Source organism: Exilispira thermophila (genome assembly GCF_055389015.1).
The window spans coordinates 173,014-288,356 of sequence record NZ_AP042476.1 but is presented as its reverse complement, the minus strand read 5'-3'; the positions used below and the strand labels follow the sequence as shown (position 1 = coordinate 288,356).

The window sequence follows — 115,343 nt, the reverse complement described above, 5'->3', positions numbered from 1 at the left end:
TTTTATAATTAGAGATTTACATAAAGATGTAATAAATATAATATAAATAGCTTTAAATAAGTAATTCTAAATGTAATAATTACAAAATTTATTATTTAATATAATAATTTTTTTTAAACTTGACACTTAAATTTTCTCAAAAAGTACAAATTTAGAAATAAGTTATAATTTTTTATACAATATTAATTGAAAAAATTCCACATAGAATTTATAACAAAATATAATAAATATTTAATAACTATATTTATTATATTTTTTAAGGTATAATTTTTTACAATGTTAAAAATAGATTACAAACAAAATGATTATTTATTCTAAAATCTAAATTAGATAACATCAAAAACATAATAGAATCAATAAAAAAGATAAATTTTTAATCTATTTAATTTAAATGAAGTTTTAACTTTAAAATTATAATAAAAATACAATAAAAATTATTTTTTTTCTCTAACTCTGAAATATAAAGGACAGGAACTATCTTTTTCTCTACAATACCCTTTTACACAGGTAGGGCCAGCATCTTCAAAAATATCAGGAGCAACTTTTTTTACCAATTTTAACATTTTATATGCAAGCTGTCTAATTTCCCACTGAGCATGATAGCAACATCTTAATTCAAAAAAATTAAAAAGAGATCTTGCATTCATAGTTACAATTATATTTGTAGAAGTTGCATTTGTTAAAACAAATCTAGCATCTTCTTTTGGAATTCCTGCATTAACCATCTCATTATATAGCAATTTACCATTTTCTATATATTCTTCAAATTTTTTGTTAAAAGGACTTTTTCTTATTGAAGCAGGAACAGTATATGAGAAATTTTCATCATATAATACATATCTTTGAGATTGTTGTGAATATGAGGCAATCCTATGCCTTACAAGTTGATGAGAAGTTACTCTAGAAATACCTTCAATACCAAAAGTAAAGGACACATGTTCAAAAGGAGACATATGTCCTTTCTCTTTTAATAGATTAACTAATCTTTTAATATTATTAACATCATAAAATTTGTTAATTGTTTTTTCAATATTTTGTTTAGAATAACATAAATTAGCTGAATATGCTATAACCTTCTCAGGTTCAGGTGTATGGGTTAATAGATATACTTTCATTTATCTATTTTGATGAATTAAATTTTTCATATTTCTTTTTAAATTTTTCAATTCTACCTGAAGTATCTAAAACCCTTTCATTTTTACCAGTATAAAAAGGATGGCAAGCTGAACAAATTTCTACATGGATTTCAGGTTTTGTTGAATAAGTTTCAATTACATTACCACATGCACAAATAATTTTAGATTTAACTAATTTTGGATGAATCCCTTTTTTCATATATTATTCTCCTATTATCAAATAATTCTTAATTTCAAGAAATAAAAACATAATTTTATTTATTTTCAAGAATTTTATTATTTATTTATCCTGTAAATGTTGAGCATTTAAAAATTCATCATTGTTTTTAGTTTTTTTCATCCTTTCAAGAACTTTTGTAATGGCATCTATTTCACCCATATCAGATAAAACACTTCTTATGGCCCAGATTTTATCTTTCACTTCAGGTTTTAATAATAACTCTTCTTTTCTTGTTGAAGATTTAACAAGATCAATTGCAGGAAAGATTCTTCTTTCAGCAAGTTCTCTTGATAAATTAACTTCCATATTACCAGTACCTTTGAATTCTTCAAAAATAACTTCATCCATTTTTGATCCGGTTTCAACTAAAGCTGTTGCAATAATAGTTAAAGAACCACCATCTCTGATATTTCTTGCAGCTCCAAAAAACTTTTTTGGTCCATATAAAGCATTAGCATCAACCCCACCTGATAGTACTTTACCAGAAGTTTGAACAGTTAAATTGTATGCTCTTGCAAGCCTTGTAATTGAATCAAGCAAAATAATAACATTTTCCCTATGCTCCACCAACCTTTTTGCTTTTTCAATAACTAATTCTGCAATTTTTACATGTCTTGTAGGTTGTTCATCAAATGTTGAAGCAATTACTTCTGCATTTGGTACATTTTCTTTCATATCAGTAACTTCTTCAGGACGTTCATCAATTAAAAGAATAATTACATGAGCTTCTGGATGATTTTTATTAATAGCATTAGCGATTTCTTGAAGAATCATAGTTTTACCAGCTTTTGGTGGTGCAACTATTAAAGCTCTTTGTCCTTTACCAATTGGAGCAAAAAGATCTAAAATACGGGTTGCATATTTATCAGGTCTATATTCCAGTTTTAATTTTTCATTTGGATAAATTGGAATCAAATTCTCAAAAGAAACTCTTCTTTTACATTCCTCTGGTCTTCTTCCATTAACTTTGTCAACCTTAATAAGAGCAAAATAATTTTCTTTACCTATTGGTGATCTAATAAAACCAGATACAGTATCACCCTTTTTCATTCCAAAAAGAGAAATTTGTGAACCTGAAACATAAATATCTTCAGAAGATGCAAAATAATTATAAGAAGGATATCGTAAAAAACCAAATGATTTATTCTTTTCTTTATCACTAATAGTATCCAGAACACCATCAGCATAAATAGTACCACCAAGATCGGTGTGGAGTTTTAAAATTTTAAAAATTAAATCCTGTTTGTTCATTTTAAAATCAGCTTCAAGCCCCATTTCATTTGCCATATCAACTAATTGGGGATAGCTAAGTTTTAAAATCTCTTCCAGTTCAAATCTATCTTTCAAAAGTTTATATTTAGGAACATGTTTTTCTGAATCCTCAAATGAACCAATTTCATTAGCACTTTCAAAATTATATATATTAGTATTAGTTTCATTTTTATTATTTTCTTCAGAATTACCATTTTCAGAATTTTTACCCTTGCTTTCTTTATTATTTATCTTAACTTCGTTATTTACTTTATCAGTTTCATCATTTTTTATTTTATTTTTATTACTTAATGCTTCACCAGGTTTTTCATTCTCTTTTGATTCTTTTATATTTTTTTCAACTTTAGTTTTTTTAACTTTCTTTTTTTTAGAATTCTCATTCTGGTCATTTTCTGAATTTTTTAAAATTTCCTCTTTTAAATCCTCTATATTTGTTTGAGCGTTAGATTTTTCATCATTTTTTTTAGAATTGGATGAATCTGTATCATCATTACCTGAGTTTTTTTTCCTCATTAATATTTTTCTACCTTTTTTTACTTTTTTTTCTTTTACCTCAGAAATTTCAGAGGTACCTTCACTATTTTTTTCTTCATTTAAAGTATCAGCCATAAGTTCTCCTGAATATTTTTATTGGTTATTTTGTTATTTTATTGTTTTTGTTAATTTATTGTTTTATTGTCTTATTGTTTTATTATTTTTACAATTTATAATAAGATTTTTATTACGATATAAAACGAAAATTCAATTAAATAAATTTATATAAAAATAAATGAATTTGATTTATATTTAATTGAATATAATTTCTTTAGAAATTAAAGTTTATAAGAGCTCCCTTTTATGACAAATAATATTAATTAAATTTTTGATTAAAAAAAGAAACTTTCCATGTTTGCAACTACTACCTAAATAGATTAATTTTATCTCTAAATTTGTCAAGTATTAATTGTTATTTTTATTATAAAGTTCTAAAGCTTTTTTCTTATATGGGTTTTCTGTTGAAATTAATATCTTTAATATAGTTAAAGCTTTTTCCTTCCTGTTATTATCCAATAAATAATTTGAATAATAAAAAAATATTTCGTATTTATATGATGAATTAGAATACTTTATTTGAAAACTGTTATAATAATAGTTCAAATTGTCTATATTTTCTTTTGTATTTTTTCCATTTTTTATTAAAAAATAATAATTTAAAAACTTGTATCTGGCTACAATATCCTCTGATACAATCAATTTATCTACAAAAAGAATATTATTTAAAAAATACAAACTCTTTTGATAAATACCATTTTCGTAATATATTCTAGCAGCAGTAAGTAATGTTATATCATACCATTCATATACTGGATATTCATAAATCAACTTTTCATAATATTGCAATGCTAATTTAAAATTATTTTTTTTCTCGTAAATATAACCTATATAATAAAGAACAGACGGATAAAATTTAGAATTTTTAAATTTTTCCATAATGCTTTTAAATATTTTTAATGAATTATCAAAATCTCCTTTGTTTAAAAGGTTTAATCCATTATAAAACAATACCTGATCCTCATTTAGAACTGGATCTTTATCAATGCTATATGAATATTTTGCTATTTTGCTATCCATAAAAAAACTATAGATAGAAACCCCTGCACTAATTATTCCAGTAGTTAAAAAAGTATATTTTAATCCATCATAAAAACCCTGTGTATAAAGATCTCCTCCACCAAATATTTCAAAATAGGTATATAAACCACCACTAATAATTGATGATGCTAGAGTTATCCATTTTAAACTTGAAAAAATATTATCTGGTTCTATTTTAATACTTTCTTTTTTTATTGATATTTTATACACTCCTGGACTCATATCTTCAACAATAAAAGGTGATTTTATATTTTCCCCTTTCCATTCTATGGAGAAATTGTTATTTACAAGGAACGAAAATGTAGCGGGAATTAGTGCAAATGTAAAATTATAAGTTTTATCATTGCTTAAAGTAAATTTTCCCTTATATGTTTGATACCCTTCTTTTTCAATTCTTATTAAATAAGAGCCATTATTTAAATTTACCATAACTACAGGTGACTTACCAATATAAACATTGTTGATATAAACATCTGCTTTATATGGAAAAGTTGATAAAAAAACATTATTAGATGCAAAAAGATCTAATGAAAACCATATATATAAAAAAAATAGAAAACCAGTTAAAAATAAAATTTTATATTTGTATTTAGAACCCATTTTTTTCAATTTTTTAAATTTTTATATTTTTCTATATACTTTTTCCATTTTTTACCAGAATAATATCTATAAAGATATTTTTCCAATCCCTTAATTTTTTCATTTATTATTTTATCGAACATTTTTTGAGATAACCAATCATTATCTTTTATATAAGGTAATAAATATTTACCAATTAATTCAGGAGCTTTGTATTTTTTAAGGAAATAGCTTAGATATTTCAACCTTATAAAATTTATAGGTAATTCTTCAATGTTATAGTTTAATTTTAAATTTTCCCAATCGCTTCTATAATAAATTTTAAACCTGGATTGTAGTTTATCATCAAATATAACTTTAATAAACTTATAAAACTCAAAATCTCCTTTTTCCATTATTTTTATTACAAGTTCTGGGTTATAAAATACTGAATTTTGTAATAAAAATAAAACAAAATTATTAAACTCTATTTTAGTTTTAAGAAAATGGTAATTTAATTTTTTATAATTTTTTAAAACAAAATAGGTTGATTCAATTTTTTCACTATTGTCAAAATCATTGAAATTCATTATTATTGAATTATAAAAATAAGATTTATATTTATATATAATATTTGAATAAATTTTTAATAATTTAAAACTGCTTTTTGCATAAATTATATCTTTTCCCAATAGATTCAAAAATGCTATTTTCTCTTCTATTTTGTTTAAAATTAATAATGTTTTATCTAAAGTATTTTTTTTAGAAACTACAAGGTATCTTAAAACATAGAGATTTTTTCTTTTAATTAAATAAGCTAATTGGTTTTTATTAAACTCAGAATAATCTAAAAAAGTAGATTTATTTAAACCTATTATTTCATTATATTTTAATAAATCAGGTTCTATTAGATAAAGAGTTTTAAAAATCAATTTATTAGAAATATAACTTTTAGACTTACCCAAACTAGAATAATAATAATTATCTTTAAATGTTTTTAAATAAGTAAAATATTTATAAGGATCAATATTATCAAAAATCGGATTGATAATATTATTCAATAATTCTAAGTTGTTTTTAATAATTTCAATATTTTTAATATTGTTATTTATCCATATATCTTGCTCTTCAAATAGATTAATAAAATAAATATTTAAAAATTTATATAATAATTTCTTATCTATATTAAGGTCATCAAATTTTATATTTTTTAAATTAAATAAAATATAAATTGAATTTAGTTTATCTTTAAACTTATCATTATTTGAATTATTTAAATAAGTTTTTACTAAATAGAAAATATACTCTACAAAATATTTTGATAATAAATTATTATTATTTATTTTATTAATTACTTCCATTTGAATTACAGGATCATCTATATTAAGATATAATTCACTTAAAGATAATAGTAACTTATTATTATCTAAAGAAGAATCTAAATTTTTAATAAAAGATTTTTTTTCAATTAAGCTTATAATATAATCAATAAAAATTTTTGATATTATATCATTTTTAAGTTTTATTATTTCTTTTGCTATGGTAAATTCATTACCATTAAAATTAAAAGAATTTATCAATAGCTTGATTGATGTGATTTTATCTTCAAATAATTTATTATCCTCTTTAGAATTGCTATTAAAACTATTTTTTGAAATTGATTTAGATGAATTATTATTATTGTTATTATCATTATTTTCACTGTTATTGTTGTTATTATTATTGAAATTTGAATCAAAATTTTTAACATTTTTTACTATTGATTGAGAGGATACATTTATAAAATCTTTTAGTAATTCTATTAAAAACTCATCTTGAATTTTATAATTTGTTAAATTACCAGCCTTTAAAATCCACATAAATGCATCAGGATATACTTTATATAAATAATAAAGTAAACTATTTGAAATTTGATTATTGTTTATAAGACTTATAATTCTATATGAAGAAATATTTTTAATATCTTTTTCAAGTAATAATTTTGCAGCATTTATATTGTTTATCTTCAATAAAAAATTTAACGAAAGAGAATTAATATTATTTTTACTAACATCATTTTTTATTAAATAAATATTAAAAAATCTATTAATTTCATCAGGATATGAATTTAAAACATTTAAAATGATATCTTCAATATATTTATAAACATTTTTATCTTTTTCAGATACATATAAAAGTATAATATTTTCAAAAGATTGTTTATCAATATATGTTAAATAATTATCAAATATATATATTTTCTTTGCAGAACTAAGTTTATTATAATGTTTTATTAAATCTTTAAACAAAATAAACTTATCATATTTTGATAATTTAACATTTTTCTTAAATAGAAAAATATAATTTGGATTAAGTGAGATTAGTATTTTAAAATCTTCTTCATTTAAATCATAATTTCTTAATAAAATTAATAAATTTAAAACCAGTTTATAGTTATTTACATTTAATAATTTAAAAATATATTTCTTATTAAAAATCTTATATATCAAAGGATCTGATATAACTATGCTATTAATATTTTCATACTTTTTATTTTTATATAAATAATCTAAAAACCAATTTATTTCTGAATAATTTATTAAATCTAAATTTTTTAATACAATTTTAGAGCTTAATTTAACTTTTTTATAATCAGTATTTAAGAAACCCCATATTATATATTTAGATAAAGTATAATCAAGCTTTACACTTTCATAAACATAATTAAATAATTCATCATCTTTTGCTAAAGATAATATAGGTATCAATAATTTTTTGTCAGAAACATTAAAATATAAGTTAGATAAAAAATCTTTGTTTTTATCAATATAAGGATTAAGAAATAATATTAAATTCTTATCTTTAAAACTAATTTTTTTCTGGACAATACCATTAACTAAAATTTCAAAAAAATCCTTAACTTCTGTTTTTAATCTGTTTAATACATAATTTTTTAACTCATTATTAGATTTGTTATAAAATTGATAAAAATAATCTAAAATATTTTCTTTATCTAAATTTTTTAAATAAAATTCAATATTATTTTTTAAAGGATGTAAACTTAATAAAAACAGAGCTTTTTCTTTTAATGTTTCATTAGGTCCATTAACAAATATCTTTAAATAATCATAACATCTATTTATCCATACCTTTTCAAATGTTTTAAATATATAAATTTGTGCAGAAACATTATTTGTATTCTTTTCACCCCAATTCATTAAATCATTTAAAACATCTAAAGCTGCTATTTTAGATAACGCTTCAATTGATTTTATCTGGACACTAATACTTTTGTTATTTAATAATTCACTTAAAATAGGAATGGATTGAGCACTTTTTAAATCTCCCAATTTATTAATAACCAATACCAGAGTTTTTATATCATTTTTATTAACTAAAGCATGTATGAAACTAAAATATATTGGTAAAGCTTTTGTTTTATACGAATATAAAAAATCAATTAACCATTGTTTTTTATCATAATCTTCTTTAATAATATAATAGGTAAAGATATTGTTGATAACATTATAGTAATCATCATTAAAGTGTCTGTCTAAAACAATTTTAAATTCACTAAAATAGTTTGAAATATCAATATGAGTAGAAATATAGTAAAGAGAATTAAGATAGTTTAAAGATTCAAAATCTGCTAAAATAAAAAGTTTATTAATATATTCATCAACTTCATATTTTAAAAGGGTGTTAGCAACATTTAAAGAGATTTTTTTATCTCTGGATAAAAGTTTTATTAAATTATATATATATAATTGATCAGGATCTTTATCAATTATTTTTAAATCAAATTCAACAACTTCATCATTAAAAGTAAGATAATAATCTAAAATCTTTTTGAATTTAAAAAAATCTGAAATTTCAATAATTTTTTTAATATACGATAAATCATTACTATTAGAAATGTATGATAAAAAATTTGAAAGAAGATTCAAGTCAAAATCTTTATTTTCTAAAATAGCATTTCGAATACTATAAATTGAATTAATTATTTCAATATTAGGAGAGATGTTTTTAATATATAAACAGATATTTAAAATTTCAAAATTATGATTTAAGTTATTAGTAATTTTTTCTATTTCTTTTTTCTTACCTCTTAATTTTTTTAATTTTTCTATTTCATTTTTACTTTTAATAATATTTTTAGAAATATTTTTAAAAATCAAAGTTATATAATCATTCTGTTTCCATTTTACTAACAATGAATAAGCTTTATAAGTTAAATCATAATTAACTTCAAAAAATATATATTTAAATATAACATCATTTAAATAAGAAGGGATATAGTATAATGAAAAATAATCTAAAACATGGCTTTTTAATGTTTCTGAATCAGAATTTAAAAATTTAATAGCTTTTTTAAGAAAAAGAGTCTCATATATTTTCTTATCAACAATTTGCTCAATAAAATGCAAATTGTAAGTCAAATTATCTTTATTACTTAGATAAAGCACTATATAATTTTTTATATCATTTTTAAATATATCATTTTTTTCGTTTAATAAAAAATTAATATAAGTATCAATTACTTCTATTCCATCTTGATCCATCAAATAGGCCAATATCTTTTTTTTAATAAAATCAGGTTCTTTAAAATAAAAGGTTGAAAAAATTTTTATAACATTAACATTTTTTATTTTCTTTAAAATATTGTATAAGTCATTTCTAAATTGCAGGTCTCCATTTTCTAAATACCCATAAAAAATATTAAAATCAATTTCAGAAATTTTATAATATCTAAACAATGCTTTAATACTTTCAAGTTTAACATCATTAAATTGAGATGATAAATAATTATTTAAAGTTTGTTTTAATAATTGAGAATCAAAAATTGATAAAATAGAGATTAAATTTGCTAAAGTATCAGGTCTTTTTACAACAGGCAATAGATTTTCAACAAATTTTAAATTTTTTTCTTTTTCTTTTTTAAATAGTTTATTATTGTTATAAATACTGGAAATATATTTTTTATAGTAATCTACTATTATATTTATAAGTTCATTATTATTAGAAAATTTAAGAATATATTGTGAAAGACCATTAATTTTTTCAAGATAAGGTATAAAATTCTCTACCCCCTTTTTATAGTCTTCAGTACCTTCAATAGATGAGAAGATAAGATATATACTATTTAAAAAGTTATAATTTTCTGGTGATAAAAACTTCACTATTTTATTATAATAAATAATAAAATTTTCACTTTCATTAAGGAAAAAACATGTAAATGTTAAATTTTTATAATATTTTACTATTTGTTCTTTATTTAAATCTTTATCTTTTAATTTATTTAACAAATTTTCTTTTAGGTTTATAAAATAATCTTTAGCTTTATCTGTAAGTATTATATATTTATAAATACTATAATTATCAGGATAATTTTTTATTATTTCTAAAATTAAAGTTTCTTTCTTTTTCTCATTTAGTTTTGAAAACTTTTCTATAGATGGTAAATTTGATTGCCCATAAATTAAAATAGAAAAATTTATTAATATTGAAAAAGCAAAAAACAAAAGAATAATTTTTAGATATGGAAAATATTTCTTCTTATATTTATTACAATTATTCATATTATTAATTTCATATCATATTATTAAATAATTCATTTATTAGTATCGATATTTTTTTATCTTTTAATAAAATAATTAAAATATTTTTTGCAAAAAGCAACTTTTTCTTTTATTTCCATAATTTTCTTATTTTTTTATTTTCTAATTGCAATTTTAGAAAATATTTTTATTTTTAGAAAGATTCAATAGTAAAGTCAATTTTCTTTTTTTTAAAGTTTAAGCTGAAATTAAAAAAATTATCAGCAAAATTATTATTAATTCAGGAGTAAAATATGGAAACTATGAAAGCAATTGTTAAAGAAAAACTAGAACCAGGTGTCACGATTAAAGAAGTACCAATGATTAAAGAAATTGGACCTAAAGAAGTTTTAGTAGAAATTAAAGCTTCTGCAATTTGTGGTACAGATATTCATATTTATGATTGGAATGAATGGTCTCAGCATAATATAACTCCTCCAAGAGTTATTGGACATGAATTTTCAGGTATTGTTGTAGAAACAGGAAAAGAAGTTAAAAGTATTAAGGTTGGAGACCATGTATCTGCTGAAACACATATAGCTTGTGGACATTGTTATATGTGTAAAACTGGTGCAAAACATATCTGTCAAAATTTAAAGATATTAGGGGTTCATGTTGATGGAGCTTTTACAAAATATATTAAAATACCTGAAGAAAATGCATGGTTAAATTCCAAAGATTTACCATTTGAGTTAGGAGCTATACAGGAACCACTTGGAAATGCTGTATATACTGTTTTGTCTGGAGATATAGTAGGTAAAAATGTATTAATAACAGGTGCAGGTCCTATTGGATTAATGGCTATTAATGTTGCCAAAGCAGCAGGTGCTGCTAAAGTTATTGTTTCTGAGCCAGGAAAATTTAGATCTGATTTTGCTTATAAAATGGGGGCTGATATTGTTGTAAATCCACTTGAACAGGATCTAATAGAAATTGTAATGGAATCAACTTCTGGATTAGGTGCAGATGTTGGACTTGAAATGTCAGGAAATCATGTAGCTATTAATCAACTTTTAAAAGCCATGAAAAAAACAGGTAGAGTTTCATTACTTGGACTTTACAATAATGATGTAACATTAAACCTTAATGATGATGTCATATTTAAAAATCTTGAAATTAAAGGTATTGTTGGAAGATTAATGTTTGAAACCTGGTATCAAATCAAAGCTTTTCTTGATAATAATAAACTTGATGTTGATAAATTAATAACTCATAAATTAGGCTTATCACAATTTGAAAAAGGGATAGAACTTCTTAAAAAAGGAGAAGCAATTAAAGTTGTAATGAATTATGACTTTGATTAATTTAAATTAAACTATTATTTAGTATTTAAAAATTCAATATTTTGATTTTTAACTTTAATATTTTTAACTTTATATTGACTTTTAATATAAATATGTTAATCAATATCAAAATTAATAGACAAGGTGGATATGAGTAGAACGAACAATTATTACAATAAGAAACATTCAGATGAACCCAGAAAAAATAATGAAATAAGGGTTAGAGAAGTTAGATTAATTGGAGCTAATGGAGAACAGGTTGGAATTGTTCCAATTCAAGAAGCTTTAAATCAAGCAAGTTTAGTAGGACTTGATTTAGTAGAAATATCTCCAAATGCTAAACCTCCTGTATGTAAGATAATGGATTACGGCAAGTACAAATTTGAAAAAGAAAAAAAAGCAAAAGAAGCTAAGAAGAAACAAAAACAGATAAAATTGAAAGAAATTAAATTTTCTCCTGTAATTGGGGAACATGATTATATGTTTAAATTAAAAAAAGCTATTGAATTTTTAGAAAATGGTGATAAGGTTCTTTTCAGATTAAGATTTAGAGGTAGGGAGATCCTGCATAGAGATAAAGGATATGAAGTATTTGAAAGATTAAAAAACGATTTACAGGAATATGGAAATGTTGAAAAGCTACCAAAAATGGAAGGTAGATTTTTAACAATGACTTTTTCACCATTAAAGAAAAAATAATTTTTTTTATTATCATTATTTTAAAATATTTTTAATATTTTAAGATTATTAAAAAAAATACAATGATTTGAATTTTTCTATTCTAATAAATTTTTTATATTTAGATTAGAAAAAGATTATTTGATTTATTAGATAAATATTATTAAATAAAAACTATTAACTAAAGATTGTTAAATAAAACTAGTAAATAAGACATTAGATAAATATTATTTTTAAATTGAAATATTTAATTTTATTGTGAATAAAATTTGTTAAATTCAAATAATATGTAAGGGGAATATATGCCAAAATTGAAAACAAAATCTTCAGTAAAAAAAAGATTTAAAATTACTGCAAATGGTAAGTTAAAAAGAAAAAAAGCTTACAAAAGTCATATTTTAACTAAAAAATCAGCAAAAAGAAAAAGAAATCTTAGAAAAATGAAAGTTGTTACAAGCTCTGAAGCAAAAATAATTAAACCAGCTTTACCTTATAACAAATAAGTTTGAAAAAATCTAAAACCAATAAAAATTATTATTCTAAAAGGAGATTTGTAAATGCCAAGAGTTAAAAGTTCAGTTGCATCAAGAAAAGCTAGAAAAAAATTACTTAAAATGACCAAAGGTTACTGGGGTAAACGAAAAAATTTATATAGAGTTGCAAAAACTCAAATTCTTAAAAGTTTATACTATTCATATAGAGATAGAAAACAAAAAAAGAGAAATTTTAGAAAACTCTGGATTGTAAGAATTAATGCTGCATTAAGACCATTCGGATTATCCTATTCAAAATTTATTAACAAATTGAACAAAAACAATATTAAATTAAATAGGCTTGTTCTTTCTAATTTAGCTATTGAAGATCCAGATGCATTTGCATCAATAGTTGAAAAAGTTAAATAAATACTTTTAATTTTTTTAATTTTCTAAAAAATATTATAATTTATATTTAGTAAGTAATTTCTTAATTTTTTTAAATTTGCTGTCCACAAAATGGACAGCTTTTTTATTGCTTTTTTATAAATGTATATTATTATAATTTATATAAAATAGCTTAATTCAAACTATATAAAAAGGATTTACTGTGGATAATAATAAACTTGAAGAAGTTATAGATAGTCTTATCAATAAATATATAAAAGTAAAAAAGGAAAGAGATTTTTATAAATCCCAGTATTTCGAAATGAAAGAAAATGTTGAAAATTTATTAGAAAAACTATCTAAATTAGAACCTTTAATTATTAGAACAAACGATAATAGAGGTGAAAATGGCTAAACTTACATTAGAACTTTTTAATAAAGAATTTGCAATAATTTCTGAAAATAAAAATGAAATAGAACTTAAAAACATTTTAGAAATATTTAAACAAAAAGTGGAAGATATCGAAAAAAATTATAAAATCGATAATCCTTTAAAAATTCTTGTTTATCTATCAATAAACCTATTAGATGAGAATATTAATATAAAAAAACAAAGTATATTAAATAATTTAAAAAACAGTGATAATGAAATAGATGAAAATAATTTTTCTCAATTAATAAATAAAATAAATAGAGTTTTAGAAGATGATTAATACAATAAAAATAAGAGCTTTAAAATTACTCGATAAAATATTTTTAAACCTTGAAAAAGATAAAATTTCATTTGATACTTCACTAAAAAATAAAATTAAAAATAATATTCAAGATTATTCACCAGATAATTTTTTTAAACAATTAGATTCATTATGTAAATTCATTGAAAATATATATGTTCTTCCAGATATAACATATGAAAAAGTTCAAAAGATGCTAGAAACATCATTAGAAAAGGGATATGCTGGAACCCTTGTTCCTCAGGCATTTACAAAATATGCTAAAACCTTACTTAATAAAAAAAAATCAAACCATCCTATAGCAACCTGTATAGATTTCCCATTTGGACACTCATTTTTTGAATCAAAAATTGAACAGGCAAAAATATTATCTTATACTGATATAGATGAAGTTGATATTGTAATGAATATTACTTTATTAAGGGAAAAAAGATACTTTTATGTTTATAATGAATTATATGATATAAATAATATTCTTAAAGATAAATTGACCAAAGTAATTATTGAAAATAGTTTTTTAAATTTTGAACAAAAAATGGAAGCAACAATAATTTCTTACATTGCTAATTATGATTTTGTTTGTAATACTACTAATTATGGACCTCATGGAATTAAACTGGAAGATATAATTTTAATGAAAATGATTTATGGAAATAGGAAGGTAAAAGCATTTGGAAATATCAATACAAGAGAATATGCTTTTGAATTAATAAATCATGGAGCCAGTCGAATTGGTTTGATTAACCCTCAAAAAATATTTTAGTTAATAATAAAATTGAAATTATTGAGATATTTAAAAAATAGAATAAATTCTATCCTGATTAAAATTTTTTTCACTAGTTCAGTTATCTAATCTATTATTACAATCTATTTAACATAAAAACTAAAACAAAGTTTATAACCTATAAGTCTTTGACAACTGACATACACTCGAAAAATTTTAATAATGATAGACATTTAACTTTTAATTATTTAAGTAAATATTATAATTTCATATTTTTTAAATATCTGTTCCTGCCACGAAATCATTGTACATCTATCTTATTTGATAACTACAATCTAGTCAAAAAATTTCAATTATGATATATATATTGTTTCTATTTATTAAATCAACAATAATAATTTCAAATTTTATTATTAACTGCACCTGCCACAAATTTTTTTATACTAATCCCATTTAAATGCTATATCAAAAACTTCTTCGACAAATTTAACTTTATGAAACTTTATTCCTTTCTTTAAATAATCAGGAATTTCTTCTAGATCAACTTCATTTTCATAAGGGATAATAATTTCTTTTATATTTGCTCGTCTTGCCGCTACTATTTTTTCTTTTAATCCACCTATTGGTAAAACAGAGCCTGTTAATGTTAATTCTCCAGTCATTGCAAGAAATGGTTTTATTTTTTTATTTAAAACAAGGGATAACAATGAGGTTGCCATAGTGATACCAGCAGATGGCCCATCTTTTGGAGTAGCACCTTCAGGTACATGCAAATGTATTTGATTTTTATTAAAAATCTCAGGATCCCCACCATATTTATTACAAACTGATTTTACATAAGAATATGCAATATTTGCAGATTCTTTCATTACATCTCCTATAAAAATCAATATTAAATATCAAAAAATCTGCTAATTTATCTAAACGAGGTAAAACCTCAAATCATTGCTTTCAGGCAACAGAATAATCTTTATCTAACAATATATCATTTGATTTTCCTGGATCATATTCACAACCATTTTTTAATAATGTCCATACCAATTTACTTAACTTTCTTGAAGTCGCTATTATTGCTTTTCCACTTCCTTTTATCTTTTTCATATTTCTATAAGATTTCATATATCTGTTTTCTCTTTCTCTTTTTACCCTTATCATACCCATTGTCATCTGTACAAATGCTGTTCTTAATTCACTAGAACCTCTTTTAGTTATATTCCCATATCTTTCCTTGTCTGCTGAATTTTGTACCCATGGTACCAATCCACAATAAGAAGAAAGCTTTTTATATGAACTAAATTTATTTATGTCATCTATGTAAGCCCTTAAAGTAATTGAAGTTATCAATCCACATCCTGGTATTGTCCTTAGTATTCTTACTGCTTCATCTTTTTCTGTCATCTTTGAAAGCTCTTTCTCTATTTCTGATATTAAACTTTCTATACTATTTATTGTTTTTATTATCCCTGATACTATACTTTTTTTTATTGGGTCCGATATTTGTTCTATAATTTTTACCCTTCCTGTTTTTGTGTTAAGCTGTCCATTCTTTGTTTCTATACCCATTTCTAACATTATTCCATGTATTTGATTCTTTAAACTTACATTGGTCTTTTTTAATACTGACCTATGCTTTAATAAATCTCTTAAATTTTTACTATCTTCTTTACATAAATTTACTTCTGGTATCATATCTTTTGATAAAAATTCTGCTAATGTCCTTGCATCATGTTTATCTGTTTTGTTTATTGATTCATTTATTACTTTAAACTTTAAGGTATTTACTACATGTACTTTAAATCCATAATTTTCCATTTCTCTTTTAAAATATCTTGTATTTCCTGTAGATTCTACTGCTATTTCAATTTCTTCTGGTTGGGATAATTTCTTTAACAATCTTACAAATTCCATATATCCTTCTTTTTTTGTAGAAAATTTCCAATTAATATCTGCAATCCTTTGTTCTAAATTTTTTATACATACTGTCATTTGATGCTTGTGTAAATCAACTCCCACTGATAGTTTCATCTGCCTCCTCCAATTATTTTTTTTAATTGAAAGCAGATTCTTTACGATATTTATTACAGAGAATAATCCATTCTCCTATTCAATCTGGATTGTTAAAATCCGATTATTATGTTGATTCGGCTGTAGGCTCTTCATTCTCCTAAACGGTCTTTTTGACCAAATTAAATGTCGAACCTAAGCCTATCTGCTTTCAGGTTTATTTTCGTTGCCTGAAAGCAGTTTCTTTATCCCCTGCTATTGATTTTTATCACATCTCCTAAATTTACTCCATGTTTTTAATGGAATTTTTAATTTAACAAATTCATTGTTTCTATTTTCATTACTAATATTATATTTATAATTTTAGCTATATTACCATTTATAATTTTATTTACTACTTTGTCAAATTAATAAACACCTAATTGAATTTATATATAATTTTATATTAAAGTTATATTAATTTTATTATTAAACTAAAACTAAATCAAATTTTAGTTCCTATCTCATTTTTTTACATATAAATTCAGTTAGATGTTTTAAAAGAAGCACCCCTCATAAACAGAGGGGGCTTTTTTTATCAATTTGAATATTATTCTCCATGCATTTTAGCAATTTTTTCCTGTGCATCTTTTTGCATACCAGCTGCTGCTTGTTGAGGAGTTTCTGAACCATTTAATACAGCTTCTAAATGTGGTCTAATTGAATCCCAAACAGCTCTCATCTCAGGAATAGTTGGCATAGGTGTTCCATATGCAAGTTGTTCCATAGAGCCTTTAATTACAGGATCAGCATTTGCTTTCATTTCTTCAAAATATTTTTTATTTGCAGGTAAAATATTTAACTTAGATGCCCAGAGTTTCTGACTATCATAACTTAAAACAAACTGTAAGAATTGTAATGCTAATCTAACCTGATCATCATCGATATTTGAATTAATTGAATAACCTTTTGAAGAAGTATATGGTCTTGGATAATCACCACCAATAACTTTTGGAATAGGCATTGTCATTATATTCATGGACTGCTGATAATTTGCTAAAGACCAGTCACCATTGATAATCATTAAAGATTTGCCTTCTTTAAATAGAGTATCTGCAGCATTATAATCAAGATCTTCTGGAATGATTTTTTTGTCATATAATGATTTATAGAAAGTTAATGCTTTTACCATAGCATCATTGTTCAAATCAGGTTCATTTCCATTTTTGAATACATTTCCACCAAAAGCACCATAAAAAGCAACAAACCAGAAAGGTTCTTTTGCAAAAAATACCATTGGCCATTGATCATTCTGAGGGTCATTATCATCTAAATTTTTTGCATAAGTTGAATAATTATCAAGAATTTCCTGGAAAGAATTAATTCTTTTATTCAACAAGTCCTTGTTCATAATTAACATTAAGTGGTTACCAATTCTATCAGGTAAACCCCAGATATGCCCTTTATATTTAAAATTGTTTAAAGCAACATCAAGAATACTATTTACAAAATCTTTTGGTAAATAATCATCTAAAGTTTTGATAATTCCACCTTTTAAAGTTGCAAATACACCAACATTATCTGCAGGGCCATATACAATATCTGGACCTTCACCTGCTATTGCAGCAGTTTGATAATTTGTTCTTAAATCTTCAGTTTGGTAGTGAACAGCTTCAATTTCAATATCAGGATATTTTTCATTAAATTTCTGAATCAATTCCTGTAACACAGCTTCTTCAGCAGGATCCATCTGGTGCCAAATTACTAATTTACCAGATGTAATCTCTTTAGTACCTCCTTTTCCAGCAAAAAACACCAAAAACATTGAAAGTACTAAAACAAGAGCAACAACAACCCATAATCTTTTTTTCATAGGTTACCTCCTAATTTATTTTTTTTATTATAAAGCTCTAAAACTAGAGCATGGGTCCAGGCTAAAGGTTGAATCCATAAAGGATTCATATTCTCATCTATCTGTTCAGGAAGAAATCCTGTACTATTAACAATATTTTCCAATTTCTTAATTACATCATTTATTTCTTTTAATAATTCTTTTTTATCTAAAAATTTATCATTAAAATTTTTTTTATGTTTATACATCTCTATTTTTGATAAAATGATCCACAAAGTTGAAATTATCCATGAATTCCCACCTTTATAAACATCATCCTTGTATCTAAAATGAAATGAATTTTTCTTATTTTTAAGGATTTTATCTGCTAGATAGATTAAAGTGATCCTATCTTCAAAAGTTAAAACATCTATATTGAAAGGATATATTAAACATAGATTTGAAACATCAAAAGTTTTATCTTCATAAAATCCATTTTGAATTATAATATTTTTTTTAGGTTTATTTTCGTTTTTAGATAATTCTGATTTTTGTCTAAAAGTTTTATTTGAATGTTTAGAGTGATTAGAAAAATTATATATATAACTTCTTTTTATATCAATAATTCTATCTTCATTATAAATAAATAGTTGTAAAATATTTTCAATAAACTTAATATAAAATTCTGAAAATGGTTCTGGAAAATTTGATTTAATAATTTTTTTTTCTCCAATACTTTCTAATAAATCGATCCCTGACTTTAATCCCTCTATACATGAAATTTGTGTAAAAAGGTGATACCCATATCTTTCTTCCCAAAGATCAAATGAAGGGAAAAATAAATTAAGCTGTTTATCATAAATGGTAATTAAAAAATTTACTAATTTTAAAATATTTCCTTTATTTTTAATAATAAAATCTGTATCATTGTATTTTTCATAATAATTGTTTAAACTCCATAAAACTAATCCAGTCTCATCATATTGATCTCCCCAGGATGGGGCTTTTAACCCATCCGCATAGTATCTCTGGTGAATATGATCATCTCCATCTAGTGCATTAAATATAAATTTGAAAAATCTCTTTGCATAGTTTTTGAATCCTATTTTACTCATTATATCAACAATTATTGCTGCATCTCTACCCCAACAAAATCCATATCCCCCAGAACTTTCAAAGTTTTCATCTTGCTCAAAAGATGCTAAAATTGCACCACTTCTTGTCTGTAATTTTGTTAATACATAAATAGAACTCTTCTCAAGATCTGAATAAGTTTTTAAATTATCCTCTGGATTTGTATTTTTATTAGATACATGATCATCAGTTAAACTAAAATTATTTATTTTATTGTTATACTCAAAATTATTATCAGTAGTTTTATTTTTTCCTTCTTCTTTTAATTTTATGTTTTTATTAATAAATATGAAACTATAATTAACTTCTATAAAATTCTTTTCTGTATTTATAAAATCATAAAATGAGAAATATTTATTTGAAATCATTTCATAGTTTTTAATATAAAATTTATTAAATTTAGATTTATCATCTCCCATTCCTATAATACTAAAATTTTTTATATCTTTTCTATGCTTATTTAATTCATTTGACAATAAGTTATCCAAAAAATTAAAAATCAAATCATTAATATTGTTATTTTTACATTTAAATGGAATAGGGAAAAAATATTTTAAGCCTTTTGAACGAAAATTAATCTCAATGTCCTGTTTTATTATTTTAATTAAATAATATAAATTACTTTTTTCATTATTATCTTTTAAATAACCATTTTTATCAAAGTATTTTTCTAAAATTGAAATAGAATGATAATTATATGAATCTTTTATTTTCCAATTAAAATATTCAATGTAGTTAGATAAATTTAAATCATTTTTATAAATTTTTACTTTTAGATTATCAATAAATGTTTTTTCATTATTTTGATTTTCTCTGATTTTACTATAGGTAATTTGTTTTAATAAAAACAAATTATTATATAACAATAATTTTTTGTATTGTACAAACAACTCTTCATTCTTTATAAGATATTTATCTATATTTTCATTTTTATTTAATGAATCATTAAATATTTTGTTTTTAATTTTTAATAAAATTTCTGAATTAATATTAATTTGTTTTATTATTTTATATTTAGGAAAAAAGTAAATATTTAAAATTTCAAAATTATTTAAAAATTTCATGTCTATATAAAAATTATCATTATTTAAAGCAAATAATTTATCTTTAAATAAAACCCAGGAATTAGAAAAACTTAAATTTTGATAGTAATCTTTATCAGGAAAAAAAATTGATGAAAAATCACCATTTTTATCAAAACTAATAAGAGAATACAAACTTGCAATAAAAGTAAAATATTTATCTATTACATTATCTTTTTTTAAAATATTTTGTATTTCCATCAACTTATCCAATTTTTTTTTCAGTACTTTTCCCTTCTATTATTTTTGTTTTTACAAGATGGTTCATTATTTTGTAACTTCCATTATCAATAATTTTTAATAAATTATTAGTAATTTTTTCCCCTAAGATTTCAGGAAAAGTCTCAACTGTAGTTAATCTTGGAGTAGAGATCTTTGATAAAAAGGAATTATTAAAAGTTACAATTCCAAAGTTATCAGGAATCTTAATTCTCATCTGTTTTAATTTTTCCATTAATAAAAAAGATGTAAAATCATCAATAACAACTGCTGAATCAACATTTTTATTTTTAACTATTTTTTCTGCAATATTATTAACTTCAACTCTGTCGAAATTTGTAAAGTATACAATATCATTAAATTCTTTTATCTCTTTTTTTACAAACTCTTTAAAACTAATTTGTAAATTTTCATTTTGATTTTTTTTATCTTTCTTTAATTTCTTTTCCTTCCCAATTTTATTTGTTTCAAAATACATTTTATATGCTTTTATAAATCCTAAAAATCTATCATAACTAACTGTATATTTTGGTGATCCTGAAACAAATACTGGTGATTTATACCCTTTTTCAAAAAGATGTTTTGTAATTTCAAATGATGCTTCAATATTGTTATTATCAATCCAGTGATTTGTATCAATTAATGGTTTACCCAACAAGACAAATGGAAATTTTTTATCCAATAAATACTCAATAAAACTATTATTATAGGTTGATGAAAGAATCAAAGCACCGTCAATTCTATGAGACATAATAAGAGCTTTTGCATGTTTAAAAAGGAGTGAATCTTGCTTATCAAATTCAATATAACCATTTAATGTAAAATAACCTGATTTACTTGCAACCTCGTTAATCCCTTTAAAGACATCAACAAAAAAAGGATTTGCAAACGATTGCATAGCAGATCTAAATAAAATAACACCTATTGTATAAGTTTTTTTAGAACTTAAAGCTTTTGCATTGATATTAGGGAAATAATCTAACTCTTTTGCAACTTTTTTTATTTTTTCTTTTGTTTCAGTACTAATTAAATTTGAATCGTTTAAAGCTCTCGAAACTGTTGAAACAGAATATCCTGTAATATTTGATATTAACTTCAAATTTGTTTTTTTCATTAATTTATCTTTTTTTATTTTTAATTAATTTTATTTTCAACTATCATAATTTAAGTCAATGATTATCATTTAAATCTAAAATTTAAAAAAATAAATGCAAACGGTTGCATTAATATTTTTAATATACTTTTATATTTTGTCAACAATTTTTTATAAATTTTAGATTTTTTTATTATTTTTGATATTTATGTATTTTTTGTATTGATATTATTAATTTAAATTTTTTATTCGTTTGATTAAAAAACATTTCTTGTCTTTTATACATTTTTATTTATAGCATACTATTTATACCACAATTATAATTATAATTTTTTTCAAATTCTTTTATTTAATTTTTTTTTTAATATCTTTAGGTTAATTTCTACCAGGAAATATTTTACCTATAATCATGTTTCAGTTAATTCATCAGAATAATTTGTGGTTAAATTTAATTCGCTAATTTAAACTAAAAAAGTATTTACAATCTTTTCAAGCCATTTCTTATCAATATCATCAAAACTTGAAAACTTATCTGAATCTATATCAAAAACAGCATACATTTCCCCCTTTTTATTATACACAGGAATAACAATTTCAGATTTTGATCTGGAATCACATGCAATATGACCTGGAAATTTATGAACATCTTCTACTATAATTGTGGTATTATTTAAAACTGCATACCAACAAACTCCTGAAGGGTAATTTAAATTAAGGCATGCTAAAGAACCTTGATATGGTCCAACTACAAGGTCTGGTTTGTTAAAAATTTTAACTTTATTTTGTTTAATTACTTCTTTTAATAATTTTTTATCATTTAAATCAACAAATGTATTATTTATTAATTTATTATCTTTCCTATATAAAATAACATCTTTAACAAAATAAAATCCTGTCCAGAAATAATATCTAATTTTATTATGCAAAATTGCAATTATTGTTGCCATTTTAGATATTTTATCTTCAGTTTTGTACATATGAGATTCAATTTGTTTATAAAGTCTTTCATATCTTTTTTCTTTTTTCATCTTATCCATATAATTTGACTTTTCCATATAATCTCCCTATTAAAAATTATTATTTTCTGATTTATTTATAATATAAATATTATTTAAGTAAACTTAACTTATATTGGACTGATAATCTTATCCTTTAAATATTTAACTCTATTGTTCAAGCTATTTAATAACTTTTCCCTTAAAATTGCAATGGCTTGATTTTTATAATCTTCCTAATGTTATAAATAAACACAAAAGAACAATTAAAGCGTATCTTAAGATTTAAAAAAACAGATTAATTTCAGTTTATATGAAAGTTAAGAATTTTTTAATAATGAATGAAAAATATTAATTAATTTTGCTAAAAAAGTGCACCAATATTTAATCTCCAACCATATTTTAATAAAAAAGTGGAACCAGCATATGCTCCACCAATATAAATTCTGGGATCAATACAAAACCAATCCCATCTAAATAAATAACCTGTAAAAATCAGTGCAGAATACATAAATCCTCTAATAGGTCCTGCAAAAATATAACCAAACCCTGCTGTACTTTGAATTAAAAAACCTTTTATATCATAAAAATAATAACTATACCCTCCATACATCATAATAGATACAATAAGAGAATCTTTAAAATCAGTAAAATCTAAGACTATTTGAATATCTGCAGATGAATTGTAATTTAAAAGAAATTGAAAGTTAAGTGATTCATTTCTTCCTATTCTTAAGAAAGGATTTATAGAAATTCCAAAATTAAAATTACTATCTTGAGCTATTACATTTAAAGAAAAAAAAGGAGTAAAAAAACAATGTAAAAATAATAATAAAAGATTTTTTGCTCATATTTAACCTCCCAATAGTAGCAGAATAAAAATAAAGAAAAATCATTGATTTTTATTTTATTGATAATTTTTATATTATAATATCTTTATAATTCATTCTAATACTACTATATTATTGAAAAAACACAATTAAAACAACTTAACTTTTATATTGTAATTAAAATTTTGTATAAATTATTCATGCGGTTATTTTAAAAACTTAATAGCTAATCTCTTTTTTTAATCTTTTAAAGTAGTATTTTAAATAAAAAAATCTACCTTATAAATTTTTAGACAACCCTATTATTTATCATATTTTCATAAAAAGAATATATAACAATTAAATAAATGATAAAACCTCTTATATAAAATTTATTATTTATCAACAAAACCTTATCGATAATAAAATATCAAATTAATTAAGTTTAGTTACAAATAATTTTATATTTGGAGATATAATGATATTATTGTTAAAAATATTACTTTTTACTATTCTTTTAATTTTTGTATCTTTAATTATAATAATTTTATTTTTCACAATTAGATTTATAAAAGGGAAAAACCAAATAAAAAAAGAATGGGATAATTCTAATTTTACAAAATTTAGAAATCCTGAAGAAGTAAATAAATTAGAAATTATCCCTTTAATTGACTGGTATACTTCAAATGATGATTTAATTGGAGAAGCTGGAGTTTCCTATTTGATAAAAACTGATGATTTAACAATATTATTTGATTTGGGGTTAAACTTAAAAAAAGAGGATCCATCACCATTGTTAAAAAACATGAATAAATTAAATATACAAATAGAAAATATTGATATTATTTATATCTCTCATAATCATATTGATCATGTAGGTGGATTTGAATTTAGCAAAAGAAATACATTTTCTCTAACCTCAAAGCAGATAAAGCTGAATAATATAAAAGTATATACACCTGTTAAAATGCACTATCCAGATATTGTTATTACTACTAATAAATATCCATTTATTATATCTAAAGGAATAATATCAATAGGCGTTATTAGTAATTTTGATTTTATTGGGGGAAAAATTGAAGAACAAGCTTTAGCTATTAATGTTAAAAACAAGGGTATAATTTTGATCATTGGTTGTGGTCATCAATCAATTCAAAAAATAATCAAAAGAACTAAAATGTTATTTGATGTACCAATATATGGTATAATTGGAGGACTTCACTACCCAGTTTCAGATTCAAGAATTAAAATTGTCAAAATTCCAGCTCAAAAATTTATTGGAACATGTAGATATCCGTGGAAATCTATTACTTTAAAAGAAGTAAGAGAAAGTATTAATTATTTAAATCAAAACAATATTAAATTTGTTGCACTTTCTGGTCATGATAGCTGTGACAAGAGTATAGAAGAATTTAAAAATAATTTTAAAAATACTTTTAAATTAGTCAAAGTAGGTAAAAAAATAATTATATAAAAATAAATGTTACATAAATAACCATATCCCTAAAGCTGCAAATGCTATTCCCCAGATTATAAAAAAAACAACTGTTCCTTTTTCACCTAATACTTTGATAAATCCCTGAATTTTACCCATACTCCAGATTTTAGCAGGTTTTTTAATAGCAACATAAATCACAAAAATTCCATAAATTAAGGCCAATAAACCCAATAAAGGTTTCCAGTTCATTAGATCCCTCCAAATCAATTTTTTAATTAAATTTTTTTATTCTTAATTATTTTCTTACAAGTAATTTATATAATTTTATTTTTTTGAAATATATAAGTACTTAGAATATAATAAATAATAATAATAATTAATTATTATTATCATTGTTATTAAAATTATTGTTTAAAATTATAATTTTCACAAAACTATTTCAACCCCTCTTTTATTTTTGGAGAAAAAATAATATATGTTATCACACTTAAAATTACAACTATACCACCATACAATAATATTTGTGGCCATGTAGCTGTATTTGATAAAATAGCATCATTTGCCTTATATGCCCAATAGTAAGGGATCCAATAAAATAGAATTTGCCATTTTTTAGACAGAAACTCAACTGCAGTAACAGCAGCTGCTAGAGGAATAAACAACATTTTAACATTTCCTGCTGCAGACATAATGTCTGTGCTAACTATCCCCTCAACAAATCCAACAATCAAACTCAATATAGTTGATGATATTAAAATTAAAACTAACATTCCAATATTTATATTATAATATCCAGCAAGAATAAGCAAAATTGCTGCACCCCAGATATTTTCTATTATCCCTATTACACTTTTTCCTAAAATAAATTCATTATAATTTACAGGTGATACATTAATTGCTTTTATTGTACCATCAACTTTTTCTTCAAGAATATTTAATGAAATAACCATTCCTGACATTATGGTAACAAATAAAATAAATACATTTGTAAAAATTCGAGTTAAAGGTGCTTGTTTTACCCCAAATTCTTTTATAGTAGCATTAGAATCATCTATATCTACTCCTAGTTCATAATTAGCTTTTAAAAATTTAGCATAATCTATAATATATGAAGGTTCATTTCCCTGTGTCAAGATATAATACTTTTTATTACTTCCTTTATTTTCAGGAAGTATTGCAACCATATTATCTCTTTTCTCAATTCTTCTTATAATATCAGATAAATTTTTAAAAGTTTCTACTTTTGCAAATTTTTTAAAATATTCAATCTGCTCTTTATTCTCATTCTCTAAAAAAGCAATCTTAACAGATGTATCATTTATACCAGGTGATATCCAGGTAATTATTAAACCAAAAAGTATTGGAAACAGTAAGAACATCAATCCTAAAACATCTCTAAGGTTTACTTTAAAATCTCTTTTAAATATTAACCATATATATTTAAACATCTGTTCCTCCAGATAATAATAAATTCATAACTATATTTATAGTAATAAATTTAAATATTTATATTAAATAATTTAAAACAATAAATTAAACTAAAACTCTATCCTATTAAATTAAATTAATAATTTAAAATAATAAATTAAGTTAACAATCTAAAATAATTTTTTTCTTATTTAAATATCTATAATTATATCAATTATTATATCAAGCTAAAACACTAATTAACACTAGTTTTAAACTCTTAAAGTTCTTTTAAATCTATAATCTGATAGAAAAAAGAAAACCAATCCTATTAAAGTAAATAAACCTGAATATGTTAAAACATATGTTAAATTACAATCTTTTAATATTGTTTCTTTAAATACATAAAACATTGGATAAGATGGTATATATCTAACCCATACAGGATCCCAGCCTGGATTAAAGTAAGATATTCCTGGTAACATAATTAAAATTATAAGTATATAAAGAACTCCAAATGATTGCATCAAATTATCATAAAAACTTGTAAGAAACAAACCCAGTGTTGCACTAAAAAAACCTGTTGCAATCAGGAATAAAACCATTAAACCATAATGTGCATTTAACCCTAAAACAGGTGCAACAACAATTAAGGTAGTGATAATTGTTGTAAATATAAGAACAAGTGTTTTAGATAAAAGATAAGTTGTAACTGATGAAGCTGTAACTGCAAATGCTTTTATAATACCTTCATCTTTATCCAAAAATATATAAGCTGCAATTATAAATAATCCCATTAAACTACCATTTAAGACAAGTATCATAGGAATAAAATTTTGTTTATCTGTTAATTTTATCACTGAGGAATGAAGAGTTTTAACAACCTGATTATTCATAGCATTTTCTACCTGTTTTATCTCTTTTACATGTGCTATCAATAAAAGATTTTTTAATCTTTGATTCTCAAATCCCTGTAAATAATATTCATAATGAATTTTATAGTTTTTATCAATCTTTATAGATGCTCCAATATACTTCTTATTTTTTGCAATCTCTATCATATCCTCTTCTTTAGAAGCAACATAGATCTTTTTTTCCTCACTTTCATAAAGTTTAACTGGAATAACTTTATCTTTAATTTTAAATTCAAAATTTTCAGCTTTTCCATCCAAATCTTTAAATTGTCTTATAAAATATGCATTATATATCTCTGGTAAATCAATATATAAAACCTCTTTCGATTTAGAAGTAAAATTTTCAGGTATCACAAATATAAGTATAAAGAGAAATATTAAAGCTACTATAAATTCAACATAAAAATACCAGCTTCTTAGAGCTATTTTAAGTTCCTTAATAAAACTGTACCACAATTTCATTTTACACAAGCCCCCTTCCTGTAACTTTTATAAAAATTTCTTCAAGGGTTGCTTCTTTAGTGTGCATTGTTACAATTTCATAATTAGATATAATATGATTTAATTTTTCTTTATCTTCTTTTAAAACAATTGAATAAGATTCTTTTTGTTTTTTACCATCTTTAACATATTCAACTTCAACCAATTTTTGACCATATTGTAACTTTAAATTTTTAGGTGAATCTATTAATCTTATTTCTCCATCAACAATAAATGCAACTCTATCACAAAGTTCATCTGCAATATACATATTATGAGTGGTTAAAAATATTGTAACTTCTCTTTCCTGATTTTCTTTTCTTATTATATCTTTTATCACTGCAGCTATTGCAGGGTCAAGACCTGTTGTAGGTTCATCTAAAAACCAGATTTCAGGATAGTTAATCATTGACCTTGCAAAAGTAAGTCGATGTTTCATCCCTTTAGAGAATTCACCTGCTTTAATATTTTCTTTTCCATCAAGACCTACTAATTTTAAAAGATATTCTGGATCTCTGGTTTTAACATCAAATAGTTTTCTATAAAATTCGAGATTTTCTTTAGCAGTAAGCTTGCTATAAACATTTGATTGCTCAAAAGATACACCAATTTTATTAAACATTTTCCTTGATAAATGTTTCACATCAAAACCTGCTACATTAACATTCCCTTTTTGCAGTCTTAAAATACCAGTTAAAATCCCCTGAGTTGTTGACTTTCCAGCTCCACTTGGTCCTAAAAAACCAAAAATTTCGCCTTTTTCAATTTCGAAACTGATATTTTTTACAGCATATTTTTCATTATGTGTATAAGAATGATATAGGTTTTCAACTTTAATCATTAGTTACTCCTTAATTTTCGTTTTTCATTAAAATTAATGTCTTTAAATTTTTATTACAATTTCAAACTAAATACCAGAATTCTGAATTTTAATATGTATAGTTTATATTGTAAACTATACATATTTCTTATAATTTATAATATAAACTTTGTCAAGTATAATTCAAAAAAAATATGTAAATTTATCAATATTTTCAATTATAAAATGTTATTTAAAATTTAATTTTATAAAAAGTTATTGACAAAGTAAAAAAAAGTAATATTTATACAGTAGGTACTTTGCAATACAAAGTAACTTTGTGATACAAAGATTCTTTTATGGAGGATTTATGTTTCAAAATAAAAAAAGTAACGAGAAAAATAATTTGAATAAAGATACTAATAATCATTTAAACAATAATATTAATAATAATAACCCTAGTAACAGTAATTATTACAGTGATAACATTAAAAATTTGAACAATTTCGATAAATATTTTAAAGATATTGAAATTATTAAAGAACTTCTTTTAAAAAAAGGGGAAAAACCTATTATTTCTCATTGGATTTTTATCATCTGGGGTATTATTATTTTGTTAGCAACAATATTAAATTATTACCTTTATTTAAATATTAATATACAATTTCAGACAAGCATAAATTATATCTGGATCCCATCAATACTTGTTGCAATAATGATTGAGATATTTGGGTGGATTAAAAATTTAGAAAAACAGGAAATCCCTTTAACATCAAAAATCACCTTTCATTATTTATATTTTGCAATAACAACTTCTATCTTTATCATTATTTTTTTAAAAATTTTATATTTACTTAATGGTGTAAAATATTTTTCGATTGTTATTCTTTTTTCAATGGGTTTATTTTCAAATTTTATAGGATTAATGTCATATAATTTTTTTTATATAATATCTTCTATCCTTTATTCTTTAGGTATTATTTTCTATTTTATAGAAATATGGTTACATGTGAAAACTGATATTTTACTTTTTGTAACTGGAATAATTATTTCTATAATGTTTGTAATAACTGGAATGTTATTCAAAAAAAAACTTAATTATAAAAATTTATAAATTAAAGTATAAAGCATATGGATAATAAATTTTTTACAAATTTTGATTCAACATTTTTTGAAAAAACCAGACTTTCAATTTTAACAATTATATATAGTGAAGATGATGTAAGTTTTAATAGATTAAAAGAAGTTTTAAAAATTCCTGATGGAACTTTATATTCTCATTTAAAAAAACTAATTGAAGCTAATTATATACTAGCAAAAAAAATAGTTAAAAATAACAATGTTAATACCATTTATAAAATGACCAAATCTGGAAAAAAACAATTTGCAAATTATTTAAAATTTTTAGAAAATTTTTTAAACAATTATAAAAAAAATGATGTATAAAACTATTTTTTTATATTTTATTTTAAAAACAAATTCAAAATAATTGGGGGCCATATGTCAACAGAACAAAAAAATGGATCTAGAAAAACCTTTTTAGAAAAATATTCAGAACTTGTTGTAAAAAAATGGAAGTTATTTTTAACAATTGGTATAATTATTACACTAATTGCATTTGCAGGTATCTATTTTTTAAAGTTAAATCTAACATACTATTCTCTATTACCTGATAATTCTCAAAAAGTTTCAGACCTTAAAAAAATATCCAAAAATTTTCCCTCTGCTTCTAATATTTTTGTAGTTATCGAATCAAAAAATAAAGAATATCTTATAAAAGCAATAAAGGAAATAAGTGAAGAATTAAAAAAATCCTATTTAATTGAATATGTAAAAAACGTCTATTCTAAAATAGATACAAATTTTATTAAAAACAATTTACTCCTATTTTTAAATCAGGGTGATTCTAAAAATTTTAACTTTAATTTTGATAGCTCAACTACAACTTTATCTACATTATCTTTATTAAACTCAAACATAGAAACCAATTTGTTAAATAAAAATTCATTTACTAGATTAGAAAAAAATAAAATAAATTATTCTCTGGATAATTTTAATAAGTTTCTCTCTTTTCTTGTTAAAAATGGTTTTTTAAATTCTGATCAAACATCGTCACAATTGTTATCTCTTTTAAAAAGTAACTCTCCTTCAGAATCTATTTATAATAACATATCTAATATTTTAGATACAGTCTTTTTACCAGATAAATATCTTATAAATAAAGATGAAGATATGGCTCTTCTAATGGTACAACCAAAATTTACAATAGAAGATTACTTACATTTTACACCTGGTGTTTTAGCTATTGAAAAAGCCGTAAAAAAAGTTGGTAAAAATATTGGTGTTAAAGTTGGACTTACTGGTTTAATAGTAGTTGCTAAAGATGAAATGGTTACTTCAGAAAAAGGGTTGGAGCTTTCAACTTTTATTGCACTACTTTTAATCCTGATTTTACTTATTATTAATTTTAGATCTATAAGTTTACCTTTATTATCTAGTATTCCATTAGTCATTGGTATAATCTGGACAATTGGTTTCACAGGTATTATTATTGGTAAATTAAATATTATTACAGCTATGTATATGATAGCTTTGCTTGGACTTGGAATTGACTTTGCAATACATCTTTTAACAGCTTTTGTATTTGAAAGGGAAAACCATAATTTTACCAAATCAATTATATTGAGTTTTAAAAAAAGTGGTAGAGGAATAATCACAGGAGCATTAACTACTGCTGTTGCTTTTTTTTCTTTATACATTGCAAAATCTAATTTAATAAAAGAATTAGGTTTAGTTGCAGGTATTGGGATTCTTTCTGAGCTTTTAGCAATGTTTATGTTTATACCTATCCTCCTAAAAATCCGAAACAACAAAATTGAAAGAAAGGGGAAAGTTGATCCAATAACAATTAAAAAATCAAAATATGAATTAATTTTTACAAAACATTTAGGAAACTCAATAAAAAAAAGATATTATTTGTATATTATTATCTCTTTAATTGTAGTTTTAGTAACCGGGATCAATTTAAATAGAGTTAAAATTCAAACAAATTTAATGGAAATGGAAGCTAAAGGATTAGAATCTATTGAGCTTCAAACAAAACTTGAAAAGAAATTTGAGATGACACCTGATGGAATGTTTATAATTTCCAATAATATAAAAGAAACACAAAATTTAACTAAAAAACTTTCCAGAATTGACAGTATTGGTTATGTTGATTCAATTTCTTTGTTTCTTCCTTCCAAAGAAGATCAAACAAAAAGCATTGAAAAAGCAAATTTATTAAGAAACCAGATTGAAAAATATAATAAATTAATTAATTCTTCTCCTGATTTGAACACTTTACTATATTTTTATTCAACCTTTTCTGGAAAGGGAAAAAACACTTTACGAAAAGATGAAATTAACAATTTTAAATCTAATATTATTAAATTAGCAAATATTGCAAATTATGGTGAATTAAATTCTTTAAAAGCAAATCTAAATAAAATATTTGACAATGATCAAAATTATAAATTATTTTCTCTATTTTTAGAAAAAGGGATAATGAACTATTTTTACCCATTAACAAAAATAAAAGCAATTACTATTGATGATTTACCACAGAGTATTAAAGAAACCTATTTTTCTAATGATAAAAAATACAATTTAATCTCCCTTTTCCCTAAAAAGAATTTATGGATTGAAAAAAATAGAAATGAATTTGTAAATGAAATAGAAAAAATTACAGATAAAGCAACTGGTATGATTCTTGTCGCAGATGTATTGTCAAACATTGCTAAAAAGGATGGAATAATTGCATCAATTGCTGCTATCATTGCTATCTTTATAATAATCTTGCTGGATTTTAAAAATATCCAGTTAACAATTTTTACACTTTTCCCACTTTTATTTGCCATAGCTTCTTTACTTGGAATTATGGCAATTTTCAAGATAAAATTTGATTTTGTAAATATTATTGCAATTCCTCTTTTAATAGGTATGGGAGTTGATGATGCAATCCATTTTGCTCATAGATATAAAATAGAAGGAAAAGGGTATATGGATTTAGTTGTCGAAAGAATAGGGAAAGCAGTAACCTTAACCACATTAACAACAATATTTGGATTTTTATCATTTGTACCTTCTCCTATGCGTGCAATGAAAAGTACAGGAATTGTTTTATCTTTAGCAATGGCATTAGCATGGTTTTATTCCATATTTTTCTTCCCTGCTTTTTTAATTTTTGTAAATGAAAAATTACACATTAACATTGATTCATATTTCAACAAATTAAATAAAAAAAATCAAAATAAATAAGAAATAATAAATAAAAAATATTGTAAGCAAAAGGATACTTTATATGAATGATTTTAAAAACTGTATTATCTTTTATTTTACAGGAACTGGTAATACTTATATTGTTGCAAGAACAATTTCAAAAATATTTGAAGAAAATAATATAAATACAAAACTTTTAAATATAGACAATTTTATTAAATCTACTTTTGAGAGTAATAAAATCACAATAGATAAAAGATATTTAAAAAATTTAATTAGCAAATCTATCCCTAAAATTGATCTTATTGGACTTGCTTTTCCAGTAGCTGGACAGGGGACTTATCCCTTTATCTGGGAATTTGTTAGAAACCTTCCTGAAGTTAATAAAATACCTGTATTTTTTGTAGATACTTTACAATCATATTCAGGTGGAATTGTTGGCCCTTTAAAATCAATTGTAAAAAAGAAAGGGTATATTCCAATTGGAGCAAAAGAGATATTTATGCCTGCTAATTATGCTGTAAAATCTTCTATTACAGATCAATTTTTAAAAGGGATTAATTATTTTCAAAATCTAGACTATAATATTTTATTAGAAAAAGGGAAAAATATAAAAACAATAAAAGATTTTAAATCCTATATCAATTCATTAAATTTTCTATATAACTTAGAATTAGATAAAGATAATTTAAAGCGTCTATTTATTGTATTTAAAGGGATTTTAAAATCTATTAATTATTCATTTGATATTATTAATCACAAATCCAGATGGGGGAAGATTCCCTTTTTGCCCGACATTATGTCTCTATTCTCAAAAAAACAATTTGTCTGGAAAATATTAAGAAAATCTTTTAAAATGAAGGTTGATTTTTCAAGATGTACCAAATGTGGAATTTGTGAAAAAATTTGTCCGGTAAATAATATTAAAATAGATTCAAATATAAATAAAGGGTTCCCTGTTCATGGGAATAATTGCTATTTTTGTCAAAAGTGTAAAGCTTTTTGCCCTGTATCAGCAATATATATTAAAAAGAATCCCCCCAATATTTATAGAAGTATAGGTACCAATACAATTATAAAAAATCAAAACAAATAAATTAAGAAAATTGAAAACCCTGGTTTAGAAAATAAAAATTAAAACCTAACCCCTATATTAGCACCCATCCATAAATTAAAATTATTGTTTGCATATCTTATCCTTAGATTTAAACCAAGTAAAAATCCATTACCTAAAGATTCAATACTTATTTCAAATTTATCTTTATAAGTAAAAAAATTATTTCCACTATTTTGAGCAAAGATAAATATACTTGAAAAAAATAGTAATAGTATAATTAAAACTAAAAATCTTATTTTCATAATCCCCCCATTATAAACAACATGCAATAAAATTTCACTTTACTTTAAAATAGTAAAATAATTTAAAAAAAAAACAAATTAATAATATCAAATTTTATTGAATAACTTTAATTAAAATAAGATTAGGATAAGTAATAATTAAATTAAAATAAGTTAAAATTATAATTTAAATAATATAAAAAATAATTAATAATAAAAATGTTTTTGATTAAAATGAATTTTTAATGTATTCAAATACTGGGTCATACCCTTTTACATAATCATTATAATTATATTGAACAACTATATCTGGCCATAAAGAATCACCTTCATAACCTTCAATCATTTCAAAATATTTAGTAGGGTAAAAAATCTTTATCCCTGTTTCATTTAAAGTAAAACTTTTTAATTCACCATAATGATTTGGGCTTCCACCTGATGGTGTTCCAATCAAATACCCATAAAGGTCATTCCTTAAATCTACACTATTTATTATTGCTGATGAAAAAGTTTTATCCCCTATTGCTATAAAAATATTTAATGTTCCATTAATAAACTTTTTATTATTCTTTAATGTAGATATAAAAGGATTTATTAAAGAAGAGTTTCCACCTCCATTAAATCTTAAATCAATTAATATATTTTTAACATCTTCTTTATCAATCACTTCAAACATTTTATTAAAAAATTCTCTTAAAGGATAGTTTTGATCTTCTCTACAACTATTATATTGAAAATATAAAATTCTGTTATATTTATCAAACATAAACCAATAGTTTTTATTTAATTTTTTTAAATAAACTGGTTTTTTGTTATTATTAATAGAAAATATATCAACAAAATCATTTTTAGATATATTATTTAAATCTTTAGCTTTAATAGGTTTAATCTCAACTTTTTTAGCTTCTTTTGTTTTTCCATTGTAAAAAACAAAATCAAAACTTTCATTAATATCACTGCCAATAGCATATTTTAAATAATCAGAATAATTTAACAACAATCTTGCTTGATATTCCTGACTAACCATATTATCATAAGAAACAATTTTACCCAACCTTTCAATTATTTCATCAATTGAAACACCATTTATACCAATTAACCTATATCCCAAAAACTCTTTATATTTTTCTAAGACTGAAGTAATATAATAACCATCATTAAATTTTGTTACATTAATTGGAATATAATCAAGTTTTACATCAAGAGATGCAAAAGTATAGCCATCATGGATAAGAGAAAGTAATTCTCTTATTTTAATATAGATTTCAAAATCTGTTAATTTATCTAATTCAGATTTAATTTCTTCAACTTTATTATAAAGTTTGTCATAAGAAGCAAAGTGATATAAGTCATAATGCCTATCTTCTAATTTTTCCAAAAGCAAGTTTAGTTCTTCTTCCCAGATAGATATTTTTGTAGTTTTATCAAGTTTAATAAAACTTTCCCATTTATTAACAGCATTAAAATTATTAAAATCATTATTTTTTGTACTCACTTTATTTGTAGAGCAGGAAAAAATTATAAATGTAATTGCAGCAATTACAAAAATAGTTATAAAGTATTTCTTTTTCACATGTCCTCCATATTTTAATTAATTATAAAAAAAAATTTATATTCAAAATACAATATTAAAATATAATTCAAAAAAAAGTAATTTTACATATCTGGTAAATTAACAAAATTATTTAAAAAAGATAGTCTTTTAAAAACTTTAGCATGATCATTTAAGATTTTGTTTAAAATCTAATTTAAATTCCTAATTAAAATCTTAATCCAATGCTTAATCCTCCCCATAAAATTAAATTTGTATCAAAAGTATTATCCTGAATAAAATTATACCTTGGTCCTATATCTAAAGCAATATAAATTTTACCAAAAGAATATTGAATCCCGGCTCGAACATCACTAAAAACCCACATAACTTTTTCAGTATAATTAAAAAGTGTAGATTCTCCATCAAAAAAACCTGTACCAACCAAAAGATATAAATTTAATGGAGTATCAAAAAAATAATATTTAAAAAATAGATGAAAATCAAAACCCATTACAAATATTAAAGGATCTATAGATGCACCTAAACCTGAGAAAATTTTATCACTCAATCCATAAGCTGCATTCATACCTAACCCAAATCCATTACCAAGCAACTGAACATTAATATCTACTTTTCCCTTTATATTGACATTTTCCTGTGCAAAAAGAGATAAACTTGATATTAACAACAGAGCAAGAAATAAAATTATCAATTTTAGTTTCATTTTATTTCTCCTGTAATTTAATGTATTTTTAATTTTTAAAATTAATTTTTCATCTAAACTTTTCATCTATTTATTTATCTATTTATATATTTATTAATTATTTGCTACCCAATATAATTGTTATTAGCAAACATTATTTTAATATAATATTAACTCATTTTTTTTATATTTCAAAAATAAAAAAAGCTGCCCTTAATTTCAGGACAGCTTGAATTATTATTTATTTTTGTATTTTTTCAAAACATCAAGAACATAATCAATATCTGCTTCTTTCATATCTGCATTTATCTGAAACCTTATTTCTTCATCACCTTTTGGAACGACTGGAAATGCAAGACCTGTTGCTAAAACTCCATTTTCCTTTAAAAACTTAACAAGTTCTTTTGTTTTCTTTGTATCTCTAATCAAAACAGGTACTATTGGATGATCACTTTCAATTATTTCAAATCCCAATTCTTTTACTCCATTTTCAAATTTCTTTGTCATTTTTACAAGATTTTCTTTAATTGCTTTTCCTTCCTCTGAATCAAACAACTCTATAGCTGCAATTGCTGCTGCTGCTTCGCCTACAGTAATAGGATTGGAATATATGTAAGTAATTGCTTTTTCTTTTAAATAAGTAATCACTTTTTTTGAAGAAACCACATAACCACCATTAACTCCAAAAGCTTTTCCAAGTGTGCCAATCAAAATATCAACTTTTCCTCCTGTATACTCTTCTGTCCCTCTTCCTGTTTTACCAAATGCACCAACTCCATGTGAATCATCAGCAACTACAATAACTCCCTCATTAAAGTTATTTTCATATTTTTTTGCAACTTCCATCAATATCTTAAAATCTGCATTATCACCCCTCATACTAAAAATACCATCAGTTACTACTACAGCTCTTGATGCTTTTGAACTGTACTCTTCTAAAATTTTTTCAAGATCATTATAATCAAGATGTTTATAAACAGCTTTTGCATAAGGTCTGCTAATTTTTATAGCATTTATAATACAGTTATGGTTTAATTCATCACTAATAATAACAGTATTCTTATCTATTAAAGAGGTAAGAGCTCCAAGTGATGTCATGTATGCTGAAGAAAAAATCATCCCATCTTCTCTTCCATGAAATCGTGCAAGTAATTTTTCTAAATTTCTATGCAATTCAAAAGTTCCATTAATAAATCTAACTGAACCTGGTCCTGCACCAAACTCTTTTGTAGCTTTTTCTTCAGCTTCAATAACTTTTTCTCTAAAAGCCATACCAAGATATGAATTTGAATTCATTTTTATAAATTCTCTATCACCCCATCCCTTTAAAAAATATCTTGGACCTCTTTTAGCAGTTGGTTTTAAAACCTTTACAATAATATCCTCTTTCCCTTTATTTCTACCTTCTTTTTCAAGAGTTTTAAGTTCTTCTTGAAAAATAACTTCTATTTTATCTAACCCCATACTATCCTCCAATCTAAATTATATTACTGTTTATAATTTAGTAAAAAAGAGAATAATGTCCATAAATTTTATATTTTTTTATTTTTTTATTTAATTATTCATTGTAATTAATCGTTTCTAAATTAAATTTATGATTTTTTTATTCATCTTCATTAAAATATTCATCTTTTTTTAAAGGGATCTCTTTTAAAAATAGAGTAACAAGTATTGCAAGTACTGAAAAAATAATACTTAAAAAATAAATTTCATTAAAACCTGAAGTCAGAGATTTCTTTATTGCTATTACAAATTTATCATAAATTGCCATTCCCTGACTTCCTAACATTGAAAATTTAGATTTCATCATTTCTAAAGCTTTCGGATTAGAAAAATTTTGAGGTTTTAAAATTTGATTTCTAACAGAGGAAGGTGCATTATTTAAAAAAGCTGAAAGCTCTTCAGGTATGTTTTTTACAATATTTTTAGAAAAAGCATTATTTAAGAGAGTTCCTAAAATTGGAGAAATAATTACACCCCCTAAAGATCTTATAAATTGTTGAGTTGAATTTACAACGCCCATAATTTTATATGGAAATGCATTTTGAACTATAACACTTAATAAAGGTAAACTTGTTCCAATACCTATACCAAGAACAATCATATTTCTAACAACTACAGGCCATGTTGTATTTATATCCATTTTGTATAATAAAATTGATCCAATAAACATAAATATTGCCCCAATTATTGCTAAAAATTTATATTTCCCTGTTTTTGATATCAATATACCACTTATAACACTACCAATTATAAAACTTAACATCATTGGAGTCAAAACTACCCCAGAATATTGAGCTGTTAATCCAACAACTACCTGGATAAAAAGAGGTAAAAACATTAAACTTCCAAACATTCCCATAGATACAAGTAATCCTAACATCAATGACTCATTAAATATCCTGTTTTTAAACAACTCAGGTGAAATTAAAGGTTCTTTTTCTCTTTTTTCATTAAAATAAAAAATTATAATTAATAATATCCCTACCCCAAACAAAGTTAGTAATTGCCATGAATTCCATGCATATTTTGAACCAGCCCATGTGAATCCAAGTAAAATTGGAATTAATCCTGCAACCAAGATAATACTACCCTTCCAATCTATATTTATTTTTTTATTAATTCTAACATCAGGTAGAGCATATAAAATAGCAGCTAAAGAAATAACACCAATCGGTAAATTTATATAGAATATCCATCTCCATCCCCAATTATCAGTTATCCATCCACCAATAAATGGACCAATAATGCTTGCAATACCATAGACACCAGAAATCACACCCATAAATTTTCCTCTTTCTCTTGGATTAAATATATCACCAATTGTAGCACGAGGCATACTCATCATTGCACCACCACCAATACCTTGAAGTGCTCTTGCAAATATAAGCATTTGTATTGTTCTAGCCTGTCCTGAAATTATTGAACCGATCATAAACATTAATAAACCAAAAGCATAAAAAGGTTTTCTACCATAAATATCAGATAACTTTCCATATATAGGAACTAATGTTGCTGAAGCCATCATATATGCAGTAAAAATCCATGCATATAATGAAAATCCTTTTAGATCACCAACAATTGTAGGCATAGCTGTTGATACAACAGTTTGGTCCATAGATGAAAAAAACATTGTTATTATAACTGCAGTAAAAGCTATCCATTTTTTTTCTTCTGGTACATGATTTGTTTCCTGATAAACAACTTTTTTTCTTTTTAAAAAAGTCATAAGGTTTCCTCCATAGTATAAAGTTTTTTTTAATTATGATTTGCTAAAAATAAATCAAAATTTTATATTAATAAATGAAATTACTAGAACACTTATGTTAGTGATTACTTACTTACATAATTAATCATACACAACTATTTATGTCAAGCATAAAATGAAAAAAAATTTATTAGTTTGGATCTGTTTTTGAAGTATGCAGAATTTAATATCTCTAATAGCTTTTTTATAATTTTATTTTAAAGATAACTTTCTGTAAATGCAACACAAGTAACATATACCACACCAATAATTATTATAGTTAACAACATTAAAGCTAAAATAAGTTAATTCTTTGTTTAAATTTTGAATGTTTTGTTGAAAACTGAAGTATGATGAAAAAATTATTTCATTATTTTAATAAAAAATCACCCGGTGTTTGTTTAATGTTTAATAGACTCTTTTTAAAAAACTTAAATCCACATATTTTTTTAATTTGTAATAATCAAATTAATTTGTATTTTATAAATATTTTATATCTATTTTAATTGTTATTTCATACTCTTTAAATAAAAATATTTCAGAAATATTATTTATAAGTTTTAAAATTTTAAAATAATGCAATTATTATTTTATAGAAAATAGCTGAAGTTACTGCTGCTAAAGGTACAGTCAATAACCATGATAATACAATTTGTTTTAAAAAACCAACATTTAAAGCTTCAAACCCTTTTGCATAACCAACACCGGTTATAGAACCTACAACAATATGAGTAGATGATACAGGTAATCCTAACATTGAAGCTAAAAAGATAGTTGTTGCAGTTGAGAAATCCACAGAAAATCCTTTTGAGTTATTAAGTTCTGTTATCCCTTCTCCAACTGACTTCATAACTTTACTACCCCATAATGCAACTCCAATAGCAATTCCAATACCACCTAAAATTAATAATTCTTTTGGTACTTGCGCTTTTGCACTAATTATTCCTGTTTCTACAATAGTAAAAATTGCAGCTAAGGGTCCAATTGCATTTGCAACATCATTTGAACCATGTGCTAAAGAAACATAACAGGAAGTCATGATTTGAATTTTTTTAAACATATTTTCTACTTCTAAATATTCATAGTTGTTAGAATTGTTTTTTAGTTTTATATTTTTGAGAATGAAAATACTGATAAAACCTATAAAAGTACCAATTATTAATGCATAAAGAATATAAATTAAAGACTTTTTATGAAGAGCTTTTATAAAAAATATTGACATAAAGATAAAAAAAGTAAGTCCAATTAAAAATGGTCCAATCTTTTTTGCAGCATTTAAAGGATGGGATCTTCGTAAAATAGTAACTGCAATAAATTTAAATATAAAATATCCTATTAACCCTCCTAAAAAAGGTGAAATAAACCAGCTTAAAACTATAAATCCCATATTTAACCAATTAACAGCTTTAACCCCCAGAGCAATAATACCAAAACCAGCCATACCTCCTACAATTGAATGAGTTGTTGATATTGGCAAAGCAAATTTTGTTGCTATCAAGATCCATAAAGCAGCTGAGAGCAATGCAGCAAATGATCCAGCAATTAATATGTTGGGGTTTGATATTAAATTTATATTTACAATCCCTTTTCGTATAGTTTCAGTTACCATCTTTCCAAAAAAGAAAGCTCCTGAAAATTCAAAAATACCAGCAATTATAACAGCCTGTTTTACTGTAATTGCTTTAGCACCAACTGCAGTAGCCATCGAATTTGCAACATCATTAGCTCCAATAGCTAAAGCCATTGCAAAACCTACTATAATAGCTAGAATTAAAATTATCATTTTAACTCCTATTTATTATTAAAATTTGTTAAAAAATTTAAAACATTATTTCTTCAATAAAAACATATTTTTTTTAAACTTATTTTATCAAAAATAGGTACCATTAAAATATTATTTCAAAAATAAATTTAGCATCTCTGCTGTATTTTCAGCAATATCAGTTATCTGGTTTAAAATCCTTATAAACTCTCTAAAAAATATTAAATCTATTGGATTTAATTCATTTTTTTTAGAATATAACCATTTAGCAATTTTTAAAGAAAGTTTATCTACTTCACCTTCTATGTGCTCAATAGTTAAATTTTCAGTTTCTTCTTTTTTAAGAACTTTTTTTGAAAAAGAGCTATCAATAACCATTCTTATCTGATTAATCATACTATCAAGAATTTTAATAGATTTTATTACTTCTTTAGTAAGATACATAACATCTTTTTTAATTTCCTCATCAAACCCTTCAACTTTATTTAAAGATAGCTTTTTTGCAGCATCTTCAATCAAATCAACAAGTTTTTCCTGATTTGATAAATAATCGCTTAACTGTTTTCTTGTAAATGGTAATTTTATTTTTTTTGCTAATTCTTTTCTTACTTTAAATTTTATATCATCAGCAATACTTTCTTTTTCAGAAATATATTTAACTAGTTCGCCAATATCTTCATCATTTAAATATTTGATAACTAATTCTTCTAATTTTTCTGATACATCATTTAGAATTTCAGCATGGTCTAAAATTAATTGAATAGGTGTAATTTTTGGAAGCATCCTTGTAAAAACTGACTTCATAAATTTATCTCCTCTATTTAAATAGTGAAGCTAACAAATTACTTTTTTGCTTCACTTAAATTATAAAACAAGTACTCAAAATTGCATTTTTTCTTTAACATAGATTTTTATATTTATAATAAAGTTTTTAGTTTTTAAAAATAAGTTTATAAAAAATTAATATTATTTTATATGTTTAAAATTTAAATTATATATTTAAAAATTAATAATTTTACATTAATAAATTCTATATTTAAAAAATTATATATTAAAGACCCTATTGATTATTCTATTAAAAAAACCTATGTTATAACTTTTTGTTATAACTACTATAACTATTTTTTATAAATTCAAGAATAATTTACTTTTTATAAAAAAAAACACAAGGAAAAATATAAATTATTATATTAAAATATTAAATATTTTTTGGAATGTAATTTTCATATGACTGACAAACTATCTGAGATAATCTTATAGACTCACTAATAATATCTACAAGATCTTCGATTGATATATTTTTGATTTTATTTTTATCAATACCTTTTTTAAAAAAACCATATGCTAAACCTGCATTAAAGGTATCACCTGCACCAATAGTACTAACGGGTTTTATTTGTTTAACATCGATATTTTTTGTTTTATCCTTATAAAAAACAGTGACAGGATCTTTTCCATTTGTAATAACTAAAATCTTCTCATCAAAAAAATTTATAACTTTATAAATATCTGATAATTTTTTAATTATTAATTCAAAAAATTTATTAAACAAATCACTAAATTTATTAAAATCATATCTATTTTTTTGTTTTAGCAAACTGTTTATCAATTTCAAATTTTCTACTAAACTTTCTAGATGACTTTTTAATTTTAATTCAATTTCTTTATCTTTTAAATTAATATATAAAGAAAAGTATTTATAAAAATATTTGAATATTCTTTCTACACTTAAATTTACTCTATCTAAATTAGAAAATATAGTTATAAAATCTTCATTAGATAATTTAATTACATCAGAAAACAACATATTTAAAAGAATATTATAAAAAAGAAAATTTAAATCTTTTAAATGGGGTATTCTAAAATTAGGGTCAAAAAAAATTAAACAGTTATTTTTTTTTGCATTTGTTATTATTTTGGATAATTTATCGTATATCTGTTTATCAATGGAAAAAAATGAACCCCATACTATGTAATCTTTATTAAATTCTGGACTTTCTATATTTAATCTTTTTTTACTATAGTTTTTATAAAAGTTATAATTTGCATTATTTTTATCATCTAAAAATGCTAAAGATATTATAGTATTTCCATCTTCATAGAAATATGTATAATCAATATTAACATTATTTTCTAATAAAAACTTTTTTATAACATTTCCAGCTAAATCACTTCCAATTTCAGAAATAAATGAAACTGGAACATCTAATCTTGATAAAGAAATTGAAACATTTAGCATTGAGCCACCTGGTACAGCACTTATTGGTTTATTGTTTTTAAAAATAATATCAAAAACTGTTTCTCCAATTGTATAAATCATATTAATTCCTTTTTTTCCGGTTATGTCAATAAAAATGTGTAAATTAGTTATAATTCTAGAATTATAACTAATTTCGCCTCCCGATGAAAATATTGACATTAACCATAAATTTTTTTTAGCATTAAGTCAAGCTCATATTTTGCCTGACCAAACCCCCTTAATATTCTTTCTTCCCATCTATTTTCATAATCTTTTAATATTAAAAATAAAAGTTTCTCTGCTGATTCAACTGTTGGAAAACTATTCTTACCTTTTATTCTTTTCCTTACTTCTTCATTTAATCTCTCTATCCAGTTTGTCGTATAGATCTGTCTCCTTATACTTTCCGGAAATTCATAAAATGTTAACATATAATCCAATACTTCTTCTAAATCTTTAACTAACTTCTTATACTTCCTTCCCCATTTTATTTTAAATTGTTCAAAATAAAATAGTGCTTCTTCTTTCCTAGTTTGACTATAGACTTTTTTAAAGTCTAATAATATTTCTCCTCTATCTCTTACCCTTACTCTTGTTGATATGTTCCTGCTTAAATGATATATACATCTTTGTATTTTTGATTTAGGGAAATTGTTGCTTATTACTTCTTCTATACCCCTTAAACCATCTGTTACAAACAACAATACCTTTTTTACTCCTCTTGAATTTATATCTTCAAATATTTCATTGTAAAAACTTGCACTCTCTGTTGGATTTATGTAAAACCCTAATATCTCTCTTTTCCCTTTTACATTTACTCCTAATAAAAAATAGATTGCTTCTTTAGATACTGTATCCCTCCTTATATTTACATGCATTGCATCTATAAATATTACATAATAACTTTCTTCTAATTTCCTGTTTTTAAATCCTTCTATATCTTTTTTTACTTTCTCCGTTATATTCGATATCGTTTCTTTACTATATTTCATCCCATATATATCTTTTATATGTTCTGATATATCTTCTGTAGATAGTCCTTTTGCATACAATTTTATTATTGTATCATCTATATTTTCAAGTCTTCTCTTATATCTTTCCAATATTGCAGGATAAAAACCATTCCTTGCTCTTGGTACTTCTAAGTTAATAATTTTTCCATGACTCGTGTCTAAATCTCTGTACCTTTTACCATTTCTGTAATTTTCTTTTTCTGTTTCTTTATCATATTTTTTATAACCTAAAACAGTATCTATTTCATTTGTCATTAAACTTTCATATCCATATTTTAATATAGATAACATTAATTCTTTTGTTTTATCAGGATTTTTAATAAATTCTTCTAAAACCCCTTGACTTTCTAAAAATTTAGCTAATTCTTTACCTAAATTGTTCATTTTTTTTGCCTCCTGATGGTTTGTTTTTTTGTACATATTTTTTTCATCGGGAGGCAATATTTTTTATTTATTTGCTTTAAGCAAACTTATTCTCTCTTTTACACACTTTTATTTATAGCATACTTTTTCCTTTTTCATATTTAATTATCTATTAATTTTAATACAATCTTTACTTTATAATCTAGTATTTTTTACAACACGCTTGTTTTAAAATATAATCATTTTTTTATCTTTTTATGGTTCAATTTCAAAATGAGTGGATAAAAAAAAAGTTTAAAAAAAATAATTTCTCCCCATACTAAAAAAAAATAGTACAGGGAGAAAAAAAATGATACTAGAAAAAATTATAACAGTTTTATTTAAAATTCAAGGATTTTTATTTGATAACATAAAATTAATTGAAAATAAAATTATTATTGAAGTTAATCATAAAAATAAACCTATTTGTCCAATATGCAGAACAGAATGTAGTATTTATGATTCAAAATATAGAGAAATTAAAATAGGATTTTTGTTGGGAAGAATTATTTATTTAAAATTTAAATTAAGAAGAGTAAACTGTAAAAAATGTAACAAAGTATTAACTGAAAAACTTGATTTTACTGACTCTAAAAAAACTTATTCAATATATTTAGGGGAAGAAATATTAAGATATAGCAAAAAGTTAGATAACAAATCAATATCACAAATAACAGGTATATCAGAATCAAGTATTTATAGGATTGATAAAAATATGCTATCTAAGAAATTTGAAACACATCTTTCTAAATTGCCAGAAGTAAATAAAATGAGTATAGATGAAGTATCATATAAAAAGGGACATAAATATTTTACAGTATTTATAGATAATGAAAGGTCAAAAGTTATCTGGTTAGAAAAAGGAAGAAAACACAGTGATTGTATTAGAGGATTAGAAAGTTTAAGTAAAAGAATTGAAAACCTTCAAGTAGTAACAATGGATTTATGGAAACCTTATGAAAGTGCAATAAATAATTATTTTAATGGGAAAGTTAGTATAGTATTTGATAAATTTCATATATCAAGGTTATTAAATAAAGCAATAGAAGAAGAAAGAAGAGCTTATCAAAAACAATTATCATTCAAAGAAGGGTTATTTATTAAGAAACATATGAGATGGATAATATTAAAAAGATATTCAAAATTAGACTTAAATGGCAAGCAATACATAGAAAAATTAAAGAGATTAAATAAACCATTATATGAAATATATCTTATGAAAGAGGATTTTTTATCTATATTTGGCAGGATATATACATTAAAAGAAGCTTTAAAGATGCTATTAAACTGGTTGAATATGGTATTATCAAGTGAATATAAATATTTAAAAAGATTTGCAAAGAAGATAGAAAAGAGAATAGATAAATTATTAAATTGGTTTAAATATCCAATATCAAATAGTAAAGCGGAAGGATTAAATAATGTAATAAAAACATTATTAAAGAGAGGATATGGTTATAAAGATAATAATTATCTTAAATTAAAAATATTACAAATTGCAGGTGATTTATAATAACTATCCATACATTATGAAAGAGAACCTATTATTTTTTTCAACATCCTTCCTTTTTTCACAAAATAATCAAAAATTAAGCAAAGGATTAAATGATTTTACCTTGAATCTTGTCAGTTATAATAATCAATTACTTAAAATAATATCAAAAGAAGAAAAAAGATTTTATTATGGATAATAAACAGGGTTTTGATACCTCATGTGGAATTGCAACTGTTGCAACATTTTTAAAATATTTTTATTTTTATAACCTTGATGAAAAAACTCTTATAGATAGATTTTTTAAAAAGTTAAAAGAAAAAAAAGATTTAACTATAAGTTTAGATGATATAAAACATATACTTGGCATTTATGGTTTTAAAGTAAAAGGTTATAAAATAGGTATTGATAAATTAACAAAGATTTCAAAAGAAGATAAATATTTACCAATAATAGTTCTTTTTAAAAAACCAGAAAAACATTTTACATTGTATATTGGTAATTATTATCAATATTATTTTATAGTTGATCCATCAATAGGGGTTTATTTTATTGATGAACAAGAGTTTAAAAAAAGATTCTCATCATATGTACTAATAGCTAAAAGTAAGAAAAGAATAAAGAATATTAATTTGATAGAAACAATAAAAAATAAACTTAGAGAAAAAATTGAATATATGGTTAATTTAAAAGTTAAATAGAGATTGAAATTGCTTTAAAAAACAAAATAAAAATAGAAATAAAAATAAAGATAAAATTAATTATTAAATGAAAATGAGAAATAGATATTCAAAATAAATGAAATTTTTATTAAAAACTAAATTTTAAATATTTTAATTAAATTAAAAGAGGATGTATTTATGTTATTTTTTAAATTTGATTTTGCAAGGGATAATAAATTATGCTAAGAACCCTGCAGGTATGCAAAAGGCAGAATTTATAAAGTTCTGTCAATGTTTTTGCTTCACTATTCCAAACTAGTTAGAAGTTTTTTTAAAAACTTTAAAAAAGAAGTTAAAACACATACCTGTAGGGTAATATAAAGATAATATTATTTATAAAAAATTCAATTTATAAAGAGATAAAATGGAGGTACTATATGAAAAAGTTTACTTATATAATAATCGCCTTAATTTTATTAATTTATTTAACTGCAATAAATGTATTTGCAGGAAATATAAACAAAGCTAAGATAGGACAAAAAATGTTTGCTCAAGCTATAGATAACAAAGAAATTACAATTAGCAATAATGAAGATGATGATTTCAAAGAAATTGATGAAATTATCGGGAATTGTGAAATTTCTGATGAAGAGTTGGCAAAGGTTGTGGGGGAAAGACTTTTTGAATACTTAACTTCTGACAGTGGATACAATCCAGCTAAAAGTTTTAGTATGAGCAAACAAAGTTTGGAAAAATGGGAAAAAATAAGGGATGAAGCATTAAAAAGGGATAGAAAAGAAAAAATAAAAAGTAAGAAAGAAATGGTTGAAGCTGCTGTCACTATGAGTATAACTATTCTTTTTCATGGAACTATTTATACTATTACAGCCATTACAACTGGTGGTACTGTAACAATTGCTGGAATAGCATGTAGTACTGGTAGTGGAATAGTTGAAGGCTATATATTGAATAAACTTCGACAAATTGCAATTAAAAGGATTGAAGAGCATTATAATAAAATATTGAAAAATAATTAATATGAGAAATAACAACTTAATAAAAAAATAAAGGATAATTAAAAATGTCAATTAGAATAGTACTTTCTTTTATATCTACTTTAATATTTTTTATTATTACTATTTTATTTAATTTTATAGAATGGTTATTATTTTTTAGAAAAAAAATTCAAAAAGAAAAAATTAAAAAAAGAAAATATTTAATTAGTATTATAATAATTTATATATTAGGTTCTGTAATTTTTTTCTTAGTTTCTTATTTTATGTTTTTTAATAATTTTAAATAGAATAAAATAGTGTTATTTAATTTTAATTGAATTTTTATTTCTAACAAATACTTAAATAATCTAAAACCTTTTATAAAAAAGAGATAGAGGGTTCACAAAAATTTACCATTTTAGTGAATTCCCTTCTATCTTTTGAAAAATCTATAATTTTAAATTTTAAATAAAAAATAAGAAAAGCAATACTTATTGAATAAAATATTTAACAAAAATATTAAATTAAATATCTATTTTGGTAAAAAAATAAACTTTTATAATTCATTTGATTTAAATAATGTAAATCTAATTTTAGAAAAAATATATGGATCTTTAAATTATTTACCAATAATAGATATTTTGGTTGTTGATAAAATGAATAATGATATATATAAAGATCTGGCTAAATTAATTAAAAATTAATATAATGAATAATTTGTATTGGAATTGAAAAATTTAGAAAATTTATTAATGATACTCTAAAATCTGATATGGATTTTAATACAATGATTAAAAATACTTTTGGTATCGATTATGATATAATATTAAAAAACTGGATTAAAGATTTGAAAAGAAATTATGTAAAATAATTTTTAGAGATTAATTTATATCTACCATTTGATGTAAATTTTGAAAAAATATATAAGATTTAGACCCTGTTCATTATATAAAGATAAAATAATAGCCTAACTTTAAGTATAAGTAACAGTTTGACAGAAGGTGTATTAAATCCTTATTTAGATATTTATTTTAGTTTAAAATTAAAGTGAATTAAATTAAAATATTTTGATTCAATTTCAAAACAAATGGATAAAAAAAATAATTTCTCCCCATACTAAAAAAAATTAGTACAGGGAGAAAAAAAATGATACTAGAAAAAGTTATAGCAGTTTTATTTAAAATTCAAGGATTTTTATTTAAAAATATAAAATTAATTGAAAATAAAATTATTATTGAAGTTAATCATAAAAATAAACCTATTTGTCCAATATGCAGCACAGAATGTAGTATTTATGATTCAAAATATAGAAAAATTAAAATAGGATTTTTATTGGGAAGAATTATTTATTTAAAGTTTAAATTAAGAAGAGTAAATTGTAAAAAATGTAACAAAGTGTTAACAGAAAAACTTGATTTTACTGACTCTAAAAAAACTTATTCAATATATTTAGGGGAAGAAATATTAAGATATAGTAAAAAGTTAGATAATAAATCAATATCACAAATAACAGGTATATCAGAATCAAGTATTTATAGGATTGATAAAAATATGCTAACTAAGAAATTTGAAACACATATTTCTAAATTGCCAGAAGTAAATAAAATGAGTATAGATGAAGTATCATATAAAAGAGGGCATAAATATTTAGTAGTATTTATAGATAACTAAAGGTCAAAAGTTATAAAACAAAGAAGCTTTAAAGATGCTATTAAACTGGTTAAATATGGTATTATCAAGTGAATATAAATATTTAAAAAGGTTTGCAAAAAAGATAGAAAAAAGAATAGATAAATTATTAAATTGGTTTAAATATCCAATATCAAATAGTAAAGCAGAAGGGTTAAATAATGTAATAAAAACATTACTAAAAAGAGGATATGGTTATAAAGATAAGGATTATCTTAAATTAAAAATATTACAAATTGCAGGTGATTTATAATAACTATCCATACATTATGAAAGAGAACCCTTTTTATTTATATACATTATACATTAACTTCATTTTTTAGTTTACTCTTTTTTTACTTTTCATATACATTTTATTTTTTTATAAACTCTAACTTTTAATTTAAAGGTAATATTTTTTTAATTTGAAAACAACCTTATTAATGAGAATTCATTCACTTTTTTCTTTTATATAAAGCTATTATACATGGGAATTCATCCTTTTCAATTTCTTTCATCAGTTTATTTTATTATTTGAATTAGCATTTTATACTTATATTATTAGAAATATTTTCTAATTGTATATTTTTATAGATTATTTTCAATATTTTATTTTATTTTTACTTGACAAACCTTAATTTATAAATAATATTACAGTAATGAGATATGAGTCACTTTTCATCTTTTAGTAATTTAATATAGGAAAGCAAAAGGTAAATGTTTTTATTCATATTGTTTTTCAAAACAATATGATTTTTTACTATTTAAACATACATATTAACAATTTTTTTTTATAAAATAGATGGAGGTAATATAATGAGTAAAGTTAGCATAATTGGTGCTTATAATACAAAATTTGGAAATTTTGTTAAAAAAAACAAAGAAACAGGTGAAATTAAAGATTTAAAAACTTTCTATGAATTATTAATTGAAGCTGGACAGGGAGCTATTAAGGATGCAGGTATTGATCCTGCTGAAATTGATGCTGTATGGTTTGGTTCCTGTTCGCCATCTTTATTTGTAAATCAAGAACACCTTGCACCTCTTGGAATTGAAGTATCACCTGATAAATTAAGATTTAAACCTATGTATCGAGTCGAAGGGGCTTGCGCATCATCTTCTTTAGCAATTTATAATGCTATATATGGAATTGAATCTGGTAGATTTAACAATGTTTTGGTGATTGGTATTGAAAAAATGAATCTACTCTCAACAAAAGATATGATGAAAGCACTAGCAGCTTCATCTTATTGGCCTGAAGAAGGTGGAAAAGGAATGTCTTTCCCTGATTTATTTGCAGTTTATGCTAAAGAATATCAAAAGCATTACAATATTTCAAATGAAGATTTAAGATTAATGTTTGCAACTATTTCTGCATTAAATTATAAAAATGCTTATGAAAACCCATTAGCTCATTTTGGAAAAGGATCTCCAGCTGAAAAATATAATCTTTATACAGCTGATGCTATTTTATCACTTGATGATAAGAAAAACCCAGTAGTGTCAGATCCATTAAGACTGCATGATTGTTCATTGGTAACTGATGGTGCTGCTGCTGTAGTTTTAACAAAAACAGAAAATGCATTGAAACTAAAAGATAAGATTGTTGAAATTGCAGGAATTGGCCATACTGAAGAAAGAATGCCAATAAGTAAAAGAAAAAACATGTATGAATTAGTTGCAGCAAAACAGGCTGTTAAAATTGCATTAAATGAAGCTAATATTTTAATAAATGATGTTGATATTGCTGAAGTTCATGATTGTTTTACAATAAATCAAATTTTATGTACTGAAGCTTTAGGTGTATCTAAAGATGGACATGCTGGATATGATTATATAAATGGCAAATTCTCAGCAGAAGATTCATTTGCTATTAATCTTTCTGGAGGTTTAAAAGCAAAAGGACATCCTGTTGGTGCAACTGGAGCATCAATGCATACATTAATTTATAAACAATTAATTGAAGAATCAATAGGGTTAACTTTAAAAAGTAAAAAACCAGAAATTGGAATTACATTAAATGTTGGGGGATCAGCAGCTACAAATGCAGTTTCAGTTTTAAGGAGGATAAAATAAAAAAAATCATTGATATTTACAATAGAAACAATAAGCAAATAAAAATAAAACAAAAAAATAAAATAAATTTATTAAAATTATAAAAATTAATAAAGTAGATAGTTTAAACAGTATAAACAAAGATAAATAGAATAAACAAAGTTGATTATTTAAATAATATAAACAAAAATAATTAGAACAATAAATAAATTTAATAAATTAAAACAAATAATATAGGAATATAACTAATAAAATGTAAAAGTGAAAAGTGATTCATATAATAAGTTTTAAGGAGGTAAAAGTGGGTCAACAAAATGAAAAAAAAGAAATTATTCCTGACATTACAGGATTTATAGATGTAAGAAATAATACAAGAAAAATTTATTATGAATACTTTGGAAAGAAAAACAAAGAAGTTGTATGCCTTTTAAATGGTCTTGCAATGAGTACTAAATCATATTATTCAGTTTTAGGATATTTAGAAAATGATTTTGATATTTTACTTTATGACTTTTTTGGGCAGGGAAAATCTTCACAGGAAGATGAAGAATACAATATAACTGAATTTGCTCATTTTATTAAAGCAATTATGGATAAATTAAATATAGATAAAATCCATTTAATGGGAATATCATATAGTGTTTTTGTTGCAGTTGAATTTGCAAGATTATATCCTGAAAGGTTACATACATTAATTTTATCAGGTGGGACTGTTAGTTATCACTATACATTTCAAGTTTACCAGGATTTAACCATTAGATTTAATAAAATCAAAGATCCCAAAGTTTTTGAATTATACACTCACTTCTTATATGAGAAACTTTTTGGAGAAACTTTTTACTCTAAAGTATATGGTGAAACAATGGAATCGATGCGTCAAAAATTTTTTGATAGATACAATGGGAAACAATACTGTATAGCTAGATTAACTGAAGCTCAAATACCTTTCTTTGAAGAAATTAAAAGAAATCCAATGCTATATACCTGTATTAAAACTCCTACATTAATTTTAACAGGAACACATGACAGAATTTTATTACCATGGATGCAGGAAAAAATGGCTGAAATTATCCCTGATTCAAAATTGGTTTATCTTCCAGGTAGTGGTCATTTAACTTATTTTGAAAGACCTGACATCTTCTGGCCAAATATGATAAGTTTTATGAAAACTAAATCTACAGATTATAAATTAAGAAATGAGGAATAAATAATAATAACATGATTTAGAAACAATAAAACAAAATGATAAATTAAAGAAATAAATTAAAGAAATAAATTAAAGAAATAAATTAAAGAAATAAATTAAAGAAATAAATTAAAAAAATAAATTAAAAAAATAAATTAAAAAAATAAATTAAAAAAATAAATTGAAATAATAATTAAAAAAATAAATAAAATAAGATATCTTTAAAAATTAAATAAAGAAAATAAACTAATTAATAAAAAAACTAACAAATAAAAATCAACATTATAAAAAATTAAAAAAAATAAATGGTTAAGACAATTAAAATCATTTAGTTAAAAATTGGAGGATATTATGGAAGCTAAAAATAAAACTTTAGTTGTTACAGGTGGAGCAAGTGGAATAGGAAAAGCTGTAGCTTTATATTTTGCTAAATTAGGGTCTAATATTGTTATAGGTGACATCAATCAGGACAACATTAATAGTGTAGTAAATGAAATAAAAAAAATTAATAAAAATGTAATTGGTATTAAAACTGATGTAACTAAAGATGAAGAAGTTTCAAATTTAATGGATAAGGCTATTAATAAATTTGGAACAATTAATTTTGTAGTTCCATGTGCTGGAATTATAAAAGATTCTTTAATGATTAATATAGATAAAGATACAGGAAAAATAAAAAGAGTGATGGATACAAACACTTTCAGAGCTGTAATAGAGGTTAATCTAATAGGTACTTTTATAACATTAAGAGAAGCAGCTAAAAGAATGGTAGATAATAAGTATGACGGTGTGCTTTTTACTATCTCTTCAATAAATAAAGTAGGACAGGTAGGACAGTTAAATTATTCTTCTACTAAAGCTGCAGTTGGCTTGTGGCCAAAAATTTTAGCTGGAGAATTTCAAATGAAAAATATTAAAAATATTAGAGTTGTTGGAATTGCTCCAGGTTATGCTGCTACTCCAATCCTTACAGGGATGAATCAAAAAGCTTTAGATGCAATTATCAAGAATGTGCACATCGGAAGATTAATTGAACCTGAAGAAATTGCAAAACTCATCTCCTTTGTAGTAGAAAATGATGCAATCGATGGTACTACAATTGAGATAACAGGTGGAGTTACATATGGTCCTTACGCTATTGCAAAATAGTAAAAATATTAAAAAAAAATTAAATATATAAATAAATAATGCAAATAAATTAATTAATTAAAATAAATAAGGAAAAATAATGGGTAAAAGTCAGAATACTAAAGAGCTTATTTATACAACTGCAAAAAATATACTTATAGAGAAAGGTTATCATAAAACTTCAGTAAATGATATTTGTAAAAGCAGTAATATATCAAATGGGTTATTTTATAGGTATTTTAAAAATAAGGATGATCTGTATAACTATATTTTAACAAATTTTCATAAAAGTTTTATTAAAGAACTTGAATCAAAACATTATTATAAAAATGATATTATTAAAAATATAAAAATATTTATAACCACAATTTATGAATACCTGGTTAATAATCCTGACAAATTTACCCTATTCCACCAAATTGAATTTACAAAAACAGATATATCTAAAAAATTTTATGAAGATATCCTATTATTTCTTAAAAATAGAGTATTAATGTCTGAAATTAATTACCTTTTATTAACTTCTCTATTTATTTTTACCTTTGGAGCTATATACTTCTACTTAACTTTTAAGATTATATATAAAAAAGAAGAAGTTCCAAAAACAATTCCAGAAGATATTATAAATGTCATTTGTAATGGTATAGCAATAAAGGATAATTATTATATTCCAGATGAATTACTATTTAATATCTCACTATTTGATTGGGTAGATAGTAATAAAACAAAAGATAAAATTCTTTATGAAGCTCAAAAACAATTCGGAAATAAAGGATTTTTTAAAACTAAAATTTCTGAAATTACTTCCTCTTTAAACATTTCTCAAGGGGCGTTTTATGTCCACTTTAAATCAAAAGAAGAAGCTGCAATTGAGATTATAGAACTTACAAACAAAGGTTTAAAAAAAGCTGTTAAAATCTACACCATATATGTAAATGATAGAGCAATCAAAGAAGTATATGGTTTAAAAGCTTTTCTTGATTTTTTCAAAAGGCATAAAGAAACTTATGAACTTGTAAGAGAAATGGAATATATTAATTCTCAGGCTACTATAGATTATTATGAATCTATTCTTAATGGATATCTTAAATCTTTTAAAGATGAAAAAAGTAAAGAACAAATAATCAAATCTGATTACGAGACTCTCTCTCTTTCTCTAATGGGTATAAACCATTTTTTAGGATTATATCTGATTGTATGGAATATGTTTGATAAAAAAAATTTTAATATTGCCTGGAAAGAAGTCAGTAAATTCATACTTTATGGATTAAAACATTTTAAATACACTTTAAAACACAAAATATAAAGAATATAAACTTATAGCATAAAAACCAAATACTATAAGTAAGGGGATGAATATGAACTTTAAAAAAATATATAATTCAAAAAAAATTAGTTTAGATGAGGCATTATCTTTAATAAAATCTAATTATGTTGTTGTAACGGGGTTAGCTCAATCTGAATCAAAAGGGTTAATGAAGAATTTACATAAAATTAAAGATAAAGTCTCAAATGTTAAAGTTTACACAGCATTAAATATGGAAGATTATGACTGGTATTCCTCTCCAGAAATGGAAAAATCCTTTTTAAACCATTCATGGTTTTACAATGCTTCCCAAAGAAACCTTATAAAAAAAGGGTTAAATACTATTACTTTTATTCCTAATAATTTACACATGGCAGGTACTGACCTTCTCCATGCTTATCATGTTAACATTTTCTGGGGAGTTGCAACTCCAATGGATAAAAATGGTTATTTATCTTTATCTTTGTCAGTTACATATGAAAAGGATTTACTTGAAAATGCAGACATTGTTGTACTGGAGATTAATGATAAAACACCTTTTACATATGGTGATACAATTATTCATATCTCAGATATAGATTATCTATATGAATATTCTTATGATGTTCCAACTTTACCTATAGTTCCTCCATCTGAAACTGACAAGAAAATTGCTGAATTAATTTCTGAAGAAATTGAAGATGGATCAACTTTACAAATAGGTATTGGTGGAATACCAAATGCAGTTGCAACACTTTTAGAACATAAAAAAGATCTTGGTATACACACTGAAATGTTTACTGAAGGGATGATGGAGTTGTACAATAAAGGGGTAATTACAAATAAAAAGAAAACTTTTTATAAAGGTAAATTTGTATGTACATTTGCTTTAGGTTCTCAAAAATTATATGATTTTTTAGATCATAATCCAGGTGTTGAATTTATTAGAGGAAGTCTGGTTAATGATCCATATTTTATTTCAAAAAATGATAATTTTATAAGTATTAATACTGCTTTGGCAGTTGACCTTTTTGGAAATGTTTGCTCTGAATCATTTGGGCCAATCCATTACAGTGGGACAGGTGGTCAACTTGATACTCATCGAGGTGCTATAATGTCCAAAGGGGGAAAGGGGTTTATAGCTTTACATTCAACTGTAAAGAACAATACAATATCAACAATTGTACCACTACATAAACAAGGTGCATCTTATACTGTACCCAGACAGGATGTAGATAATGTAGTTACTGAATTTGGTATTGCAAAATTAAGAGGTAAATCTGTTAAAGATAGAGCTAAAGAAATTATTGCAATTGCACATCCTGATTTCAGAAAAGAACTTGAAGATGAAGCTAAAAAGCTAGGAATACTTTGATTGTTTATTAAAAATTCTAATTTAAAAATATTAATAAAATAAAAGTAATCAAAGAAAACAAATAGAAAAATTGTAAAAATAAAAACAGAGATATCATTATAATTAAATGAGAATAAAATAATTAAACAAAAATAAATAAATAAATAAGGCTTAAAAAATATTTTAAAATATTTTAATAAATAAAAAGTGGAGGTTTTTTATGAGATTTGCAAAAAAAATTATGTTAGTGGCTATACTTATTTTAGCCATAGTCTTTTCTCTTTTTGCTCAATCCAGTACTCCTGGAGTAACTGACAAAGAAATTAAAATAGGTACATTTGCAGCTTTATCAGGACCATTAGCAATTGTTGGAGTTCCTTTTGTAAAAGGGATGAAAGCTTACTACAATTGGATTAATGCTAATGGAGGAGTTTTTGGCAGAAAAATTAATCTTATAGTTGAAGATGATCAATTCAACCCTGCAAAATCTTTATTAGCTGTAAAAAAACTTGTAGAACAGGATAAAGTTTTTGCTATAGTTGGTGCTTTAGGAACACCTGGTTGTCTTGCAGTTTTACCTTATCTTGTTGAGAATAATGTTCCTTTTATTTATCAGGGAAGTGGTTCTTCAAAATTTGCTTTTCCACCTAAAAAATATGTATTTTCAGTTCAACCTAATTATATTACTGAAGGGAAAATACATGCTGTTTATGCTGCAACTGTTTTAAAAGGAAAAAAAGTTTATGATTTATATACTGATGATGAAGGTGGAAAAGAAGAATTTGCAAGCTTTTCTGAAAAAGCTAAAGAATTGGGTTTAGCTGTAAAAGGTTCTTCATTTAAAAAAGGTGAACTCGACTTTTCAACTTATATGTTAAAAATTAGAAGTTATAGACCTGATATTATAGTAATTCATTCTATTTCTGTAGTTGATACTGCTAATATTTTAAAAAAGATAAAAGAATATGGGATTAAAGCAAAATTAATAACTACTTATCCAAATGCTGATCCTGTTCTTGTTAAATTAGCAGGCGATCCTTCTATAGTTGAAGGTCTATATGTAACTGGTTGGGTACCTGTTATGAGTACTTCAGATCCAGACTTTAAAAAATATATGGAAATTTATAAAGCAAGTTACGATGATACACCTAATGCTTTTACTTCTGCAGGATTTATTGCAGCAGAAGTTTTTGTTGCCGGTTTACAAAGGCTTGGAAAAAATTTAACAAGAGAAACACTTGTTAATGCACTGGAAACTTTAAGAGGATGGGATGGAATACTTGCTAAAAAAATTGAATATGGCCCAAATTTAAGAGTAGGTAAAACCAGTATGTATTTTTTACAATTTCAAAATGGTCAATTGAAAACAGTATCTGACTGGGTTAAAGGTGATTAATTTATATTATAAATTTAATACTGCTACCTGTACTTTTTCAGGTAGCAGTATCTTTTAAATTAAGGGGATTTTTATGTCTGATCTTGTTATAAAAGATATTACTGTTAATTTTGGTGGATTAAAAGCAGTTGATAATCTATCCTTTACTGTAAAAGAAAATACTATTCATTCTTTAATAGGACCTAATGGAGCCGGGAAATCTACAACATTAAATGTTATCTCCCGTCTAATTGAACCTCAAAATGGAGAAATTATATTTGACAACAAAAATTTATTACAAATTCCAACTTATAAAATACTTGATATAGGAATTTCGAGAAGTTTTCAAAATCTAGAATTATTTTCTTATCTGACATTAAAAGAAAATATTATAATTGGATTAAATAAAATAACAAATTACAATATTATTGATTCATTTTTACATTCTAGAAAATACAAAAAAATTGAGAAAGATATTTATGATAAAGCTTTTTATTATATGAAGCTTTTTAATATGCACATTTATGAAGATGTTATAGTCAAGTTTCTTCCATATGGTATTCAGAAAAAAATTGATATTGTTAGAGCGTTAGTTTCAGAGCCTAAAATTTTACTTCTTGATGAACCTGCATCAGGGTTAAATATGAAAGAAAGTGAAGAGTTAGCTCAAACTATTAAAAAAATAAATAAAGAACATAATATTACTATTTTATTAGTAGAACATGATATGTCCGTTGTTATGAATGTTTCAGATTACATTACTGTTATGAATTTTGGAGAAAAAATAGCTGAAGGTAAACCAGAAAAGGTTAAAGCAAATCCTGAAGTTATTAAAGCTTATCTTGGAGAAAATGTATGAATAATTTTTCAAAGAAAAACATATTAGAAATTAATAAGTTAAAGGTTTCTTACGGACCTGTCCAAGTATTATTTGGAATTAATATTAAAATACCTGAAAAATCTATTGTAAGTATTATTGGTTCAAATGGAGCAGGAAAAACAACAACATTAAAATCTATTTCAGGATTAATTCATTCAAAAACTGGCCAGATAAATTTTAAAAATGAGAATATTATAAATTTAAAACCACACCAGATTGTAAATAGAAAAATAGTATTATGTCCAGAAGGAAGGATGATCTTTAACCATCTTTCAGTTAAAGAAAATCTTTTAATAGGTGGTTATTCTAATAAATCTATATTAAACAATAAAAATAAATTAAAATCAAAATTTGAATATATATTTAGCCTTTTTCCAAGACTTGAGGAAAGGCAAAACCAGATAGCTGGTACTTTATCAGGTGGTGAACAACAGATGTTAGCTGTTGGAAGAGCTTTAATGGCTGACCCTGAATTGCTTATGTTAGATGAACCGTCTTTAGGTTTAGCTCCAAATCTTGTTCAACAACTCTTCAAAACTATTCAAACTATCAATCAATCAGGTATAACAATATTACTTGTTGAACAGAATGTATATCAAGCATTAAAAATTTCAGATTATGCTTATATTTTATCAAATGGGATGATTAATATCGAAGGTTTATCATCCACATTAATTAATAATAAAGAAATACAAGAAAAATATTTTGGTCATTGATTCTAATACTTTAAAGAGGGTAATTATGTTTTTAATTGATATAACACAACAAATAATTAGTGGAATTGAAACAGGAAGTATTTATGCTTTATTTGCAATTGGTCTTGTTTTAATTTTTAAAACTTCAAAAATTATTAATTTTGCTCAGGGACATATGGCAATGATCTCAACATACATTGCTTTTACTTTCATGACAATTATTGGATTTAGTTATTGGATAGCTTTTGTAATTACTTTAATTTTTGCTGCTGTATTCGGATTAATAACTGAAAGATATCTTTTAAGACCAATAAAAGACCAATCAGAAGGAGCAATGTTAATTATTACATTAGGGCTTTTAATGATTTTAGAAGGTGTAGCTATGTTGATCTGGGGAAATGATATAAAACCTTTTCCTTCCCCTATTTCTTCTTCTCCTATAATACTTGGATATTTTATAATAACTAAACAAGGGTTGTTTATATTTACCATCACTCTTATTATTATTTTTTCAATTTACATCTTTTTAAACAAATCTATACATGGAATTTCTCTAAAAGCTGTTTCAGAAAATGACAAAACTGCTTCTTTAATGGGTGTTAATGTTGGAATCGTAATTGGACTAACATGGGCAGTTGCAACATCTCTTGGAGCTATTTCTGGTATGCTTACTGCACCATCAACTTACCTATTTCCTTCTATGATGCTTGAAGTTCAAATTAAAAGTTTTACAGCAGCAGTACTGGGAGGATTTGATAGTTTAATTGGAGCCTTAGTAGGTGGCATCCTTGTAGGAATATTTGAAAACTTTATAGGATTTTATATCTCAACTTCTTATAAAACAGTTTTTTCTTTACTACTGATTATAATAATCTTAATTTTTAAACCATCGGGATTATTTGGAAAAAAGGAAATAAGGAAAATATAATGGAAAAGACAATAAAATACAACAATAATAAGATAATAAATAAAAATTTTATTAATAGATCTATATTTTTTGCTATTTTGTTAATTACCCCTTTTACTTTAGTTAACACAAAATTTATAATAGTATTATTAATATTAACTTTTATTTATGCTATTGCAGCAATAGGTTTAAATATATTAATGGGTTTTGCTGGACAAATCTCAATTGGGCATGCTGCTTTTATGGCAATTGGTGCATATTCTTCTGCTTTATTAACTTACCATCTAAAAATCGGATTTATTCCTGCATTTTTAATTTCAGGATTTATTGCTGGGATTTTTGGTTTAGTTTTAGGTTTGCCTGCATTAAGATTAAAAGGATTTTATCTTGCAATTACTACTATGGGTTTTGGTATTGCAACAACTCAAATTTTATCATCCTGGGAATCTTTAACTAAAGGACATTCCGGTTTAACTCAGGATATCATTCAAGGTTTTGATCTATTTGGGTATAAAGTTGAAGGTGACATCGCTAACTACCTTGTTGTGATTATTATCTTTTTTATAATATATTTAATTTCAAAAAATTTAGAAAATTCTAAATATGGTAGAAATTTTAAAGCTTTAAGAGATTCTGAAATTGCAGCATTAACCTCTGGGATTAATACAACTTATTATAAATTACTTGCATTTATTATTTCTTCAGTATTTGCAGGATTTGCAGGTAGTTTATATGCTCATGTTTTAAGATATTTGAATCCAATTAATTTTGATCTGGATTTATCTTTAAACCTTTTAGCTATGATAATTATAGGTGGTATAGCAAATATAGAAGGTTCTATATTAGGAGCATTTTTTTTAACTATTTTATCCCAAATGTTTACAAGAATGAATTTTCCACCTTCAATATTAAATGGGACTGCTATAATTATTGTAATGTTATTTTTACCTCAAGGATTAATCTCATTATATTATAAATACAAAATAAAAATAAACAAAGAATCAAATAAAGAAATTATACCAAAATTAAAAAACGGAATAGAAAATTTTGTAAAAATTGATAATTTGAATATTCATTATTTAAAAAAAGGAAATGGACCTCAAAATATTTTTTTTATTCATGGAAATACAGGTTCTGCAAGATGGTGGATAAAATTACTAAACAGATTAGACAATTCTAAATACACTTTATGGGCGATTACTTTACCTGGTTTTGGTGATTCAGGTAGGCTTAACTTAAAGCCTGAACAAATTACAATTGATGTTTATTCAGATTATGTTTATAAATTTATAAAACATTTTAATTTAAATAATATAGTTTTACTAGGACATTCTTTAGGAGGAGTTATTTCACAATTATTTCTTTTAAAACATACTTCTTTAGTATCAAAATTAGTTTTAGTAGATTCAGGACCTCCTGAAGGTATTAAAACTCCTGATAGTTTTTTACCTTCAGTAAAATCACTAATAAACAATAGATCTTTAATGAAAAGATCAATGAAAACTTCAATTTTAAAATATAATAATCAAAAATTTTTGAACTTTGCTGTATCTGAAGCTCTTAAAATGCAAGATATTTTATTTACAGGAAATGTTTTTGCATTAAATAAATTTAATCTTAAAGAGTTTATTAAAATTAACAATATAGATATTTCTAAAATTAATGTCCCAATTTTATCAATTAAAGGGAAATATGATATTGTAATCAATGATGAAATGTTTCAATCAATAAATAATTTTTATGATAATGTTGTTTCAATTATTTTTGATATTTCCAGTCATTCACCATTTATTGAAGAAACTAATATTTTTAAAAATATTTTAGAAAAATTTATTGGATGATTTTATAAATTTATATATTTTAATATTTTTTTTCTATTTACTTTATTCTTTTGAAAATTTTTCTCATTTTTAAGTATTATTATTAATAGTAATTTAACAATATTTTTAAATTTTATATTTTAACTATACTAAATTTTTTCTTTATTACAAAATCTCTACTTTTTTTTATATTTTTTAGTTATAAACTTTCATTTTTAAATTTGTTTTTTTTGGAATTTTTACAAATATCCGACAATATTTTTTTTATTTTTTTCTTTTAATTATATTCTTCAATTTTTATTTTTTAATTTTTAATCATATTACTTACAATATATTTTTGATTTTTTTTATATCTAAATATTTATATGATTTTATCTATGAGATTATTATATAATTTTTTAATTATTTTAAATATATAATTATTTAAGACATTGAAAATAATATTTTTTACACAAAAATTTTTATTATTTTAATTTTGAAATAAATTTTTATATTTATTTTTCTTTTAAATTTATATAAATTTATTAATGATATAAAATAAAAACAATTATAAAAAAAGCCTGGCGACGACCTACTTTTCCACAGAGTTTCCCCTGCAGTATCATCGGCGAAGGAGTGCTTAACTTCTGAGTTCGGTATGGGATCAGGTGTTACCACTCCTCTATGGTCACCAGGCATTTAATATATACAGTTAAGAGTGTATGATGTGGTATCAATAAAATAGGATAGTAGAAGAAAGGGGCAAGTCAAACGGTTTATTAGTACTGGTCTGCTAAACATGTTACCATGCTTACACATCCAGCCTATCAACCAGGTAGTCTACCTGGAACCTTCAGGGATACCTAATCTTGGGGTAGGCTTCCCGCTTAGATGCTTTCAGCGGTTATCCCTTCCGCACATAGCTACCCGGCTATGCCGTTGGCACGACAACCGGTGCACCAGAGGTGCGTCCAATCCGGTCCTCTCGTACTAGGATCAGATCCCCTCAAGTATCCCACGCCCACGGCAGATAGGGACCGAACTGTCTCACGACGTTCTGAACCCAGCTCACGTAACTCTTTAATCGGCGAACAGCCGAACCCTTGGGACCTGCTCCAGCCCCAGGATGAGTTGAGCCGACATCGAGGTGCCAAACACCGCCGTCGATGTGAACTCTTGGGCGGTATCAGCCTGTTATCCCCGGAGTACCTTTTATCCGTTGAGCGATGGCTTTTCCACTCAAAACCACCGGATCACTAAGACCTACTTTCGTACCTGCTCGAAACGTCTCTCTCGCAGTTAAGCTCCCTTTTGCCTTTGCACTCTAAAAGCTGATTTCTATACAGCCTGAGGGAACCTTTGTACACCTCCGTTACTCTTTGGGAGGTCACCACCCCAGTGAAACTGCCCGCCTGACAATGTCCGTAGATATCCACTACCTCCGTTAGAGATCCAGTATGATAAGGGTGGTATTTCAAGGACGGCTCCTCCGAGACTGGCGCCCCAGATTCTCTGCCTCCCACCTATCCTACACATACCATACCAAATCCCAATGCCAGGTTACAGTAAAGGTTCACGGGGTCTTTCCGTCTAACCGCGGGTAATCGGTATTTTCACCGATACTCCAATTTCACCGAGCTCCCTGTTGAGACAGCGCCCCAGTCGTTATACCATTCATGCAGGTCGGAACTTACCCGACAAGGAATTTCGCTACCTTAGGACTGTTATAGTTACAGCCGCCGTTTACCGGGGCTTCGGTCAAGAGCTTCTTATCCTTAATGGATAATAACCCCCTCCCTTAACCTTCCGGCACCGGGCAGGTCTCAGTCCCTATACTTCGTCTTGCGACTTAGCAGAGACCTGTGTTTTTGGTAAACAGTCGCCAGGGCCTCTCTTCTGCCACCCCTTTCTGCTTCCAGGTAAATCCCTTCCACATACTCAGGGCCACCCTTCTCGCTAACTTACAGGTGCATTTTGCCGAGTTCCTTAACAGGGATTCTCTCGTGCGCCTTTGGATACTCACCTCGCCTACCTGTGTCGGTTTGCGGTACGGTTGCTTAATAAGCTCCTTTAGCAGCTATTTCTCGGCAGTCAGGCTCTTCCTGATCCCAGATGCCGTAACACCTGGTCTTCGTCCCCCATCAGGTACTTAATATGAAAGGATTTGCCTCTCACTTCCCCTACAGGGTTGAACGTACAACCATCAGTACGCTAGGATTCACCCCCTGCGTCACCACTTCAGTCAAACGCTTATTAAACAGTACTGGAATATTAACCAGTTGCCCATCAGCTACGCCTTTCGGCCTCACCTTAGGAACCGACTAACCCTGGGAAGATTTGCTTTACCCAGGAAACCTTAGGCTTACAGCGAGCAGATTTCTCATCCGCTTTATCGCTACTCATGCCGGCATCCTCTCTTCAGTTGCCTCCAGTAAGCTTTACAACTTACCTTCTTCGGCTTCCCGAATGCTCCCCTACCCAGTATAGTATATCCAGATACTATACTGCCGTGCCTTCGGTTATTGGCTTAAGACCCGTTACATCTTCGGCGCATCATTGCTCGACCAGTGAGCTATTACGCACTCTTTCAAGGATTGCTGCCTCTAAGCCAACCTCCTGGCTGTCTTGGCAATAATACATCCTTTCCCACTTAGCCAATAATTCGAGACCTTAGACAACGGTCTGGGCTCTTTCCCTCTCGACCACGAAGCTTATCCCCCGCAGTCTCACTCCTATGAAATACTGTATAGGCATTCGAAGTTTGGTTGGGTTTGGTACAGATCTCTCCGCCCTAGCCCATTCAGCGCTCTACAACCTATATAGCTCCATAAGGCTGCTCCTAAAAGCATTTCGGGGAGAACCAGCTATCGCCAGGTTTGTTTGGCCTTTCACCCCTATCCACAGCTCATCCGATACGTTTTTAACCGTAACCGGTTCGGACCTCCAGTGAGTTCTACCTCACCTTCATCCTGGCCATGGATAGATCACCTGGCTTCGGGTCTACTCCATCGTACTTAACGCCCTATTAAGACTCGGTTTCCCTTCGGCTTCAGGGCTACTACCCCTTAACCTCGCACAATAGAGTAACTCACCGGCTCATTATGCAAAAGGCACGCAGTCACCTAAATAAATTTAGGCTCCTACAGCTTGTAGGTCAATAGTTTCAGGTTCTATTTCACTACCCTCACGGGGTGCTTTTCACCTTTCCCTCACGGTACTGCTCCACTATCGGTGGCCAGTTTATATTTAGCCTTGGATGGTGGTCCACCCTGCTTCCCACAGAATTCCACGTGCTCCGTGGTACTCAGCATCTACCCCATAATATCTACCATATATTTCGGGTACGGGACTTTCACCCCCTTCGGTTTAGCTTCCCAGCTAATTCCCCTATATATGATAAATATTACCCGGAATCCTGTAATCCCAGATGGATAAATGCTACAACCCCCATATCACAACGGTACAGGCCTTTAACATGATATGGGTTTGGGCTGCTCCCCTTTCGCTCACCACTACTTAGGGAATCTCTTTTCGATTTCTTCTCCTCGGGTTACTTAGATGTTTCAATTCACCCGGTATCGCCTCTCGCTTACGCAAGATACCATACGCCTTTTCAGCATACGGTGGGTTGCCCCATTCGGATATCCCCGGATCATAGCTCGCTTGCAGCTAACCGAGGCTTTTCGCAGCTTGCCACGTCCTTCTTCGCTTCTGGCCCCTAGGCATCCACTATTGACCCTTATTCCCTTGCCCCTTCCTCCTACTTCCTTACCTTCTCATACACTCTTAACTATATATACTAATTTCAATGAGCTATTTCTATAATAAAAATAGAAATTCTCTAAAATTTTGTAGAGTAGGCGGTTTGCTTTTCTCCTTAAAGAAAGGAGGTGATCCAGCCGCACCTTCCGGTACGGCTACCTTGTTACGACTTCACCCCCCTCACTGGCCCTACCTTAGACACCTGCCTCCATTACTGGTTGGCTCCAGCATCTTCGGGTAAAACCAATTCGGGTGGTGTGACGGGCGGTGTGTACAAGGCCGGGGAACGTATTCACCGCAGCATTGCTGATCTGCGATTACTAGCGATTCCACCTTCATGCAGTCGAGTTGCAGACTGCAATCCGAACTTAAGGACGCCTTTCTGAGATTCGCTACACCTCGCGGCTTCGCTACCCTCTGTAACGCCCATTGTAGCACGTGTGTAGCCCAGGACATAAGGGCCATGATGACTTGACGTCATCCCCACCTTCCTCCGGTTTGTCACCGGCAGTCTCCTTAGAGTGCCCAGCTTAACCTGATGGCAACTAAGAATAAGGGTTGCGCTCGTTGCGGGACTTAACCCAACATCTCACGACACGAGCTGACGACAGCCATGCAGCACCTGTGTGCCACCCCCGAAAGGCATTAGGATTTCTCCTAACTGTAAGGCACATGTCAAGCCCTGGTAAGGTTCTTCGCGTATCATCGAATTAAACCACATGCTCCACCGCTTGTGCCGGCCCCCGTCAATTCCTTTGAGTTTCACCCTTGCGGGCATACTCCCCAGGCGGTATGCTTAACGCGTTGGCTGCGTCACAAAAACCTCTCGGGTCCCTATGACTAGCATACATCGTTTACAGCTAGGACTACCGGGGTATCTAATCCCGTTCGCTCCCCTAGCTTTCGCCTCTCAGCGTCAGTATCAGGCCAGGTGATTGCCTTCGCCGTCGGTATTCTTCCCGATATCTACAGATTTCACCCCTACACCGGGAATTCCATCACCCCCTCCCGTACTCTAGCTCTACAGTATCAGCCGCAACTCTGACGTTGAGCATCAGTCTTTTACAGCTGACTTGTAAAGCCGCCTACAGGCCCTTTACGCCCAGTGATTCCGAGTAACGTTCGCCCCCTACGTATTACCGCGGCTGCTGGCACGTAGTTAGCCGGGACTTATTCGCCAGGTACCGTCATCTCTTAAAGATTATTCGCCCCTGGCAAAAACGGTTTACAACCCATAGGGCCTTCATCCCGTACGCAGTGTCGCTCCGTCAGGGTCTCCCCCATTGCGGAAGATTCTTAGCTGCTGCCTCCCGTAGGAGTCTGGGCCGTATCTCAGTCCCAGTGTGGCCGATCACCCTCTCAGGCCGGCTACCCGTCTTAGCCTTGGTGAGCCTTTACCTCACCAACTAGCTGATAGGACGCAAGTCCATCCTAAGACACCAATAATGGCTTTCCTCTCTCGAGATTATGGAGTATTACCCTGTGTTTCCACAGGCTATCCCCCTCCTTAGGGTAGGTCCTTACGCGTTACTCACCAGTCCGCTACTCGCCAGCTAGATATACCCCGAAAGATATATCTACTGCTGCCGTACAACTTGCATGCTTAAAACGCACTGCCAACGTTCACTCTGAGCCAGGATCAAACCCTCCATTCACTTCTATCTCGTTTGATCGTTTAATTAACTCTCTGAACGCCTACTCTACAAAATTTCAAAGAACTTCTTCCCTTCGCGTGAAGAAATTTAATATATTAAAATTCTTTGTCAACATTTTTTTGAAATAAATTAAAAATTTATTTTTGTGCAGAACAATAAAATATTTAATAAAAAAAAGCTATTAAAAATTTGATCTTCCTAATATAATTAGGGTTATTTAAAAAATCAATTTTTATAATAAAAGATACATTTTTATGATAAAATATTTTTTTATAAAATATTACTAAAATTCTACAATTATTTTTTACTAATAATATTTTTTTTAATAAAATTAACCCTTTTTACTGTAACTTAAATATTAAAGAATTATGTCTTTTTAATACTTCATCAAATTCTTCAAATCCTGGAATTTCTGAAACTTTTTCAAAAATCAACTCTTCTAATTCATCTAAAGTACCCATAAAATAAACAAAATATTGAGCTTCTTCAGAAGTAGCAGAAATTGTTTTTATACTTTTAAATTTTTTTAACCCTTTAATGGCTTTTTCAAATTTAATTCTTAAACTTGTACTTCCAGGATTTAATAATACTATTTTGTACCTTATCCCATTTTCAAAAGCTATTATCATCTTATTAGTAGCCAAATCTAAAGCTTTTTTCATTCCTTTATTAATTGCATCATCCATAGCTGCTCTAATCGCTATATCCATTGATGATTGTGAACCATATTCATCAGAAACACCTATTGCTTCTCCTAAACCTCTTCCTGTAGCTGATTCAAAAATTTTTAAAATCACATTAACTTGAGCAAAATAAGTATCATTTTGTTGTCTTGAATTTATGTGTGCGTCAACAGAAACATATATATCAGATCCTAATCTATCAGCGATAAGTTGTATCTCAGAAGAACCTCCAGCTTCTGCTAATCTCAAAATCTCCTGGTCATTTTTTAGTTTAATAATTTGTTCTTGTTCAACATATTCAATACCTCTTTCACTTAAATATGAATTAACTCTGGAAACTGCATATTTAATATACTCTTTATCTATTGAAATATTTTTCTCATCGAAATAAACCATATATACCAATTGTTTGATATATTGTAATAAAACATTTTTTTCATCTGGATTTAATTTGCTTAAAATATTTTTAGCTTCATTTACATAATTTTCATTATAAATTTCATTTTCATCTTTTTTTTGAGTTACTTTTTCCTCTTTTTTTTCTTTTATGATTTTTAATTGAATTAACTGTATATTTATCTTTTCAAGATCAACAATAACTTTAATTTCTAAGTTTATCATCCCTTGATTTTCATACTTATCTAAAATTTCATACTCTTTTATATAATATGATGAATTATTTATAATAGAATCATTTATAACATTGATATTTTCATTATAAGAATCTTTATCAATTAGAGATTTAATTGTTTGTTCCACAGCTAAAATAAAAGCAGCATTTTTTGCTTTATTAATATCATAATTTGTACTTAAAATTATAAAAGTTGAACCTTCATTTTTCTCAATAGTTGCTTTAGGTTCATTTATAACAACATTAGATTGATTACTAAAACAAGAAAATAAAAAAACATTAAAAAAAATAATTAACAAAACAACACAAAATTTTTTAAAAGACATCATATCCTACCCCTTTTATACTTTTTTAAATCTTACATAAATTAAGAAAACTTATAATACTTATATGTTGTTAAAATAAATAATATTTGAAAACTAAAAATACAATATTTAAAAAAAATTAAACAAAAATTGTAAATAAAAGTAATATTATAAGTAAAATCAATATTACAAATAAAATTAATATAAATATTAGATAAAATTAATATAAAAATTTTTAAAATCTAAATACATAAATCAGATAAAATCCTATACCTGAAAAATTAACACTACCATCACCTAATGGTATATTATATTTGGAATTTGAATAATCAACATATGTAACCTCAGTTAAATTTCCACTTAAAATATAATTCCCACCTAATATTAACTTAGATTCAGGATTTATCAAATATTCTAATCTTAATTCAGCTCTAGCTCCAAAAGTTTTACCATAATAATAATCAGTGTCTGAAAATAAATTATTTCTTAATACAAACATTTGACCACCTATCATACCAGATAAAGTCAATCGCCTATAAATTAAAGAATACCCTAAACCTCCAAAGTAAGCATAACTAATTGGAGAAGTTAAATACCCTTCAATACCAGATTCAATAAATAAATTAAAATTCAAATAGTATTGCAAAGACAAATCACCAAAAATTGTACCTTTGGAACTATCAATATTTACACTTGTATAATAATTAATATTTATATTACTAAAATTTAAAAATTTATAACCTAAATAAACCATTACATTAGCTGGTATTCTAACCTTTTCTACAACAATATCCCCTTCCTCAATTGAATCTGTTTCAATAAGTATTTTACCAATAGAAATTTTTTCAGAAGTTTCATAAATCCGGATTAATCCAACTTGTTTCTTAATAAAATCATTTTGAAATTTTACTTTTTTATAAATCAAAAATTCATCATTTACTTTTACACCAGAATTAGAACCCAGATAAATATACACATTATCTTTTTCTTTTTTTAAGACCCCTGTTTTCAATTTAAATTCTTCTATATTTTTAATTTGATATTGTAAATCAGTAATAAATCCTTCAAGACAATTTGATTGTGCATCACTAATACTCTTATCAGATTCCTTCTCATTATTTATAATAATTTCTTTTAATATATTATTATTCTTTAAATCAACAATCTCAATAGTTACTTCATAACTGACTTTATATGTTATACTACCATCATCATTTGTAAAACTATTTTCATTATAACTATTAATCTGTGGAATTATCAGGTAAAAAGAATTAACAATTTTATCAAAATCAGCTTTTTTAAAAACAAGATTTCCAAATGTATGGTCCTCTTCTGAATCAATATTTTGGACTCTATACTTTTTAATATCATCTATTAATTGTGAAGTCTTACTAACAGGTAAGCTAATATCAGGATAATAAATTATATTAAATCTTTTTAAATCAACAAAAGCTTTATAAATATAAGATTGAATTCTATAAAAATATTCAATATCAACTAATTGACTATTGCTACTTATACCTAAAACAACAATATCTTTTTTTTCATATTGCTCTATACCAAAAGTATTTAAAGAAAAGATTACAAATAATAATATTACAAGAATTATTTTTAAAATGTTTTTTTTATAATTATACTTTTTTAAATTATTAAAACATTTCATATAGTTTCCTTATTCAAATTACTAGTAATATTATACATAAATCATATAAATTTTATTTAATTATAAATTTTTTTTTATCTATTATTAATAAAAATTTAACACTTTTTATTTACTTCTCAACTTTTTATTTAAATAAAAAATAAATATTGATTAATAAATAACAAAAAATTAATTAATATTTTCAATATTTATTAATTTTAATTCAGTTTAAATTTCAAGAAAGTCAATAATGGAATCTTAAAAGAACTATATTATTTTAAGCATTATGAATTATAATATTAAAATTTTATTTTTTTTAATTTAATTTATTTATATAACTATAGTTGTTTTTATAATCATATTTATTTTTATAATTACATTTGTTTTATAATTATATTTATTTATCTAAATATATTTACTTATTCTTTTTGATATTCTAATATTTAAATATACATTTTTTATTTAAATATATTTATTACATTTGAAAAAATCTTATACTAAATAAAAAAGAAATCATTGTCATATTTATTTTGTCAGTTGATGGATAATTTGAATCAGCACCAGTTACTCGGTTAAACGAAGGAGATGAAAAAATTATTTCAAATTGTCCATCACTTCTGGAACCAAGCATTGTTCCTACCCCAACTTTAATTTGCCAATAAAATGCTCCATAAAAAAAAGTTTTGTTACCTGTAACAGAAGCATTATCTAATGGAGAAACTATATCAAATAAAAAACTATATCCCATTCCACCAGCTACAAATATAGAAAATGGTAAAGACATTGGAATTCTTACCCTAATTGTTGCATATAAAGGAAAATAAAGAGATGTCGAAGAATCAATAGTATTAGGCCAATCAATAGAACTAATTCCAAAATTTAATCCAATACCATAAAATACAGATTCATCATAATCTCTACCAAATACAGTTGAATAATAAAAACCATTACCATATCCAAATGGAAAAGATATTCCCATTCCTATTGTTAAAGCATTAGATTGAGCAAAAACACTTAACGATGATAAAATTAATAATGCAAAAATTAAAAACAACATTTTAAAAATATTTTTTGCAAATGCGCTATTTTTATTTAATAATTTCATTTTACATCTCCATTTTTATCATTAATGATTTATAAAAAACTTTATTTACCATTAAGAATGTTATTATTTATTAAAAAATAATTTGAAATCAATTTAATAAATTACTCTTTAGTTATATTATCGATAATATTATTAACACATGAAATTATTAAATCCAACTTTTTATTAATTTCTAATTTATTTTCATATTTCCCATTTATTTGATAATAAAATTTAATTTTAGGTTCTGTTCCTGATGGTCTTAATGTTATTTTAAATGAATCAAAAAAATATTGTAAAACATTTGATTTTGGTAGTTTAGTATTATCATTTAAATAATCAACGACATTTACAATTTTCATATTGCATAGTTCTTTTACAACATTATTTCTAAAATAATTCATAATTTTTAAAATTTTGTCTTTACCTTTTAGCCCTTTAAAAGTATAAGATACCAATTTGTTCTTATAATATCCAAATTTTTCATATATACTGTTAAGAAACTCATCAAAATATATACCTTTAATTTTTAAATAAATTGCAATTTCCAATGCTAATAATGTTGATACTATAGCATCTTTATCTCTTGCATGATCACCTATTAAATATCCATAACTTTCTTCAGCACCAAATAAAAATGTACCATCATTATTTTTATTCATTATTTCACCAATATATTTAAACCCGGTTAAAGTACGAAAAATCTTTACATTAAAACTTTTAGCAATTTTTTCCTGTAAATCTGATGTTACTATTGTATTACATACATAAGGATTTTTTATTTTATTCAACATTTTTAAATTATTATATTCTGATAAAATATAAAACAGATATGCTATCCCAATTTCATTACCGTCAGGCAAATAATAACCTTCTTTAATTCTAAATCCCAGACCTAACCTATCTGCATCAGGATCATTTGCAATAAAAACATCTGCATTGTTTTTTTTAGCAGTATCAATTACCATTTTTAAACTTTCTTTTACTTCAGGATTTGGGACTTCAACTGTTGGGAAATTTCCATCAGGGATTATCTGTTTTTCAGGATAAAATACATTTAAATTTAGTTTTTCAGATAATTTTTTAAATGGAAATATTCCTGTTCCATGTAAAGAAGTATATGCTATTTTTAAATCCTCTACTTTTGAAAAATAGTTTTTATTTATAATAATATTTAATATTTTTTCAAAATATTCATTATAAAAATCTTCATCTATAAACTCTATTATTTTTGATTGTAAACCCTTTTCAAAATCAATTTTTTTTATATATTTCAAAAATTTTACATTTTTAACATATTTAATTATCTCCCCATCTTGAGGAGGAACAATTTGTCCACCCATTGAATTATATACTTTATAACCATTATATTCAGGTGGGTTGTGAGAAGCTGTAATCATTATACCTAGATTAGCATTAAAAATTCTAATTGCAAAAGATAGTATCCCAATAGGTGTTGGATTTGAAAAAATATATACTTTTATCCCAAAATATGCAAAAATTGAAGCTACCTCTTTAGCAAAATCATAAGAAAAATTTCTAGTATCATAAGAAACTACAACACTTAAAATTTCATTTTCATTAGATTTGTTATCAAGTAAATAATTCACAATACCAAAAGTTGCTTTACCTATAGTATAAATATTTATTCTTGAACTACCAGGGCCAATTATTCCCCTCATACCACCTGTACCAAATTCTAAATCTTCCAAAAATAATTCTTTTAACCCTTCTTCACCTTGTTCCTCTTTTATTTTTAAAATTTCTTTTTTTGTTTCTTCATCAACATAATCAGATAACCAATCTTTTAATTTTTCTTCTATAATTTTTTCCATATTCCCCCCTTTAAACTTCCTGTACTTTAGATAAATATTTTTCAGCTAATTCCATTAATTTTTCTTTATTATTTAATTCAGGATTGTCTAAAACTTTCTCTAAAAGATGATTTAATATGTTGCCCACCATTCTGGATGGTTTTAAATTAAATCTTTCCATCAAATCATATCCATTTATATCAAGATCAGTAATTTTCAATGCATGGTTTTCTTTAATAACATCCTTTATTTTATTATAAAACCTAATTAAAATTTCAGGGTATCCAAAAGATTTACCATTTCCTATTCTATCAGCTACTCTTAAAGCAAATAAATCATCTATTAAATCTTCACCTACCCTTTTAACAAAACGCCTAACTGCTCCATCACTCCATTCATTTGTATAATGAAACATATGAAATTTTATTAATCGAATAACTCTATCAATTATTTTATTAGGATATTTAAAACGTGTTAAAAAATTTTTTGCTATTTCTTCAGAATAAATTTCATGATTATAAAATACATTTTCTTTAGCACCTTTCCCTTTATATTCATATAAAGAGTTTGTTTTTCCTACATCATGTAACAATCCCGCTAATCTCATAATTAAATTATTATCAGTTGCATCACAAGTATACAAATTATGATAATATATATCATATTTATGAAATTCATTTTGTTTTATACCATATCCTTCTTCAAGATCTGGCAATATCATTTCTAATAATCCTGTTATTCTTAAAAGTTCAATACCAAAAGATGGTCTATTTGATAACAATAATTTATTAAATTCATCTCTAATTCTCTCTACAGAGATATTTCGTAAATTTTTTTTCCATTTTGAAATAGATTTAAAGGTTTTTTCTTCTATTTCAAACATTAAAGTTGTAGAAAATCTTATAGCTCTTAATATTCTTAAAGAATCTTCAGAAAATCTCTCGTCAGGATCACCAACTGTTTTAATGATTTTCCTTTTTATATCATCAATTCCATTAAAAGGATCTACAATTTTTCTATTTAATGGATCAAAAGCAATAGAGTTAATTGTAAAATCCCTTCTGGATAGATCTAATCTAATATCATTTACAAATTGAATATCATCAGGATGTCTATTATCCTTATAACCTTGCTCAATACGATAGGTTGTAACTTCATATTTTTGGTTCTTAAAAATTACTGTTACTGTTCCATGTTTAAGACCGGTAGGTATAACCTTTTTAAAAAGTTTCATTACAATTTCAGGTGATGCTGAAGTAGTTACATCAATATCAATCTCTTCATCTTTATTTTTAAAACTTTTACTATTGAGTATAACATCTCTTATAAATCCACCTACCAAATAGGCTTCATATCCATTTTTATAAAATACTGAAAAGAAATCGATAATATCACTGGATAAATTTTCTAAAATTAATTTTATTATATTTTCCACTACTTCAAAGTATCTTAATATGATTTTTTTTCAACTTTAAACACTATAATTAAAATTTATATCTTTTACAATTTGTATTTTATTTAGTAAAAAAATAAATTGTTTAAAAAAAAGGGGTTGTCTCAAAACTTGGGGACAACCTCTTTTTTTTTATAATTTATTTGCTATAATTGAATTATGAAAAAGAGAAGAACAAAAGTACATAATAAGGTAGTATTTAAAAGATATATACAGGATGAACCACTATTATTTCCAGAAAGATTAGAAGAATATATACCAGAAAATGATATAGTAAGAATAGTAAATGATTTAATAGAAAATATGGATTTAAATTTTCTTTACAGAAGCTATAAAGGAGGTGGTAGAAGTAGTTATCATCCGAAGATGCTTTTAAAGGTAATAGTTTATGCTTATACCCAGAAAATATATTCATCAAGGAAGATAGCCAAGGCATTAAGAGAGAATATATATTTCATGTGGTTAAGTGGGAAGAATTATCCAGATTTCAGGACAATAAACAAATTCAGGAAAGAGAAGTTAGGAAGACATTTGGAAGAAATATTCAGTATATTATTATCCTATTTATATGAAACAGGTTATGTAGATTTAAACAATTATTTTTTAGATGGGACAAAAATAGAAGCTAATGCGAATAAATATAGTTTTGTATGGTCAAAGAGCATAAAAAATTACAAAAAGAAGCTTAAAGAGAATGTAAAGAAATTATTAAAAGAGATAGATTATTTAAATGAAGAAGAAGATAGATATTATGAAGAAAAAGAGTCTGAAGAATCTAAAGGTAAAAAGGAAGTATTAGATTCAAAGAAACTAAAAAAGATAGCAAAAGAATTAGAAGAGGTATTGAAAGAAGGAGGAGAAGATAAAAAAGATAAAAAGAGCAAACAATTAAAAAAAAGTATTAAGAAGTTAAAACAGGATTACATACCAAGATTAGAAAGATATGAAGAGCAGGAAAAGAAATTTAAAGGACGTAATAGTTATTCTAAGACAGATGAAGAAGCTACATTTATGAGGATGAAAGAAGATGCAATGTTAAATGGTCAATTAAAAGCAGGCTATAATGTACAGATAGGCACACAAAATCAATTTATATTGTGGTATAGTATCCATCAAGATAGATCAGATACAAACACCTTAATCCCTCATTTAGAAAGTTTAATATCAAAGACAGGGAGAAAACCAACAAATTTAATAACTGATGCAGGATATGGTTCTACTTATAATTATTTATATTTAAAAAGGAGAGGAATAAATAATTATGTTAAATATTCAGGATATTTTAAAGAAAGTAAAAGAAGTTTTAAAAAGGATAAATTAAACAGACAGAATTGGAAATATGATGAGTCAAAAGATTGTTTTATATGTGCAAATGGGAAAGAATTAAAATATGTTTATACTGCAAGATCTACAAAAAGGAAGAAATTAGAATTATACAAAGTATATTCAACAAATGGATGTAAAGGTTGTATTTATCAGGATAGGTGTAGTAAAGGAAAACCTTACAAGAATATATGGGTAAATCCAGTATTTTTAAAATTAAAATCAGAAGTTAAATCGAATTTATCAACATTAATGGGACAGGAGTTATCATTTAGAAGGAAGATAGAAGTTGAGACCGTATTTGGAGATATTAAACACAATATGGGATTCAGGAGATTTATGTTAAGAGGAATAAATAATGTAAAAATAGAATGGGGATTAATAAGTATAGCACATAATATTAGAAAGTTGTTTAAACTAAATAAAGGAAAAATTTTACCTTATTTTTTATATTTATTAAATAATTCATTTGAAAATTCTTTTATTTTTTCCTTTAATTTATAAATTTTTATATTTTTATTTTTTTTAAAAAAAAGGACTGCCTTAAGATCTAAGACAGCCCCTTTTATTTTTTAAGATTATCTTAAAAGTTGTAAAATTTGCTGTGGCATAGTATTTGCTTGACCTAACATAGCAGTTGCAGCTTGAGTTAAGATATTATTTTTTACAAATTTTGACATTTCAAAAGCCATGTCTGTATCTCTTATTCTACTTTCAGCTGCTTGTAAATTTTCAGCTCCATTCATCAATCCCTGTGCTGCAAATTGTAATCTTTCTTGATAAGCACCAAGATCAGCTCTTTGTTTGTTAACCTTTTCTAAAGCTCCATCAATTAATCCAATTGAGAGATTTGCTTTATCCTGAGTAGAAACAGAAATAAAGGTAGCTGTAACAGCTCGACCAACAGGTGATTTTAAACCTAACCCCTGAGCTGACATTGTACCAATATTGATTTTTATTCTCTGATCCATATTAGCACCTACATGTAACCACATTGAAGCAGCTATTTCAGAAGTGAGAGTTGGTTTTGCAAATCTTCCTGTTAGTAAATTCATACCATTAAACTGAGCATGAGATGCAATTCTATCGATTTCAGATACCAATTGAGAAACTTCAACCTGAATATTTAATCTGTCCTGGTCATCATAAACACCATTTGAAGCTTGAATTGCTAATTCTCTCAACCTTTGAAGTGTTTGAGTAGTTTCTTTTAAATACCCTTCAGCAGTTTGAATTAAAGAAATTCCATCTTCAACATTTTTTTCTGCTCTGTATAAACCTCTTATTTGAGCTCTCATCTTTTCAGATAAAGCTAATCCAGCAGGATCATCAGCAGCTTTGTTAATTCTTTGTCCAGAAGATAGTTTTTCAATACTATCATTTTGTTTCCAGCTGTTGAATTTAATTTGACGTGCAGCAAATAAGGATGATAAGTTGTGATTAATTATCATGCCTTCCTCCTTGATTTATTTAATAACATCCTTGTTATTCTTAATTTCGTCATATGTATAAAAAGTTTAGTTTTTTTTATTTATCTTCATCTTCATTTTCATTTTTTTTAAATATTCACTATTTTAATTTCGGTACATTGTTATTTTTATAAAATAAAGGATAAATGTAAAGTAACTAAAAAATAAAAAAATTAGGTTATGTCTATAAAAATGTGTAAATTAAAAATAATTAAAGGTATGTATATAAAAATGTGTAAATTAAAATATGGTCATTATAAAAAATACAAATTATATATAAAATTTATTAAAAGTTTTTATAAATGGTAAATAATTGATTATACAACATAATTATTTAACAAAAAAAATTAAAGAGATTTTATTTGATATTTTCAATTTGGAGTATAAGTTAAATTTTTATTATAACTTTAATCTTGATTATAAAATAAATTTTAACTACATCTTTTATCCTAAATTACAAAATTAGATTTTATTTAAAATTTTTTAATGTTGAAAATATAGATTATTAACAATTAAATTATAAATTCATTTTAATTATAATATCAATTTAATTTATGAATTCATTTTAATTATAACATCAATTTGATTTATAAATTCATTTAAGTTATAATTTAGTTTAATTTTCTATATTTATTTAATTTTTTATATTTAATTAGTTATTAAAAAAATTATTTTTAACTTATTTTATTTATTATAGGTATCTTCCAATTCTCTAATAACTCTACCAACATCAACTTTATGTAGTCTTAAACCCTGTATCAATGTTTCAGATCTTGCTGCAAAACAACCAACACATCCAATATTATACTTAGCAAGAATTTGTGCAGCTTTAGGATGTCTGGATAAAACATCCATTATTCTCATATTTGCCCAATCCATAATATCCTCTTTTTAAAATTTTATAATTCTCTATCTTTTATACAAATAAAACCTAAAATAATTATTTTTCAATTATATTATCTACTAATTAAAATTCTGATGAATATTTATTTGCTATTATTTTGATATTAACAAAATTTGTGTATTGATTTCCATTTATTTTGACATTTTGATAATTTTAATTAAAATTATAGCAGAAATAATTAATTTTAAAAATAATTTTAAAATTATTCATTTAAGTTGTTTTTAACAGGTAAATAATGAAAAAAATTAAAAAAAAAATATTTCTTTTTAATAAAATTCTTTATTTTACATTTTATCCAATTATACTACTGTTTTTTATTTTCATTATTTTAAAAATTTTATTATTTTTAAATGTTAAAAATATTAAAGATCCATATGACTTAAAAGTAATTTTAAATTATTTTTATATAAGTTTTTTTATCTATTTTTTAACCTTTATTGTTGTTTCAATTATTCAATGGTATTCCGTTAAACATTTTTCAAAATATATGCAAAATAGATTAACCGAATTTATTAAAAAAATTGAAAAATCTGTAGAAAGTTCTAATTTAGAAAATTTTCCAGAATCAACAATTAAAGAATTAAATTTATTTTTTTCAAATATTAGAACTTTAATTGAAGAAAATATAATATTAAAAAATAGGATTTTAGAAAGATACAATGATTTTGAAAATTTACTAAATGAAATCAATGCTTATTTATGGATTGCAAAATGGGATTATCAAAATAATAAATTTGGGATTGAAAAATATGAATTATTAACAAAAGGAATAGAAAAGATAACTGGATATACCCCAGAGGAATTTATTAAATCAAAAGATGACTTATGGTACAAAATTGTTTTTAAAGAGGATATTCCTATAATACAAAAAAATGAAAAATTATTAGAAAAAGGGGAACAAATTATATCTAAGTATAGAATAATTGATAAAAATAATAACATAAAATGGGTTTTAGAAGTTACTTATCCAGACATCGATCAAAAAAACAAAAAACTTAGAAGTATTTTTGGTCTTATTCTTGATATAACCAATCAAATCCAATTAAATATTGATCTTGAAAAAAGTGTTTCAAGATTTGAAAAATTCATTGAAAATTCACAGGATGGCATTTTAATTGTAAATAATGAAGGGAAAATAGTTACATGGAATGAAAAAACCTCAGAAATTATGGAAGTTTCTTCAAAGGATGTAATGGGAAAGTATATATGGGATGTCCAGTTTGAACTTTTACCCCCAGAATTAAAGACAGAAAATACATATAAAAGGATAAAACATTCTTTAGAATTGCTTTATATAAAAAAACAAGCACCATGGTTAAACCAGAATATTGAACAGCAAATTTATACGCCTTCAGGAAAAAGGAAAGATATTATTGTAACTACATTTATTATTGATTATGAAAACTTCATGACTGGTAGTATTATAAAAGATATTACAACATTAAAACAATTCCAAAAAGAAGCTTATAAAAAACAAAAAATTGAATCAATAGGTATTTTAGCTGGTGGAATTGCTCATGATTTTAATAATTTCTTAACAATAATAAATGGAAATCTTTCTCTTGCTAAATTAATGCTTCAAGAACCATTACAAAATATGGAAAAAAACGAAATTTCAAAAATTATTGATGAAGTTATATGGGCATCAAAAAAAGCAAAAAATTTATCAACTCAATTACTAACTTTCTCTAAAAAAGGAAGTTTAATTAAAAAAACTATTAATTTATATAAACTTGTAAAAGATTCACTTTCATTTTCATTAACTGGTAAAAATATTATATTTAAAATTAATAGTTTTAGTAAAGAGATCCCATTTTATTGTGATGAAAATCAATTTTTTCAAATTTTTAATAATTTAACTATTAATTCAATTCATGCTATAAATGAGAAGAAAACATCAAAAGGAGTTATAAAAGTAGAAATAAAGAAAATAAATCCTTTTGAAGCTCCATATAATAAAATATTTGAAAGATACTTTATAACAAATAAACAAACTTTCAAAAATAAAAATATTAAAAGTTTTTTATTTATTACTTTTTATGACAATGGTATTGGAATCCCAGATAAAATTATTAATAAAATATTTGACCCTTTTTTTACTACAAAACAAAATGGGAATGGAATGGGTTTAACAACTATATATTCAATAGTTAAAAAACATGGTGGTGATATATTTATAGATTCAGTGATTAATAAATATACCAGGTTTGAATTACTATTCCCTTATAATGAAAAATTAACTATTGATAACAATATTAATACTTCAAAAAATAAAAATATACAAAAAAATCATAAAATAAAAGAAAATAGCGAAATTATTTCTGAAATCAAACAGCAAGAGATTAAAAATAAAAATCTAAGTATCAAAAAAAAGCACCTTAAATATAAAAAACAAAATAATCTAATTATAGTTTTAGAAGATAATGAAAATATTCAAACTTTAATAAAAAATTTCTGCAATAATTTACAAATTCAATGTAAAATTACATCTTCAGGTATTAAAACTATAAATATAATTAAAAAGCTTATTAGAACCAATACTATACCAAGACTAGTTTTACTAGATTTAACAATAAAAGGTGGAATGGGTGGACTTGAAACAAATATCAGGTTAAAAAAAATATATAGAAATTTACCTACAATTGTAATGAGTGGTTATTCCAATAGTATAATTTTATCTGATTATAAAAAATACAATTTTAATGGAATCTTATTAAAACCTTTTGAATTTAAAGAATTTAATAAAATCATTGAGAGCTATTAAAACAAAAAATTACACTTGAAATTTAATAATATTTGTTTTATTTAATAATATAGAGATAATATTGATAAAAATTAAATTTTTGTTTATCTAGATAATAACTTAAATATATTATAAAGAAAGATTAAATAGAAATGGAATAATATATTATTAAAACAAGAAAATTAATATTATGAGAATAAACAACCAATATGTAAATAATTTATCCAAACAAACACATAATAATCCCATAATCCCAAAAAATAGAAAGAATGCTTCAAATATTGAAAAGAAATCAAATTCTAAAAACGTTACTATAAAAAAAAGTGATGTATTAAAAGAATTTATTAATAAGATGCAAATCACATATAAAAAAAGAGGATTTTATAGGTCCTCTATCTCTTCAAGGCAAGCTATAACATCTTATAAAACCGCTCTTTCTTATCAAAGCGATTTTTCTATATCTAAAAAAATTGCAGATTTACAAGTTCCATTTGATGAAATTGTATAAATATCAATTCAAACTTTTCAAATTTTGTTTAAAAATTTTTTTTTAACTTCTCTAATTTATAATATTTCTATTTATAATAATTAATTTTTAGATTATTTATTATCAAATAGATTTTTAATATTTTCAAGATTTTTCTTTGTTAATTTAACACCTATTTGCTGTAGTGCTAATGACCTAGCATTTGACATATCTGGCATACTATCACCTTCTCCAGAAATAACATCTTGAAAATTTTTATTTTTATTGTTTAGATTCATTCCTTTTAATCTAACTTCTACAGAAATTTTATAATCACCTTTATTTCCAGCTACTGAAACAATATCACCACTATATTCCAAAACCGAATATACTTTGCTTAATTTTTTAATTTTTTCAATTGCTATATTTTCCTGTGAAATTCCTAAAAACCATACAAATATACCATTTTGATTTAAATAAGTTGTAACTTCTAATCCAAATGAATCAATATCTTTAGGCATAAATTGACCATAATTATTATAAAAATAAATAGCTACAGTTTTTTGAGGATCCCAATCTGTAAAAGAGTTAATTGGAAAAAATACTACAAATAATAATAAAAATAATATAATTACTAAACTTTTCTTTTTCATTTGTCAATCTCCTTAAATTATTTGTTTTCTATTAAATTATAAATGTTTTTTATAATTTATTGAAATTTTTTATAATTTGCTTAATTTTATATAAATATTTTAAATTATTAGAGTTGAAAAGTCAATTTTTTTTAATTAAAAAAGGAGGATTAATGTTTGATAATATTAAAACTGGATTAACAAATACTTATGAAAAAGAGGTTGTTTTCGAGGATACTGCTGCTTATATTGGGAGTGGTGGTCTTGAAGTATTTTCTACCCCATCATTAGTTGCATTATTTGAAGTTACAGCTAAAAATCTTATTGATTCTCTTTTACCAGATGGTTATTCAACTGTTGGAATAGAAATATCTGTAAAACATTTAAAAGCAACTCCAATGGGTCAAAAAGTGAAATGTAGTGTTGAAATCATTGAAATCGATGGAAAGAAAATATATTTTAAAGGTATTTGTTTTGATGAAGAAGGTAAAATTGGGGAAGGCACACATAAAAGATATATTGTTAATAATGAGCAATTTCTTTCAAAATTTTCTAAAAAATAAATAATAGATACTTTAAAATGTTTATTGATAATATACAAAGATTATTACTTAATAGCAGAGAAGAAAAATTTAATGTTATAAAATCCTTCTCAAATTTATTTTCTGTTATCGAAATATCTGTTAACACACCATATTTTCCTAAAAATAATATTTATACTGATGTAGCTTTAAAAAAGTCTCTTGATTATATTATCAATTTATTTCCTGATAAAATAAAAAATATACATTATTTTTATAATTATTCTGGTAATTTTATTTTAATTGAAATAGATAAAGACCCAATTTTACTAAAAAAAGAATTGGTTAAATTTGAAAATAAATTTAGAATAATTGATATAGATATTTATCTAAACAAAAACAAAATTACTTCTAAACAATTAAATTTACCTTCTAAGAAATGTTTTGTTTGTGGAAAAGACATATGGTTTTGTAGAATTAATAATATGCATTCAAAAAATGAAACTATTAAAGCCTTTAAATCTATATTTTTAAAACTTATAGAACTTAATGATATTAAAAAAATCTAATTTAATAAAAAAATAATTTAATAAAGAAAATCTCTCTCAACACATAAAAATATATATATTAAAATCCAAGTAATATTAAAACTAAAATATAAATCATAAATAAAAACAATTATTTTTTTAAATTCTTTTGTTTAATATTTTATTTATAATACGATTAAACAATTTAAATAGAGAAATATAAGTTATGACTAATATCAAACTAATATATACATTTAAATAGGAAATGAAAAATATACCTGCTAAAATCAAAAAATATAATACCCACTTTATAATATTTTTAATATATTGTTTAAAAAGTATAAAAAACATAAAACCAAAAAATGTTAAAAGTATAATATTAAAATGAAGATTTGGTAAGGAATAAATATTAAATAGAAAAATAACAAAAATAAAGGTGACTAATATTAAAAAGAAAATATAAAGTAAAATAAAAAATCTTTCTTTTCTCTTATAATATTTTATATTACGAAATAATTTATTATTTCCCATATTTTGTTATACTTCCATCATGATTTTAATAAATTTTTACTCAACAGTTACCGATTTTGCAAGATTTCTTGGTTGATCAACATTACACCCCCTTCTTACAGCTATATAATAAGCTAACAATTGCAAAGGAATGACATTTACTATTGGTGAAAGAAAAGGTAATGTTTGTGGTATTCCTATAGTATAATCAGCAATATCTTTAATTTTTTCATCATCTTCAGAAACAATAGCAATAACTTTACCTTTTCTTGCTTTTACCTCTTTTATATTTGATAATATTTTGTCATAAAGAGAGTCATATGTTGCAATAAAAACAACAGGCATATTTTCATCTATTAAAGCAATAGGCCCATGTTTCATCTCTGCAGCTGGATACCCTTCTGCATGGATATAAGAGATCTCCTTAAGTTTTAAAGCACCTTCTAAAGCAACTGGATAATTTACTCCTCTACCTAAAAATAAAGCATTTTTTGATTTATAAAATTTATCAGCTATAGCTTCAATCTCATTAGCTTTTTTTAGAGTTTTCTCTATTTTATCAGGAAGATTTTTTAATTCTAGAAGATAACTATAAGCTTCTTCATATGATAAATGCTTTAATCTACCAATTAAAATTGATATTAAAAATAAAACTGTTGTTTGAGAAGTAAAAGCTTTTGTTGATGCAACCCCAATTTCAGGACCTGCATGTAAATAAACACCTCCATCAGTCTCTCTTGCTATTGAGGAATTAACTACATTACATACGCCTAAACATGTTGCATTTTTTCTTTTAGCTTCTTTTAAAGCGGCTAATGTATCAGCTGTTTCACCAGATTGAGATATAAAAAATGCTAAAGTTTTTTCATCAACTAAAGGGTCTCTATACCTCAATTCTGAAGCATATTCTGTTTCAGTTGGAATTCTTGCAAATTTTTCAATATAATATTCCCCAATTAAACCTGCATGCCAGGAAGTTCCACAACCAGCTAAAATAATTCTATTAGTATTTTTTATCTTTTCAATATTTGTATCAAGACCATCTAGCCTTGCAGTAGCTTGCTCTAAATCAATCCTCCCCCTAATAGCATTTCTTATTGTCATTGGTTGTTCAAAAATTTCTTTTAGCATATAGTGAGGATAACCATTTTTTTCAATTTGACCAATATCCATAATGACATTTTCAAGTTTTTTAGAAATTCTATGTTTATCAAAAGAATAAAAATTGTATTTATTTTTTGTTATTTCAACTATCTCTTCTTCATCTACATAAATAATATTTTTTGTATATTTAACTACAGCTGATACATCTGAGGCTAAAAACATCTCATCTTTACCCACTCCTACAATTAAAGGAGAACCTTTTCTAACTCCAATGATTTTATCAGGATCTTTTTTATGAATTATTGCAAAAGCAAAACTCCCTTCTAACTCTTTTATAGACATTCGTACAGCTTCTAATAAATCTCCTTCGAAATTTTCTTCAATTAAATGAGCAAAAATTTCTGTATCAGTATCAGAAACAAATTTATGTCCTTTTTTTAACAAATACTTTTTTAAAGGGATATAGTTCTCAATTATCCCATTATGAACTATAGCAATTTCATTTTTGCAGTCAGTATGAGGATGTGCATTTTTTTTATCTGGTTCGCCATGAGTTGCCCACCTGGTATGAGCTATCCCTATTTTATAATTGTTATGATTATCATGAAGTTGAGATTCAAGAACAGAAACTTTACCTTTTTCTTTATCAATAAATATACCTTTATTATTTAACAGAGCTATTCCTGCAGAATCATATCCTCTATATTCAAGTCTTTTTAATCCATCAATTAAAACATCTTTTGCATTTCTGTTTCCTATATATCCAACTATTCCACACATTCTGTTTCTCCTTATTAAATGATTTAATATAATTTGTTTAAATTATTATTGATAATAAATCTACAAAAATAAAAATAAATCAACAAAAATATTAATTAATTAAAAAAATAATCAATTTACAAAAATAATAACAAAGTTATAACAACAATAAAAGATTATAAAAAATTACTTTTATTTTAATTTTTACTTATTTTTAAAAAAATTATCCAGAAAAGTTTCAAGTGTTTTTTTTGATACAGGTTTAGTTAAGTATGCTTTTGCTCCTAAATCTAAACACATTTTTTTGGTATAACTATCTGTTAATGCAGATAGTACAACAATATCAATATCTTTTGAAACAAGTTTTATCACTTCCTGACCAGAAATACCAGACATCATAAGGTCCAATAACATAAGATCAAAATATTTATTCTCAACCATTTTTATAGCATCGTATCCATTAAAAACTGATTCTACATCATAACCCAATAAATTTAATTCAATTTTATGCATTTCATTAATATCAACATCATCTTCAACTAATAAAATCATTTTCCCTTTTTTTAGTTTAGATTTATCTTTTTTAATTTGTTGGTTATATTTTTTTATAAAGTATCTATAAGTTGGTATATTTTCATATTCAAATAGACTTTCAATTTTTATTTTGAGTTGTTTGGTTTCCTCTTTTAATAATAATTCTTTTTTATAAGAAGGGCTTGAAGAATCGATAGCAATATATTCTGAATGTCTATCGATGTAAAATCCATAATCATCGGAAAATGTTGTTTTTTCAAAAGCTAATTTCAAAAAAGGATAAATCTTAGAACCTAACTGAATTTTAAAAGATTCTATCCCATCAAATTCCTCTTTTTTAAAGTAGGAAAAAAACTCCTCACTAGTTTTTGCATTTTCTAAATTTGTAAATCTTTCAATAATTTGAGGATTCTTGATATCTTCCTCATTAGGGTATGCTGTTTTTTTATAAAGTTTTACAGCTTTTTTTAACATATTTAAATTATATTTTTTATAATTCATATTACCAATACTCTTTAATTATTTTATATAATAGCATAAATTTGAAAAATTTCAATAAATACTTGAAATTATATTGAAATTAAATTTATTTAAACACAATATTACTTTTATTGAATATAATTAAAAAAAAAGCAGGGTTAATTTACCCTGCTTTTAAATGCCGAGGCCAGGAATCGAACCAGGGACACAAGGATTTTCAGTCCTTTGCTCTACCGACTGAGCTACCTCGGCATCAACACAAGTAATTAATCAAATTTCGAGTTTTTTGTCAATAATTTTTTTTAAATTTTCTGAAATTTTTTTTATTTCAACCCATAACTTATTAATATTTTCATCATTCATATTTACAATTTTTTCTGTATTAGCTATATTTGTTTTTAATTCTTTTGTCTCAATATCTTCATATTTTTTTAAAAAATATTCAACAACCCCTTTTATGGTATATTTTTCTTCATATAATAAATTTTTTACAAGCATAATTTTATTAATATCGCTTTTTGTATATATCCTGTGACCAAATTTATTTTTTTTAGGTTTTAAAAAAGGGATATTTTGTTCCCAATTTCTTAAATGATAAGGTTTTAAATCTAACATTTTACAAACTTCAGATATGGAAAAATATATTTTTTCTTCTTTATTCTCAAACATCCTATTTCTTTTTACTATATTTTTCTATTAATTTCTATTTTCTATTTATATAAATTATTTCTTTTTTTTAGAAAAAGACAATTTATTTTCTTCACCTTTTATTAATCTTCTTATATTACTTTTATGTTTAACAAATATAAAAATTACTAAAATTACAATAAATATAGCTTTATAAATGTTATAATCAATTATAAAAACCAGTATTAAAGATGTTAATGCTCCAGATAATGAACCTAATGAAACATATTTAGTTAGGATTACAACAATAAGAAATACTAAAAATGCAATTCCCAATATTTTAGGAGCTATATAAAGTAAAACACCTACTGAAGCAGCTACACCTTTTCCTCCTTTAAATTTGAAAAAAGGGTTTAGAATATTACCTGAGATTGTGATTATTGCTCCTATAACTTTTACAAGATCAGGGTTAATTGATATTGTTGTTAAATTAAAATATAAAGGAATTAATAACAATAATCCTAAATATGCTTTAGTAACATCTATAATTAAGACTAAAATTCCCCATTTTACTCCTAAAACCCTTAAAACATTTGTAGCACCAATATTTCCAGACCCTTTAGTTCTAATATCTATCCCTTGCATTTTCCCTATAAGATAACCTGTAGGAATTGCTCCAATAAAATAAAAAGAAAGAATAAATATTATTTCATACATAAAATCACCCTATTTTCTTTTTTTAAATATAATACGAACCGGTATTGACTCTAAAGGAAATTTTTTTCTTAAACTATTAATGATAAAATCTTTAAAACTATCTGGTATTGAATCTGCCTCTTTATTTGTAAAAATAAGTAAAGTAAGAGGATATTTAGAAACTACTACACTATAAAACAAATTTAAATAAGAGTTACCAACAAGAATTTGTTTCTTGTTTTTAACTTCTTCTAAAAAATTATTTAATACAGAAGTTTTCCATTCCTTTTTTTGTCTTTTATAAAGATCAATAATATAGTCCAATAATTTTTCAATCCCTTCCTTTTTTAAAGCAGAAATAAAAAGAATTTTAACAAAATTAACATGAGGGAAACGGTATCTAATTTCATCTTCAATCTCTTTTTCTCTTCCCCTTATCAAATCTGATTTATTTACCACTATAATATAACTTTTCCCTTTTTTAAAAACATAATCAGCTATTTTTTTATCCTGCCTTACTAAAATATTTTCAGGACTTACAAGATGTATTACAATATCAGATCTATCAATTGAACCAAATGTTCTTTTAATTGAATAATATTCTATATTTGTTTTTATGCTTTTCTTTCTTCGAATACCAGCAGTATCGATAAAAGTAATCCTATAATCATTATAAACAACCTCTTCATCTAAAGAATCAATTGTAGTTCCAGGAATATCTGAAACTATAGCTCTTTCCTTTTCAATAAAAGTATTTAACAAAGATGATTTCCCCACATTTGGTCTACCAACTAATGCAACTTTTATTTGAGAATTTTCTTTAAACTCAAAATTATAATCTTTTAAATTATCTTCTATAAAATCATAAATTTCATCAAGGTTTCTTCTATGAATTGCTGATATTAAAATATATCGGGGAGCCCCTAATGAATAAACATCTTTATCAAGATATTCATCTCCCTTTTTTTCCACTTTATTCACAATTATAACATTTTTTATATTTAATTTTTTAATATATTTGTAATATTGTATATCTTCTTCTATTATATTATGTCTATCAACAACAAATAAGATTAAATCAGCATTTTTTAAATATTCCAAAGCTTTTTCTTTTACTTTTCTCGAAATCTCATCATTTGCATTAAATTCAAATCCACCAGAATCAACTAACTCAACAAACTTACCATTTATTGAGATTAATTTTTTAACTGGATCTCTTGTAGTACCTGGAATATCGGATTCAACTGAATCCCTTCTTCTGGTAAAAATATTATATAAAGTTGATTTTCCTACATTTGCTCTTCCAGCAATTACTATTCTAAAAGGTTTCAAATTAACTTCTCCTTTGTTAGCAATCAATTATTAATTATTTATTATTTTTACTATGTATTTTTGCAATTTATCTTATTATTTTTTTACCATTTTACTATTTTATTATTTTATTATTCTTTTCTTTTTTTTATTTTTTTTATATTAGTATTTTGCTATTATTTATTCTTTCCTTAACAATAAATAATGATCAGTTATTTAAAATTAATTATATGTTAAAAATATTCAATATCAGGAAATCTCTTCTTCATCCATTCATGTGTTTCTTTTTCAACCATTTCAATTTTACACATAACTTTTACTTTGTCATATAATTGTTTACATTCTTTATATGTAACTGAAGTTATAATTTTTTTTAATTCAGTTATATATTTTGGAGAAACAGAAAATTTCCTTAAACCCATACCTATTAACAATGGGATGGAATAAACATCAGAAGCCATCTCTCCACACATTGCTACTTCAATCCCTTTTTTGTTTGCATTATTTATAACAATTTCTAATGCTTTTAATACTGTAGGATTTGAATATTTAAAAAGATAAGCTACCTGTTCATTTCCTCGATCAACTGCTAATAAATATTGGATTAAATCATTTGTTCCAATTGAAAAAAAGTCAACATGTTTTGCAAATTCTTCTGAATTTAAAACTGCAGCTGGAATTTCAATCATTATTCCAAATTTATAATTTTTATTATATGGAATTCCTTCTGTTTCAAGCTCATTTTCACATTCTTTTAAAATTTTTTTAGTTTCCAGGATCTCTTCTAATGTTGCAATCATGGGGATCATAATACCAACATTTTTTACACCATAAGAAGCCCGTAATATAGCTCTTAATTGACTTTTAAAAATTTGTTTTTTTGAAAGGCAAAATCTTATTGCCCTCCATCCTAAAAATGGATTTTTCTCATAAGGAAAAGAATATCCAGGAATTATTTTATCTCCACCAAGATCCAATGTTCTAATAATTATCTCTTCATTTTTATCAAAAAAATCAAAAATCTCCTTGTATATCTTGTATTGATAACTTTCAGGTGGAAAACTGTTTGTTTCCAATACAAGAAATTCAGATCTAAAAAGCCCAATTCCATCCCCACCATGTTTTTTAACAAGCTCAAGTTCATCCATAATTTCTATATTTGCATAAACATTTAATTTAACTCCATCTTTAGTAATTGGTTCTATATCTTTATATTTTAAAATCTCTTTTTCAAATTTCTTATGCTTTTTTATTTCTTCTTCAGCTTCTAATAAAGTATTTTTATCAGGATCTACTATTACTTCACCTGTATATCCGTTTACTATTATTGTCTCTCCCTCTTCAATTTCCGAAGTAACAAATTCTATTCCCAAAACTGATGGTAAACCTAAAGCTCTTGCCATAATTGCTGTATGAGATGCTTCACCTCCAATTTCTGTCACAAGTCCAATAATTAAATTTCTTTTCAATAAAGCTGCATCAGTTAATGCTAAATTTCTGGTTACAAGTATTACTTTCTCATTTAAACTATCAAGTGTAGGATGATCCTTTTTTAAAAGGTTTCTCATTAAATGCTTTCCAACAGCATGAATATCTTCAGACCTTTGCATAAAATAATCATTATCAAGTTTTTTAAACTTTTCTACTATCTCCTTAAGAACTATGTATAGAACCCATTCAATATTTTTTTTGGATGTATGAAGTTCTTCTTTTATAGATTCAAATAAACTTTCATCCTCTAAAAATAATAAAAAAGCATTAAACAATTCATTTTTTTCTTTATCAATTTCTCCATTTAAAGATTTTTGAATATTTTTTATTTCTTCTTTTGTTTTTTCAACAGCTTTTGAAAGTCTATATAACTCAAAATCATAATCTTGAATATCATATTTTGGAATAGTAAAGCTATCTTCAAGATAAATATGTGCTTTACCAATAACAATCCCTGAAGAAACAGGAATTCCTTTTAATATTTTCATAAACTCTCCTGATAAATTAAGAAAATTCGCTTAATCTAAAATCGTACATTAGATCATCAATCCATGAAATTATCCTTTTTGTTAGATCATAAAAAGTATATTGATTATGTTCAAAAAGTTTATTTTCTACATTAATAATTTTCTTTATATCTTTTAATTTATTTAAATTAGTTCGTAAAAATTGTTTTAAATTATTAAAGTATTTTGCAGTTTCAATAAAAAAATTTCTATAATCTACTTCAATTTCATTTTTTGATGAATATTTTAATTTTAATATAAAATCTTCAATCCTTTTAGAATGCCCTCTAGTAGTTTCTCTTCCATAATAATTTAGATAATTATAAAAAACACTAAAATCCTTCATAATATTCATACCCAGTTCCCTACCATTAAAAATTGTTTCAAGATATGGGAAGATTTTTTCATAAAAAAATACAATAGCTCCATAAAGATATTTTATCTCTTCATCTTCATAATCATAAAAATCTATTTTTGGATATTTTTTAATTCTTTCTTCATACTCCTTTAAAATCTTATCTACTTTTTTAGTATAAGAGTCTTCTTTTTCTGATAATTTTTCTTTTTTCTTTGGTGAAATAGTTTCATTATATAATTGGGATAACGCTTCTTCTTCAGCTTTAACAAAAATTTCAAGGTTTATCCTATTTTTTAATGTATTCTCAAGTCTATTTTCAAATGCATTATAATTAAATATGTTATTGCCAAATTTATTTCCAAATTCTTTATATTTTTCTCTGAGTCTTGTAATTCTATTTTCTATTTCTTTATTTTTTTTAGAAAACAACATAAATAACCCTTTATTTATTTTTAAAATATTTTAACTTTTTTTTCATGGAAATCAAGGAATTTAATAATAACAGCTTGTTAGCTTTATCATCAATCACCACAATTTCTAATTTTACAATAAACCCTTATAAAGGGTGTTCATTTGCCTGTAAATATTGCTATGCAGCATTAAACAAAAATGTAAAAAAATATGGGAAATGGGGTTCTTTTGTTATAATAAAAAAAAACATAAGCAATCTACTTGAAAGTGAAATAAAAAATAAAATAATACCTTTTATAAATAATAGTAACCTTAACAAAAATAACTATACTAGTAATAATTATAACAATACAACTAACAATAATTACAACAACAATATTAACAATAATTATAACAAAAATACTTACAATAATCATAGCTACGATTTTAACAATAGTCACAATATTAAAAATAAACTGGTAAAACAGAATCAAACAAAACAATCCATAAATAGCAACTATAGGGTTATAATTGGATCAAATACAGATCCTTATCAACCAGTTGAGCTACAATATAAATCTACTCATAATATTATTTCAATTTTAAACAAAAGTAATATAGGTATCTTTTTAATGACAAAATCTCCTTTAGTTATTAATGATTTGGAATTAATTTCAAAGAATCAAAATCATGAAATATGTTTTACCATTAATTCATCAAACATAATTAATAATTTAGAAAAATCATATCCCCTTGAAGAAAGGGTAAAAACAATTTTTACACTTTTTAAAAATAATATCAATATTTATATCCACATTGGACCTTTTATACCTTATTTTACTGATTTAAATGAAATTAAAACTATTTTAAAAAAATATTTTAAAAATTGTAAAAATAAAATTAAAATAAATATTGAACCATTAAATCTTTTAAATTCTAACCCGGAATTTACCAAATCATTAAAACAACTTAGTTCTGAAAACTTTGTAAAATTAATTAAAATATACTCAAATAAGGATAATTATTATTCTTATTATAATAAATTAAAATCTAATTTAGAAATTCTTTTTAATTTTCCATTTATAAAAAGAGTAAAAATCCTTAAAAGAGAATTTAATAATTATTACTCCACTGATAGTAATTTAATATGATCTTTATTATATTAATCCAATTTATATTAGCCCATTCTTTCCCAGAGTTTTTTTGCTTCTTCTGAAGCTTTAGCATAAATTTCTTTCTCATCGAATGGAAATTGTCTATTTTCATAAACAACATTACCATTTATAATAACAGTATCAACATCCCTTGAAGACATACCAAAAATAAAATGACCAGCAACATTGTCTGAATCAATTAAAGTAGGTGGCTCATAATCAAGTACAACAATATCTGCTATATATCCTTCTTCTATTTCTCCAAAGTTCTTATTAAAATATCTCTTTAAAATTTTATTTCCATTATATAAATATTCCATAAATTTTGATGGGAAATTTGACAACCCATAATCTTGAGATTTAAAATAAGCTATTTTTGTTTCTTCAAACATGTTTGAACCTATCCCATCAGTTCCCAGAGCTACATTTTTATATTTATTAAGTTTAAAATTATAACCAACATTATTATTCATATTTGATCTTGGATTATGTAAAAGAAATGCATCATGCTTATTAATAATCTCAATATCTTTGTCCAGAAGATGAACACCATGAACTATAAGTGAATATTTGTTAACAAGATTAAATTTTTCCAGTCTTTCAAGTGTAGATAATTTGTAAAAATGGTGTGAATAAGATAAATCATACCTATCTTCACATACATGGATATGAAGTCCCCTTTTTGTTTCATTAACAGCATCTTTTAATAAAGACAATGTTTTATCTGATAAAGTAAAAGGGGCATGGCCTCCAATAGTACCTTTAACAAGATTTGTTTCACCATTTTTAATAAATTCAACATTTTCATTAACCCCTTGTTCAGCTCCTTTTTCCCCATTTCTATCTGTCACTTCATAACATAAAATTCCCCTTAATCCAACTTTTTCAAATCCCTTTTTTAAAGTATTTAAAGAGTTTTTGATGAATGAAGGGGAAGCATTATGATCAATTACAGATGTTGTACCAGCTTTTATCGCTTCAATAGCTCCGACTAAACCAGAATAATATAATGATTTTTCATCTAATTCAAAATCCAGCTTCCACCATAAATTTTGCAATATTCCAACAAAATCATAAGAAGGAGCTATATTTGCTTTAATTCCTCTTGCTAAAGCAGAATAAAAATGATTATGAGAGCAAACTATTCCTGGAACAATAAATTTACCTTTTACATCAATTACTCTGTCAACAGAAACACTATTATCAATAGAACTATCAAAGATTTTAATTATTTTATCATTTTCTATCAAAATATTTTTGTTATATTCAACTCTTGCAGGATAAAATTGTAAAATACTTCCATTTTTTATTAAAATCTTCATAAATCCCCCTTAAAAAATAAAAATTAAAAATAATTAATATAATTTTAAAATTAATTAGAAATTTTTAAAATTATATTTTAGTAATTTAAAAGATAATCATATTTATTAATAACATTTTTAACCATTTCAAAAACATCAATGTACCCTTTTAAATTCAATTGATTAATATTACCAATTTTATAATTTTTAAGTATTAATTTTTTTTCAGTTATAGTAAAATGTAATTCAATTTTCTCATCTTTAATTACAAGTGAGCTATTATTATCAATCTCCATAAAAAACATTTTTTTATCTACTTTACATAAAAATTTATAAAATTTTTTGTTTTTTTCTAATAATAAAAATCCATCATTATCATTTTCATTGAACATTTTTTCATCAGAATATAATGTAATTTTATCTTTATATGGTTTTCCATTATGTGGGCAAAACGTTTCACAGTTACCACATTCATTGCAATAATCATCAATATGCAATATCTGGCTATTTTGAGTTATAGAATATAACATATACCCTATTTTTCCTTCATTAAAATAAGGAATTTCATAGGATACAAGATTAAAGTCTATAGCTACATTTGCTCTATTTGGACATACCTCAACACATTTATTGCATGCAATATTACATGAAAAACATCTTGATGCTTCAGTTTTTGCCTCAATTTTATTTAATGGTAATATTACCTGGTTAAAACTTTTTCTTTCATCTAGAGGTATTCTTTTTACAGGATCATAAAAAATTTGTTCTCCTCTTTTAAGAGTTTTTTGTTTAATATTTCTTTTATCCTCTAATTTATAGAATTCATCAACAAGGTAATCTGAAAAAGTTTTATCTTTTTTTATTATTGTTGAAGAAACCTTTTTAGCATCAGCTAAAGTTTTGACAACAGTTGATGCACCTCTAACACAATCACCTGCTGCGTATACACCTTTTATATTTGTTTCATAAGTTTCTGGATCTACATAAATAGTTTTTCCATTTAATATCTTAACATTATTTTTACTTGCAATTTCAGTATCTACAGTTTCACCAATGGCTGAAATTATCATATCAGCTTCAATTATTTCATATTCATTCTCAATAGGTACAGGTCTTCTTCTTCCTGAACTATCTTCTTCACCTAATTTCATTTTCTGGCATTTTAATCCCTTTACTTTACCCTGTTCAGTTATAATTTCAACAGGACTTAAAAGTTGCTTTATTTTAATCCCCTCTTCAATAACTTCTGTAATTTCTTCTTTATCAGCAGGCATGTTTTTTATATCTCTTCGATACACTATGCTTACTTCACCGTTAGTTAGTCTGAAAGCAGTTCTTGCAGCATCCATTGCTGAATCACCACCACCAATTATTATTACTTTATTACCTATATTTTTTATTTTTCCCTCTTTTACCATTCTTAAAAAATCTACACCTTCAATATATCCTTCCTGGACATCTTCAGAATTAATTTTTAATTTTCTTGGTTTTTCTGCTCCAGTTGCTAGTACAATATAGTTAAAACCTTTTGATTTAAAATCATCAATATTTATATCATTTTTATAATTTGTAATTATTTTGACCCCAATATCTTTAAGTATCTCAACATCAGTATCAATAACCTCATCTGGTAATCTAAAAGCTGGTATTGTGTATCTAACAGTACCACCCAATTTTTCTCTTTTTTCAAAAATTGTTACATTATACCCTTCACGTCTTAAGTAATATGCTACTCCCATACCACCAGGGCCACCACCAATAATAGCAACTTTTTTATTTTTATTTTTTTTCTTAATTTGTTCTAGATATTTATCTATTATTAAATTATAATCTCCATTTAAAGCTGCTACCTTTTTTAAATCTCTAATCTTTAAACTTGAATCATAATCATGTCTCACACATTTTGTTTGACATTTATGATCACATATAAAACCTGTAATATTTGGTAAAGCATTTTTCTTTAGAATAATCTCCAATGATTTAGTATAATCTTCCTGTTCAATTGCTTCTATATAATCAGGAATATCCTGATGTATTGGGCATTCAACTACACATGGTGCAACAATACAATCAAAATGGTTAAGTTTTGTATCAAGTTTTAAACTTGTAGTATCCCATGCTTTTTTATAAAAATCATTATTTCTAGAAACTTTTGTTAAATAATCAAGTTTCTTTAAATCAATATTCTCATATTTAAATATAGAATTTTTATTTTTATCTATTTTTTCCTGCTCTAATTTTTTAGCAATTTGATAATATCTTAAATATCCACCTGGTTTTAATAAATTAGTAGCCATAGTAACAGGATAAATATTAGTATCAAGAATCTGTTTGATATTTTCAATAAATGCTCCACCTGAAAATGAAATATTCAATTTACCATCAAATTCTTTAGAAAGTTTATTTGCCAGGTTAATAGTTATTGGAAATAAAGCTCTACCTGACATATATCTTTCATCACCAGGTAATCTTTTTTTAACATTAATATTAGCAAGAGTATTAGAAAGTTTTACTCCAAAAATTTTCCCATGTTTTTTTGCAAATTCTTTTAGTTGTTTTATCATCTTTATTGCATCATTATATTGCAGGTCATGGTTAAAGGTCTCGTCTTTAAATTTAATATATTCAAAACCATTATTAAATAAAATATTTTCAACCTCTTTTTTACCAATAAGTGTTGGATTAAGTTTAATATAAGTATGTAATTTTTTTTCTTTAATTAAATATTTAGCTATTGCTTCAATTTCATCAGGTGGACATCCATGCATAGTTGAAATTGTTACAGAATTAATCATTCGATAAGGGATTTTGATATTTTTAAATTCAGGAAACTCTTTATTTATAATTTCTTTATACTTATCAATTAACTTCTTCGGATGCAACATATTCTCAATAAAATTATCCATTTTTTCACTTTTTATCCCTTTTAAATCATATCCAACACTCATATTAAAAATAAATCCAGAATTTTCTTTGTTATCAGATAAATTAAATTTTTCTTTTAATATATGTAAAATTATCCATGCTTTAATATATTCATCAAGAGATTCATTTAACGACAACTCTTGAGACCACTCTGTATTATAACCTTCATCTTCAGCATCAATACATGGTTTAGGAATTTCAAGATCATCCATAATTTGCACAGTTTTTAATTCTATAAATCTTGCACCCGTTAAATAAGAAGAAATAATATTTTGAACCAGTTGAGTATGAGGACCAGCTGCTGGACCAAAAGGAGTTTCTAAAAAATCATCAAATATATTTATATTGAAATATTTAGAATCTGATTCCTTTTTGTATTTAAAAAATTTTTCTTCTGGTATCCCAAAAATTGTTTTGTGCTTACTATATTCATTAAAAATTAAATTTACCAGATTTCTAAATTTAATTATTTTCATTTTATCAGACATAAAAATCCTCCATAAATTTGATATAAATGTTTTAATCCAATCTTGAAAAAATATTAAAAAAAAACATAAAAATTATACTTCTTTTTAATTATGTGAATTACTTAGAAAAATATCATATATATTAAATTCATATATAGTAGCTATATTATTTTAATATCATATTATTATTTTTCAATAGTTTTAACATTTAAATTATTTTGCATTATTATTAGATTATTAAATATATAAAATTAAAAAAAAAGATTGACAAATCAAATCTGTATTATATATATTAATACAGTTGTATTATTGTAAATTTTACACATTGTTAAAAAATCAAAAAATGTTATTAAAAAAACATATAAAGGAGATTACTGAAATGAAAAAACTAAATGTAATTTTACAAAAAAGAGTCATAATTATATTCTTTGGAATTTTATTTATTTCACAAATACTTTTTCCATTATACCTTTTTGCTGATGATTCAAACAACCAAAAGTTTTTTGAAGTTGGTAAAGAATTTTTAAAATATGTTATTAATGGAAATTATGAAAAAGCTATTAACTTAATGGATAAAAAAATGCAACAAGCTTTTAATAAAGACTCATTTTTGCAAACTAAAAATTATATTAATAAAAAATATGGAAAAATTATAAACATCAAATTACAAACAATTTCACTTTATAATGATATTCACCTTGTTTACATCACAGTTGAACATAAAATGGCAAAAGTACTTTACATGATTGCTATTGATAACAATTTTAAAGTTGCTGGATTTTACATAAAAAAAGAAGAATTTAATAAACAGTAATAATATTAAAATACTATATTTTATAAAAGAAAAAGTTATATAAAAGTAAATTAAGATTTATAAATATAATAAATATTAAAGACAATAAATATTAAAGATATAAAAAAAATAAAAAATCAAAATTGAAAAAATTTTACAGGAGAAAAATATGCAATTTAAAAATAAAAGCTACTTAATTCTCTTTTTATCAATTCTTTTAATCTTTTCTACATTTTTTGTTTCATGTGCTAAACCTGCTAAAAATGAAGATGCTGAAGCTTATAAGCAGAAAATATTACAACTTTCACAAAAATTTATAACTTATGTACTAGAAAATAAATATGACCAACTTTTCCCTATGATGGACAAAAAAATGCAAAAAGTTTTTACAAAGGATCAAATTTTAAGTTTTAGTGAAGGGGTTATAGCTAAATTTGGAAAACCTCATAATTTCAAATTTAGTGGTGGTGGAAGATTTCAAGCTTATTATATGGCGTTAATTTTAGTTGAACATGAAAAAGCTAATCTTACATATCAGGTTGCATTCGATAAAAATGATAAAATTTCTGGATTCTATATCAAAAAAGTTGAAGATAAAAAATCTGAAACAACCACAACACTCCCTTCTTATGTCAATACTGAAAATTTTAAAGAAATTAATACAAATATTGGGAATGGACATATTGTTCTGGATGGAAAAATTACTTTACCTGAAAAGGTTAAAAAAGCACCTTTTGTTATTCTTGTTCACGGTTCTGGAGCCAATGATATGGATGAAACAATTGGTCCAAATAAAATTTTTAAAGATATAGCATATGGATTATCATCTAATGGTATTGGTGTCCTTCGTTATAATAAAAGAACTTATCAATATCCAAAGACAGGAATAGACCCTGAAAATTATACTATCTATGATATAACAATAAATGATGCTGTTGAAGCATATAAAAAACTATTAACTTATAAGTTTGTAGATAAAAACAATATTTATATTTTAGGACACTCTCTTGGTGGTATGGTAGCTCCTCTTATTTATCAAAAAATTATGCAGGATAAAAAGATCAAATATAAACCAAAAGGAATAATTATAATGGCTGGAACTGTTGATAATCTAGCAAATTTAATTTTAAGACAAACTAAGTTTCAGGCAAAGATTGATGGGAAAATTACAAATGAAGAAATACAAAATATAAATGATATTGAAAAAAAAGTTGAAAAGATAAATAATAAAGAATATGATAACAATTTTGATCTCGTATGGAAAGGTACATTCTGGAAAAGTATTGAAAATTATTCTACATTAGAATATCTTCAAAATAGTTATTATCCTATCTTAGTTCTTCAAGGACTTAAAGATATTCAGGTTTTCCCAGATATAGCAAAATCATTTGAAAAAAAATTAATTAATAAAAGAAATATAACATTTTCATATTTTGATAATTTGAATCACTTAATGATGCCTGTTAAGGATAAGTCCACGGGAAGAGAATATCTTACACCTAATTTTGTTGATTTTGAAGTTATTAACAAAATAAAATCCTTTATACATGATAATTTATAAATAACAATTTTTAATTTGTTTTTTTAACTAACATTTTCCCAAATTCTATTTACTTTTTGACAATTTAAACCTTTTAAATTAATATTATTTAAAAGTATATTCAATAGTCTTAATAAAATCACATATTCAAATTATATTTTATTTTTAATTAAGTCATTAAAATATATTACAATAAGGATAAGTTTGTTTAATTGTACTTATACAAAATTTCTTGTTTTGAATATTTTTTGTATTAACTAAATCAAACAAATGAATGTAGATTAATTAAATATTATTATAAATTAAAGAATTACTATATTAAGTATAAATAACAAAATAATAAAGAAAAACTATAATACATTCAGGTATAAAAATATAATGTTTAAAAATAAAAATATTAAATTTATAATCACATTTCTGTTAATTATACTGGTATTGATTCCTTTAGGATTATCAGGAGTTTTATCATCAATAAAAGCATCAAAAATAATTGAAAAACAATTAAAAGATAGTCATCTAAAATTAATCATGCAAATTAATAAATTATATATAGAACCCATTTTTTCTAAAATTGAGAGGGATCTTAACACATTATCAAAAAAAGTAGATCTTCATCAATTTTATACAGATAGAAATTATTGGAAAAAATTATTTAATGAATGGCAAATTTACAGAGATATAAATCCATTTATAGAGTTTGTTTATCTTGGTACTGAAAATAATTTACTTTTAGTAAATCCGAAATATACACCACCTGAAGGATTTATTACAACCCAACGCCCCTGGTATATTACTGCTTTAAAGAATAAAAACAAAGTTATGTGGACAAAACCTTATAAAGAAGCAAAAACAAAACAACTACGTATTTCAGCAGTAAAATATATTTATAGTAAAAACAATGAACCTCCTGGTGTACTTGCAGTTGACCTCTCTTTAATTGAATTAAAAAATATTTTAAATAAAATAACAAATAATGAAAATATGAAAGTAATAATTGTTGATAACACTAATAAAGTACTGATGGAAACAGATAATCATTTTAATAAAAATTTAAAATTTGATCCTATTATTGATTTTGTTTCTAAATCAAATTATGGTTCAAAGTTATTTATTATGAATGATGAATATTTCTTTATTAGTTTTACCAAAATAAAAAATCTTAACTGGAAACTTGTAGAAATCAGTCCAATAATCGAGCTAAACAAAAAAATAGAACCAATACAAAAAATTATATTTTATATTGCTATATTATCAACAATTATCACAGTAATTGTTGGAATTATAATTTCTAATAAAGTTCTTATACATCCCATTCAAAAAATAAAAGAACAAACAGAAGAGATTAGTAAAGGTAATTTTGATAAAGTTGTTGAATTATCCTATATTAAAGAATTTCAATCTCTTGCAAATTCAATAAACAGAATGAGATTAACTATAAAAGAACAAATAATTGATTTGAAAAAAGCTAAAGAATATGCAGAAAAAGTTTCTAATGCTAAAGGAATATTTTTAGCAGATATGAGTCATGAAATTAGAACTCCTCTTAATGGATTAATAGGATTTGCAAAATTACTTTTGCTAACAAAATTAAACAAAAAACAAAAAGATTATGTTGAAAAAATAAATAATCTTTCATTAACATTATTAGATCTAATCAATAACATACTAGATTTTTCAAAAATTGAAGCAGATATGATAAAAATAGAAAAGGTAGATTTTAATATTAAAAATATTATAAGAGATATCCATAATATATTTGAAAATAAAATAAAAGAAAAAAAACTAAAGTTTAATATCTTCATAGATAAAAATGTTCCTGAAAACCTTATGGGTGATCCATTAAGGCTAAAACAAATTTTAATAAATCTTATAAATAATGCAATTAAATTTACAGAAAGAGGTAGTATAACCTTAAATATAGAAACCATTAAAAAATTAGAAAAAGATATAATAAAAAAAATTGAACTAGAAAAACATGAAAAAGATCAAAATAAAATAAATAAAACTGTTTTAATAAAATTTTCTGTAACTGATACAGGAATAGGAATGACTGAAGAACAACAAAAAAAGATTTTTAAACCATTTGAACAGGCTTATACAGAAATAACAAGAAAATATGGTGGTACAGGTTTAGGATTATCTATTTCTAAACGTTTAGTTTCTTTAATGGGCGGTAATATAGAAGTTAAAAGTAAACTAAATAGTGGTACAACTTTTTATTTTACATTACCATTTGAAGTTTCCCATAATATCTTTTCAAAAACAGAAAAAGGAAATCAATTTATTAATGTATCCAATAACGATGAAAATAAATCTAAAAATAAGAATAAATCAAAAAATAGCATAAATATTTTAATTATAGAAGACAATGAAATTAATCAACAGGTTATTTCAGAATTTTTAACTTTGCAAAATTATAGTTTTGAAATTGTAGATTCTGGAAAAGAGGCTTTAGAAAAATTAAAAACAAAAAACTTTAATTTAATCTTTATGGATTTAAATCTACCTGATATTGATGGAATTTCTTTAACAAAAATTATAAGAAAAGAATTAAATTTTAAAAAAATACCTATAGTAGCATTAACAGCTCATGTATTAACTGAATATAAAGAAAAATGTATAAAAAGTGGAATGAATGATTTTTTAAATAAACCTTTTTTACCAGAACAACTTTTTACAATTATTGAAAAATATATCAATAATAATCAAAAATTTATAAACTTAAAAAATAATTCCAATTTACCTTCAGAAATAGAAGATGAAAATAATATTAAAAATCCAGATAATGAAAATTATAAAAATATTTTAAAAAATATTAAAGGATTAGATGTTAAAGTTGCCTTATCTATTACTTCTAAGAATTATAAAATTATAATTAAATTAATTTTAAATTTTTATAAAATGCTTGAAAAACAATATAAAATAATAAATAAAGCATTAGATACTAATAATATTGAAGAGTTACTAAGAATAATTCACAATATAAAAGGTTCTTCTGGAATGATAGGATTAATTGAATTATCATCTTCTGCAGAATTACTTGAAAAAGTATTAAAAGAAAAAAAGGATTATAGTAAAGAATTAGAAGAATTTAAAAATCAGGTTGAATTATTTCTTTCAAATAAAGAATACATTGAACATTTATATGATATATTTTAACTATTTATTATATTATAACTAATTATAATAAAATTCCCTTTACAGTTTAAAAATAATTTTACATTAAAAATCATTTTATAATTTTGTAAACAATATTCTTATAATAATAAATTATGTTATTGACAAATATTTTTTCAACTATAATTTCAAAAAAAAATCATTAAATAATAGGATTGAAATAATTATATGGTTCCAATTATTTTTTTAAAACCAAATGAAAAAGGGAAAGTTGTTAAACTAAGTGGAGGAAAAAAATTTTTTGAAAAAATGAATTCTTTAGGAATTTATAATGGGGTTGTAATTGAAGTAATAAGTAAATTCAACAATGGTCCAGTTATTATAAAGATAGGCGATTCCAGATTAGCTATAGGACATAACATGGCTCAAAAAATATTTGTTCAAATTATTTAATATAAAAATTTTTTAATGTAAAATAAAAAGTTAAATTAAAAATAAAAATTTTATAAAGATATCAAAACATATAAAATAATGATACAAATATAAAAAAGCAAAACAAATTGAGTTATAAAAATGAATTATAAAATAGTTAACCTAAAAAAAAGTGAAATTATTCCTGATAACAATTTTTTTTTCCGTTTTAAGATAAGTAGCTTTAACAAATATATTCCTTTCTCATTTGTATATAAAAAAGAAAATAAATACTATCTATTTTCAGGTTTTTCTAATTATTATTCTATAAAAGACGAAAATGTTTATCCATTTGCACTTGTTAATGATAATATTATTAATCTTTTCTTCTTCCATTTAGAAAAAAATATTTTTGAAGATAAAATTACCCTAGCAGAATCTATTAAAGCTTTTAAATTATTAAAAATTCTCTTAAACAATTTAGAAAACAACATTGATAAAAATATAAAAAATAAAAATCAAAATTTAAATAAAATTTTAAAGAACGATATTAACAACAACTTAAAGAACAAGGATTATAATACTACTCAAAATCAGAATGAAGTAAGTTCAGAAAATTATAAATACCTGGATAAATTTTATAATTATTTTAGAAAAATAATAAATTTTAAAAATTTACAAAAATATGAAAACCTTTTCTCAGACAATGAATTAACTATTTTTTCCCATCTTGATTTAAGAAAAAAAGAAATTGAAAGCTATCTAAAAGTTAAAAATTTTCTTGATAATAATAAACTTTTAGAAAAATATTTTTCTCTCGTCAAACTCTTAAATTTTAATAGGAATCAATTTTTTAATTTTTTTGATAAACTTTTTGAACTTTTATATACAAATTCAGATTTAGAAAAAGATTATTTTTATAATTTAATTCAATCATCTCTAAACAAGTTAAAAAAAGATACCCCTATAAGTTTTAAACAAAAAAAAGTGTTTGAAATCTTAGATTATAATTTACTACAACCATATTTAGAAAAAGTAAACAAAATCAACAATTATATAAAAACTTTACATTTGAATAATGCAAAGTTTGAATTCACTCCATTTTTTGAAGAGAAAGATTTTAAAGTTATATTATCAATTAAAAAACCTGATGACATTGAAAATGCTAAAAAAGATTTCATAAAACTCCCTTCAATTATTAAAAAGCTCTGGGAAATATTATAATTAATGAATTTACTATAATAATTTAATCATAATATTTATTGCTATAAAAATTTTGAAAATAATTAAAAATAGGAACAATTTGTATGCAATTATTTTTACCTGACATTATTTATATAAATAAGAATTTAAATCAAAACCCGATTTTAAAAAAAAGAACTGAAACAATTTTAGAAAATATCTATAAATATAAAGATAAAGAGACTATTTCAATTGTTTATGTTGATGAATACAAATTAAAAAACTTATACCAATTTATTTCCTACAAAAACCCTAAAAAACATCTTGTCCTTACAACTCATAAAGGTGATTTTGTTAAACGTTGTCCTGGAACAAACAATTACCAATGTTGTAATTATTATGTTATTAATTTATACATTAACTGTTCTTTGCAATGTCATTACTGTTTTTTACAATTTTATTTAAAAAATCCTGTTCTTACAATTTTTCTCAATTTAGAAGACCTTTTTAATGAATTTTCTGAAAAAATTAAAAAAATAAATATTAAAAGAATCGGAACTGGTGAATTATCCGATTCCCTTCTTCTTGATCCTTATACCAATTTTTCTAAATCCCTATACGACTTTTTTATTAATTACCCTGAAGTTGATTTTGAATTTAAAACAAAAACTTCAAATATAGATAATTTGTTAAGATTTGAAGGAAAAGAAAATATTGTAACTGGATTTTCACTAAATACATACAAAATCCAGAAGTCAGCTGAAAGTAAAACAGCTACCATTGAGGAAAGAATCAATTCTGCAAAATTATTAATTTCAAAAGGATATTCTGTATCATTTCATTTTGACCCTATATTTATTTATGAAAATGCAGAAGAAGAATATTTGGAAATTTTAAAAAAATTAAAACAAAATATAGATCCTGAAAAAGTAAGATGGTTCTCAATAGGATCTTTTAGATATCATAAAGACATGAAACAAATTGTAAGGCAAAATTACCCAAATGAAATAATTACAAAACATAAAACAATAATTGGGTTAGATGGGAAAATAAGATACTTTGCTGATGATAGAGAAAAAATATATAAAGTTTTTTATAATTTTATTTCAAAACAATGGAAAGTTCCATTATATATGTGTATGGAATCAAAAAAAATGTGGTATAATGTTTTTGGAGATTTGCCATATAATATTGACAATCTTGAAAATATTTTTAAAATGTAAAAAAGAACAGGAAAATCTATGACAAAAGACCCATATGAAATTTTAGGTGTACCAAGAAATGCTACAAAAGAACAAATTAAAAAAGCTTATATAGAACTTGCTAAAAAATATCATCCAGATAAATATCAGAATAATCCATTATCTGAATTAGCTGAAGAAAAGTTTAAAGAAATTCAAGAAGCATATGATTATCTTATGAAAAATAAAGGTTCTTATAATTCAGAATCTTACCGCTCATCATACTCAAACTCTTCATCTTCAAATTCTGTTTTTGTTGAAGTTAGAAATTTCATAAATATGGGAAGATTTGATCAGGCAAACTCTATTTTAGAATCATATCCTGAAAGAACTGCTGAATGGTACTTTTTAAAATCTGTTATATATGCTAAACAGGGTTTTTTAAATCAAGCTAATTCTTTTTTAGCTGAAGCTCTAAGACTGGATCCTGCAAACCCTGAATATCTTAATTTTAAAGCTCAACTTTCAAGATATGCAGGAGGATTCACCAATCCTTATGCTGGTGGAAGAGGAGACATGGATATGGCTAACCAATTATGTTGCCAGTGTGCTTCATGTATGTGCTGTTTACAGATGTGTGGTGGTTGTTCATAAAAGGAATAATTTATAAATTATATTTATATTAATTTTTATAAATATCATTTTTTAAAAAAGTATTTCAATTTTATAATATTCTCCAATTTTAAAGTTTTTAAAATTTCCCTCGTTTTACTTTATTTATTTAATTTCATAAACCTTTAAATTAAAAAATAATTTTATTTATCTAAATTTTATCATTGAAATCTAAATTTTTTTTGATATAAAAATTAACAGTATAATATTTTTATTTTTTTAAACCGGGAGAATAGGATGAAAAAAATTATAATTTTAATTTTAACTTTTTTACTTGTTTTTAGTTTATTTTCCTGTTCAAATATTAAAAGTTTTGAAAAAAAAGATAAAACATCATATGCATCTAAAACCGATATCTTTAAAAGTGGTAAAGCCACAAAAGAACAATTTAAAAAAGAATATGAAAAATTGTTAAAAGACGGGGAATATCAAAAATTATATGATCTTTTAGTTTTATGGAATAAACAATATCCCGATGATCCTGAATTATATATTGCTTTTTTTAATCTTTATTCGAACCTAAGTATTGACTCAGGTCTTGTTATTAGAACTGACAAAAGTTATGAATCTTCTACTGATTTTGTTGCTAAAGATCCTGATACTAATGAAATAGTTGGCTATCTTACTCACCAAACCACATTCAATAAAGAATATGCATTAAAAGCACTTTATTATATCAATAGAGGTTTAAAAAAATATCCTGATAGATTGGATATGCATTTTGGGAAAATACATTATTTAATGATGATGAAAGATTACAAAAGTTCAAAAAAGCATATAATTAAATTACTTGATTTATGTCCACAAATAAATAATAAGTGGTTCTGGAAAAATTATGAACCAATTAAAGATGAAGATGGTAATCATATTATTTGGGATGTTATTCAAGGTCATATATATACCATGTTTCAAGATTATTTCAAAAATCATGATAATAGTATTTTAGATTATATTTTTGAAATAAGTAAAAAGGAAATTGAAATTTTCCCTGAATATGGTCCTGAACCATATAATAATATAGGAATTATTTATTATTTTAATGATGATTATCAAAATGCTTTAAAATGGTTTTTAAAAGCTTTTAACTTTAATGAAAAGGACACTATTGTAATAAACAACATTGCATATATGTATGAAAAATTAAATGACTATGAAAATGCAATTAAATATTATGACCTTTTTTTACAATATGCTGATAATGATTCTGACATAAAAGCAATTAATAAAAAAATTGAGAAATTAAAAGAAGAATTAAAAAATAAACAGGAAAATTAAACAGGTTAATATTTTTAAGCTTAAAAAAGCCGATGCAAAAGAGCATCGGCTTTTTTTTTAGATTTATTTTCCGTATTTTTCATAAAATACTTTATAAGCTTTATATCCAGACCACAAGTCTGCTTTTGAAATTATTTCATATGGTGAATGCATTCCAATTACTGGTATTCCAGCATCAAAAGTACTAATACCAAAATATGCAACATATTTTGCAATTGTACCACCACCACCTTCATCAACTTTTCCAAGTTCAGTATACTGCCAGAATACTTTATTTTCGTTAAATAACTTTCTTATACTACCAAAATACTCTGCATCTGCATCATTTGCAGTATATTTTCCACCTGAACCTGTAAATTTCAGTATAGCTATACCATGAGAAAAAAGAGCTGCATTCTGTAAATCGTGAACCATTTTATATGGTGGATTAACTGCTGCAGCAACATCAGATGAGATGCATGCAGATTTCATTAAAGATTTTCTAATGGAGCTTAAATTATCTTTTCCATAAAGTTCTGCAATCATTGTATAAAGGTGATATAACATATAAGAATCAGAACCTGTATTACCTGTAGATCCTATCTCTTCTTTATCAACAAGTAATGCAACAGTGGTCTTTACTGGTTTTTTTACTGACAAATGACTTTCTGCTGCTAAATATGAACAGACTCGATCATCATGACCATATGCTGCAATCATAGATCTATCAATACCAACATCTTTTGCTTTAAAAGCTGGGACAACTTCTATTTCAGCTGAAATAAAATCTTCTTCTTTTATTCCATATTTTTCATTTAATTTTTCTAATACAGCTAATTTAACCTTATTTTTAACCTTTTTATCATTAACAGGAATATTTCCAAAAAGAATAACCATGTTTTCAGCATCGATTCCTGTTAAAAGTTTCTTTTCACCCTGTACCTTCCTTGATAAATGTGGTAATAAATCGGAAATAATAAATACAGGATCATTATCATCTTCACCAATTGTAAAAGTCTTTTTTTCTCCATTATCAAGAATAATTACACCATGTAAAGCTAATGGAATGTTTAACCATTGATATTTTTTAATACCACCATAATAATGAGTTTTTAACAAAGCTAACTCATTATCTTCATATAAAGGATTCTGTTTAAGGTCAAGTCGTGGTACATCAACATGACCACCAACAATGCTAATTCCTTCTTCAAAATCTTTTTCACCAATTGTAATTAAAGCTAAGCTTTTATTTTTCCAGTTAAAATAAAATTTATCAAAAGGTTTTGCTTTACCTTTAAAGTTTTCTATATTTTGATAACCATCTTTTTCTGCTTTTTTAATGAAATATTGAACAGTTTCTCTTTCAGTTTTACATTGATTTAAAAAGTTTTTATAATCATCTGAAAGCTCAAATACTTCTTTCTTTTCTTTTTCACTAATCTCTTCCCAGACATTTTTAGACTTATAAACTAATTTTTCTTCAAGCTTTTGAAATTTTGTTTTTTCTTCAGCCATATCAACCCCTTTTAATATTTTAGTTAAGTTTACTTAACTAAATTTTAAATTCAAGTTTTTTTAACTTTATTTTTTTCTTTTTTTGGTTTCAAAAATTTTAAAACTTAATTTATTTAATAATACCTAACTGTTTTCCTGCTTTAACAAATACATCAATAGCATAATCAATTTGTTCTTTTGTATGGGTCGCAATATATGAAGTCCTGATAATACATTGATTAGGTGGAACTGCAGGTGGCAAAACAGGATTAACAAATAATCTACCTTCACTTAACAATTTCCAGAATTTTAAAGTTAATTCAGCAGGTCCCACTTTAACTGGAATTATTGGTGTAATTGTATCACCAATATCAAAACCAGCTTCAATAAATTTTTCTCTTGTATAATTAGTTATTTCCCATAATTTCTTAATTCTTTCAGGTTCTTTCTTTATAATTTCTAATGCTTTTGTTGCAGCTGCAACCATTGGTGGTGCAAGTGAAGCTGAAAAAATAAATGGTCTTGAAAAATGTCTAATATAATCAATTACTTTATGATCACCTGCTACAAACCCCCCCTGTGATGCTAAAGATTTTGAGAAAGTACCCATGATTAGATCAACTTCATCAGTTAAACCAAAATGAGCTGCTGTTCCTTCCCCATTAGGCCCCAATACACCAAGGGAATGAGCATCATCAACCATTATTCTTGCATTATATTTTTTACATAAAGGTACCATTTTATCTAATGGGGCAATATCACCATCCATTGAATAAACTCCATCTACAACAACCATTTTAGGTTCATCTTTAATTGATATCAATATTCTTTCAAGATCTTCCATATCATTGTGTTTAAATTTTAAAACTTTTCCAAAAGTTAATCTTGAGCCTTCAATAATAGATGCATGATCTAATTTATCAAGAATAAGATAATCATGTCTTCCAGCAAGAGCGGAAAGTACCCCTTGATTCACAAAAAATCCAGTAGAAAAAATAATGCAATCTTCTTTACCTACAAATTCTGCTAATTTTTTCTCAAGTTCAAGATGAATATCTAAAGTTCCATTCAAAAATCTACTACCTGCACAACCTGTTCCATGAGTTTCTATAGCATCCTGTGCCGCTTTTTTAACCTCTGGATGTGAAGTTAATCCAAGATAAGAATTTGATCCAAGCATTATAACTTCTTCACCATCAATTAAAACAACTGTATCATCTTTTGCATGATGAGCTCTAAAATAAGGATAAAGCCCGGATGCTCTAGCATTATCAGCATCCATAAAATCAAAGCATTTTTGAAAAATATCCATTTTAATCTCCCTTATTAAAGTTTAAATGAAAATTATTATATAAGTTCTATCATTAATCATAGGTAAAATTTATATACATTTTTGATAAAGTCAAATAAATATTATTATTTAATTAATCAAAAATTTAATACATGGTTAGAAATTATATTGCAAATATCAATATCTGGATCAAAAAACAATGTAATAAATCCTAACTCTTTAGCAGTAATCAGATTATCTACATTATTATCAATAAATAATATTTCTTCGGGATTTTCCCTAATATTACAAATATTTTTTAAATTATGAAAAAAAAGATAGTCTGAAGTTGTTGTATTCATTTTAAAGGAAGGTATTAACAGATCTATTCTTTCAAAATCAGGAACCAAACTTATTAATTTTTTATAATGTACTTCACCAATATTTATAGCAAATGAAAAATTAATTTTTTTATTTTTACAATATTTTATAAAATTAACTATTTTTTCTTTATTTATAATTATTGAATTTTTATAAAAAGAATAAAGGGATTCATCAATTTTTTCAAATTTATCCTTTATATTTAATAAAACACAAACATATTCAATATATTTTTTAAAATCATATTTTCCTATCAAATAGTAATAGTAATACTCATTAAAAACAGAATCTTTAATATCCTTCTCATGAAAATTACTAATACTTTGAATATAATTTAAAAAATCATTCCAATCATAATCAATAAAAGGATAATCTAAATCAATTATTATTCTTTTAATTAACATTTTTCTAAATCAGAAATTTTGTTAATTCTTCTCTGGTGTCTTCCACCCTGAAATTGAGCTTCTAAAAAACTATCAATTATATTTTTAGCTGTATCAAATGGAATTATTCTACCACCCATGCATATAACATTAGCATCATTATGCTCTTTAGCAAGCCTTGCAACTTCTTTGTTCCATACTAATGCAGCTCTAAAACCTTTTAATTTATTAGCTGAAATTGAAATCCCTATACCAGTACCACAAAAAAGAAAAGCTAAATTTGCATTATTTTTTATAAATTCTTCATGAGCCTTTTTTGCAATATCAGGATAATCTACACTATCTTCAGAAAATGTTCCTACATCAATTACATCAAACCCATTTTTTTTAAGATAATCTTTTACCTGCTCTTTAAGAATATACCCACCATGGTCAGCACCTACAATAACTTTCATTATTTTACCCTTTAAATTTCTTTTTATAAATAATAATCATTAAATTTAAATATCAAAAATGAAAAATTTTTTATTAATTTTCATTATTTTTTCTTTAGCATACAATATTTATAAATAATTTTATAAATAATATTTTAAACCTTAAATTTTAAATAGTTTTAATTAATCATTTATATTTTAATTAAAGAATTAAACTAAATCTTAATTTCCTTTATCAATTCTTTAATTTTATAGTTTATTTTATTAATTTCGATCTCATTATTACTTTCAATTATTATTCTTAAAATTGGTTCTGTATTGGAAAATCTAACATGTAAAAATCCAAAATCAAAATCAATTCTTACACCATCAATATTAGATATGTTTTTTATATTATCAAAATTTTGTTTTAATAAGATTTCAAGCTTTTCATAATATTTGTTTTTAAATTCATCATTAAAAACAAAGTTTGATTTAAAAATAGTGTTTAAATCTAATTTATCTTTTAACATTTTTACATTTTTATATTTTTCATAAATATTTTCTAATGAATCATCCTCTTTTGCAAGTAAACTTAAAATTAAACTAACACCAGTAAGTGTATCTCTTGAATTTGATATTGGGAAATATATAATTCCACCATTCCCTTCACCTCCAAATTCAAGATTCAGAGATTTCATCTTTTCTGTTACATTTATTTCTCCAACAGGTGCATAATGTATATTTTTACTAAATTCTTCTGCTATTTTATTTATTATAGAAGAAGTTGATAAATTGACAACAGCATCTCTTCCATCCAGATATTTCACATAATAATAATATGCAAAAGCTAAAGTGAACTCCTCAGATATTAATTTTCCACCTTTTAAAATGGTAACAACTCTATCTGCATCCGGGTCAAATGCAAAACCTATATCAAATTTTTTACCTTTCATAAATTTTGACAATGGTTTTAATGTATTAAAATTTGGTTCTGCAACCCTTTCAAATGCTTTTTCAGGATTATCAAATATAGAGTTAAAATTAACACCTAAATTCTCAAAAAGTTGTGGTATAGCATAAATTGCTGTACCATTACACAAATCAAGTGCAACATTAAATTTTTTAGTTTTAATCATTTCTAAATTTAAAACTTTTTTTATTTTATCAATATGGTTAAGAACACCAGATTCTTCTTTTACTATTTTTCCTAAATTTTTAAAATCTTTAAATTCATTTTTTACAAATATATTGGGTTGATTTTTTAAAATTTCAAATATTTTCTTAACATCGTCTCTATTTAAAAAATACCCCCCTTTTTTTACAAATTTTAAAGCATTATAACTTATAGGATTATGAGAAGCTGTAATCATAATTCCCCCATCAAGGTTTAAATATTTAACATTAAAAAGTAAAGATGGGGTTGGCAATATACCTAAATCTACAATATTTATCCCTTTTAAAGCTAAATAACCTTTAATAAAATTAGCAATTGGTTCAGAACTATTTCTAGTGTCTTTACCAAGTGCTAAATTTTCAGGATTCATAAATTCAATATAACCTTCAAGTGCAGGTATCAGGGAAAAAGGATTAATCTCTTCACCTACTAAACCCCTGAGACCTGAAATATTAAATCTATTTAATACAAAATCATCCATTTATAATTACTCCAAATATAAACCATTTTTTATAACATCTAAAACTTTTATCCAAAACAATTCTTTTAAAATAATTTTTAATCTAACCTGAATAATTTTACTTTTTTGATTTCCTTTTTTAGAATCACTCCGATTTTATTTTATCTTTATCTTCTTTTTTTTCTTCATTATTAATTTTTTCTTGTTTGTCTTCTGAATCTTTTTCTTCAATCTTTTTTACCATTTTCACTTCTTCATCATTATTTTTTACCTCAGGAGATGGTAACCCTAAAAGTCCAAAAATTTCTTTAGAATTTAATGATTCTTTTTCAACAAGTGCATTAGCAATTTTATCCAGTTTATCTTTATTTTCCACTATCAATTTTTTAGCTTTTTCATAACATTTTGAAACTATATTTTTAATCTCTTTATCTATTTTTTTAGCAGTATCTTCAGAAAAATTTCTTTCTTTAACTAAATCTTTACCTAAAAAGACATTCTCTTTTTCATCACCAAATTGTAAAGGACCCAGTTCAGACATACCCCATTTAC

At 24.5% G+C, this 115,343-nt stretch carries 89 protein-coding genes, 1 tRNA gene, 3 rRNA genes and 2 pseudogenes (1 of these 95 running past the window's edge); 43 read left to right on the top strand and 52 right to left on the bottom strand.

Features of this window, described 5'->3' with window-relative positions:
- Positions 1-434 precede the first annotated feature (434 nt).
- From thyX to ACZ5EC_RS01160, 5 genes are all read right to left on the bottom strand, one after another.
- Positions 435-1,115 (bottom strand): FAD-dependent thymidylate synthase, encoded by a 681-nt coding sequence (gene thyX, locus ACZ5EC_RS01180; protein ID WP_464303139.1) that lies wholly within the window; start codon positions 1,113-1,115, stop codon positions 435-437.
- Between the two features lie 4 nt (positions 1,116-1,119).
- Positions 1,120-1,335: a 50S ribosomal protein L31 gene (gene rpmE, locus ACZ5EC_RS01175; protein ID WP_464303138.1), complete on the bottom strand. Its 216-nt coding sequence runs from the start codon at positions 1,333-1,335 to the stop codon at positions 1,120-1,122.
- An 81-nt stretch (positions 1,336-1,416) separates the two neighbouring features.
- On the bottom strand, positions 1,417-3,237 hold the full coding sequence (gene rho / locus ACZ5EC_RS01170) for a transcription termination factor Rho (RefSeq protein ID WP_464303137.1): 1,821 nt from the start codon (positions 3,235-3,237) through the stop codon (positions 1,417-1,419).
- 330 nt (positions 3,238-3,567) lie between these two features.
- Positions 3,568-4,860 (bottom strand): PEGA domain-containing protein, encoded by a 1,293-nt coding sequence (locus ACZ5EC_RS01165; RefSeq protein ID WP_464304145.1) that lies wholly within the window; start codon positions 4,858-4,860, stop codon positions 3,568-3,570.
- 5 nt (positions 4,861-4,865) lie between these two features.
- Entirely contained in the window at positions 4,866-10,376 is a 5,511-nt protein-coding gene (locus tag ACZ5EC_RS01160) for a HEAT repeat domain-containing protein (RefSeq protein WP_464303136.1), read from the bottom strand.
- Positions 10,377-10,648: 272 nt separating this feature from the next.
- Here ACZ5EC_RS01160 and tdh point away from each other — a divergent pair, with 272 nt between their 5' ends.
- The 7 genes from tdh (at position 10,649) to ACZ5EC_RS01125 (ending at position 14,712) form a co-directional block, all read left to right on the top strand.
- On the top strand, positions 10,649-11,698 hold the full coding sequence (gene tdh / locus ACZ5EC_RS01155; RefSeq protein ID WP_464303135.1) for an L-threonine 3-dehydrogenase: 1,050 nt from the start codon (positions 10,649-10,651) through the stop codon (positions 11,696-11,698).
- A 129-nt stretch (positions 11,699-11,827) separates the two neighbouring features.
- On the top strand, positions 11,828-12,376 hold the full coding sequence (gene infC / locus ACZ5EC_RS01150) for a translation initiation factor IF-3 (RefSeq protein WP_464303134.1): 549 nt from the start codon (positions 11,828-11,830) through the stop codon (positions 12,374-12,376).
- A 281-nt stretch (positions 12,377-12,657) separates the two neighbouring features.
- Complete coding sequence (rpmI, locus tag ACZ5EC_RS01145) at positions 12,658-12,858, top strand: 50S ribosomal protein L35 (protein ID WP_464303133.1); 201 nt, start codon at positions 12,658-12,660, stop codon at positions 12,856-12,858.
- 54 nt (positions 12,859-12,912) lie between these two features.
- Positions 12,913-13,257, top strand: a complete 345-nt coding sequence (gene rplT / locus ACZ5EC_RS01140; protein WP_464303132.1) for a 50S ribosomal protein L20 — start codon at positions 12,913-12,915, stop codon at positions 13,255-13,257.
- Positions 13,258-13,438: 181 nt separating this feature from the next.
- The gene (locus ACZ5EC_RS01135) at positions 13,439-13,630 is read left to right on the top strand and encodes a hypothetical protein (RefSeq protein WP_464303131.1); all 192 of its coding nucleotides are present in this window, start codon (positions 13,439-13,441) and stop codon (positions 13,628-13,630) included.
- The gene (gene zapA / locus ACZ5EC_RS01130; RefSeq protein WP_464303130.1) at positions 13,623-13,928 is read left to right on the top strand and encodes a cell division protein ZapA; all 306 of its coding nucleotides are present in this window, start codon (positions 13,623-13,625) and stop codon (positions 13,926-13,928) included. The genes ACZ5EC_RS01135 and zapA overlap by 8 nt, the downstream gene beginning before the upstream one ends.
- Positions 13,921-14,712 (top strand): hypothetical protein, encoded by a 792-nt coding sequence (locus ACZ5EC_RS01125; RefSeq protein ID WP_464303129.1) that lies wholly within the window; start codon positions 13,921-13,923, stop codon positions 14,710-14,712. Before zapA ends, ACZ5EC_RS01125 begins: the two co-directional genes overlap by 8 nt.
- 404 nt (positions 14,713-15,116) lie before the next feature.
- On the opposite strand, the pseudogene ACZ5EC_RS01120 reads toward ACZ5EC_RS01125, so the two are convergent.
- From ACZ5EC_RS01120 to ACZ5EC_RS01090, 7 genes and pseudogenes are all read right to left on the bottom strand, one after another.
- Positions 15,117-15,551, bottom strand: a pseudogene (locus ACZ5EC_RS01120) (S16 family serine protease); the annotation flags it as partial.
- A gap of 73 nt (positions 15,552-15,624) precedes the next feature.
- Positions 15,625-16,698, bottom strand: coding sequence for an IS110 family RNA-guided transposase (locus ACZ5EC_RS01115; RefSeq protein ID WP_464301763.1), 1,074 nt, complete (start codon positions 16,696-16,698; stop codon positions 15,625-15,627).
- Between the two features lie 568 nt (positions 16,699-17,266).
- Entirely contained in the window at positions 17,267-18,529 is a 1,263-nt protein-coding gene (locus ACZ5EC_RS01110; RefSeq protein WP_464303128.1) for a sugar ABC transporter substrate-binding protein, read from the bottom strand.
- Positions 18,526-20,904: a glycoside hydrolase family 15 protein gene (locus ACZ5EC_RS01105; protein WP_464303127.1), complete on the bottom strand. Its 2,379-nt coding sequence runs from the start codon at positions 20,902-20,904 to the stop codon at positions 18,526-18,528. Before ACZ5EC_RS01105 ends, ACZ5EC_RS01110 begins: the two co-directional genes overlap by 4 nt.
- Before the next feature lie 4 nt (positions 20,905-20,908).
- Positions 20,909-22,036 (bottom strand): LacI family DNA-binding transcriptional regulator, encoded by a 1,128-nt coding sequence (locus ACZ5EC_RS01100; protein WP_464303126.1) that lies wholly within the window; start codon positions 22,034-22,036, stop codon positions 20,909-20,911.
- 440 nt (positions 22,037-22,476) lie between these two features.
- Positions 22,477-23,070, bottom strand: coding sequence for a GAF domain-containing protein (locus ACZ5EC_RS01095; RefSeq protein ID WP_464303125.1), 594 nt, complete (start codon positions 23,068-23,070; stop codon positions 22,477-22,479).
- A gap of 304 nt (positions 23,071-23,374) precedes the next feature.
- Positions 23,375-23,623 carry a hypothetical protein gene (locus ACZ5EC_RS01090; RefSeq protein WP_464303124.1) on the bottom strand — a complete coding sequence of 83 codons (249 nt, stop codon included), beginning with the start codon at positions 23,621-23,623 and terminating at the stop codon, positions 23,375-23,377.
- A gap of 674 nt (positions 23,624-24,297) precedes the next feature.
- Here ACZ5EC_RS01090 and ACZ5EC_RS01085 point away from each other — a divergent pair.
- A complete protein-coding gene (locus tag ACZ5EC_RS01085) occupies positions 24,298-25,293 on the top strand; it encodes an MBL fold metallo-hydrolase (protein ID WP_464303123.1) in 996 nt (331 codons plus the stop codon).
- Positions 25,294-25,302: 9 nt separating this feature from the next.
- On the opposite strand, the gene ACZ5EC_RS01080 is transcribed toward ACZ5EC_RS01085, so the two are convergent.
- From ACZ5EC_RS01080 to ACZ5EC_RS01065, 4 genes are all read right to left on the bottom strand, one after another.
- Positions 25,303-25,506, bottom strand: a complete 204-nt coding sequence (locus ACZ5EC_RS01080; protein ID WP_464303122.1) for a hypothetical protein — start codon at positions 25,504-25,506, stop codon at positions 25,303-25,305.
- Positions 25,507-25,691: 185 nt separating this feature from the next.
- Positions 25,692-26,705 carry an ABC transporter permease gene (locus tag ACZ5EC_RS01075; RefSeq protein WP_464303121.1) on the bottom strand — a complete coding sequence of 338 codons (1,014 nt, stop codon included), beginning with the start codon at positions 26,703-26,705 and terminating at the stop codon, positions 25,692-25,694.
- Between the two features lie 231 nt (positions 26,706-26,936).
- The gene (locus tag ACZ5EC_RS01070; protein ID WP_464303120.1) at positions 26,937-28,040 is read right to left on the bottom strand and encodes an ABC transporter permease; all 1,104 of its coding nucleotides are present in this window, start codon (positions 28,038-28,040) and stop codon (positions 26,937-26,939) included.
- A 1-nt stretch (position 28,041) separates the two neighbouring features.
- Positions 28,042-28,899, bottom strand: coding sequence for an ABC transporter ATP-binding protein (locus ACZ5EC_RS01065; RefSeq protein ID WP_464303119.1), 858 nt, complete (start codon positions 28,897-28,899; stop codon positions 28,042-28,044).
- A 328-nt stretch (positions 28,900-29,227) separates the two neighbouring features.
- Between ACZ5EC_RS01065 and ACZ5EC_RS01060 the strand changes: the two genes are divergently transcribed.
- From ACZ5EC_RS01060 to ACZ5EC_RS01045, 4 genes are read left to right on the top strand one after another with little or no spacing between them, the layout of a single operon-like run.
- Positions 29,228-29,971, top strand: a complete 744-nt coding sequence (locus ACZ5EC_RS01060; protein ID WP_464303118.1) for a hypothetical protein — start codon at positions 29,228-29,230, stop codon at positions 29,969-29,971.
- Positions 29,972-29,988: 17 nt separating this feature from the next.
- Positions 29,989-30,303, top strand: a complete 315-nt coding sequence (locus ACZ5EC_RS01055; RefSeq protein ID WP_464303117.1) for a transcriptional regulator — start codon at positions 29,989-29,991, stop codon at positions 30,301-30,303.
- Positions 30,304-30,357: 54 nt separating this feature from the next.
- Positions 30,358-33,156 carry an MMPL family transporter gene (locus ACZ5EC_RS01050; protein WP_464303116.1) on the top strand — a complete coding sequence of 933 codons (2,799 nt, stop codon included), beginning with the start codon at positions 30,358-30,360 and terminating at the stop codon, positions 33,154-33,156.
- Positions 33,157-33,199: 43 nt separating this feature from the next.
- Positions 33,200-34,213 (top strand): 4Fe-4S binding protein, encoded by a 1,014-nt coding sequence (locus ACZ5EC_RS01045; protein ID WP_464303115.1) that lies wholly within the window; start codon positions 33,200-33,202, stop codon positions 34,211-34,213.
- Between the two features lie 38 nt (positions 34,214-34,251).
- On the opposite strand, the gene ACZ5EC_RS01040 is transcribed toward ACZ5EC_RS01045, so the two are convergent.
- The 9 genes from ACZ5EC_RS01040 to ACZ5EC_RS01000 form a co-directional block, all read right to left on the bottom strand.
- Positions 34,252-34,476 (bottom strand): hypothetical protein, encoded by a 225-nt coding sequence (locus tag ACZ5EC_RS01040; RefSeq protein ID WP_464303114.1) that lies wholly within the window; start codon positions 34,474-34,476, stop codon positions 34,252-34,254.
- A gap of 208 nt (positions 34,477-34,684) precedes the next feature.
- Positions 34,685-36,028 carry a S41 family peptidase gene (locus ACZ5EC_RS01035; protein WP_464303113.1) on the bottom strand — a complete coding sequence of 448 codons (1,344 nt, stop codon included), beginning with the start codon at positions 36,026-36,028 and terminating at the stop codon, positions 34,685-34,687.
- Positions 36,029-36,215: 187 nt separating this feature from the next.
- A complete protein-coding gene (locus ACZ5EC_RS01030; RefSeq protein ID WP_464303112.1) occupies positions 36,216-36,713 on the bottom strand; it encodes a hypothetical protein in 498 nt (165 codons plus the stop codon).
- Positions 36,714-36,929: 216 nt separating this feature from the next.
- Entirely contained in the window at positions 36,930-38,156 is a 1,227-nt protein-coding gene (locus tag ACZ5EC_RS01025) for an aminotransferase class I/II-fold pyridoxal phosphate-dependent enzyme (RefSeq protein WP_464303111.1), read from the bottom strand.
- Between the two features lie 139 nt (positions 38,157-38,295).
- The gene (locus ACZ5EC_RS01020; protein WP_464303110.1) at positions 38,296-39,921 is read right to left on the bottom strand and encodes an MDR family MFS transporter; all 1,626 of its coding nucleotides are present in this window, start codon (positions 39,919-39,921) and stop codon (positions 38,296-38,298) included.
- A 586-nt stretch (positions 39,922-40,507) separates the two neighbouring features.
- Positions 40,508-41,722, bottom strand: a complete 1,215-nt coding sequence (locus ACZ5EC_RS01015) for an inorganic phosphate transporter (RefSeq protein WP_464303109.1) — start codon at positions 41,720-41,722, stop codon at positions 40,508-40,510.
- 111 nt (positions 41,723-41,833) lie between these two features.
- The gene (locus ACZ5EC_RS01010; RefSeq protein ID WP_464303108.1) at positions 41,834-42,505 is read right to left on the bottom strand and encodes a DUF47 domain-containing protein; all 672 of its coding nucleotides are present in this window, start codon (positions 42,503-42,505) and stop codon (positions 41,834-41,836) included.
- Between the two features lie 394 nt (positions 42,506-42,899).
- Positions 42,900-44,021: a PfkB family carbohydrate kinase gene (locus ACZ5EC_RS01005; protein WP_464303107.1), complete on the bottom strand. Its 1,122-nt coding sequence runs from the start codon at positions 44,019-44,021 to the stop codon at positions 42,900-42,902.
- Positions 44,022-44,119: 98 nt separating this feature from the next.
- The gene (locus ACZ5EC_RS01000) at positions 44,120-45,337 is read right to left on the bottom strand and encodes an IS256 family transposase (RefSeq protein ID WP_464303106.1); all 1,218 of its coding nucleotides are present in this window, start codon (positions 45,335-45,337) and stop codon (positions 44,120-44,122) included.
- A 328-nt stretch (positions 45,338-45,665) separates the two neighbouring features.
- Here ACZ5EC_RS01000 and ACZ5EC_RS00995 point away from each other — a divergent pair, with 328 nt between their 5' ends.
- The 17 genes and pseudogenes from ACZ5EC_RS00995 (at position 45,666) to ACZ5EC_RS00915 (ending at position 62,878) form a co-directional block, all read left to right on the top strand.
- On the top strand, positions 45,666-46,868 hold the full coding sequence (locus ACZ5EC_RS00995; protein WP_464302846.1) for an ISL3 family transposase: 1,203 nt from the start codon (positions 45,666-45,668) through the stop codon (positions 46,866-46,868).
- 16 nt (positions 46,869-46,884) lie between these two features.
- Entirely contained in the window at positions 46,885-47,046 is a 162-nt protein-coding gene (locus ACZ5EC_RS00990; protein WP_464303105.1) for a hypothetical protein, read from the top strand.
- Positions 47,039-47,548 carry a cysteine peptidase family C39 domain-containing protein gene (locus tag ACZ5EC_RS00985; RefSeq protein ID WP_464303104.1) on the top strand — a complete coding sequence of 170 codons (510 nt, stop codon included), beginning with the start codon at positions 47,039-47,041 and terminating at the stop codon, positions 47,546-47,548. Before ACZ5EC_RS00990 ends, ACZ5EC_RS00985 begins: the two co-directional genes overlap by 8 nt.
- Positions 47,549-47,946: 398 nt before the next feature.
- Positions 47,947-48,546: a hypothetical protein gene (locus ACZ5EC_RS00980; protein WP_464303103.1), complete on the top strand. Its 600-nt coding sequence runs from the start codon at positions 47,947-47,949 to the stop codon at positions 48,544-48,546.
- Between the two features lie 452 nt (positions 48,547-48,998).
- Positions 48,999-49,208, top strand: coding sequence for a hypothetical protein (locus ACZ5EC_RS00975; protein WP_464303102.1), 210 nt, complete (start codon positions 48,999-49,001; stop codon positions 49,206-49,208).
- 442 nt (positions 49,209-49,650) lie between these two features.
- Positions 49,651-50,175 (top strand): DUF6431 domain-containing protein, encoded by a 525-nt coding sequence (locus tag ACZ5EC_RS00970; protein ID WP_464303101.1) that lies wholly within the window; start codon positions 49,651-49,653, stop codon positions 50,173-50,175.
- Positions 50,176-50,206: 31 nt separating this feature from the next.
- Positions 50,207-50,446: pseudogene (locus ACZ5EC_RS00965) on the top strand (transposase); the annotation flags it as partial.
- 542 nt (positions 50,447-50,988) lie between these two features.
- On the top strand, positions 50,989-52,248 hold the full coding sequence (locus ACZ5EC_RS00960; RefSeq protein ID WP_464303100.1) for a thiolase C-terminal domain-containing protein: 1,260 nt from the start codon (positions 50,989-50,991) through the stop codon (positions 52,246-52,248).
- Positions 52,249-52,528: 280 nt separating this feature from the next.
- Positions 52,529-53,434 (top strand): alpha/beta fold hydrolase, encoded by a 906-nt coding sequence (locus tag ACZ5EC_RS00955; protein WP_464303099.1) that lies wholly within the window; start codon positions 52,529-52,531, stop codon positions 53,432-53,434.
- 330 nt (positions 53,435-53,764) lie between these two features.
- Positions 53,765-54,562, top strand: coding sequence for an SDR family NAD(P)-dependent oxidoreductase (locus ACZ5EC_RS00950; protein WP_464303098.1), 798 nt, complete (start codon positions 53,765-53,767; stop codon positions 54,560-54,562).
- Positions 54,563-54,641: 79 nt separating this feature from the next.
- A complete protein-coding gene (locus tag ACZ5EC_RS00945) occupies positions 54,642-55,847 on the top strand; it encodes a TetR/AcrR family transcriptional regulator (RefSeq protein ID WP_464303097.1) in 1,206 nt (401 codons plus the stop codon).
- Between the two features lie 52 nt (positions 55,848-55,899).
- Positions 55,900-57,201, top strand: a complete 1,302-nt coding sequence (locus ACZ5EC_RS00940; RefSeq protein WP_464303096.1) for an acetyl-CoA hydrolase/transferase family protein — start codon at positions 55,900-55,902, stop codon at positions 57,199-57,201.
- A 199-nt stretch (positions 57,202-57,400) separates the two neighbouring features.
- Positions 57,401-58,576, top strand: a complete 1,176-nt coding sequence (locus ACZ5EC_RS00935) for an ABC transporter substrate-binding protein (RefSeq protein WP_464303095.1) — start codon at positions 57,401-57,403, stop codon at positions 58,574-58,576.
- A gap of 73 nt (positions 58,577-58,649) precedes the next feature.
- Positions 58,650-59,414, top strand: coding sequence for an ABC transporter ATP-binding protein (locus tag ACZ5EC_RS00930; protein ID WP_464303094.1), 765 nt, complete (start codon positions 58,650-58,652; stop codon positions 59,412-59,414).
- A complete protein-coding gene (locus ACZ5EC_RS00925; protein WP_464303093.1) occupies positions 59,411-60,151 on the top strand; it encodes an ABC transporter ATP-binding protein in 741 nt (246 codons plus the stop codon). Before ACZ5EC_RS00930 ends, ACZ5EC_RS00925 begins: the two co-directional genes overlap by 4 nt.
- A gap of 25 nt (positions 60,152-60,176) precedes the next feature.
- Complete coding sequence (locus tag ACZ5EC_RS00920; RefSeq protein ID WP_464303092.1) at positions 60,177-61,058, top strand: branched-chain amino acid ABC transporter permease; 882 nt, start codon at positions 60,177-60,179, stop codon at positions 61,056-61,058.
- A complete protein-coding gene (locus ACZ5EC_RS00915; RefSeq protein ID WP_464303091.1) occupies positions 61,058-62,878 on the top strand; it encodes an alpha/beta fold hydrolase in 1,821 nt (606 codons plus the stop codon). The genes ACZ5EC_RS00920 and ACZ5EC_RS00915 overlap by 1 nt, the downstream gene beginning before the upstream one ends.
- A gap of 537 nt (positions 62,879-63,415) precedes the next feature.
- Here ACZ5EC_RS00915 and rrf read toward each other — a convergent pair.
- From rrf to ACZ5EC_RS00875, 8 genes are all read right to left on the bottom strand, one after another.
- Positions 63,416-63,532 (bottom strand): 5S ribosomal RNA (gene rrf / locus ACZ5EC_RS00910).
- Between the two features lie 62 nt (positions 63,533-63,594).
- Positions 63,595-66,589: ribosomal RNA gene (locus tag ACZ5EC_RS00905) — 23S ribosomal RNA — on the bottom strand.
- Positions 66,590-66,719: 130 nt separating this feature from the next.
- Positions 66,720-68,253: ribosomal RNA gene (locus ACZ5EC_RS00900) — 16S ribosomal RNA — on the bottom strand.
- The 16S, 23S and 5S rRNA genes sit together here, the layout of an rRNA operon.
- A gap of 341 nt (positions 68,254-68,594) precedes the next feature.
- Positions 68,595-69,896: a hypothetical protein gene (locus tag ACZ5EC_RS00895; protein WP_464303090.1), complete on the bottom strand. Its 1,302-nt coding sequence runs from the start codon at positions 69,894-69,896 to the stop codon at positions 68,595-68,597.
- A gap of 211 nt (positions 69,897-70,107) precedes the next feature.
- Positions 70,108-71,535, bottom strand: a complete 1,428-nt coding sequence (locus tag ACZ5EC_RS00890; RefSeq protein ID WP_464303089.1) for a hypothetical protein — start codon at positions 71,533-71,535, stop codon at positions 70,108-70,110.
- A gap of 454 nt (positions 71,536-71,989) precedes the next feature.
- The gene (locus ACZ5EC_RS00885; protein WP_464303088.1) at positions 71,990-72,619 is read right to left on the bottom strand and encodes a hypothetical protein; all 630 of its coding nucleotides are present in this window, start codon (positions 72,617-72,619) and stop codon (positions 71,990-71,992) included.
- Positions 72,620-72,720: 101 nt separating this feature from the next.
- Positions 72,721-74,433: a phospho-sugar mutase gene (locus ACZ5EC_RS00880; protein WP_464303087.1), complete on the bottom strand. Its 1,713-nt coding sequence runs from the start codon at positions 74,431-74,433 to the stop codon at positions 72,721-72,723.
- Between the two features lie 10 nt (positions 74,434-74,443).
- Entirely contained in the window at positions 74,444-75,847 is a 1,404-nt protein-coding gene (locus tag ACZ5EC_RS00875; RefSeq protein ID WP_464303086.1) for a CCA tRNA nucleotidyltransferase, read from the bottom strand.
- A gap of 177 nt (positions 75,848-76,024) precedes the next feature.
- Between ACZ5EC_RS00875 and ACZ5EC_RS00870 the strand changes: the two genes are divergently transcribed.
- Complete coding sequence (locus tag ACZ5EC_RS00870; RefSeq protein WP_464303085.1) at positions 76,025-77,692, top strand: IS1182 family transposase; 1,668 nt, start codon at positions 76,025-76,027, stop codon at positions 77,690-77,692.
- A gap of 74 nt (positions 77,693-77,766) precedes the next feature.
- Here ACZ5EC_RS00870 and ACZ5EC_RS00865 read toward each other — a convergent pair whose 3' ends face one another.
- On the bottom strand, positions 77,767-78,639 hold the full coding sequence (locus ACZ5EC_RS00865; RefSeq protein ID WP_464303084.1) for a flagellin N-terminal helical domain-containing protein: 873 nt from the start codon (positions 78,637-78,639) through the stop codon (positions 77,767-77,769).
- A gap of 702 nt (positions 78,640-79,341) precedes the next feature.
- Positions 79,342-79,536 (bottom strand): DUF1858 domain-containing protein, encoded by a 195-nt coding sequence (locus ACZ5EC_RS00860; RefSeq protein ID WP_464303083.1) that lies wholly within the window; start codon positions 79,534-79,536, stop codon positions 79,342-79,344.
- Between the two features lie 260 nt (positions 79,537-79,796).
- Between ACZ5EC_RS00860 and ACZ5EC_RS00855 the strand changes: the two genes are divergently transcribed.
- Together ACZ5EC_RS00855 and ACZ5EC_RS00850 are read left to right on the top strand one after the other, a co-directional pair.
- Positions 79,797-82,325 (top strand): hybrid sensor histidine kinase/response regulator, encoded by a 2,529-nt coding sequence (locus ACZ5EC_RS00855; RefSeq protein ID WP_464303082.1) that lies wholly within the window; start codon positions 79,797-79,799, stop codon positions 82,323-82,325.
- A 169-nt stretch (positions 82,326-82,494) separates the two neighbouring features.
- Positions 82,495-82,812 (top strand): hypothetical protein, encoded by a 318-nt coding sequence (locus ACZ5EC_RS00850; RefSeq protein ID WP_464303081.1) that lies wholly within the window; start codon positions 82,495-82,497, stop codon positions 82,810-82,812.
- A 92-nt stretch (positions 82,813-82,904) separates the two neighbouring features.
- Here ACZ5EC_RS00850 and ACZ5EC_RS00845 read toward each other — a convergent pair whose 3' ends face one another.
- A complete protein-coding gene (locus ACZ5EC_RS00845) occupies positions 82,905-83,423 on the bottom strand; it encodes a hypothetical protein (protein WP_464303080.1) in 519 nt (172 codons plus the stop codon).
- Positions 83,424-83,575: 152 nt separating this feature from the next.
- On the opposite strand from ACZ5EC_RS00845, the gene ACZ5EC_RS00840 reads away from it, so the two are divergent.
- Both ACZ5EC_RS00840 and ACZ5EC_RS00835 read left to right on the top strand, forming a co-directional pair.
- Complete coding sequence (locus tag ACZ5EC_RS00840; RefSeq protein WP_464303079.1) at positions 83,576-83,965, top strand: thioesterase family protein; 390 nt, start codon at positions 83,576-83,578, stop codon at positions 83,963-83,965.
- Positions 83,966-83,982: 17 nt separating this feature from the next.
- Positions 83,983-84,492, top strand: a complete 510-nt coding sequence (locus tag ACZ5EC_RS00835) for a citrate lyase holo-[acyl-carrier protein] synthase (RefSeq protein ID WP_464303078.1) — start codon at positions 83,983-83,985, stop codon at positions 84,490-84,492.
- 525 nt (positions 84,493-85,017) lie between these two features.
- Here ACZ5EC_RS00835 and glmS read toward each other — a convergent pair.
- The 8 genes from glmS to ACZ5EC_RS00795 form a co-directional block, all read right to left on the bottom strand.
- Positions 85,018-86,844 carry a glutamine--fructose-6-phosphate transaminase (isomerizing) gene (gene glmS / locus ACZ5EC_RS00830; RefSeq protein ID WP_464303077.1) on the bottom strand — a complete coding sequence of 609 codons (1,827 nt, stop codon included), beginning with the start codon at positions 86,842-86,844 and terminating at the stop codon, positions 85,018-85,020.
- 183 nt (positions 86,845-87,027) lie between these two features.
- Entirely contained in the window at positions 87,028-87,858 is an 831-nt protein-coding gene (locus ACZ5EC_RS00825; RefSeq protein WP_464303076.1) for a response regulator transcription factor, read from the bottom strand.
- Between the two features lie 158 nt (positions 87,859-88,016).
- Positions 88,017-88,089 (bottom strand) — tRNA-Phe (locus ACZ5EC_RS00820).
- An 18-nt stretch (positions 88,090-88,107) separates the two neighbouring features.
- Positions 88,108-88,506 (bottom strand): MerR family transcriptional regulator, encoded by a 399-nt coding sequence (locus ACZ5EC_RS00815; RefSeq protein ID WP_464303075.1) that lies wholly within the window; start codon positions 88,504-88,506, stop codon positions 88,108-88,110.
- A 54-nt stretch (positions 88,507-88,560) separates the two neighbouring features.
- A complete protein-coding gene (plsY, locus tag ACZ5EC_RS00810; RefSeq protein ID WP_464303074.1) occupies positions 88,561-89,181 on the bottom strand; it encodes a glycerol-3-phosphate 1-O-acyltransferase PlsY in 621 nt (206 codons plus the stop codon).
- Positions 89,182-89,190: 9 nt separating this feature from the next.
- The gene (gene der / locus ACZ5EC_RS00805; RefSeq protein WP_464303073.1) at positions 89,191-90,492 is read right to left on the bottom strand and encodes a ribosome biogenesis GTPase Der; all 1,302 of its coding nucleotides are present in this window, start codon (positions 90,490-90,492) and stop codon (positions 89,191-89,193) included.
- A 212-nt stretch (positions 90,493-90,704) separates the two neighbouring features.
- Positions 90,705-92,450: a phosphoenolpyruvate--protein phosphotransferase gene (gene ptsP, locus ACZ5EC_RS00800; RefSeq protein ID WP_464303072.1), complete on the bottom strand. Its 1,746-nt coding sequence runs from the start codon at positions 92,448-92,450 to the stop codon at positions 90,705-90,707.
- A 16-nt stretch (positions 92,451-92,466) separates the two neighbouring features.
- Complete coding sequence (locus tag ACZ5EC_RS00795) at positions 92,467-93,258, bottom strand: hypothetical protein (protein WP_464303071.1); 792 nt, start codon at positions 93,256-93,258, stop codon at positions 92,467-92,469.
- Between the two features lie 44 nt (positions 93,259-93,302).
- Here ACZ5EC_RS00795 and ACZ5EC_RS00790 point away from each other — a divergent pair, with 44 nt between their 5' ends.
- Positions 93,303-94,367 carry an SPL family radical SAM protein gene (locus ACZ5EC_RS00790; protein WP_464303070.1) on the top strand — a complete coding sequence of 355 codons (1,065 nt, stop codon included), beginning with the start codon at positions 93,303-93,305 and terminating at the stop codon, positions 94,365-94,367.
- 26 nt (positions 94,368-94,393) lie between these two features.
- Here ACZ5EC_RS00790 and ssnA read toward each other — a convergent pair whose 3' ends face one another.
- Positions 94,394-95,692, bottom strand: coding sequence for a putative aminohydrolase SsnA (gene ssnA, locus ACZ5EC_RS00785; protein ID WP_464303069.1), 1,299 nt, complete (start codon positions 95,690-95,692; stop codon positions 94,394-94,396).
- A gap of 77 nt (positions 95,693-95,769) precedes the next feature.
- Positions 95,770-99,084, bottom strand: a complete 3,315-nt coding sequence (gene ygfK, locus ACZ5EC_RS00780) for a putative selenate reductase subunit YgfK (protein ID WP_464303068.1) — start codon at positions 99,082-99,084, stop codon at positions 95,770-95,772.
- Between the two features lie 358 nt (positions 99,085-99,442).
- Here ygfK and ACZ5EC_RS00775 point away from each other — a divergent pair, with 358 nt between their 5' ends.
- The 8 genes from ACZ5EC_RS00775 (at position 99,443) to ACZ5EC_RS00740 (ending at position 109,234) form a co-directional block, all read left to right on the top strand.
- On the top strand, positions 99,443-99,877 hold the full coding sequence (locus tag ACZ5EC_RS00775; RefSeq protein WP_464303067.1) for a DUF3887 domain-containing protein: 435 nt from the start codon (positions 99,443-99,445) through the stop codon (positions 99,875-99,877).
- 148 nt (positions 99,878-100,025) lie between these two features.
- Positions 100,026-101,417, top strand: a complete 1,392-nt coding sequence (locus tag ACZ5EC_RS00770) for a DUF3887 domain-containing protein (protein WP_464303066.1) — start codon at positions 100,026-100,028, stop codon at positions 101,415-101,417.
- A 357-nt stretch (positions 101,418-101,774) separates the two neighbouring features.
- On the top strand, positions 101,775-104,555 hold the full coding sequence (locus ACZ5EC_RS00765) for a response regulator (protein ID WP_464303065.1): 2,781 nt from the start codon (positions 101,775-101,777) through the stop codon (positions 104,553-104,555).
- 186 nt (positions 104,556-104,741) lie between these two features.
- Complete coding sequence (locus ACZ5EC_RS00760) at positions 104,742-104,966, top strand: FeoA family protein (protein ID WP_464303064.1); 225 nt, start codon at positions 104,742-104,744, stop codon at positions 104,964-104,966.
- A gap of 120 nt (positions 104,967-105,086) precedes the next feature.
- A complete protein-coding gene (locus tag ACZ5EC_RS00755; RefSeq protein WP_464303063.1) occupies positions 105,087-106,148 on the top strand; it encodes a hypothetical protein in 1,062 nt (353 codons plus the stop codon).
- Positions 106,149-106,231: 83 nt separating this feature from the next.
- Positions 106,232-107,329: an SPL family radical SAM protein gene (locus tag ACZ5EC_RS00750; protein WP_464303062.1), complete on the top strand. Its 1,098-nt coding sequence runs from the start codon at positions 106,232-106,234 to the stop codon at positions 107,327-107,329.
- Between the two features lie 18 nt (positions 107,330-107,347).
- Positions 107,348-107,941: a J domain-containing protein gene (locus ACZ5EC_RS00745; protein ID WP_464303061.1), complete on the top strand. Its 594-nt coding sequence runs from the start codon at positions 107,348-107,350 to the stop codon at positions 107,939-107,941.
- 255 nt (positions 107,942-108,196) lie between these two features.
- Positions 108,197-109,234, top strand: a complete 1,038-nt coding sequence (locus ACZ5EC_RS00740) for a tetratricopeptide repeat protein (protein ID WP_464303060.1) — start codon at positions 108,197-108,199, stop codon at positions 109,232-109,234.
- Positions 109,235-109,297: 63 nt separating this feature from the next.
- On the opposite strand, the gene ACZ5EC_RS00735 is transcribed toward ACZ5EC_RS00740, so the two are convergent.
- The 6 genes from ACZ5EC_RS00735 to ftsH form a co-directional block, all read right to left on the bottom strand.
- Positions 109,298-110,728: an aminopeptidase gene (locus ACZ5EC_RS00735; protein ID WP_464303059.1), complete on the bottom strand. Its 1,431-nt coding sequence runs from the start codon at positions 110,726-110,728 to the stop codon at positions 109,298-109,300.
- A 109-nt stretch (positions 110,729-110,837) separates the two neighbouring features.
- Positions 110,838-112,019 carry an aminotransferase class I/II-fold pyridoxal phosphate-dependent enzyme gene (locus tag ACZ5EC_RS00730; RefSeq protein WP_464303058.1) on the bottom strand — a complete coding sequence of 394 codons (1,182 nt, stop codon included), beginning with the start codon at positions 112,017-112,019 and terminating at the stop codon, positions 110,838-110,840.
- 116 nt (positions 112,020-112,135) lie between these two features.
- Positions 112,136-112,762, bottom strand: a complete 627-nt coding sequence (locus ACZ5EC_RS00725) for an HAD family hydrolase (RefSeq protein ID WP_464303057.1) — start codon at positions 112,760-112,762, stop codon at positions 112,136-112,138.
- Entirely contained in the window at positions 112,756-113,196 is a 441-nt protein-coding gene (rpiB, locus tag ACZ5EC_RS00720; RefSeq protein WP_464303056.1) for a ribose 5-phosphate isomerase B, read from the bottom strand. The genes ACZ5EC_RS00725 and rpiB overlap by 7 nt, the downstream gene beginning before the upstream one ends.
- 194 nt (positions 113,197-113,390) lie before the next feature.
- Positions 113,391-114,812: a phosphohexomutase domain-containing protein gene (locus ACZ5EC_RS00715; protein ID WP_464303055.1), complete on the bottom strand. Its 1,422-nt coding sequence runs from the start codon at positions 114,810-114,812 to the stop codon at positions 113,391-113,393.
- A 124-nt stretch (positions 114,813-114,936) separates the two neighbouring features.
- A protein-coding gene (gene ftsH / locus ACZ5EC_RS00710; RefSeq protein ID WP_464303054.1) for an ATP-dependent zinc metalloprotease FtsH crosses the window boundary here: on the bottom strand, positions 114,937-115,343 show its 3' end. It continues 1,546 nt past the right edge of the window; only the last 407 of its 1,953 coding nucleotides appear in the window; its start codon lies beyond the right edge, outside the window — the gene reads right to left on this strand; the stop codon is at positions 114,937-114,939.

Excerpts from the sequence above, each read along its gene's own strand:
- thyX (WP_464303139.1), bottom strand. The coding sequence starts at position 1,115 with ATGAAAGTATATCTATTAACCCATACACCTGAACCTGAGAAGGTTATA.
- rpmE (WP_464303138.1), bottom strand. The coding sequence starts at position 1,335 with ATGAAAAAAGGGATTCATCCAAAATTAGTTAAATCTAAAATTATTTGT.
- rho (WP_464303137.1), bottom strand. The coding sequence starts at position 3,237 with ATGGCTGATACTTTAAATGAAGAAAAAAATAGTGAAGGTACCTCTGAA.
- ACZ5EC_RS01165 (WP_464304145.1), bottom strand. The coding sequence starts at position 4,860 with ATGGGTTCTAAATACAAATATAAAATTTTATTTTTAACTGGTTTTCTA.
- ACZ5EC_RS01160 (WP_464303136.1), bottom strand. The coding sequence starts at position 10,376 with ATGAATAATTGTAATAAATATAAGAAGAAATATTTTCCATATCTAAAA.
- tdh (WP_464303135.1), top strand. The coding sequence starts at position 10,649 with ATGGAAACTATGAAAGCAATTGTTAAAGAAAAACTAGAACCAGGTGTC.
- infC (WP_464303134.1), top strand. The coding sequence starts at position 11,828 with ATGAGTAGAACGAACAATTATTACAATAAGAAACATTCAGATGAACCC.
- rpmI (WP_464303133.1), top strand. The coding sequence starts at position 12,658 with ATGCCAAAATTGAAAACAAAATCTTCAGTAAAAAAAAGATTTAAAATT.
- rplT (WP_464303132.1), top strand. The coding sequence starts at position 12,913 with ATGCCAAGAGTTAAAAGTTCAGTTGCATCAAGAAAAGCTAGAAAAAAA.
- zapA (WP_464303130.1), top strand. The coding sequence starts at position 13,623 with ATGGCTAAACTTACATTAGAACTTTTTAATAAAGAATTTGCAATAATT.
- ACZ5EC_RS01125 (WP_464303129.1), top strand. The coding sequence starts at position 13,921 with ATGATTAATACAATAAAAATAAGAGCTTTAAAATTACTCGATAAAATA.
- ACZ5EC_RS01115 (WP_464301763.1), bottom strand. The coding sequence starts at position 16,698 with ATGAAACTATCAGTGGGAGTTGATTTACACAAGCATCAAATGACAGTA.
- ACZ5EC_RS01110 (WP_464303128.1), bottom strand. The coding sequence starts at position 18,529 with ATGAAAAAAAGATTATGGGTTGTTGTTGCTCTTGTTTTAGTACTTTCA.
- ACZ5EC_RS01105 (WP_464303127.1), bottom strand. The coding sequence starts at position 20,904 with ATGGAAATACAAAATATTTTAAAAAAAGATAATGTAATAGATAAATAT.
- ACZ5EC_RS01100 (WP_464303126.1), bottom strand. The coding sequence starts at position 22,036 with ATGAAAAAAACAAATTTGAAGTTAATATCAAATATTACAGGATATTCT.
- ACZ5EC_RS01095 (WP_464303125.1), bottom strand. The coding sequence starts at position 23,070 with ATGGAAAAGTCAAATTATATGGATAAGATGAAAAAAGAAAAAAGATAT.
- ACZ5EC_RS01090 (WP_464303124.1), bottom strand. The coding sequence starts at position 23,623 with ATGTATGGAGGGTATAGTTATTATTTTTATGATATAAAAGGTTTTTTA.
- ACZ5EC_RS01085 (WP_464303123.1), top strand. The coding sequence starts at position 24,298 with ATGATATTATTGTTAAAAATATTACTTTTTACTATTCTTTTAATTTTT.
- ACZ5EC_RS01080 (WP_464303122.1), bottom strand. The coding sequence starts at position 25,506 with ATGAACTGGAAACCTTTATTGGGTTTATTGGCCTTAATTTATGGAATT.
- ACZ5EC_RS01075 (WP_464303121.1), bottom strand. The coding sequence starts at position 26,705 with ATGTTTAAATATATATGGTTAATATTTAAAAGAGATTTTAAAGTAAAC.
- ACZ5EC_RS01070 (WP_464303120.1), bottom strand. The coding sequence starts at position 28,040 with ATGAAATTGTGGTACAGTTTTATTAAGGAACTTAAAATAGCTCTAAGA.
- ACZ5EC_RS01065 (WP_464303119.1), bottom strand. The coding sequence starts at position 28,899 with ATGATTAAAGTTGAAAACCTATATCATTCTTATACACATAATGAAAAA.
- ACZ5EC_RS01060 (WP_464303118.1), top strand. The coding sequence starts at position 29,228 with ATGTTTCAAAATAAAAAAAGTAACGAGAAAAATAATTTGAATAAAGAT.
- ACZ5EC_RS01055 (WP_464303117.1), top strand. The coding sequence starts at position 29,989 with ATGGATAATAAATTTTTTACAAATTTTGATTCAACATTTTTTGAAAAA.
- ACZ5EC_RS01050 (WP_464303116.1), top strand. The coding sequence starts at position 30,358 with ATGTCAACAGAACAAAAAAATGGATCTAGAAAAACCTTTTTAGAAAAA.
- ACZ5EC_RS01045 (WP_464303115.1), top strand. The coding sequence starts at position 33,200 with ATGAATGATTTTAAAAACTGTATTATCTTTTATTTTACAGGAACTGGT.
- ACZ5EC_RS01040 (WP_464303114.1), bottom strand. The coding sequence starts at position 34,476 with ATGAAAATAAGATTTTTAGTTTTAATTATACTATTACTATTTTTTTCA.
- ACZ5EC_RS01030 (WP_464303112.1), bottom strand. The coding sequence starts at position 36,713 with ATGAAACTAAAATTGATAATTTTATTTCTTGCTCTGTTGTTAATATCA.
- ACZ5EC_RS01025 (WP_464303111.1), bottom strand. The coding sequence starts at position 38,156 with ATGGGGTTAGATAAAATAGAAGTTATTTTTCAAGAAGAACTTAAAACT.
- ACZ5EC_RS01020 (WP_464303110.1), bottom strand. The coding sequence starts at position 39,921 with ATGACTTTTTTAAAAAGAAAAAAAGTTGTTTATCAGGAAACAAATCAT.
- ACZ5EC_RS01015 (WP_464303109.1), bottom strand. The coding sequence starts at position 41,722 with ATGATAATTTTAATTCTAGCTATTATAGTAGGTTTTGCAATGGCTTTA.
- ACZ5EC_RS01010 (WP_464303108.1), bottom strand. The coding sequence starts at position 42,505 with ATGAAGTCAGTTTTTACAAGGATGCTTCCAAAAATTACACCTATTCAA.
- ACZ5EC_RS01005 (WP_464303107.1), bottom strand. The coding sequence starts at position 44,021 with ATGATTTATACAATTGGAGAAACAGTTTTTGATATTATTTTTAAAAAC.
- ACZ5EC_RS01000 (WP_464303106.1), bottom strand. The coding sequence starts at position 45,337 with ATGAACAATTTAGGTAAAGAATTAGCTAAATTTTTAGAAAGTCAAGGG.
- ACZ5EC_RS00995 (WP_464302846.1), top strand. The coding sequence starts at position 45,666 with ATGATACTAGAAAAAATTATAACAGTTTTATTTAAAATTCAAGGATTT.
- ACZ5EC_RS00990 (WP_464303105.1), top strand. The coding sequence starts at position 46,885 with ATGAAAGAGAACCTATTATTTTTTTCAACATCCTTCCTTTTTTCACAA.
- ACZ5EC_RS00985 (WP_464303104.1), top strand. The coding sequence starts at position 47,039 with ATGGATAATAAACAGGGTTTTGATACCTCATGTGGAATTGCAACTGTT.
- ACZ5EC_RS00980 (WP_464303103.1), top strand. The coding sequence starts at position 47,947 with ATGAAAAAGTTTACTTATATAATAATCGCCTTAATTTTATTAATTTAT.
- ACZ5EC_RS00970 (WP_464303101.1), top strand. The coding sequence starts at position 49,651 with ATGATACTAGAAAAAGTTATAGCAGTTTTATTTAAAATTCAAGGATTT.
- ACZ5EC_RS00960 (WP_464303100.1), top strand. The coding sequence starts at position 50,989 with ATGAGTAAAGTTAGCATAATTGGTGCTTATAATACAAAATTTGGAAAT.
- ACZ5EC_RS00950 (WP_464303098.1), top strand. The coding sequence starts at position 53,765 with ATGGAAGCTAAAAATAAAACTTTAGTTGTTACAGGTGGAGCAAGTGGA.
- ACZ5EC_RS00945 (WP_464303097.1), top strand. The coding sequence starts at position 54,642 with ATGGGTAAAAGTCAGAATACTAAAGAGCTTATTTATACAACTGCAAAA.
- ACZ5EC_RS00940 (WP_464303096.1), top strand. The coding sequence starts at position 55,900 with ATGAACTTTAAAAAAATATATAATTCAAAAAAAATTAGTTTAGATGAG.
- ACZ5EC_RS00935 (WP_464303095.1), top strand. The coding sequence starts at position 57,401 with ATGAGATTTGCAAAAAAAATTATGTTAGTGGCTATACTTATTTTAGCC.
- ACZ5EC_RS00930 (WP_464303094.1), top strand. The coding sequence starts at position 58,650 with ATGTCTGATCTTGTTATAAAAGATATTACTGTTAATTTTGGTGGATTA.
- ACZ5EC_RS00925 (WP_464303093.1), top strand. The coding sequence starts at position 59,411 with ATGAATAATTTTTCAAAGAAAAACATATTAGAAATTAATAAGTTAAAG.
- ACZ5EC_RS00920 (WP_464303092.1), top strand. The coding sequence starts at position 60,177 with ATGTTTTTAATTGATATAACACAACAAATAATTAGTGGAATTGAAACA.
- ACZ5EC_RS00915 (WP_464303091.1), top strand. The coding sequence starts at position 61,058 with ATGGAAAAGACAATAAAATACAACAATAATAAGATAATAAATAAAAAT.
- ACZ5EC_RS00895 (WP_464303090.1), bottom strand. The coding sequence starts at position 69,896 with ATGATGTCTTTTAAAAAATTTTGTGTTGTTTTGTTAATTATTTTTTTT.
- ACZ5EC_RS00890 (WP_464303089.1), bottom strand. The coding sequence starts at position 71,535 with ATGAAATGTTTTAATAATTTAAAAAAGTATAATTATAAAAAAAACATT.
- ACZ5EC_RS00885 (WP_464303088.1), bottom strand. The coding sequence starts at position 72,619 with ATGAAATTATTAAATAAAAATAGCGCATTTGCAAAAAATATTTTTAAA.
- ACZ5EC_RS00880 (WP_464303087.1), bottom strand. The coding sequence starts at position 74,433 with ATGGAAAAAATTATAGAAGAAAAATTAAAAGATTGGTTATCTGATTAT.
- ACZ5EC_RS00870 (WP_464303085.1), top strand. The coding sequence starts at position 76,025 with ATGAAAAAGAGAAGAACAAAAGTACATAATAAGGTAGTATTTAAAAGA.
- ACZ5EC_RS00865 (WP_464303084.1), bottom strand. The coding sequence starts at position 78,639 with ATGATAATTAATCACAACTTATCATCCTTATTTGCTGCACGTCAAATT.
- ACZ5EC_RS00860 (WP_464303083.1), bottom strand. The coding sequence starts at position 79,536 with ATGGATTGGGCAAATATGAGAATAATGGATGTTTTATCCAGACATCCT.
- ACZ5EC_RS00855 (WP_464303082.1), top strand. The coding sequence starts at position 79,797 with ATGAAAAAAATTAAAAAAAAAATATTTCTTTTTAATAAAATTCTTTAT.
- ACZ5EC_RS00850 (WP_464303081.1), top strand. The coding sequence starts at position 82,495 with ATGAGAATAAACAACCAATATGTAAATAATTTATCCAAACAAACACAT.
- ACZ5EC_RS00845 (WP_464303080.1), bottom strand. The coding sequence starts at position 83,423 with ATGAAAAAGAAAAGTTTAGTAATTATATTATTTTTATTATTATTTGTA.
- ACZ5EC_RS00840 (WP_464303079.1), top strand. The coding sequence starts at position 83,576 with ATGTTTGATAATATTAAAACTGGATTAACAAATACTTATGAAAAAGAG.
- ACZ5EC_RS00835 (WP_464303078.1), top strand. The coding sequence starts at position 83,983 with ATGTTTATTGATAATATACAAAGATTATTACTTAATAGCAGAGAAGAA.
- glmS (WP_464303077.1), bottom strand. The coding sequence starts at position 86,844 with ATGTGTGGAATAGTTGGATATATAGGAAACAGAAATGCAAAAGATGTT.
- ACZ5EC_RS00825 (WP_464303076.1), bottom strand. The coding sequence starts at position 87,858 with ATGAATTATAAAAAATATAATTTAAATATGTTAAAAAAAGCTGTAAAA.
- ACZ5EC_RS00815 (WP_464303075.1), bottom strand. The coding sequence starts at position 88,506 with ATGTTTGAGAATAAAGAAGAAAAAATATATTTTTCCATATCTGAAGTT.
- plsY (WP_464303074.1), bottom strand. The coding sequence starts at position 89,181 with ATGTATGAAATAATATTTATTCTTTCTTTTTATTTTATTGGAGCAATT.
- ptsP (WP_464303072.1), bottom strand. The coding sequence starts at position 92,450 with ATGAAAATATTAAAAGGAATTCCTGTTTCTTCAGGGATTGTTATTGGT.
- ACZ5EC_RS00795 (WP_464303071.1), bottom strand. The coding sequence starts at position 93,258 with ATGTTGTTTTCTAAAAAAAATAAAGAAATAGAAAATAGAATTACAAGA.
- ACZ5EC_RS00790 (WP_464303070.1), top strand. The coding sequence starts at position 93,303 with ATGGAAATCAAGGAATTTAATAATAACAGCTTGTTAGCTTTATCATCA.
- ssnA (WP_464303069.1), bottom strand. The coding sequence starts at position 95,692 with ATGAAGATTTTAATAAAAAATGGAAGTATTTTACAATTTTATCCTGCA.
- ygfK (WP_464303068.1), bottom strand. The coding sequence starts at position 99,084 with ATGTCTGATAAAATGAAAATAATTAAATTTAGAAATCTGGTAAATTTA.
- ACZ5EC_RS00775 (WP_464303067.1), top strand. The coding sequence starts at position 99,443 with ATGAAAAAACTAAATGTAATTTTACAAAAAAGAGTCATAATTATATTC.
- ACZ5EC_RS00770 (WP_464303066.1), top strand. The coding sequence starts at position 100,026 with ATGCAATTTAAAAATAAAAGCTACTTAATTCTCTTTTTATCAATTCTT.
- ACZ5EC_RS00765 (WP_464303065.1), top strand. The coding sequence starts at position 101,775 with ATGTTTAAAAATAAAAATATTAAATTTATAATCACATTTCTGTTAATT.
- ACZ5EC_RS00760 (WP_464303064.1), top strand. The coding sequence starts at position 104,742 with ATGGTTCCAATTATTTTTTTAAAACCAAATGAAAAAGGGAAAGTTGTT.
- ACZ5EC_RS00755 (WP_464303063.1), top strand. The coding sequence starts at position 105,087 with ATGAATTATAAAATAGTTAACCTAAAAAAAAGTGAAATTATTCCTGAT.
- ACZ5EC_RS00750 (WP_464303062.1), top strand. The coding sequence starts at position 106,232 with ATGCAATTATTTTTACCTGACATTATTTATATAAATAAGAATTTAAAT.
- ACZ5EC_RS00745 (WP_464303061.1), top strand. The coding sequence starts at position 107,348 with ATGACAAAAGACCCATATGAAATTTTAGGTGTACCAAGAAATGCTACA.
- ACZ5EC_RS00740 (WP_464303060.1), top strand. The coding sequence starts at position 108,197 with ATGAAAAAAATTATAATTTTAATTTTAACTTTTTTACTTGTTTTTAGT.
- ACZ5EC_RS00735 (WP_464303059.1), bottom strand. The coding sequence starts at position 110,728 with ATGGCTGAAGAAAAAACAAAATTTCAAAAGCTTGAAGAAAAATTAGTT.
- ACZ5EC_RS00730 (WP_464303058.1), bottom strand. The coding sequence starts at position 112,019 with ATGGATATTTTTCAAAAATGCTTTGATTTTATGGATGCTGATAATGCT.
- ACZ5EC_RS00725 (WP_464303057.1), bottom strand. The coding sequence starts at position 112,762 with ATGTTAATTAAAAGAATAATAATTGATTTAGATTATCCTTTTATTGAT.
- rpiB (WP_464303056.1), bottom strand. The coding sequence starts at position 113,196 with ATGAAAGTTATTGTAGGTGCTGACCATGGTGGGTATATTCTTAAAGAG.
- ACZ5EC_RS00715 (WP_464303055.1), bottom strand. The coding sequence starts at position 114,812 with ATGGATGATTTTGTATTAAATAGATTTAATATTTCAGGTCTCAGGGGT.